At 42.0% G+C, this 115,343-nt stretch carries 87 protein-coding genes, 1 tRNA gene and 1 pseudogene (1 of these 89 running past the window's edge); 51 read left to right on the top strand and 38 right to left on the bottom strand.

The genetic code is table 11. The annotated features are described in order from the left end of the window. Both MHN30_RS13975 and MHN30_RS13970 read left to right on the top strand, forming a co-directional pair. Positions 1-698 carry the 3' portion of a TonB-dependent receptor gene (locus MHN30_RS13975; RefSeq protein WP_239360069.1) on the top strand. Its footprint begins 2,254 nt before the window's first position, so 698 of the gene's 2,952 nt are visible here — the last part of the coding sequence; its start codon lies beyond the left edge, outside the window; it ends in the stop codon at positions 696-698. Positions 699-1,194: 496 nt separating this feature from the next. Continuing rightward, a complete protein-coding gene (locus MHN30_RS13970; protein ID WP_239360068.1) occupies positions 1,195-1,773 on the top strand; it encodes a LysE family translocator in 579 nt (192 codons plus the stop codon). A 79-nt stretch (positions 1,774-1,852) separates the two neighbouring features. Here the strand turns inward: MHN30_RS13970 and MHN30_RS13965 are convergent, their stop codons facing one another. From MHN30_RS13965 to MHN30_RS13945, 5 genes are all read right to left on the bottom strand, one after another. Then, positions 1,853-2,014, bottom strand: coding sequence for a hypothetical protein (locus MHN30_RS13965; protein WP_162836402.1), 162 nt, complete (start codon positions 2,012-2,014; stop codon positions 1,853-1,855). Positions 2,015-2,045: 31 nt separating this feature from the next. Next, complete coding sequence (locus tag MHN30_RS13960) at positions 2,046-2,585, bottom strand: YqcI/YcgG family protein (RefSeq protein ID WP_239360067.1); 540 nt, start codon at positions 2,583-2,585, stop codon at positions 2,046-2,048. Between the two features lie 273 nt (positions 2,586-2,858). Beyond that, positions 2,859-3,263, bottom strand: coding sequence for a DUF1801 domain-containing protein (locus MHN30_RS13955; protein WP_239360066.1), 405 nt, complete (start codon positions 3,261-3,263; stop codon positions 2,859-2,861). Between the two features lie 238 nt (positions 3,264-3,501). Further along, positions 3,502-6,042, bottom strand: a complete 2,541-nt coding sequence (locus tag MHN30_RS13950) for an exo 1,3/1,4-beta-D-glucan glucohydrolase (RefSeq protein ID WP_130165297.1) — start codon at positions 6,040-6,042, stop codon at positions 3,502-3,504. Positions 6,043-6,045: 3 nt separating this feature from the next. Beyond that, positions 6,046-7,296 carry a sugar MFS transporter gene (locus MHN30_RS13945; protein WP_239360065.1) on the bottom strand — a complete coding sequence of 417 codons (1,251 nt, stop codon included), beginning with the start codon at positions 7,294-7,296 and terminating at the stop codon, positions 6,046-6,048. 185 nt (positions 7,297-7,481) lie between these two features. Here MHN30_RS13945 and MHN30_RS13940 point away from each other — a divergent pair, with 185 nt between their 5' ends. From MHN30_RS13940 to MHN30_RS13915, 6 genes are all read left to right on the top strand, one after another. Next, positions 7,482-8,825: a GH1 family beta-glucosidase gene (locus MHN30_RS13940; protein ID WP_239360064.1), complete on the top strand. Its 1,344-nt coding sequence runs from the start codon at positions 7,482-7,484 to the stop codon at positions 8,823-8,825. Positions 8,826-8,894: 69 nt separating this feature from the next. After that, a complete protein-coding gene (locus tag MHN30_RS13935) occupies positions 8,895-9,902 on the top strand; it encodes a LacI family DNA-binding transcriptional regulator (RefSeq protein ID WP_045990752.1) in 1,008 nt (335 codons plus the stop codon). A gap of 6 nt (positions 9,903-9,908) precedes the next feature. Next, positions 9,909-11,495 carry a sugar porter family MFS transporter gene (locus tag MHN30_RS13930; RefSeq protein WP_239360062.1) on the top strand — a complete coding sequence of 529 codons (1,587 nt, stop codon included), beginning with the start codon at positions 9,909-9,911 and terminating at the stop codon, positions 11,493-11,495. Positions 11,496-11,809: 314 nt separating this feature from the next. Beyond that, positions 11,810-13,558: a hemopexin repeat-containing protein gene (locus MHN30_RS13925; protein WP_239360060.1), complete on the top strand. Its 1,749-nt coding sequence runs from the start codon at positions 11,810-11,812 to the stop codon at positions 13,556-13,558. A 120-nt stretch (positions 13,559-13,678) separates the two neighbouring features. Beyond that, positions 13,679-14,689: a low-specificity L-threonine aldolase gene (gene ltaE / locus MHN30_RS13920; RefSeq protein WP_239360058.1), complete on the top strand. Its 1,011-nt coding sequence runs from the start codon at positions 13,679-13,681 to the stop codon at positions 14,687-14,689. A 197-nt stretch (positions 14,690-14,886) separates the two neighbouring features. Beyond that, the gene (locus MHN30_RS13915) at positions 14,887-15,390 is read left to right on the top strand and encodes a hypothetical protein (RefSeq protein WP_239360056.1); all 504 of its coding nucleotides are present in this window, start codon (positions 14,887-14,889) and stop codon (positions 15,388-15,390) included. A gap of 61 nt (positions 15,391-15,451) precedes the next feature. Here MHN30_RS13915 and MHN30_RS13910 read toward each other — a convergent pair whose 3' ends face one another. From MHN30_RS13910 to MHN30_RS13900, 3 genes and pseudogenes are all read right to left on the bottom strand, one after another. Beyond that, positions 15,452-17,554, bottom strand: coding sequence for a TonB-dependent siderophore receptor (locus MHN30_RS13910; protein ID WP_239360055.1), 2,103 nt, complete (start codon positions 17,552-17,554; stop codon positions 15,452-15,454). A gap of 105 nt (positions 17,555-17,659) precedes the next feature. Further along, a pseudogene (locus MHN30_RS13905) lies at positions 17,660-17,810 on the bottom strand (DUF2256 domain-containing protein). Positions 17,811-18,325: 515 nt separating this feature from the next. After that, a complete protein-coding gene (locus MHN30_RS13900) occupies positions 18,326-20,593 on the bottom strand; it encodes an aminotransferase class V-fold PLP-dependent enzyme (protein ID WP_130165308.1) in 2,268 nt (755 codons plus the stop codon). A 252-nt stretch (positions 20,594-20,845) separates the two neighbouring features. Between MHN30_RS13900 and MHN30_RS13895 the strand changes: the two genes are divergently transcribed. After that, the gene (locus MHN30_RS13895; RefSeq protein ID WP_239360048.1) at positions 20,846-21,751 is read left to right on the top strand and encodes a sulfite exporter TauE/SafE family protein; all 906 of its coding nucleotides are present in this window, start codon (positions 20,846-20,848) and stop codon (positions 21,749-21,751) included. 267 nt (positions 21,752-22,018) lie between these two features. Then, the gene (locus tag MHN30_RS13890) at positions 22,019-24,454 is read left to right on the top strand and encodes a TonB-dependent receptor (RefSeq protein ID WP_239360046.1); all 2,436 of its coding nucleotides are present in this window, start codon (positions 22,019-22,021) and stop codon (positions 24,452-24,454) included. Positions 24,455-24,558: 104 nt separating this feature from the next. Here the strand turns inward: MHN30_RS13890 and MHN30_RS13885 are convergent, their stop codons facing one another. The 4 genes from MHN30_RS13885 to MHN30_RS13870 form a co-directional block, all read right to left on the bottom strand. Beyond that, entirely contained in the window at positions 24,559-25,434 is an 876-nt protein-coding gene (locus MHN30_RS13885) for an AraC family transcriptional regulator (protein WP_239360045.1), read from the bottom strand. A 121-nt stretch (positions 25,435-25,555) separates the two neighbouring features. Then, positions 25,556-26,758 (bottom strand): response regulator, encoded by a 1,203-nt coding sequence (locus tag MHN30_RS13880; RefSeq protein ID WP_017218171.1) that lies wholly within the window; start codon positions 26,756-26,758, stop codon positions 25,556-25,558. A gap of 46 nt (positions 26,759-26,804) precedes the next feature. Continuing rightward, a complete protein-coding gene (locus MHN30_RS13875; protein WP_045990588.1) occupies positions 26,805-28,010 on the bottom strand; it encodes an EAL domain-containing response regulator in 1,206 nt (401 codons plus the stop codon). 28 nt (positions 28,011-28,038) lie between these two features. Beyond that, positions 28,039-32,733 (bottom strand): ATP-binding protein, encoded by a 4,695-nt coding sequence (locus tag MHN30_RS13870; protein WP_239360034.1) that lies wholly within the window; start codon positions 32,731-32,733, stop codon positions 28,039-28,041. A 70-nt stretch (positions 32,734-32,803) separates the two neighbouring features. Here MHN30_RS13870 and MHN30_RS13865 point away from each other — a divergent pair, with 70 nt between their 5' ends. The 3 genes from MHN30_RS13865 to MHN30_RS13855 all read left to right on the top strand — a co-directional run bounded on the left by MHN30_RS13865 (position 32,804) and on the right by MHN30_RS13855 (position 37,586). Further along, positions 32,804-33,289: a GAF domain-containing protein gene (locus tag MHN30_RS13865; protein ID WP_010607503.1), complete on the top strand. Its 486-nt coding sequence runs from the start codon at positions 32,804-32,806 to the stop codon at positions 33,287-33,289. Positions 33,290-33,793: 504 nt separating this feature from the next. Next, positions 33,794-34,684: a cation diffusion facilitator family transporter gene (locus MHN30_RS13860; RefSeq protein WP_039491675.1), complete on the top strand. Its 891-nt coding sequence runs from the start codon at positions 33,794-33,796 to the stop codon at positions 34,682-34,684. A gap of 118 nt (positions 34,685-34,802) precedes the next feature. Then, entirely contained in the window at positions 34,803-37,586 is a 2,784-nt protein-coding gene (locus tag MHN30_RS13855) for an ATP-binding protein (RefSeq protein WP_239360032.1), read from the top strand. 43 nt (positions 37,587-37,629) lie between these two features. Here the strand turns inward: MHN30_RS13855 and MHN30_RS13850 are convergent, their stop codons facing one another. After that, positions 37,630-42,117, bottom strand: coding sequence for an EAL domain-containing protein (locus MHN30_RS13850; protein ID WP_239360031.1), 4,488 nt, complete (start codon positions 42,115-42,117; stop codon positions 37,630-37,632). 481 nt (positions 42,118-42,598) lie between these two features. Here MHN30_RS13850 and MHN30_RS13845 point away from each other — a divergent pair, with 481 nt between their 5' ends. Next, positions 42,599-42,793 carry a (2Fe-2S)-binding protein gene (locus tag MHN30_RS13845; protein ID WP_239360030.1) on the top strand — a complete coding sequence of 65 codons (195 nt, stop codon included), beginning with the start codon at positions 42,599-42,601 and terminating at the stop codon, positions 42,791-42,793. A 32-nt stretch (positions 42,794-42,825) separates the two neighbouring features. Here MHN30_RS13845 and bfr (MHN30_RS13840) read toward each other — a convergent pair whose 3' ends face one another. Beyond that, complete coding sequence (bfr, locus tag MHN30_RS13840; RefSeq protein ID WP_010375235.1) at positions 42,826-43,290, bottom strand: bacterioferritin; 465 nt, start codon at positions 43,288-43,290, stop codon at positions 42,826-42,828. Between the two features lie 15 nt (positions 43,291-43,305). Next, complete coding sequence (gene bfr / locus MHN30_RS13835; protein WP_010607507.1) at positions 43,306-43,773, bottom strand: bacterioferritin; 468 nt, start codon at positions 43,771-43,773, stop codon at positions 43,306-43,308. 272 nt (positions 43,774-44,045) lie between these two features. Here bfr (MHN30_RS13835) and MHN30_RS13830 point away from each other — a divergent pair, with 272 nt between their 5' ends. From MHN30_RS13830 to MHN30_RS13780, 11 genes are all read left to right on the top strand, one after another. Beyond that, positions 44,046-44,372, top strand: coding sequence for a DUF2946 family protein (locus MHN30_RS13830; protein WP_239360029.1), 327 nt, complete (start codon positions 44,046-44,048; stop codon positions 44,370-44,372). Positions 44,373-44,755: 383 nt separating this feature from the next. Next, positions 44,756-45,865 (top strand): efflux RND transporter periplasmic adaptor subunit, encoded by a 1,110-nt coding sequence (locus tag MHN30_RS13825; protein ID WP_239360028.1) that lies wholly within the window; start codon positions 44,756-44,758, stop codon positions 45,863-45,865. 13 nt (positions 45,866-45,878) lie between these two features. Next, positions 45,879-49,007, top strand: coding sequence for a CusA/CzcA family heavy metal efflux RND transporter (locus tag MHN30_RS13820; protein ID WP_239360027.1), 3,129 nt, complete (start codon positions 45,879-45,881; stop codon positions 49,005-49,007). Between the two features lie 57 nt (positions 49,008-49,064). Continuing rightward, the gene (locus tag MHN30_RS13815; RefSeq protein WP_130165318.1) at positions 49,065-49,949 is read left to right on the top strand and encodes a cation diffusion facilitator family transporter; all 885 of its coding nucleotides are present in this window, start codon (positions 49,065-49,067) and stop codon (positions 49,947-49,949) included. Between the two features lie 107 nt (positions 49,950-50,056). Continuing rightward, positions 50,057-50,575, top strand: a complete 519-nt coding sequence (locus MHN30_RS13810) for a hypothetical protein (RefSeq protein WP_130165319.1) — start codon at positions 50,057-50,059, stop codon at positions 50,573-50,575. Between the two features lie 14 nt (positions 50,576-50,589). Beyond that, positions 50,590-51,201 carry a superoxide dismutase gene (locus MHN30_RS13805; protein WP_069023160.1) on the top strand — a complete coding sequence of 204 codons (612 nt, stop codon included), beginning with the start codon at positions 50,590-50,592 and terminating at the stop codon, positions 51,199-51,201. A gap of 142 nt (positions 51,202-51,343) precedes the next feature. After that, positions 51,344-52,702, top strand: coding sequence for an AlkA N-terminal domain-containing protein (locus MHN30_RS13800; RefSeq protein WP_239360026.1), 1,359 nt, complete (start codon positions 51,344-51,346; stop codon positions 52,700-52,702). Next, the gene (locus MHN30_RS13795) at positions 52,699-53,160 is read left to right on the top strand and encodes a methylated-DNA--[protein]-cysteine S-methyltransferase (RefSeq protein ID WP_130165321.1); all 462 of its coding nucleotides are present in this window, start codon (positions 52,699-52,701) and stop codon (positions 53,158-53,160) included. The genes MHN30_RS13800 and MHN30_RS13795 overlap by 4 nt, the downstream gene beginning before the upstream one ends. A gap of 104 nt (positions 53,161-53,264) precedes the next feature. After that, positions 53,265-53,990, top strand: coding sequence for an amino acid ABC transporter substrate-binding protein (locus tag MHN30_RS13790; protein ID WP_239360025.1), 726 nt, complete (start codon positions 53,265-53,267; stop codon positions 53,988-53,990). A gap of 56 nt (positions 53,991-54,046) precedes the next feature. Continuing rightward, positions 54,047-54,625 carry a thymidine kinase gene (locus tag MHN30_RS13785; protein ID WP_010374832.1) on the top strand — a complete coding sequence of 193 codons (579 nt, stop codon included), beginning with the start codon at positions 54,047-54,049 and terminating at the stop codon, positions 54,623-54,625. Positions 54,626-54,806: 181 nt separating this feature from the next. Next, positions 54,807-56,204, top strand: coding sequence for an ATP-binding protein (locus tag MHN30_RS13780; RefSeq protein WP_239360024.1), 1,398 nt, complete (start codon positions 54,807-54,809; stop codon positions 56,202-56,204). Positions 56,205-56,319: 115 nt separating this feature from the next. Here MHN30_RS13780 and MHN30_RS13775 read toward each other — a convergent pair whose 3' ends face one another. Next, positions 56,320-59,184, bottom strand: coding sequence for a pitrilysin family protein (locus MHN30_RS13775; RefSeq protein WP_239360023.1), 2,865 nt, complete (start codon positions 59,182-59,184; stop codon positions 56,320-56,322). A 343-nt stretch (positions 59,185-59,527) separates the two neighbouring features. Between MHN30_RS13775 and MHN30_RS13770 the strand changes: the two genes are divergently transcribed. From MHN30_RS13770 to MHN30_RS13745, 6 genes are all read left to right on the top strand, one after another. Beyond that, entirely contained in the window at positions 59,528-60,784 is a 1,257-nt protein-coding gene (locus MHN30_RS13770) for an HlyD family efflux transporter periplasmic adaptor subunit (RefSeq protein ID WP_130165323.1), read from the top strand. Positions 60,785-60,798: 14 nt separating this feature from the next. Next, on the top strand, positions 60,799-61,521 hold the full coding sequence (locus tag MHN30_RS13765) for an ABC transporter ATP-binding protein (protein ID WP_130165324.1): 723 nt from the start codon (positions 60,799-60,801) through the stop codon (positions 61,519-61,521). Positions 61,522-61,524: 3 nt separating this feature from the next. Next, on the top strand, positions 61,525-62,838 hold the full coding sequence (locus MHN30_RS13760) for an ABC transporter permease (RefSeq protein ID WP_130165325.1): 1,314 nt from the start codon (positions 61,525-61,527) through the stop codon (positions 62,836-62,838). Between the two features lie 18 nt (positions 62,839-62,856). Beyond that, complete coding sequence (locus MHN30_RS13755) at positions 62,857-64,059, top strand: FtsX-like permease family protein (RefSeq protein ID WP_130165326.1); 1,203 nt, start codon at positions 62,857-62,859, stop codon at positions 64,057-64,059. Positions 64,060-64,173: 114 nt separating this feature from the next. Further along, positions 64,174-65,514: a sigma-54 dependent transcriptional regulator gene (locus MHN30_RS13750; RefSeq protein WP_130165327.1), complete on the top strand. Its 1,341-nt coding sequence runs from the start codon at positions 64,174-64,176 to the stop codon at positions 65,512-65,514. A gap of 8 nt (positions 65,515-65,522) precedes the next feature. Further along, on the top strand, positions 65,523-66,812 hold the full coding sequence (locus MHN30_RS13745) for an ATP-binding protein (protein ID WP_239360021.1): 1,290 nt from the start codon (positions 65,523-65,525) through the stop codon (positions 66,810-66,812). Between the two features lie 39 nt (positions 66,813-66,851). Here MHN30_RS13745 and MHN30_RS13740 read toward each other — a convergent pair whose 3' ends face one another. From MHN30_RS13740 to MHN30_RS13720, 5 genes are all read right to left on the bottom strand, one after another. After that, positions 66,852-67,496: a 2OG-Fe(II) oxygenase gene (locus MHN30_RS13740; protein WP_239360019.1), complete on the bottom strand. Its 645-nt coding sequence runs from the start codon at positions 67,494-67,496 to the stop codon at positions 66,852-66,854. Between the two features lie 63 nt (positions 67,497-67,559). Next, positions 67,560-68,033: a low molecular weight protein-tyrosine-phosphatase gene (locus MHN30_RS13735; RefSeq protein ID WP_239360017.1), complete on the bottom strand. Its 474-nt coding sequence runs from the start codon at positions 68,031-68,033 to the stop codon at positions 67,560-67,562. A 128-nt stretch (positions 68,034-68,161) separates the two neighbouring features. Beyond that, complete coding sequence (gene hmpA, locus MHN30_RS13730; protein ID WP_239360016.1) at positions 68,162-69,331, bottom strand: NO-inducible flavohemoprotein; 1,170 nt, start codon at positions 69,329-69,331, stop codon at positions 68,162-68,164. Between the two features lie 25 nt (positions 69,332-69,356). Further along, positions 69,357-70,574: an NnrS family protein gene (locus MHN30_RS13725; protein WP_239360015.1), complete on the bottom strand. Its 1,218-nt coding sequence runs from the start codon at positions 70,572-70,574 to the stop codon at positions 69,357-69,359. After that, complete coding sequence (locus MHN30_RS13720; RefSeq protein ID WP_239360014.1) at positions 70,575-70,799, bottom strand: hypothetical protein; 225 nt, start codon at positions 70,797-70,799, stop codon at positions 70,575-70,577. It abuts the gene before it with no gap. A 161-nt stretch (positions 70,800-70,960) separates the two neighbouring features. Here MHN30_RS13720 and norR point away from each other — a divergent pair, with 161 nt between their 5' ends. The 8 genes from norR (at position 70,961) to MHN30_RS13680 (ending at position 81,815) form a co-directional block, all read left to right on the top strand. Continuing rightward, complete coding sequence (gene norR, locus MHN30_RS13715; protein ID WP_343224345.1) at positions 70,961-72,523, top strand: nitric oxide reductase transcriptional regulator NorR; 1,563 nt, start codon at positions 70,961-70,963, stop codon at positions 72,521-72,523. Between the two features lie 240 nt (positions 72,524-72,763). Next, on the top strand, positions 72,764-73,234 hold the full coding sequence (bfr, locus tag MHN30_RS13710) for a bacterioferritin (protein ID WP_039491614.1): 471 nt from the start codon (positions 72,764-72,766) through the stop codon (positions 73,232-73,234). Positions 73,235-73,237: 3 nt separating this feature from the next. After that, entirely contained in the window at positions 73,238-73,720 is a 483-nt protein-coding gene (gene bfr, locus MHN30_RS13705; protein WP_039491612.1) for a bacterioferritin, read from the top strand. Between the two features lie 152 nt (positions 73,721-73,872). Continuing rightward, positions 73,873-75,102 (top strand): ABC transporter substrate-binding protein, encoded by a 1,230-nt coding sequence (locus MHN30_RS13700; protein WP_239360012.1) that lies wholly within the window; start codon positions 73,873-73,875, stop codon positions 75,100-75,102. Then, positions 75,099-78,410, top strand: a complete 3,312-nt coding sequence (locus tag MHN30_RS13695; RefSeq protein ID WP_239360006.1) for a response regulator — start codon at positions 75,099-75,101, stop codon at positions 78,408-78,410. Before MHN30_RS13700 ends, MHN30_RS13695 begins: the two co-directional genes overlap by 4 nt. A gap of 78 nt (positions 78,411-78,488) precedes the next feature. After that, positions 78,489-80,642: an exonuclease domain-containing protein gene (locus MHN30_RS13690; protein WP_239360004.1), complete on the top strand. Its 2,154-nt coding sequence runs from the start codon at positions 78,489-78,491 to the stop codon at positions 80,640-80,642. A gap of 1 nt (position 80,643) precedes the next feature. Then, a complete protein-coding gene (locus MHN30_RS13685; RefSeq protein ID WP_045987672.1) occupies positions 80,644-81,024 on the top strand; it encodes a DUF1294 domain-containing protein in 381 nt (126 codons plus the stop codon). Between the two features lie 278 nt (positions 81,025-81,302). Next, positions 81,303-81,815 carry an Mpo1-like protein gene (locus MHN30_RS13680; protein WP_130165338.1) on the top strand — a complete coding sequence of 171 codons (513 nt, stop codon included), beginning with the start codon at positions 81,303-81,305 and terminating at the stop codon, positions 81,813-81,815. Positions 81,816-81,863: 48 nt separating this feature from the next. On the opposite strand, the gene MHN30_RS13675 is transcribed toward MHN30_RS13680, so the two are convergent. After that, complete coding sequence (locus MHN30_RS13675; protein WP_010374789.1) at positions 81,864-82,820, bottom strand: FHA domain-containing protein; 957 nt, start codon at positions 82,818-82,820, stop codon at positions 81,864-81,866. Between the two features lie 590 nt (positions 82,821-83,410). Between MHN30_RS13675 and MHN30_RS13670 the strand changes: the two genes are divergently transcribed. Continuing rightward, positions 83,411-83,998: a CBS domain-containing protein gene (locus MHN30_RS13670; RefSeq protein ID WP_039491599.1), complete on the top strand. Its 588-nt coding sequence runs from the start codon at positions 83,411-83,413 to the stop codon at positions 83,996-83,998. A 121-nt stretch (positions 83,999-84,119) separates the two neighbouring features. On the opposite strand, the gene MHN30_RS13665 is transcribed toward MHN30_RS13670, so the two are convergent. Beyond that, entirely contained in the window at positions 84,120-85,037 is a 918-nt protein-coding gene (locus MHN30_RS13665) for a M14 family metallocarboxypeptidase (RefSeq protein WP_130165339.1), read from the bottom strand. Positions 85,038-85,128: 91 nt separating this feature from the next. Further along, positions 85,129-85,536, bottom strand: a complete 408-nt coding sequence (locus tag MHN30_RS13660) for a hypothetical protein (RefSeq protein ID WP_130165340.1) — start codon at positions 85,534-85,536, stop codon at positions 85,129-85,131. Positions 85,537-85,960: 424 nt separating this feature from the next. On the opposite strand from MHN30_RS13660, the gene MHN30_RS13655 reads away from it, so the two are divergent. Next, entirely contained in the window at positions 85,961-86,353 is a 393-nt protein-coding gene (locus MHN30_RS13655) for a hypothetical protein (RefSeq protein ID WP_017218137.1), read from the top strand. A gap of 125 nt (positions 86,354-86,478) precedes the next feature. On the opposite strand, the gene MHN30_RS13650 is transcribed toward MHN30_RS13655, so the two are convergent. Then, positions 86,479-88,023: a PAS domain-containing methyl-accepting chemotaxis protein gene (locus MHN30_RS13650; RefSeq protein WP_239360003.1), complete on the bottom strand. Its 1,545-nt coding sequence runs from the start codon at positions 88,021-88,023 to the stop codon at positions 86,479-86,481. 357 nt (positions 88,024-88,380) lie between these two features. Here MHN30_RS13650 and MHN30_RS13645 point away from each other — a divergent pair, with 357 nt between their 5' ends. Next, positions 88,381-89,082: a MauE/DoxX family redox-associated membrane protein gene (locus MHN30_RS13645; protein ID WP_239360103.1), complete on the top strand. Its 702-nt coding sequence runs from the start codon at positions 88,381-88,383 to the stop codon at positions 89,080-89,082. A 93-nt stretch (positions 89,083-89,175) separates the two neighbouring features. Here MHN30_RS13645 and iadA read toward each other — a convergent pair whose 3' ends face one another. The 3 genes from iadA to MHN30_RS13630 are packed head-to-tail and all read right to left on the bottom strand — an operon-like array spanning position 89,176 to position 94,711. Continuing rightward, positions 89,176-90,342: a beta-aspartyl-peptidase gene (iadA, locus tag MHN30_RS13640; protein WP_239360002.1), complete on the bottom strand. Its 1,167-nt coding sequence runs from the start codon at positions 90,340-90,342 to the stop codon at positions 89,176-89,178. 4 nt (positions 90,343-90,346) lie between these two features. Then, the gene (yfcC, locus tag MHN30_RS13635) at positions 90,347-91,750 is read right to left on the bottom strand and encodes a putative basic amino acid antiporter YfcC (RefSeq protein ID WP_239359999.1); all 1,404 of its coding nucleotides are present in this window, start codon (positions 91,748-91,750) and stop codon (positions 90,347-90,349) included. 36 nt (positions 91,751-91,786) lie between these two features. Then, the gene (locus MHN30_RS13630) at positions 91,787-94,711 is read right to left on the bottom strand and encodes a TonB-dependent receptor (protein WP_239359997.1); all 2,925 of its coding nucleotides are present in this window, start codon (positions 94,709-94,711) and stop codon (positions 91,787-91,789) included. Between the two features lie 489 nt (positions 94,712-95,200). Between MHN30_RS13630 and MHN30_RS13625 the strand changes: the two genes are divergently transcribed. After that, on the top strand, positions 95,201-96,829 hold the full coding sequence (locus tag MHN30_RS13625) for a cyanophycinase (RefSeq protein WP_239359985.1): 1,629 nt from the start codon (positions 95,201-95,203) through the stop codon (positions 96,827-96,829). Positions 96,830-96,928: 99 nt separating this feature from the next. Here the strand turns inward: MHN30_RS13625 and MHN30_RS13620 are convergent, their stop codons facing one another. From MHN30_RS13620 to MHN30_RS13610, 3 genes are all read right to left on the bottom strand, one after another. Then, positions 96,929-97,696, bottom strand: coding sequence for a DNA/RNA non-specific endonuclease (locus tag MHN30_RS13620; RefSeq protein ID WP_010374770.1), 768 nt, complete (start codon positions 97,694-97,696; stop codon positions 96,929-96,931). Positions 97,697-98,564: 868 nt separating this feature from the next. Beyond that, complete coding sequence (locus tag MHN30_RS13615) at positions 98,565-100,118, bottom strand: hypothetical protein (RefSeq protein ID WP_239359984.1); 1,554 nt, start codon at positions 100,116-100,118, stop codon at positions 98,565-98,567. Between the two features lie 153 nt (positions 100,119-100,271). Beyond that, entirely contained in the window at positions 100,272-100,535 is a 264-nt protein-coding gene (locus MHN30_RS13610) for a site-specific integrase (RefSeq protein WP_239359983.1), read from the bottom strand. 414 nt (positions 100,536-100,949) lie between these two features. Between MHN30_RS13610 and MHN30_RS13605 the strand changes: the two genes are divergently transcribed. The 4 genes from MHN30_RS13605 (at position 100,950) to MHN30_RS13590 (ending at position 106,439) form a co-directional block, all read left to right on the top strand. Next, entirely contained in the window at positions 100,950-102,212 is a 1,263-nt protein-coding gene (locus MHN30_RS13605; RefSeq protein ID WP_239359982.1) for a site-specific integrase, read from the top strand. Positions 102,213-102,283: 71 nt separating this feature from the next. Next, positions 102,284-104,410 carry a retron Eco8 family effector endonuclease gene (locus MHN30_RS13600; protein WP_239359981.1) on the top strand — a complete coding sequence of 709 codons (2,127 nt, stop codon included), beginning with the start codon at positions 102,284-102,286 and terminating at the stop codon, positions 104,408-104,410. A 111-nt stretch (positions 104,411-104,521) separates the two neighbouring features. Further along, on the top strand, positions 104,522-105,556 hold the full coding sequence (locus tag MHN30_RS13595; RefSeq protein WP_239359977.1) for a reverse transcriptase family protein: 1,035 nt from the start codon (positions 104,522-104,524) through the stop codon (positions 105,554-105,556). Between the two features lies 1 nt (position 105,557). Further along, positions 105,558-106,439 (top strand): DUF6602 domain-containing protein, encoded by an 882-nt coding sequence (locus tag MHN30_RS13590; RefSeq protein ID WP_239359975.1) that lies wholly within the window; start codon positions 105,558-105,560, stop codon positions 106,437-106,439. Between the two features lie 12 nt (positions 106,440-106,451). On the opposite strand, the gene MHN30_RS13585 is transcribed toward MHN30_RS13590, so the two are convergent. The 3 genes from MHN30_RS13585 to MHN30_RS13575 all read right to left on the bottom strand — a co-directional run bounded on the left by MHN30_RS13585 (position 106,452) and on the right by MHN30_RS13575 (position 108,669). After that, a complete protein-coding gene (locus tag MHN30_RS13585) occupies positions 106,452-107,333 on the bottom strand; it encodes a site-specific integrase (protein WP_239359974.1) in 882 nt (293 codons plus the stop codon). Further along, a complete protein-coding gene (locus MHN30_RS13580) occupies positions 107,326-107,547 on the bottom strand; it encodes a hypothetical protein (protein WP_239359973.1) in 222 nt (73 codons plus the stop codon). The genes MHN30_RS13585 and MHN30_RS13580 overlap by 8 nt, the downstream gene beginning before the upstream one ends. 852 nt (positions 107,548-108,399) lie before the next feature. After that, a complete protein-coding gene (locus MHN30_RS13575) occupies positions 108,400-108,669 on the bottom strand; it encodes a helix-turn-helix transcriptional regulator (protein WP_239359971.1) in 270 nt (89 codons plus the stop codon). A 95-nt stretch (positions 108,670-108,764) separates the two neighbouring features. Between MHN30_RS13575 and MHN30_RS13570 the strand changes: the two genes are divergently transcribed. Continuing rightward, positions 108,765-108,956: a hypothetical protein gene (locus MHN30_RS13570; RefSeq protein WP_239359970.1), complete on the top strand. Its 192-nt coding sequence runs from the start codon at positions 108,765-108,767 to the stop codon at positions 108,954-108,956. Between the two features lie 110 nt (positions 108,957-109,066). Beyond that, positions 109,067-109,753: a hypothetical protein gene (locus MHN30_RS13565; protein ID WP_239359969.1), complete on the top strand. Its 687-nt coding sequence runs from the start codon at positions 109,067-109,069 to the stop codon at positions 109,751-109,753. 18 nt (positions 109,754-109,771) lie between these two features. On the opposite strand, the gene MHN30_RS13560 is transcribed toward MHN30_RS13565, so the two are convergent. After that, a complete protein-coding gene (locus tag MHN30_RS13560) occupies positions 109,772-110,359 on the bottom strand; it encodes a hypothetical protein (RefSeq protein ID WP_239359968.1) in 588 nt (195 codons plus the stop codon). A 348-nt stretch (positions 110,360-110,707) separates the two neighbouring features. Between MHN30_RS13560 and MHN30_RS13555 the strand changes: the two genes are divergently transcribed. After that, the gene (locus tag MHN30_RS13555; RefSeq protein ID WP_239359967.1) at positions 110,708-110,944 is read left to right on the top strand and encodes a helix-turn-helix domain-containing protein; all 237 of its coding nucleotides are present in this window, start codon (positions 110,708-110,710) and stop codon (positions 110,942-110,944) included. 62 nt (positions 110,945-111,006) lie between these two features. Beyond that, positions 111,007-112,389: a hypothetical protein gene (locus MHN30_RS13550; protein ID WP_239359966.1), complete on the top strand. Its 1,383-nt coding sequence runs from the start codon at positions 111,007-111,009 to the stop codon at positions 112,387-112,389. A gap of 8 nt (positions 112,390-112,397) precedes the next feature. Here MHN30_RS13550 and MHN30_RS13545 read toward each other — a convergent pair whose 3' ends face one another. The 3 genes from MHN30_RS13545 to MHN30_RS13535 all read right to left on the bottom strand — a co-directional run bounded on the left by MHN30_RS13545 (position 112,398) and on the right by MHN30_RS13535 (position 114,899). Further along, complete coding sequence (locus MHN30_RS13545) at positions 112,398-112,946, bottom strand: hypothetical protein (protein ID WP_239359965.1); 549 nt, start codon at positions 112,944-112,946, stop codon at positions 112,398-112,400. 294 nt (positions 112,947-113,240) lie between these two features. Further along, a tRNA-Pro gene (locus tag MHN30_RS13540) sits at positions 113,241-113,317 on the bottom strand. Positions 113,318-113,480: 163 nt separating this feature from the next. After that, on the bottom strand, positions 113,481-114,899 hold the full coding sequence (locus MHN30_RS13535; protein WP_010607547.1) for a sodium:alanine symporter family protein: 1,419 nt from the start codon (positions 114,897-114,899) through the stop codon (positions 113,481-113,483). Positions 114,900-115,343 lie beyond the last annotated feature (444 nt).

Below are 115,343 nucleotides of genomic sequence, written 5' to 3'. Positions count from 1 at the left end.
TTCAAACCACAATCACGCAAACCACGATTGAAGGTCTTTACGATGTTTACAATGGTCCAAGGTATAAACAAGCGATTGCAGATATTGAAGCCCGTGGAGAGCAGGCAACCAGTGATGCCATTTTTGCGCAAATGCTCGCCAATGGTCACGGTAATGCCGATGGTAAAATTGAGCCAAGCAGTGACGATCCTTTGATGGTATGGAACATCAGCCAGCCACAAAATACCGATAGCAAATCGGTTGATGGTTTTGAAGTGGCGGTACAGCACTTATTTGGTGAAACGGGATTTGGCCTTGGTGTAAACGCAACTTTTGTTGATGGCGATGTTGAGTTTGATAGTGAAAGCCTAGTGCAGCAAGCACCGCTGACGGGATTAAGTGACTCAGCTAACTTCCAAGCATTTTACGAAAAAGACGGGTTATCGGTGAAGTTAACCTACGCATGGCGTGACGCTTATCTTATCGGGGTAGGTCAAGCGCAAGGCTCAGCAGATGCACCACCGCAATATGCCAAGTCTTACGGTCAATGGGACGTTAGTGTGAATTACGATATTGATGAGCAGTTTACGGTGTTCTTTGAAGGTATAAACTTAAACAATGAAACCGAGCAAGGATATGGTCGTTATGAAGAGCAATTCTTATTTGCTCGTCAATACGGTCCAAGATACTCGGTTGGTGTGAGGTATACTTTTGAGTGATCTTTTGCGTATCCGTTCACTAAAGCCAATTTCACTTAATTAAGCAAATTGGCATAATACCAATTGAATTAATTCTCTAATCAATTTGAAGGGTGAAATAGCATATTAGCTTCGTTAAAAATTTCTCATTTAGAACAACTAAATAGCAAAATTTTTGCCTTGCTACTAAAGCTATTTCCCCGCTTCAAGATAGATCATTTACTTAATACAACTGGTATAAAAATGCAGACCGATGAATCTGCATTTTTTTGGCTCTAAGCTACTTACTTCAGTAGGGGCGACTTTATGTCGCGCTCATCCAAGCGCATATTGCATAAAATAACGATTAGGCTGAGTTCGAAGATGAATATTTTTGATAAACTCAGTTCGTCGCCCCACTTACCGCATATTACTTTGTAAATTCATGATTTAGTGTGATGATGCGGTGAGTGAGATTCGTACGAGTGTTTGCGGGGTTGATATTGTGGACAATTATTTTCTGTTTGTAGGTGTCGCTTTGGCGACCATTTTATTACCAGGGCCTGCGGTGATGCTGACTATCAATAACTCAATTCAAAGAGGCTTTGCCAAGTCTTTAGCTGGTATTTGTGGTGTCGCGCTCGGGATTTTGATTGTCGCCGCGGTATCGGCATCAAGTTTAGGTGTGATCTTAGCCAGTTCCGTGTTGGCATTTACGGTCGTTAAATTTATTGGCGCTGCATATCTGTTCTATTTAGGCTACAAAATGTGGCGAACTAAGGGTGAAAGTAAAATAGGCAAGTCTATTGCTGCCAGTTCGATGAAAAAATGCTTTTTAGAAGGCTTTTTTGTTTCGATCACTAACCCTAAGGCTGTTATTTTCTTTATGTCTATCTTTCCGCAATTTATCAATGTGGAAAATGCCTTTTTGCCGCAATTTATGTTGCTGGTTTTTACCTTTAGCCTGCTGGTGTTTATAGTGCATATTTCTTATGCGGTGTTTTCTGGCCTTGCTAAGACTAAATTGTCGTCACCGAAGAGCATGACGATGATGAACAAATTGAGCGGTGGCGTGTTTTTTGGGTTTGGCGCCGGTTTAGTTGCCGCCGGTAAGTAGTTTGAGTGGCTTAAAAATGTAAGCATACTCCCTTTTACCGCGAGTAGTTAAAGGGAGCAAAGCTTGAATTCGGCATTGCTTAGCTCCGCACTGCAGCAGGCTTACTCGCCTTAGTGCGACTGGTTGGGCTACTTAGATTTGAGTAAGCGCTTGAAGCACTCATTAAGCCAAAACAACCCAAAGTTGTTAATATGCCAATGACGACGTAAATAATAAAATCGATTACCATGATGTTGCTCATATCTAGTTCCTCTCCGTTGGTACAATGTGCATTAAATTCTGTGGGTTTCTACGTGTGATTCGACGACACGGAAACTCTGTGGGACCTCAAACTGAGGCATTAAGTTAAAAACAATCGCTGGGTACTTAAACTTTCTGTTTCTCGATGCGCTTGTAGGGCTTAAATAAGTGATATAAAGCGGCTCGCCATCCAAATTAAAATGAAAATTATTGCTGCAATCTGACGATTGAGAATGCGGCCCTCTAGGAGTGCTCTGCGAAACTAGGTTTTGCAATTCCTGCAGTTTACGCCAAACAGACTTATTAAAGTCGCTGTCATCTAAGTGTTGGCTCTGCTCAAAAACCGCCACAAACGCGGCACTTTTCATGCTGTCAAAATCTACCTTTTCGACAAAAGAATAGAGGCTCGTTATCAAACTAAAGTTGTTGTGTCTTGAGGTGAGATCGCCAAAACCTAAAACCTCAACATGGTTAAATGCTAATTCGGCTCTATTACCACCACAAATGCATGGAAATTGCTGCTTGTTCACGAAATCAATAAAACTATCTTGCAGCTCGGGTTGTGGTGTCATGTTTTATGCTCCTAATGTTGTTATTTGCGCTAGTTGGTTTTGGTGGTTTCCAATGCTGAATGGCGAAATGCATCTACATTGTTTATCTATCACTATGTAAGCAAGGCTCGAACCACAAATTTAAATGTTTAAGTTATTGAATTTAATTGGTTTTTAATCTTCGTGTTTTAATGGGGTAAATTTTTCACGTTTTATTCAGGTAAGAAGTACACGGTTGTAAAAATTGGTAACGGTGGGTTTTTCGCTCCGGGCAAGGTTTACCCAGATTGGTTGTTATTGTCCGAGTAAAGGTAAGTTTTTGAGGTTTTTATAGTCCATTGCAATGGCGATACAGCGGTAGAGTAGCGCGGCTGGCATGTCTTCTTCCAGTTTAAGGGCTAGCGCTCGGTTTCCTTCAAACTGTAACTCGTCGGAAAATAGTACTCTAAATGTATCAACTAGCTTCGTTTGGCAGTGAAAATAAAGGTGATAGTTAGTAGGCGTTTTGGCTTTCCAAGCTATACGGAAAGGGCTACCCGATTTAACACTAAAGCTTAACTCTCCCCACTTTATTGCCTCAATCACCGCGCCAAAGTTTTGCTCACTGGCAACCTGCATAACGAGGCTACGCAGTGCCCTGATTTTTGCTTGTGCAGCAGGTGGATAGGTACTAATCACTTGTTCGGCTATGTTTGACACTCTGGCTTCCTTGGTGTTAGCTCATAAAGTAGAGTATTAAATTGAGCAGGTGAGGGCAAGTGTGCTCTTGGTGTGACTTTTTAAATCGCTTGTTTGTGCCCTGTAAAAAGAATAAACGAGCGCATCAGACAATTGGCTTACCTTAGATCTCTTAAATTCTAGTCCACATTAAAGTTGCTTCATTAGACACTAAAAAACGATGTGAACACAGCCTCGTGCCCACATCGTGTTAAGGGGACTAATTGCAGCTTAGTGTTGGTGATGCTTCTGAAGAGATCTGTATCTCAGATAGCGTTACCTCTAGTATTCCAGCGGTTGAAAGCTCGAAAGGGACAACGGTTTTAGTGAAGTCCATGCCTTGGGCTGTAAAGCAATTGAGGTCAATGCTTAGTGATTGCCATTTGGCTAAAGGCATAGCTTGAAGTTGCTTAGCAATATCGACTTTTGCGGTGCATGAGCCGTTTGCGTCCGCTTCGCCTTCACAGCTCATCGCTACCCAAACCGGTTTATCTGGCGCTGCATCAACTTGTACTTTAAAAGTAAGGGCGCTGTCGGTTGGAATACTTGGGCTAATGTCTTCCCTAAAGTAGCTTTCACTAGCGAGTCTAAAGCCGCTGCGTCGACTACCGTCAAAAAGTAGCTGAATGGCATCTTCTTGTACTTCTCTGTCCGTTGTGCGGTAGCTAATACCACCAAGCGTATGGGTGTTGGCATTTATCACTTGATTTTCGGCACTGCTATATAGATGGCCTTGCCAAGGTTTATTGATTGATCTTACCAGCAAGTCTACACCGCTGGCGAGATTTGCCTGAGTTTGTATTTGCTCTGGTAAATTATCTGCTAATACATTTTGGTCTGAATAACGTAAGCCAAAACCATAAGGTAAAAGCGGGTCGTAATTTTCATCTTGGTAATTTACGATTTGTGTCGGCGTTTTTGGCCAAGAGTAGCTAAGCTTGCCAGTAAAATCATACTTAACTTGGCCGTTTTTGTCGGCAAGTAATACGTCACTGATCCCAATTCCTTCAGACCCCGGTAACCATGCCGCCACAAATGCATCGGATGCGTTGAGTTCAGGATTTACCCACATTGGGCGACCACTGATAAACACTGCCACTGTAGGAATTCCTGCTTGTTTAAAACGTTTGAGTAATGCGAGATCAGATTTATCAGACGGCTTGTATTCAAGTGTTGCTCTATCACCGTGGCCCTCTGCATAGGGATCTTCGCCAAATACCACAATAGCAACGTCAGGCTTATCTTCGAAATCACCGCTAGTACTTAATGTGACGGTGCCACCAGCCGCTTCTGCTTGCTGCTTTATACCATCATAAATAGAAGTACCGCCCGGGAAGTCGGCATTGGTGTTGTTGGTACCTTGCCAAGTAATACTCCAACCGCCCGATTGTTTGCCGATGTTGTCGGCACCATCGCCTGCTAACAAAATATGTTGGTTTGGTTTAAGTGGTAATAGCTGATCTTTGTTTTTGAGTAAAACCAGTGACTCACGTACGGCTTGACGCGCAACTTTACGGTGCGACTCTGCGCCAATGATTTCTGAGTTGCCAGCCAATGGACGATTTGCAGGACTTGGTTTTTCAAAAAGTCCCGCACGGAGTTTAACTCTTAAAATACGACTTACTGCATCATCAATGCGAGACTGCGCGATAGCGCCGCTTTTTGCTTGCGCTAGCGTATTGTTGTACAAGGCTTTCCAGTCGTTCGGCGCCATGACAATATCAATGCCGGCATTAATGGCCTCTGCGCAGCTGTCGTTCGTACAACCTTTTATTTGGCCGTGACCATTCCAATCGCTCACCACAAAACCATCAAAATTCATTCGCTCTTTGAGCACTTGGGTAAGCAAATAATGACTGCCATGCACTTTTTCGCCATGCCAACTGTTAAACGACGCCATCACCGATTGTGCTCCGGCTTCAAGTCCGCCTACGTAGCCTTGAGCGTGAAGTGCAATTAATGCTTTTTCAGAGGCGATGTTGTCGCCTTGGTCGTCGCCAGCAACCGTGCCACCATCGCCGACAAAATGCTTTACCGTGCTGATCACGCGGTTCTTACCAAGAAAGTCCGCTTTAGGGTCGCCCTGTAAGCCTTTAACGATGGCGCTGGAATACGCTTTTACGATGTCGGGATGCTCCGAGTATCCTTCATAGGTGCGTCCCCAGCGATCATCACGTACCACGGCGACCGTTGGGGCAAAGATCCAATCAATCCCGGTGGCTAATACTTCTTTCGCGGTAATGTGGGCGATTTTCTCGATGAGATCTGGGTTATTTGCCGCGCCAAGGCCAATGTTATGTGGAAATAGCGTAGCGCCAATGACATTATTGTGGCCATGAACCGCATCCGTTCCCCACATGGTAGGAATAGTGCTGCCATCTAGGCTATCGTCAATCGATGCCTGATAAAGCGCTTCGGCAAGTTTAACCCAATCAGCAGGCGTTGCATGTTTGTTGTTGTAAGGAAATGCACCGCCGCCATTGAGGTATGAGCCGAATCCGTACTCTCGCATTTCTGCGACGGTAATATTTCGAATCTCAGGCTGGATCATTTGCGCAATTTTTTGCTCCAGGGTCATCTTAGCGAGTATCGACCGAATTCTTTCTTCTAGATTGTTATCGGTTTGGATAGCAGGCGTCAGCGCTGGCCAGTTTTCCACTTGGCGAGCTGTATCAACACTGGTTTTATTTGGACTTTCGCTACATCCTGTTAAGGTTGCGATAGCCATTGCAAGACTTAGCATGGTTATTTTCGTTTTCATGTCTTAATTACTCTTGAAACGCTGAGGAGTTGCGCCTTTTAATCCAAAGTAGGCGATGTAGATATAGCATAAAGCAGGCAGTAAGAATGATAGCTGCAGATTGATTCCGTCTGCTAGCATCCCTTGAAATAGCGGGATAACTGCACCACCGACAATAGCAAGACAGAGAATACCAGAGCCTTGTGCCGTTTGTTTTCCAAGCCCATTCAACGATAAGCTAAAGATAGTCGGGAACATCACGGAGTTACAAAGCCCGACCGCCAAAATGCTCCAAAGGGCGAGCTGACCGCTGCTAAATACTGCGATAAGTACTAATGCAAATGCACAGGCTGCATTAAAGGCAAGCACGGTTCGACCCGATATTTTCTGCATGACTAACGCGCCAATAAAGCGTCCGACCATAGCACCACCCCAATAATATGCGATGAGCTTTGCAGCTTGGGCTTCGGTCATGTTGCCAATGTCCGGTTGATGTAAGAAGCTAACGAGTGTTGAGCCAATTGCCACTTCCGCCCCAACATAAACGAAAATACCGATTGCACCAAGCACCAAATGTTTATGCTGCCATGCTTTGATTTCACCTGTGGTGACTTCCTCAGTAGTATTACTTAGCTGGGGAAGTTTGATAAAGGCAAAGATCAAAGCCAATGATGCGAGCATGGCTGCCAACATTAAGTAAGGCAGTTGGGTTGCGCTGGCATTGCCCACCTCAACTGTGCTTCCCTCACTGAAGATGAGCATGGCGCCAAAAAATGGGGCGACAGTCGTACCTAGAGAGTTAAAGGCTTGGGTCATGGTGAGTCGTGCTGGGGCGGTTTCGGGAGAGCCAAGTACACTAACAAAAGGGTTAGCAGCAACTTGTAGCACTGTGATCCCTGCCGCTAGTACAAATAGCGCGAATAAAAACACGCCGTAGATACCACTTTCAGCCGCGGGGTAAAAAAGCATACAGCCGATGCCTGCGGTAAGTAATCCAGTTACAATGCCTTTTTGATAGCCGATTTTTCCAACCAATTTACCAGCTGGCACCGAAACAACAAAATAGGCGCTAAAAAAGCAAAATTGGATCAGCATCGCTTGAGTGTAATTAAGCTCAAACGCGCCTTTGAGATACGGAATTAAAATATCATTCAAGCAAGTAATGAAACCCCACATAAAAAATAGTGAGGTGAGGGCCCCCAAAGCAAATCGGTACTGACCAGTATGGCCTGTGGCGATTGCTGCTGAAACCTGTGGTTGAGACGGTACGCTCACGACAAACTCCTAGTTGATTTTTTTTGGTAAAGCGCTTACATTTATAAAAATGAAAGCGCTTACATTTTTAATGATGATTGCAGAAAGCGAACACGAATTCAAATAAAAAATGTTTTTGCCTTGCACTGTGACTAACACAACACGCTCGTACCTTGGCGTGAACACATAACTTGGAACGATTAACCATGAATAAAATTATCCTGCCAACACACTCGGCCATGTTGAAGGCAGACTATATTTTCGGCGTTGCGACTTCGTCATTTCAAATCGAAGGTGAGCGGCGTGGGCGTTGTGAGTCAATTTGGGATAGGTTTTGTGAACATGATGGCGCGATAAAGGATAGTAGTAACGGTGATATTGCCTGTGAGCATGTATCCAGATGGCAGCAAGATGTTGAACTCATAACCAGTTTAGGGGTTGACGCCTATCGCCTTTCTATTTCTTGGCCAAGAGTAATGAATGATGATGGCACGGTTAACGATGCTGGACTTTCATTTTACCAACAATTGGTCGATGCGTTAGTTGTTAAAGGCTTAAAAGTGTTTGTCACGCTATATCACTGGGACTTGCCACAAGCGCTTGAGGATAAGGGCGGATGGCTGAATCGAGAAACGGCTGTGGCATTTGCACGGTATACCGAGGTGGTATGTAAAGCGCTTGGCGATAAAGTGTATGCGTACACCACGTTAAATGAACCATTTTGTAGTGCACATTTGGGGTATGAATTAGGTATTCATGCACCGGGCTTGCGCTCCCAAGCGGCGGGACGACAAGCAGCTCATCATCTGCTTCTTGCTCATGGTTTAGCGATGCAAGTGTTAAGAGCGCATTGCCCAAATAGCCTCCATGGAGTTGTGTTGAATTTTGCCAATGCGGATCCTGTGTCTACAGCGCATTGTGACGTGGAAGCGGCAAAAATCGCGGATGATTACTGTAATCACTGGTATATCAAGCCTATTCTTGAAGGGCAGTACCCAGATTTACTTGCCGAGCTCCCGAGGGACGTACAACCAGATATTCTAGCTGGAGATTTAGAGATTATTGCTGCTCCCATTGATTATCTTGGCGTGAACTATTACACCCGAAATATTTATCAATCTGATGGTAATGGATGGTATGAACAAGTTGAGCCTAGTGCCAAAACGCTCACTACAATGGGCTGGGAAGTCGTGCCAGACTCTTTTTGTGCATTGCTTCGGGAGTTACATGCTGAGTACCAGTTGCCACCACTTTATATCACAGAAAATGGTGCGGCCTTTGACGATAAAATGGAAAATGGCGAAGTATTAGATGTGCAAAGGCTGGCGTACTTCCAATCTCATCTGCTCGCGGTTAATCAAGCTATGGAGCTGGGCGTTGATATTCGTGGCTACTTTGCATGGAGTTTAATGGATAATTTCGAATGGGCAGAGGGGTATACGCAACGCTTTGGTATTGTGCACGTTGATTATCATACTCAGCAAAGAACCTTAAAGGCGAGTGCAAAAGCCTACCAAACGATGCTGCTAGAGCGTAAATCAAGTGTCTAAAACTATGCGCATTTTGAGCCAAAATTGGTATAGTGCGCAGATACAACTGATGGAATAAAAGTAATAGGTATGGCAACGATTTACGAAGTCTCAAAAGCTGCAGGAGTATCATTAGCCACGGTGTCACGGGTGATGAATGGCAATGCAAAGGTGAGTGACAAAACCAAAGAGAAGGTGCTCGCGGCAATGTCAGAGTTAGGTTATAAACCCAACGCCATCGCGCAATCTTTGGCTTCTAACCGCAGTAACAGTGTGGGGCTTATGGTATCTGAGCTACACGGTTCTTTCTTTGGTGACATGATGAGCACCATAGAGAGTACACTGAGAACGGCGGGTAAACATGCCATTATTGCTGCGGGCCACAGTGATGAAGAAAAAGAGCAACAAGCCATCGAGTTTTTATTGGATAGGCGCTGCGATGCTTTAATTGTGCATGCAGAAGCAGTCAGTGATGAATATCTCATTGAGCTTGCGGGACGAGATGTAGAACTGGTGCTAGTGAACCGCCACATTCCAGAGTTGGCGGAGCGCTGTTTTTATACTGACAACGAACTGGGTGGATACTTAGCGACTGAGGCGCTATTGCAGCGCGGACACCGAGATATCGCGTATATCAGTGGACCGTTATTTAAGCTTGATGCCAAAGCGCGTTTGGCTGGTCATCAAAAAGCCTTAGCTGAATACAATGTGTCATTTGATCCTAAGCTCTCATTTGAAGGCGGTTATCATGAAACCGATGGCATCGCGGGATTTAATCATTTAATGCAAACAGGGCAGCGCTTTAGTGCCTTGGTTTGCGCAAACGATGAGATGGCATCAGGTGCGATGACTGCGGCCAGAGAAGCAGGACTTGATGTCCCATCAGCGCTTTCCGTTGTAGGCTTTGACGATGTGTTATTTACCAAATATCTTTATCCAAAACTCACCACCATAGATAACCCTATTCGTAAAATGGGCAATGCGGCCGCGCGTTGGGTACTTAAGCATGTGTATAAAGAGAAGCACCAACCCGATGTTGAAAATCTCTACCCACCAACCTTAATCTTGCGCGATTCTATCGCCGTAAAAGCAGAGTAATAAGCGATGACCAGCCTGTCGATATCCAATGCATTGAAGTACACCTTAATTGTATCGTTAGGCGGGTTTATTTTTGGCTTTGATGCGTCGGTGATTTCGGGCGCAATTGGGTTTATCAGCGAGGCCTTTAAGCTCACCCCATGGCAGCAAGGGATTGTCGTGAGTGCGCCTACCTTAGGAGGATTGGTCGCAACACTTATTGCAGGGCCGGTGGCTGATGCTATTGGCCGTAAGCAAACATTGCTGATGACCGCGTGTTTGTATTTTGTCTCCGCGATTGGCTCGGCTTTTGCGACTTCGTTTGAAGCACTGGTGATTGCGCGTTTTATTGGTGGAATGGCATTCTGTTCCTTGATGGTGGCGCCCATGTATATTGCTGAGATCAGCTTAGCGGATCAGCGCGGGCGTTTGGTATCGGTTAATCAGCTCAATATTGTCGTTGGCCTATTTATCTCCTATTTCACTAATTATTTCTTACTTCAGCTCAGCCATAGCGATGCAATGTGGGTGTCTGGTTGGCAAATAGATAGCCAAACATGGCGTTGGATGCTTGGTGTTGAGGCGCTGCCAGCACTGGCTTGGATTTTGTTGTTACTGTTATTGCCGCGAAGTCCTCGGTGGTTATTGATGAAGGATCAACCGCTAGAGGCTAAACGCACATTAACGCGATTGTTTGGTAGCAACAATGCACAACAGCAACTTGATGCTATTCAAGCCGCGTTACCTAAACTGCAACTGAGTAGTTTGTCGCTTGCACGCAAAATGGGCAGTTTGTTTAGTAAGCGACTTCGTGTCCCTTTGCTGGTAGGCATTGTGCTTGCCGTCGCGCAGCAAGTCACCGGGATCAATGTGGTGTTTTTTTATGCCCCGACCATTTTTGAGCAAAGCGGTATTGGTACTGATGCTGCATTTATGCAAGCGATTTGGATTGGTCTTATCAATGTAGTTTTTACCATCGTTGCGCTATTGACCATAGATAAGCTCGGACGGCGGCCGCTGTTACTTATTGGATTAACGGGCATTTGCTTTAGTATGGCGCTGTGTAGCTGGGGCTTTAAGCAAGCAACTTATCAGCTAAATACAGCGCATATTGCTGAAATTAAGACAGAAGTAGCCGATTTTCCTGCGCATGCATTAGCGCCAATATTAGGCCAGACTTTCACCTCCGATGTTGCATTTAATAACGCGATAAAGCAGCGTTTAACTGCAGATGAGTACCGACAATACAAGTCGGTGATTTTCGCACACAGCATTAATATGCCAGCAAAACTGGTTTTGCTTGGGATTTCTCTTTTTGTTGCGTCGTTTGCGATGTCGCTGGGGCCAGTCATGTGGGTAATGTTTTCGGAGATATTTCCAAATGCAATTCGAGCCGTTGCGATTTCCGTTGTCGGTGTGATTAATAATGCCGCCAGCTTTACTGTACAACTAGTGTTTCCGTGGGAGCTTGAATATTTAGGAGCAAGCACCACCTTCTTATTGTACAGCCTGTTTTCATTGCTTTCGTTTGCGCTGGTATTTTTGTTTGTGGAAGAAACCAAAGGTAAGAGCTTGGAGCAGCTAAGCGAAAGTTTGGAAGCGAAACCTAGTTAACCTGAGCTGCGGATAATTAATGCCTTTCTAGCAGCCAGTTTTAGCGCTAACTGCGTTGAATTCACTTCCAATAGCCAGCTATTGGTGCGTAAATTCGCCTTGTTTTCCCTAAAACTCTCTGGCTAGATAAGGAGAAAACTAAGTTGTGCTTTAGCAACAATGAGTTGGAACATTCCTTATCCAAACCTCAGGTTAGTTAGCAAAACCCGCGATAAAATATTTTTCCATGTAATTTTTTTGTAAACGATTATTCATGTTTGGGATTTATTATCTTTCTTGGACTAGTCCAGAAATTCACATTTAAAGGAAAGATAATGAAATTACCCGTGCTTAGCAGTGCATTACTTGCACTTTCATTTACCGCAAGTGCAGATGCACTTGAAAACAAAGTATTGCTCATTGGTATCGATGGCCTGCAATACGAAAAAATTGGTGCCAATAATACGCCGAACTTTGATCGTCTATATCTAACTCAAGCTTACACTGGCGGGATAGCAAAAACACAAACACAGCAAAAAACCAAAAGTGGCCCTGGCTGGGCGACAATTTTAACTGGGGTTTGGGTGAATAAGCATCAAGTGCCGAGCAACGACTCAGGCCTAGCAAACAAAGCCTATCCCAGCCTTTATCGTTACATCGCAGAACATGATGCTAACGCCGATATCTCAAGTTTTAGTACTTGGGGACCTATTCATACGCAATTCTTCAGTGACGATGTTGCCTTGATGGACAGAAGATCGGAGGGAGGCAGCGATGATGATAATTTAAATAAAGCGCTGGCAACATTAAATAACGGCTCACCAGATTTTGTCTTTTTACATTTAGACGAACCGGACGCTGTGGGCCACAGCTTATGCTTTGGTTCAGCCTACAATAAATCGGTAGAAGATGCGGACAAGCGACTGGGTAAATTGCTCGATGCGGTTGAAGCAAGAGAGCAAAACGGTGAGAACTGGTTGGTGATGGTCACCACCGATCATGGCCGTACACCGGTTGTTGGCTGTCATCACGGTGAGCAAACTGAGCCGGAAAAAACCATCTTCATCGCCACCAACAAAGTGTTGAATAAAGAATTTAGCTCAAAAGATGTTAATCCTGCTAATACCGATTTCTCTGGTTTATACGGCTATCCAGCACAAACAGCGATTGTACCGACCATTTTATCTTACATGGGTATTGAAACAAATGTGCAAGCGGGTTTTGAAAGCACGCCGATGTACGGTGATTTAGGAATGCGTAAACTCAATTATGCCAATAAACTATTTACGTGGCTAAATGGTGCGAATGCGCAAACACGTGTTTATCGAAATAATCAACTGATTGAAACTTTGCCTGCGGGTGTTGCCCAGTGGCAAGATCCGCAGCCCGTATCTGGCATCAATAACTATAGCTTTGAGCAACAGGGTGTGCATGTTGGTTATCGAGTTACTGAGCTGAAACTCAGTGCGGCGCATCAGTGGCACAATACTAAAAGCTACTTTTTCTCGGAAGATGCGCGCTACTGGCGTTACGATACTGTGTTAGATAAAACGGATGATGGCTATCCTGTATCGGTGACTAATGGCAACTGGCCGGGACTTGGCGATTATGCAGAACAAATTCGAGCGAGTTTTTATAAAGACAGTGGTACGGTGTACTACTTTCTATCGGATGGTCAATACCTGAGCTATGACGTACAGAGCGATAAGGTACGAGCAGGTTACCCTAAAACAATTGATAGCAATACTTGGCCGGGGCTTGCTGCCTACGCAAATAAAATAACAGCAACCCTTCGTTGGACGTCTGATAAGGTGTATTTCTTCCTAGATGATGGTCAATACTTACGCTATGACTTGGGAGATGACCGAGTGGACAGTGGGTATCCCAAAGCTATCAACGATAATACTTGGCCGGGACTTGGTGCCTATGCGACAAAGATAAGTGCAGCATTAAAGTGGAACGACACGCGTGCTTATTTCTTCTTAACTGACGGTCGCTATCTAAGATATAGCATTACTTTTGACAAAGTGGATGCGGGTTATCCTAAAGCCATTGATAATGGCACTTGGCCCGGGTTGCAGTAAACACTGCAAAAGTAACGGATCTTGAAGGGAGTGAACAACTCCCTTTTTCATCTTGTTTTATACTTCTATGCGCGTTTTTCAGTTATGCTGTGCGCTCCTCTTTTGACAAGGATAAGATTGATGGATTTTAGATCTGATACGGTTACGCAACCGACCCCCGCCATGAAACAAAGCATGTTTGACGCGCCGCTTGGTGACGATGTTTATGGTGATGATCCGACAGTGAATGCACTTGAACAGTTTGCGGCTGAGCGTCATGGTTTTGAGGCTGCGCTGTTTACTAGCTCAGGCACGCAAGCAAACCTGCTTGCACTGATGAGCCATTGTGAAAGAGGGGATGAATATCTGTGTGGCCAACAGGCGCATAATTATAAATTTGAGGCGGGTGGAGCGGCTGTGCTTGGCTCTATTCAGCCGCAACCATTGGAAAACGAGACCGATGGCAGTATTTGCTTAGAAAGAATTAAGCAAGCGATTAAACCTGACGATTTTCATTTTGCGAAAACTAAGTTGCTTAGTTTAGAAAACACCATTGGTGGCAAGGTATTAAGTCTAGAATATATCGCACAAGCCAGAGCGCTGTGTGACGAGCATGGCTTAACGCTCCATCTTGACGGTGCAAGAGTCTATAACGCTGCAGTCGCGTTAAAGGTTGATATCACAGAAATCGTAAAGCATTTTGATTCATTTACTATTTGCTTATCTAAAGGACTTGGCGCGCCGATTGGCTCTTTATTGCTTGGTGATAAAGCATTGATAGAAAAGGCGAGAAGGCTTAGAAAAATGCTTGGTGGCGGCATGCGTCAGGCGGGCATGCTCGCGGCTGCTGGTCTTTATGCTTTGCAACATAATGTAGAGCGTCTAGAGGAAGATCATCAAAACGCGCAATATTTAGCTGATAAACTTGAGCAACTGCCTGGGTTTAAGCCATGCAAGCACTTAGTACAGACAAATATTATCTTCGCTGAAGTGGAAGCTGGCATCGATCTTTTTACGATAGCAAAGCAGTTAAAGGCAAAGGGCATTAATATCACTCCAGGATATCAAGGCATGCGATTTGTGACGCATATGGGAGTGAATCGCGCCGATGTGGATGAGCTAATAGCGGAATTGACTACTTTACTATCTTGATTGTACCTATACCAATTCGACTTAATACACGAAAGCCTCTGTGGGCAAATCTAACACTAAGCTTAATAAGTATTGTTAAACTATGAAATGGTTCGTGTAAATAAGCTAATTGGTATAACACTTTCTTACACTTCCCGTATTTTATTTGGGAACGTCCACTGCTACCTTTGTAAAGTTGATAATAAAAGGAAAGATAAATGTTTTCATTTTTAACAAAGGCGGCATTTGGTTTGTCAGCTCTGTTAGTCAGTACTAGTAGTATCGCTAATTCAGTCGATTTCTCTGTTGGTACCGGGTATCCATTTTTTGGTCAAGTTGAACTGACTTTTCCACAAACCGATAGTAATAGTCGGTGGTATGGAAATTATCTTATTGGTTTGGATGATGGGTTTTCTGTAGGTTATGAGAAAGCGGTGTCTGATAATAACAAACATGCAATAGGCGTGGTGTTAGGGGCTTTGGGGGCACGAGATGCAGGCCCTGCATGTGAAGATGATGATATTACATGTGGTATTTTTGAGCCAATTATCGATTTACTTGATGATGAAACCACCAATGGCGCAGGTTTAAGTTATAGCTATCACTTCTCGGGTATAAATCAGTCTGGATGGAGTGTTAAGTTGGTTGCAGGTTACGGCGAAAGCGGTGAGTCTCATAAAAAGCGTGCTGATGGTAGTTTTATTGTTAGCTATCAGTTTTAAGTCATCGCCCTATGAACATTGGTCTCGGTTCTAGGGCGATTTAGTTCTTATAATTTAGCCGTTAAAACTTGTATTTCACGTTAGCACTAATGGTTCTACGCTGTCCGTAAAAACAGTCTCCACGGGACAAACAACTGGTAATAACCGTTTTGTCGCTGACATTATCAACTTGCAAACTGAATTGATATTGTTCAATGTCATAGCCAATCATCATATCAATAAGGTTGAAGTTATCAGTCACTAATTGCTGATGCAGTATTTGTCCATTTAGCTCAACTGTACGACTGCCATCGTAGGTTTCTCCCACATGTCTGATACCGGCACCAAACCTAAGCCCAGGAAGCCATTCGTCTGCGCGGTATGTCGCCCAAATTGAAGCTAAGTGCTTAGGTGTTGCTGAGAGTTTAGTATTATCTGAAAGTTTTGTATCTAAGTAAGAATAAGCGGCATAGATATCAAGGTGCTGCCATTCAAGCTGGGCTTCAAGCTCAAGTCCGTTTACTGTAACTTCGCCATCTTGTACTACAAACTCAGGGGAAACTTTTCGTATTTGATTTTTGTCTTTAATTTCAAATATAGAAGCAGTGATAAGGTGTTCAGTACCCGTTGGCTGATATTTCAAACCAAGTTCAACTTGTTCACCCTCAAGCGGCTTATATGCGCCACCTTGTGGTTTTTGTCCAAATACAGCCTTAAATGATTCAGAATAGCTAGCATAGGGTGCTATGCCATTTTCAAATTGGTAAAGCACACCGATCCGACCTGTTGTGGCATTCTGACTATTCTTGATTTCACCAGCTGTTTGCACTTGATTTGAAACATCATCATAGCGAAGTGCCGCATTGAGTACCCAGCTGTTTACTTCCGCAGTAACTTGCGCATAAGCACCAAGCTGCTTGTTGTTTAGTGTATTTTCTGGGTTATCGACAACCGCTGTTGGTAACTCAGTGCTTTGTCCATAGACTGGGTTATATAAGTCTAGTGGTGCAGCAACGCCGCGGCCGCGATCAGAATCTGTATCCGCATTTTGGTAATCAACACCCGAAACCATAGAGAGTTTAACCACATCCAGTTCCAAATATTTATGGAATTGAAGATCCATCGTCACACTACGTGCACTTGAATCGGTGAGGCTGGCGATACGCTTAACGGTGCGTTTGTCGGCTTCAAATTTTGGCGGCCAAGAATAAATGGTACGGTACTCGGATGAACTATCGCTGTAGCGACCGGAGAACTTTATATGTGTGTCTAAATCAAAGCTATGCTCCACGATAGCGGTGATCGCTTGTTGCTCAGTATCATATTTATCCCAGCCTGGCTCGCTGACGAAACGTTCACTGGGAATTTGGCCATATTTTGCCGGTAGAATCGTGCCTTCGTGCGGGAAGAATTGCGTTGAAGAGCCAGATTCATTTCTCTGGAGGTTGGCAAGTAAGGTAATTTTAGTTTCATCTGAAGCAAGCCAGCTAAAGCTTGGTGCAAGCATCAGGGTGTTGTCATCAACATAATCGGTCTGCGTGCCGCTGTCTCGATACATGGCAACAGCACGTGCTTGATACTCTTGCTGCTCACCAAATGTGGTGTTGTAATCAAGTGCTAGTTGCTTACGGTCGTAGTTGCCCACTTGTGCCCAGATCTCACCTTCAGTGTCTGCTTTTGGTAATTTTGATACTGCGTTGACGATACCACCTGTAGATCCTTGTCCGTAAAGTACTGATGAAGGGCCTTTTAAGATCTCTACGCTTTCAAGTGCATAAGGGTTCGTACGGGTATTGTTGTAATTGCCAAAAAGCTTTTGCAGGCCGTCAACGTAGAGTAAGGGGTCGACGCCACGAATTTTAGACCAGTCGCCTCGAGTATCAACACCATATGGCCCATTATAAACACCTGCAACATACCCAATCGCATCTTGCAGCGTTTCTGCGCCTAAATCAGAAATACGTTGCGCTGTTAATACCGAAACTGAGACAGGCGTTTTGACGATAGGAATTGCTGTTTTTGACGCGGTAGCACTAACGTACGAAATTAAGCCTCTTGGGCTAACTTCGATGATTTCAATGTCGTCTTTATCTTGTTTTGTTTGCTCTTGTGCAATTGCCGAGCAAGACAACGCCAATGCAACACTGGCAATAAGGCTTGGATATTTGTATTTAAATGAGCGCATGATTAATCCCTATGATCTAAGTTTGCGCAAATGATATTGTAGATGAGAGTGATTATCAATATTATTGTTCTGTAATTTGCAAATATTACAAAGCGTTGTTCTAGACTACGTATTGTTATACCCTATACTCGAGCGGCGCTCAGCAGCACAGCGCTTTGAACTTTTCCCAATCTCTTTGCCATTTTTTCCGCCAATAAAAGGGACGTTCGCAAATAGGGCATACTTTATACGGTAGGTTTACTTTCTTATGAGCCATTTAGGGTTGATACCAATTAGTCCTAATACTTGCTCAATTTGACGGAGCCAATCTGACGCTAACTGCGTAAAAAATTTCTCATTTAGAACAACTAAATAACCTGAGCTGCGGATAATTAATGTCTTTCTAGCAGCCAGTTTTAGCGCTAACTGCGTTGAATTCACTTCCAATAGCCAGCTATTGGTGCGTAAATTCGCCTTGCCTACAGGATGTAGGTACCTTAGCGAGAGCAGGACGCGGAAGCGGTGTTTTCCCTAAAACTCTCTGGCTAGACAAGGAAAAAACTAAGTTGTGCTTTAGCAACAATGAGTTGGAACATTCCTTATCCAAACCTCAGGTTAAATAGCAAAATTTTCGTCTGGTTATCGACAAGATTTTCTCGCCTCAGAATAGATCACTTAATTAAGCGAATTGGTATTAGTCATTTTTAGTATTCATACGGTAGTGTTAAAAAGTGAGATCAAAAAAGCCCCATAGCAAGTGCTGTAGGGGCTTTAGAAAGGAAATAGGGCAGGTTATGCTGATGGAATGAGTGCATACCCTCCTTTTAAATGTCCGATATTATGAAAGCCGAGTCGTGCTAGTGCTTGTGCGGCAACTTGTGAACGGCTGCCGCTGCGGCACACCAACACCAACTCTTTCGACTTGTCTTGACTATGTTTGCAAATAAAGTCAGTAAGGCGGGTGAGGGGCACATTTTGATCAAATGCTCTGTCGTGGTTTAGGGCATATTCATGCGGTTCACGTATATCAATTAACAGCACACCTTCGTTGTTAGCGATGTGAGCATTGAGCTCTTTTGTAGTGTACTCGTGCAATTCAAATTGGTTTTTATTGCAAATCGCTGCGCCACACATGATCTCACTGCCAGCCTCATCAACAATGTTTTTGTCTATTTGTGCCTTTTTCTCGACAAATACATCAACTGCAACGTCATGTTGAAGCACACTGTTTAATAGCAAATTGCGATTACACTCTGCCGCTAGGGTAGTTGCAAACTCATTGTTGTAGTCGTGGCTTGGACATAACAAAGTATCGGTTTCGATAAGTTGAGCAAGTAGCTGAATACTGTGCAGCATCGCTTGTGATGAGCTGGTGGAGAAGTTGGTTCTACCTAGTGCTCCCATCAGGATTAGGTCACCACAAAAAACGTATCTAATGGTGTACTCACTTTGCTGTTGCTCCAATAGCATAAAGGTGACGCTATCTTCCGTATGTCCTGGGGTGGCTAGTTTTGCAAGACGGAAATGACCAATAGCTAGCGCTTCAAGTGACTGGCCTTTAAATTCAATTTGTGTAGCTTGAGTAGGCCAGCCTAAATGGTTACATGCTTGCTTTGGTAAATTCAGTGCGGTTCGACTCGATTCGTGATCAGCGTGCCCATGAGTATCAAGTGCGGCGAGCAGTGTCAGCTGCTGGCATTCCAGTATCGTATTAAGACGTTCTACCAGCTCAGGAAGTGGATCGATAATAATCGCCGTTTTTGACTGCTTATCTGCAAACAGCCAACAGCATGCACCACCCACTTTAAATTGTACTAGGCCGTCAAGTGCTTCTTTATTGTTAACGCCATTCGCCGCTTGCATGAGACAGCTGTGACCGAGTGCCTGAGCACAATGGAGAATGCGCTCACACGCCGCGTCTATTTCAGTTTGGGTTGTGGCAGGGCCAAAAGACAGTCGAATAGCCGATTCGCTTTGCCATACAGGGAGTCCCATGGCATCTAGCACAAAACTGCGCGTTACCTTTGAACTGCACGCTGAACCCGAGCTGACACGGATGTTTGCTGCGTCGAACAAATCCATGATTTCTTTTGAGCTAAATCCCGGAATTGCAAAGTTTAGTGTAGTTGGAACGCTATTACTGAATTGATTATTAAATACAATTGTCGGGAACGCATCTTTAAGTGTTTGCGCCAGCTGATTGCGAAAATCGTGTAGCTTATCTACGCTTGCAAATTGGCTGTCATTTTCTTTTAGCAGTTCGTCAAAAATCACATTCAGTGCGGCAAGGCCTGGTAAGTTTTCTGTTCCTGAGCGTAAACCGCTCTCTTGACCGCCTCCTGCAATAAATGGCGTAAACGGCGCGGTTTCTCGAATATAAACAAAACCGATGCCTTTTGGTGCATATAGCTTATGGCCGCTAAAAGGTGCATAGTCAATTGTTGTTCTTGCTAGGTTTAAGCTGCGTTTTCCTAGGGCTTGTACACAGTCAACCATCCAAAAAATATCTGAATTATGCTTTCTTATTACTTCTTCTAATTTGTTCAGGTCTTGATATACACCGGTTTCATTATTAACAGCCATAGTGCAAATCATTAGCGCATTAGGCACTTCACTGGCGATAAACGCTAAATCCAGATTACCTGCACCATCAACCGGGATGGCTTTGACATCGGCATTAATTTCTAAAATTTGATTCCAATGTTTGAGTGATTCAGGCACTGCTTTGTGTTCAGTAGCCCCGTAAAGTAGCGTATATTTTTTGTTTGGCTGTATCTTCTTTTTTGCTTCACAAAGGGCTGATAGTATGCCGGTCTGGATGCCCTCGGTTGCGCCGCTGGTGAAGATCACTCGACCATGACCAGAACCTAAAACAGCACGTGCTTTTTGGCGAGTGTGCTCCATCAGTTGCTTCGCTTGAAGGCCTGTAATATGGCTGCTGCTGGGGTTGCCAAACATGGTTTTCATGGTAACCAATGCTGCGTCTGCTGCTTGCTCTAATACAGGGGTTGTTGCATTAGCATCTAGATATATTTGAGGTAACACCGTTTCTACTGTCATGACTGAGCCTTTAGGTATAAGCAAATTACCGATATAACAAAAAGTAATAAGTAATTATTTATAGTTATAATAAGGGAGATAGGCGTACGTTTCAACTATTGAGGATGTGTTTCTTGCAGACTAGATAGAGTGATGTTTAATGTAAAATTAATTTGAAAAAAATGTGCTCATCATGTTTAATTGCGTTCGCTCAAAGGCAATGCGAGCAAGGTAACTGTAATGGTAAGGAAAGGCTCTTAGAGTAATGGATGAATGATGTTGCAACGAATAACAAAACCGACAATGTGGCCGTTATTTTTTACACTGGGTGTGTACGCTACGTTGATCTGGGTACAAGGCTTTTATCAGGCACTTGGCCAAATTATCAGTGAATCCCATATTGCGCTTACCATGGCGTTGGGATCGTTTGTGGCTGGTGGAACGGCATTAGGTGGTGGCGCCGTTGCGTTTCCTGTGATGACTAAATTATTAGACATAGACCCCGCTACTGCCAAGGTATTTTCTCTCGCGATACAAAGCTTTGGTATGACGGCCGCGACCATTACTATTTTCTGTCGCCGTATTCCAGTATATAAAAACGTTATTTTAATGGCGTTGCCAATGGCTGCGCTTGGTGTAACGCTCAGCCTATTGTATATCGCGCCTCTGGCACCAAGGCTTCTCGTTAAGTCTATTTTTAGTTTTTTGTTGCTCTGCTTTGCACTAACACTGATTTTGAGATGGTGGCGTAAGGCACATCACCAACCAAGCAGTGAGTTTATCCAGCCTAAAATGCTACGCTTTATGGCCGTAGCGTTAATCGGAGGTATCGCGAGTGGATTAGTAGGGTCGGGTGCAGATATTGCACTCTTTGCCTTGTTGGTGATCGCTTATAATGCAGATGTGAAAAAGGCGACTGCAACCTCTGTCGTGGTGATGACGTTTACCTCATTGATCGGAAGTAGCATCAATGCGTGGCACCTCAATACGATCACCAGTGAAATAAACGGCTATTTGCTAGCGGCAATACCGATTGTAGTCGTTGGTGCTCCGTTAGGGGCTTATGTTTGTTCAAAAGTAAAAGTAGGGCATCTGGTCAGTTTTCTTTTAGTCTTGATTGGGCTTGAAGTGAGCTTCACCTGTTATGAGTTATATCCGACGCTGCTAGGATTGTTTTAATCTAATGCGGTTTACAAAATTGGGTAAGCCGCGAAGCGAGGAAATAACGAAGTTAGATTACTCTCGCTAAATAAAAATATCCATCCGTTACACTTTATTATCATCTTTGCGTGTATTGCAAAAAACATTACAAATTTAAAATGTAAATGATAGTTGTTATCATTACTATTGTTTTGCTAAACTTCGCCCCCTCTCTGATAAATTATTTTCTGAAATAGGTATTTGGCTTATTTCACCACTATCCAATTGCGTAGTTTGGAGTTAAAAATGCAATACTCTCGCTCTTCTGTTCTTTCCGCCTCATGTGTTGCGGTTAAGTTGGCTTTACTAGGTGCAAGCATAACGGCTTTTGCTTCTGATGACATAGAAAAAATCAGTGTCTATGGCAAGCACAATAAAATTATTTTGCAATCTGGAACTGCAACTAAGTCTAATATGGATCTTATGCAGACCCCCGCCGCCGTTGTTGTTGTTGACAAAGAGTTATTAGATTCGCAAAGCGCAGCGACTTTACAAGAAGCACTACGCAACGTAAGTGGTTTGTCTCAGGCCGGTAATAACTACGGCATTGGTGATTCACTAATGGTTCGTGGCCTAGGCGTAAACTATACTTATGATGGTATGTATGGTGGTGCTGACTTAGGGAACAGCTTTAACCCAACACGCTCCTTAACCAACATCGAAAGTATTGAAGTGTTAAAAGGTCCTGCTACAGGCCTTTATGGTATTGGTGCAGCTGGTGGTGTAGTTAACTTAGTCGAGAAAAAGCCACAATTTGAACAAGCGCTTGCAATTAACGGTAAAGTGGGGGCATGGAATACTTATGGCTTGGGTGTTGATTTTACAGATTCAATTACCGACAAGCTTGCTTACCGTGTTGTGGCAAACCATGAGCGTAGCGACGGCTATCGAGATCTAGAATCAAATAGAGACGAAATTTATGCAAGCTTACGTTTCGACCCAAGCAGCGAGCACTCATTTTTACTTTCAACGGCTTATATTGATGATTCACAACAAGTAGATTCAATCGGCGATCCGGTACGGATTATTAACTGGGATAGCATCGACGCAGAGCCCGGGTTGGTTACTGCTGACCTTTTACCTAACGACTCTAACTATATAGTAAAAGATGAAAAGTGGCTTGGTCAGCAGCTTACAGATGAGCAGCGTGCTCAATTGGCGGCTTCCATTTTAGCGTCAGACGGTCTAAAACCGTTTGATTTGGGTGATGGCAACCTAATTTCACCACTTTCACGCCCAAATGAGGGCGAAGAGTTTCGTATTAAATTACGTCATGACTGGTATCTAAATCGCAACTCAAAGCTGACTCAACAGCTGTTATGGCGTAGTTACGATTCCGATTTTGTACGCCAAACGGGTGCCTACAATTATGTTTATTGGGAGCGTAGAACAAAGTACAAGGGTGAGTTCTATGATGTGATAAATGGTATACCAAGAGCGCCTTTGGTTGTTAACGGTGAGTTATACCCGTATGCGGCTCGCCGTCAAGAGTATCGCCGTCAAGTTGCCAGCGAAAAAACGTGGCAGTACTTTGCTGATTTACAGTTAACTTGGGATATGGGTTCTTTGAGCGGTGAGCACTTAGTTAGCGTTAACTATGAAAATCGTGATATGCGCTTAAAAAGTTGGTCTGCATATGATGCCGATGGTAAAGGCTCAATTCCATATATCTTAGATATTCGCGAGCCAAATTGGCCAACGGGTGCTTTCGAGGATTATGACCCATCGTTGCGCACTAATTATGACAAAACGCTTACAGCTTATGGCATTAGTGCACAAGAAGTGCTCTATATCACTGATGCACTAACTGCTCGTGCTGGCCTTGCATATACTAGCGTTGAACAAAAGTATCAGCATTTGGGAAGTGAAGTACTCGCCGAAGTAGGTAAAGAGTTGGATACTGACGATGCAGGTATGACTTACAATATTGGGATAAACTATCAAGTGACTTCTCAGCTTTCTACATTTGTGAATGTAGCTAAGGGTCGTACCGCGTATAGTGTACTGGGTAGCCTAGAAAATGAAGCTGATTCTACTCGTAAAAATCGACCTGATTCTGAGTCTGAAACACTAGATATAGGTATGCGTTTTACTGCCTTTGATGAAGATTTACTGGGGTCATTAGTGTGGTTCGAAACAAAACGTACAAACCTCATGTATAAAAATCCTGAGTACAACGAGAATCCTGGTGCGGACTACAATGTTAGCGTCCCGCGTTATTTCTTTGATGATGAAGACGAGTCAAAAGGTGTAGAGCTTGATCTTAATGTCGCGTTGAATGACCAAATTAGTATCAATGTAAATGCGACTTATCAAGATGCAATTGAGATCCGTTCAGACAAGCGCTCAGGGCAAAAGAAAGGGATACCGAAAAAGTTTGCCAGCACTTGGGTGAAGTATACCCAACCAGCAAATTGGTTTGGTGGCGTATTAGAATACAGTCTTGGTATTAACTATGAGAGTGAACGAACAATTAACTCTGTTTCTTTCGGTCTGCCTACTGCAACCATTGATGGTTATACCCGCTGGGATGCGGCAATTAAGTTCGATGCTGAGCAGTTCGACATTCAGCTAAACCTTGAAAACTTAACTGATGAGCGTTATTACAGTAAAGCATTGTTCCTAGGTGGCATGCCTGGTAATGAACGTAATGCAAAGTTGAGCTTTAACTATAGGTTCTAATCGGTGCGAAAAGTAAAGGAGGGAAGTCCCTCCTTTTTCTTTCTATGCAGTCGATGCTTAGTCACGTTTAGATTAGTTAACCCCTGAACAGGATAAAAAATCAGTTATTTAATGTAACAAGTAATACGAGTGAGAAGCTCGTGTGGCGGCGTATCCCTAACATCATTTAAGTATTCTTCGATAACAGGCACATCGGCAGGTTCAAACTCACTGTTAGGTAACCATTGTCCAAACAGATACTCGTAAGGTGTTTCAAGAGAAGCATAGTCACCTTGGTAAAGTAGGCTAGCTGTTTTGCCCGGTGGAAGAGCGAATTCACAAAGCCCCTCTGGGAGAGATGCCGTCGTCTTTGGCACTAAAATTGTTGCCATTGATTTTAGTTTGCATTCCTCGACGGTTTTTGGGTCGTCAAAGTACACACCAAAGAAGCGCGTATCTACACCTAATAAACCTTGTTGCTGCGCTAGTACGTTTAACTTCTCAAATGCCTGACCGATTTGCATGTAATCGCCGTGGTGCTCAAGCCCGATTAACATCATCTGCTCATTATGGCCTATTTCTACATTAAACATTTTCGAATCCTCATCTACCTTAGTGATATAAAACTCGGCCGCACAGCCTTTTGCCTTGGCCTGTTCATGTTGGCGAAATAGGCTAGGTGGTTGCTTATATCGTTGAGAAAATGCGCGGCTAAACGCTTCAATACTTGCGTAGCCTGTCTGCTCAGCCACCTTTGCAATGGAGTCTTGTGTGCGAATTAACATACCTGCAGCAACATGTAGTCGCATTCTTCTCACGGTTGCATTGATGGTTTCCCCTGCGATTGAGCGATAAACACGGTGAAAGTGATAAGTCGACATATGGCATTGATCAGCAAGCGTGATCACATCAAGTTCGCGATTAATATTGTTATAGATGTAATCAATAACAGTATTTAAGCGAGTAGTGTAATGGCTCAGGGTCGTTGCTTTTCTAGTCATCGTTCACTTCGTTGTTGGTTTATGCGGCCAATTACAACTCCGAAACTTACGTCAGAGCTGATATGGCTTATCATGGCAGAATTCGATTTGATAATGTTTGCTGATTTGTACTTTACGCAACTTATTGGTTTTCCGTAAGTGCTTTTTCCACAGCTTTTAAAATAGATGATTTGGTAGACGGTTTGGTGATGTACCCAGTGAGCCCCAAAGACGCCCACTTTCTGATTATATCTTTGTTTTTATTGCTAGTTAGCGCAATGATAGGAAGTTTTTTACAATGTGGAATATTGCGAATGTTTTTGGTTGTATTGTAGCCATCAAGCTCTGGCATAAATAAATCCATAAATACCATGGTGAATTTATGCTTTCTCAATGTTTTTATAGCGCCTAACCCACTGGTTTCACAGTCTACTTTATACCCCTCATCACGTAGGATCTTGGCTATCATTTCTCGATAAATTTCGTTGTCTTCCACCACCATTATTTTTACTTCTTCCTGCTTGGTTTCAAGCGCTTTTGGCTCGCTGACATCAACCTCACCGGTATCACCTACTGGCAATACATTTTGCGCTAATTGCGCGCACTTAGAGTTGTCTTTTTCGCTCAGCAATGCAGTAAGCTCAGCGATAGAGAATTGTTTGTCTTTTAATCGCTTCGTTAATTCATGAACACTCTCAGCAAGCTGATGTTCTAATTCATCCAACAGTGGTGATAAATGTTTTTGTTTTAATTCATTTAGCAAGTCATCTTGAACTTTATTAATCCCTTTCTCATTGTCGAGATTACGTCTTACTGTTTGTAGCGTCTCATCCGCTTTTTGGTGGTACAAGGCTGCATCATCAATCAATTGCTTTAGCTTGTCATCTATGCGACCAAAATGTTCCTCTCTGATTTTGGCAACTTCCGATGTACCTTCTGTGCGGACCAAGGCATTATGTAGGATCATACGAAATCGGTAGTTCTCATACATAGGTTTGTAGACAAAGTAATCGGTAAAAATACCTTTCATACAACACCGAAAGGCCACGCCTGATTCTTTATTTTCACATAGTAAAATATTCTCATGAGCATAGTTAAGTAAGCCGTGCTTAGCGAGCAAGCTATAGATTTCGACACTTTTCGCGACCGTTTTTCGAGCAATAACGATGACATCAGGTGGAGACTCAGTTAGCACTTCTGCTACTTCTTTATGACTAGTGAGAGTACGGTATTCATTGACTTGAGAAGCGACAATATCGACAACGCCAGTCATTTCTGCAGGATCGTCGCAAATAATAATCACTTTTGGATGTCGTTGTGCGTGTTCAACGTCTTTTTTATGCATAGATTCCCTCTGACTATGAGAGTACAACAAAGCCCATTAGTTTTAATTATTTACTAGAATGAGACTTTTGCAATGCGGATTCTGAGACAGTTTGCAAAAACTCCGATGGCGTACAAGGTGGGTAGTAATAGTAGCCTTGAACCGATTCTACTTCGTAGCTCTGTACAACGACGAGGTCCTCAACCTCTTCGACACCCTCAGCGACGACTTCTAGTCCAAGTTGGTGAGCCATCTCACAGGTGCTCGCGATAATGACGCGTTTGTTGGGTTGCGTTGAACAGCCATCAACGAAGCATCTATCGATTTTGAGTTCATCAAACGGCAACTCGTTAAGTTGCTTAATAGAAGAATATCCAGTACCAAAGTCGTCAATAGACAACTTAAAGCCTTTAAGTTTTAAACGCAGCAACACATCAAGCGCGCGCTTGATGTTTTCCAACAAGTGGCTTTCAGTTAGCTCTAAAGTGATTTGAGAGGTGGGTGTGCAATACTCTTCGCAAATGGACTCGAGTTTTTCTGGGAGTTTTATGTCTTCAAGCTCTTTTACGCTCAAATTAATACTGAATTGAAGCGCTTTAAGAATATCTCGATTATAGCTAAGCAAGGACAAAGTCTGTTTTAACAAACTATATGAAAGCAAATGAATAAGATTATGCTCTTCCATTGTCGCGATAAACTGTGAAGGTGGCACAGTGCCATCGGTATTATGATGCCACCTTGCAAGTACTTCAGCGCCAATAATTGCACCGGATGGACTGGCGACTTTTGGTTGGAAATAAGCACAAAACTCTTCTCGCAATAGCCCCTCATAGATCTCATCTTTACTATAGTTTTGTAGTGCGTGTTGGGACTTAGTGGATGTATTTTGAGACTGGAGCTGACTGTAAAGCTCTTTTAGTTTGGTTGCAGAGAGTGGCTTTTCTAAACTAGATATAATGGTGAGGCCGTGAAGCTCAGCCAGTGCAGCCGTATTTTTGATAAATAGACCTTTTTCACCACTAAGTAATGCGATAGGTGCTTGGATGCTTAGTTCGGCAAATTTTCGCAATATCTCTACACCATCCATTTGCGGCATGTTGATATCAAGCAAAATAAGGGAAGCTTGATGGAGCTCTTGACTTTCTAATGCAGACAGGCCGCTGTTAAACCCTTTAAAAGTGCATGGTGTCTGGTTAGAAATCAACAATTGCAATTGCGTAAGAATAAGCTCGCTATCATCAATCGCAATAATAAGGTGCTTTTCATTTATCATACATACTAGGCCTGAGTTTTAGCACGTGTTACGTTAGATCTTCCACATTAAGTATAGAAGCGATTTCAGCTTGTGCATTATCAAAAAGCATCAAACATTGATTCAATAAATTTTCAATTTTTATCTGCTTACCTTCACTTGCTGCATGCTCAAGTTCTGCCATTTTTTCAGAGAGTTGTGTCGCGCCGACTGCTTTTGCCGAGGTTTTTCCTTGATGTGCAATATTCTTGACACTTTCAGGATGTTCTAGGTCTACCCCTTGTAACAGTTTTTTTGTGTCGTCAACAAAGCTTCTTAAGAAAATACTCTGTAACTCTTTATCTGTACCTACATATTCACTGAGTATCACCAAGTCGATATGTCTGGTTGGCGCATCTAGTTCCTCAATCAGTGAGGGAGCATTCTCCGCTTCTTGGCTGTTTGTTGGAATGTTGCTTGAAAACCATTTTTTTAGCTTTTTGTTTAATTTTTGCAAGACAATGGGCTTTGCAATGTAATCGTCCATCCCGGCGTTAAAACAAACATCTTTCTCACCGTCTAACGCATTAGCCGTTGCTGCAATGATAGGAATGTGCTCTAGATTGCGTTCACGTTCATCCTCGCGACGCTGTTTCGTGAATTCATAGCCATCCATCACCGGCATATGGCAATCCGAAATAATAAGCGAAAAGTGATACTGCTCGAGTAGCTGCAAGGCAACTTTACCATTGTCGGCGATAATGCATTGATAGCCTAGCAGTGCCAGCTGTCTTTTGAATAAATCCTGATTATAAACATTGTCCTCAACGACTAAGATAAGCTTGTTAAGTGCTTGGGCATCACTAATGGTAGGCAGTGTCTTAGATTTAGTATCGCTGTCGTCATTTGTTGATTCACTGTCGATTAGCCCTTCTAAGGTGGCGATGTGTGAAACGACTTTATAAGCGTAATAAGGATATAGCGCGAGGTTTGAGACGTTGATATTATTTGCATGCGGAAGCTTATCCTGATTATTGTCTAGCAAAATATACTTGCACTCGCTTTCCGCGATGAAAACTTCTTTTCCTTCTGTAGTGAGTTGTTGGAAGGCTTCTGCAGTGATAACGAGATAATCAAATTGTTGACTATCAATTAGTTGCGCATTAAACAGTTCTCGAGGGAATATTTCACATTGGGCTTCATAGATGCGTAGTTGATTTTGCAGATCTTTTTCAAATTTGTCCTCGTCGCCCACTACGGCAATTTTTAGTCTGTCTAAGGTTAAGCTAATAGCGCTGGTTTGTTTTGGCACTTCACAGTATGGCAGAGTAACAATAAAGTTGCTGCCAAAACCCTCTAGGCTTCTACAGTCAATCTCCCCCTCCATCATGGCAACAAGTTTGTGGGTAATGGAAAGGCCCAGTCCGGTACCGCCATATTGGCGTTGAATACTGCTATCTGCTTGAACAAATGGCTTAAAAAGGTTTTCTACTTGTTCTTCGGACATACCTTTACCATTGTCTTTCACGCTAATTTCCATATAACAATCATCGGGAGAACGCCCAATAGTCACTTCTACAAAGCCGGAGGCTGTGGCGGTAGTTTTGGTGAATTTCAACGCGTTACCGATTAGATTTAATAAAATTTGGCGTAGTCTGACCGGATCTCCTAATTGCCAATTCGGTAACTGTGGCGAAAGATAAAAGGCAAGCTTGAGCTTTTTAGAGTCCGCTTGATATGCAAGGAGCTCCGCGAGTTCTTTAATAATTTCTTGCCAGCTAAATGGTGTTGATTCAAGTTGCATTTTTCCAGCTTCGATTTTTGAAAAGTCTAATATGTCGTTAATTATTCGAAGTAGCACCAATGCTGAACTTTTTGCGACTTTGGTGAGGTGAGATTGCTCATGATCAAGGTTAGATTGGGCAAGAATATCCAGCATGCCTACCACGCCGTTCATCGGCGTTCTTATCTCGTGGCTCATTGTTGCTAGGAAACGAGACTTTGCTTCACTTGCTTGCTCTGCTTTTATGCGAGCTTGCTCAAGCTCTGCAGAAAAGTTGATACTTTTAGTGATATCATTCTGGTAGATGAGAGTGTATTTCCCTGAATCTGTGGTGATGTTTTTCACTAACACGTTGAACCAGTGCAGGATATCTTCACTGACATACTGGCACGTCGTTAGTGCTTGATATTGTTCTTTGTCTTTTGCCTCTTCTAACATGGACAGTAATTCGCTATTGTCTGTCATTGGAAGCTGGGTAATAAATGCTATAACGTCAGAGCCTTTGTTGAGTGAGCTTCCCATGAATTGGTATTCGTTGTGATCAGTTCTTTTGATGTGTTCGTTAAACTGATTCAACATAGCTATATGCTGGTCTTCATCGATTAGCAGGATAAATGCTGGAAATGAATCAATGGCTTCTTGAAGCAGTTTTTCTGTCGACTTTTGGACTTTGAGTAAATGCTGCGCTGACATTCTTTCCACATCAGCTTCATGCATTTTTTCTAGGGCCTCTTTTCTCGCGGCGACGAGTTCCTTTTGTATTCTCTTTTGGCGATTGCTTTCATTAACTTGATTCGTTACATCTTTTACAACCCCGACAACAAACTGCGAATTTTCACTTGAGTAGTATTTTAAATTGAGAATGACATTTAGATATCTAGTTGAAGACTCGTCTCTTATTGTCAATTGAAGTTCACTAGATTGATCGTGAGTTAAGGAACGTAAGTTTGATTGCAACTTCTTCCTATTGTCACTATCGAGCAATTTTATAATTGGTTTTAAATTATGGTACTCAAGTTCGGGAGTTAAGTTAAACAGCGTCCTAAAGCCTTCAGAAGTATGTGCTAGTTGTTGTCCAACAGCCACCTCAAAACTGCCGATGGCGGCAAGCTTTTCAGATGAATTCAATAAAGTTTGGCGCTTTTGGATAGCGTCTTTTGCAGCTTGCTTGTCTAATTTTGCTTTTTGTTGGGCGCGATAGCTAATTGCTAAACCAAATAAGCAAAATGCAACTAATGACAACACCTGCCAGATAAACTTAATTTCTATAGTGTAGAAGAGATCTTGATTAAACGCTTCACGTGAATAGGCGTAGGTACCCACTTGAAGCTCCTGATCCCAGATTTTCGCACTTAGAAAGTCGGTTTGGCCAAGATTATTAGTAAGCAGTAATTGGCTTAATGGAGTATGTGTGCCGCTAATTTTAATCGCTTCGACTTCCTGCTTAGTGTAGTAACCCGATGCATTTTCTAGGCGAGTATCAAGGCTGAGTTCTAGGCTGCCAAGTAACACATCTAGTTGAGCTTCGTACCAATACAGTGTGTCCGTCAGCCCCTTATCGGATAGCCCAAGACCCGTCATAATCAATATACGGTGACCATCATTACCTTTTATGATTTGTGTAACTACCCCTCCTCGGTGCAGACTTTCTTGATATTGAGAATAAAACGACGCGATCTGGCTTTTGTCTACATACGGAGTGTTATTAAGATTATTCACGGCTAGCGTTTGCAACTGAGATGGTTTAGCGAGATCAGCATTGGTGCTAATACTGGCATATCTAAGGCTTTCTATATGTGGCTTATACCATAGCGTTTTAAGGTGGTTGATACGCTCCAATGAGTGGTTGTTTAGCTGCCTAAGAGTTTGCACTTCAGAGAGATATAATAGCTGCTTTTGACTTGCAAAATGTTCCACAAATAGCACGGCGAGTACTGACGAAAATATTACAATGAGCTGTGCAGTTTGTGTTCTAAGCGGTGCCGTTTTATATATTTTTAATTCGGTAAACGCTTTAATCAATAGGCAAATTAAAATGATATAAAGCAGTGCAATAGTTAAAGAGATAATGAGTGAGGTTTGAGCTCGCTCTTGTGACTTTTGCATAGATGCAGCAGCTGAGTCCTTCATATATTTAAGTAAATTCAAGCTACCACTAGCGAGCAGGTTCAAATAGGCAGTACTGTTATCCCACCACACATAGTGTGGTAAGTTGGCTTCAGCTCCACGGCTAAAGCGGTTTAGGGCTGAGGTGACATAGTCATACTCTCTAGACGCCGTAGCAGCATTGTATAGCTGTAGGGTATTTTGATTATCTTTGAGGCTGTCCATCAGTGTGACATGAGTGGCGTAGTATTGTAGCGCGCTTCTCATTGCACTTAATCTAGTGGCCTCTTCATCTGCCGTTAGGTATCGGCTGATCTTAGCTCTGAGCCTGCCTCCTAACTCTATCGCTCTGATAAGTGAGTGAATATTCTGATACTGTGTTTTGTCCTCATTGCTACCAAAATTATGGATGAAGGACTGCTCAGTTTGTATGGTTCGGACTGTATCGATTAAGTGATTTATCAAAATTGTGTAGCGAAGAAATAGTTGCTCGTGGTTGATATTTGCTTGTCTATTGAGCTTTCTCAGTGTTTGTATATCGTCTTTTATGGTCAATTGAAACTGATCGAAGTTATTAATGCTCGTGAGTTTTTCAGCTGTGAGTCTTGTTATTTTTTCGTCTGTTTCCTGATAATATGCCAGTAGCCGCGCGTCGTGTTCTTCCTCGGACTTAAATCCCGTGGACATGCCGCGTTCACGTTGCAGACTAAAGATCACTTCAATCGCTTTATCTAGGGCGGAAAGGTTGTTGTAGTATAAAGTCAGACTCTGGTGAACCACACGATTTTTATTAAACTCGTTAATTTCGAGGTAAAAACCACTTAAGCAGACTAGGGAAAAAAGGGTTAGGGAGATTATTTTAAAATACTTGCTCACATTTGCCACCTGCGTTATCTCACAAAACAAACTATAGTAGAAATATAAACACTGTCTAATTAAGTAGATTATGAAAATCCCTGAGTTACCAAAAAACGAACCCGCTAGGTTACATGCGCTTAGGGAGCTTGCGATACTCGATACAAAACCAACACTTGAATTGGACCGAATTACTCAATTTACTGCCCATGTTTTTGATGCTCCAATTGCATTGGTGAGTCTTGTTGACAAGGATAGGCAATGGTTTAAATCCCGCTTTGGATTAGATGCTGAGCAAACGTCTCGTGACGTTTCATTTTGCGGTCATGCAATATTAGAAGACACGGTATTCGTAGTTTCCGATACGCTCGAAGATCCTCGCTTTATGGACAACCCTTTGGTGTTAAATGCCCCTAATATTCGATTTTATGCTGGTGCGCCGATCATATTGTCCAGCGGTTTTCGCGTTGGGACTGTGTGTGTTATCGACATTGAGCCCCGAGAGTTGAGTGAAGCTGACTGTGAAATACTAAGGCAAATCGCAAACGACGTTGTGACTCAACTGGAGAAAATCTAATTGTACTTTTCCGCAAGTAAAAGCGATAAACGCTAAAATTCCATCAAGTCGGCCGTTACAGCCGCAAATGTTAGTGCATTTAACTCGTGGAAACGTTACAATTGAGACTGTATATCATTGCCATTTAGGGCAATGTTTAAACGATAACTAACCTGAGGTTTGGATAAGGAACGAGGTAACTCATTGTTTCTAAAGTAACATTAAATTACTTCTTTATCTAGCCGGAGAGTTTTGGTGATAACTTGGCGAATTTGCGCACCAATAGCGGGCTATTGGAAGTGAATTCAACGCAGTTAGCGCTAAAACTGGCTGCTAGAAATGCATTAATTATCCTAAGCTCAGGTTAACTACGTATATTTCTAGATTTATTTCTGTATTTTTGAATCACAGCTTTTTCCTACACGGTATAAAAAGATAAGGTGAGGTGCATTTAGTCAAGTGGCTCCATCTTATGCTGTGGTTGTACGTAGCATCTTATATTAAATTAGGTACACGACTCATTTCATGACAGATATCACTACTCACCAAGCTTCTCGCCGAAGACTACTGATTGCGCTAGCAATCACTTGCTCTTTTATGATCATTCAAGTTATTGGTGCTTATTACGCTAATTCTCTCGCAGTATTGGCTGATGCTGGACACTTGTTTGTTCACAATAGTTCTTTGTTTATCGCATTGATAGCGTCAAGTGTGGCTGTTTATCTTGCTAAAACATATAACGATGGTTACAAGCGAGCTGAATATACTGGCGGGCTTATTAATGGCATCCTCTACCTTTCAATTGCGGTAATTATTTTACTCGAAGGGAGTGAGCGGTTGTCTCATCATGCGGGCGGTCACGATCTAGAGGTGAACAGCTATTTAATGTCTATGATTGCTGCAATTGGGTTTTTATTTCACGGCGCTTCCGCTTGGGTGTTGTACAAAGGCCGTAAAGACAGTATTAACGTCTATGCTGTTTTCTTGCACTCATTTTTTGATTTACTGTCCACCATATCGACATTTATCGCAGGTGTGATCATACACCTCACAGGCTGGGAGGTGGTTGATATTCTCTCGAGCATGCTGATTTCCGTCTTTGTATTATTTACAGGTATTAAGGTGATAATTGCTTGTCTTAAAGGGCTTGCTACACCTCCAGAAGTTTTGCCGACGGTTCAAGAAGTTGAGAAAACGATTGTGTCTACCGAGCATGTTGAAAGCGCCCATAATATTACGGTTAGCAAAATTGATGGGGCGGTTGTCGTTGGTGCACATGTGGTATTAAAGCATCACTGTACTATCGAATCTCATGATTCAGCGTGTCGTGTAGAAGTGGAAGAAGCGTTGAAAAAGTCCTTTAATGTACTGAGTAGTGTGCTACAAATAGAGAGCCATGATTGCCCTCATCATTAGGGTAAACATATCCTAATGTGTGATATATTTTTTAGTTATTTGTTACACTACCTTGGCAGGTTTTAAAATATTTTTTATTGTTATACATAGGCAGTATCACAAACCGGTGGTGTAACATTTGAATCAAAAGCAAGCGCTCATCATAACTTTAGTCTTAGGTGTATTAGGCGGGCTGGCCAATCTGTTGCCAATTTGGTTTTTGGATAGCTCTGAGTTTCTTTTTGGCCAGCTGTTTGTACTATTTATCCTGCTACTATGCGGATGGCGCTATGCCATTATTGCTGTGATTATTGGTGCCGGCTTTATTTGGTATCGATGGGAGCATGCTTGGCCCTCTGTGGTTTTTTTCTTCGAAGTGTTGTGGCTTCACTTTGTTTGTGTCCGTTTCGCCAAGCCATTTTTTGTTCGGGGTATCGTTTATTGGATTTTGTTGGGTTTGCCTGCATTATTTATTTTCGGCTATTTTGCCCTCGAATTACCGTTACTCGTTATATTCACTGCACTGGCTAAGTACCTAATCAATGCAGGGATTTGTCTCGCTGTGGTCGACTTGCTGAGCTTTTTCTTTACTCGCAGCAAGTGGCAAGGGATGCCGCTCAATCAAATTCTTAATTCTACCGTCAACCTTGTTATCGTTTTGGTTGTATTGATGACAACCGTTGTATTGACAAACAATTACTACAAAAGAATTGAAGCTGAGATAAAAACACAGCTTGAAGAAGCCTCTGGTTCTATTGTCGCTCAAATTGATGACTATCTTGATGCATATCGTCGCGCGATGGTGATATCCGCAGCGGATGTATCCTTAGGAATTGATGCTGACTATGTTATCGAGCGTTTGCTAAAAACTCATGCAAATTTTAGAACCGCGATTGTCGCGGACAAAGATGCTAATGTAACTCACCTTTATCCACAGCATTTTGCTGATACGATGAAGGGAACAAATGCCAATGTATCTGATAGAGATTATTTTATTAATGCGCCTGAATACCCAGAAGGATTTGTGTCGGGCATATTTCAAGGACGTGGTTTTGATGAAGCACCTATTGTCGCAATTTCAGCACCAATTTTTGTCGCCGAAGCGTTTAAGGGAATAGTGGAAGGGTCTTTAATATTTGGATCATTTGAACGCTTTATTCCAAAAATTCTAGCTGAAGATGCTAATTTGATTGTGTTAGATAAACACAAAAGGGTCGTTTATAGCTCGTTAAAGACCGAATTTAAAACTCTAGATATGCCAAGTGATGTGGTGTTGCAAGCCTTATTTGATACAGAGTCCGCAACTTTTGAAGATTCTACCGAGCAAATCTTATTTAAACAGGCTGCGGTATCTAAACAATATGAATGGTCAGTTATCACTATGCTCGACCGTAAATATCTTAACTTAGTTGCTGCTGAAGCTTGGTCAGATGCATTGGGACTTGCGCTTGCGATTATTGTATTGAGCTCTATTTTTGTCCGTCAGCTCACGCGATTGTTGGTGCGTCCAATTGTGGCGCTCAGTCATGATATTCGTGCTTACGAACCTTCAACTTTAATCGAAAATTCGGCTAATGCAGACAGCAGCTTTCTAGAAATAATTGAGTTGCAGCAACAGTTCAATCAGTTGGCGTTTAAGCTAACACTGAGTTTTACAAAACAAAACCAAGCAAGCTTGGAAAACGAAAGACTTAACCGCAAGCTTACCGACTTCAATCGAGAGTTAGAGCAGCAAGTCGCTGAGAAAACGGAAGAGCTAACTAAAGCCGTTGAAGCCGCTAATGCCGCCAACCATTCCAAGAGCCGATTCCTCGCCAATATGAGCCATGAAATTAGAACGCCGTTAAATGGAATTATCGGTATGTCGGATAGCTTGATCAGAGAGCAAAGCCTTAGCAATGAGATGGCAGACCAAATAACAATTATACGGCAATCGGCAAAGAATCTAATGCTTATCCTCAATGATATTTTGGATTATTCTAAAATCGAGGCGGGGGCTTTAAAAATAGAACGTCGAGTTGTGAACTTGCAAGAAATGCTCGACAGTTTGGTCAGCATTTTTAAAATTTCCAATGTCAGATATGGCGTTGAGTTTAAGTACGAAAAGGGTAGTGAACTACCTACATACCTTGAGTTAGATGAACTACGTGTATCACAAGTGGTAAATAATTTACTCAGCAATGCTGGAAAGTTTACCAACAAAGGCCAGATCACATTCTCCGTCCATTATGATAGTGGGATATTAAAGTTTACCGTTGCTGACACTGGGATCGGCATTTCAAAAGCGCAGCAGGAAACGTTATTTCATGAGTTTACTCAAGCAGATCTTTCAACCACAAGAAAGTTTGGTGGTACTGGACTTGGCTTAGCCATTTCTAAAAAACTAGTTGAAGCGATGCATGGTGAGATAAGGATTCACAGTGAGCTTGGGCTTGGTAGTCAATTCTATGTAGATATTCCGGCCTCAAAAGGGCAGGGGGTCAAGAGAGAGCAACAAGAAGTTGGGGCACCTGATTTCAACGGCCTTGATATTCTATTGGTAGAGGACAATAAAATTAACCAAGTGGTTGTTGGTAAGTTGCTCGAGAAAACCCATTGCTTGTTAGACAAAGTGGACGACGGAGTCGAAGCCTTAGTAGCGATGAAGGCGAAGAACTATGCCTTGGTTTTAATGGATTGCCAAATGCCGAATTTGGATGGTTTTGCTTGTACCAAAGCAATCAGAAACGAGCCAAATATTTATGGCAATCCACATATTATTGCGATAACAGCCAACGCCTACGAGGAAGATAAACAAAAATGTATCCAGGCGGGCATGGATGATTTTATTGCAAAACCCATTGATATTAATGAACTCTATCAAAAACTTAGTGAATGGCAGCGCTCAGAACTGCCTGATAGTGAAACGCTAGATAAGGGCTAACGCTTGTTAGCCCGCAGTCACTATTAAAGTATTGAGCCCGAGGTCAAGCTCTTGAGCGTTCATGCTGTTCGTAAAATGCCAGTAAATCGTCAATCGCCATAGGCTTTGCGAAGTGATAGCCTTGCATATATTCACAGCCTACGTCTCTTAGGTAATTAAGCTGAGATTCGGTCTCTACACCTTCTGCAATACACTTCATGTTTAAGCTTTGTGCCAGTAAATAAATGGTTCTAATGATAGATTTATTCGCGGGTTTTGCGCTCATGTTACGTACAAACCCTTGATCAATTTTTATAATATCAAGAGGAAACTCATTCAGATACGTAAGTGACGAAAAGCCGGTGCCGAAGTCGTCGAGTAGCAATACAAAGTCAGCCCGTTTCATTTCGTTGATAGTTGCCCGAGCCTTAACCATATCGGACATAAAGATTGACTCGGTGATTTCAAGTCTCAAACACCGATTAGTGAGACCATGCGCTTTTAAAATCTCAGTGAATTGATGCGCAATGTCTGAGCGTAAAATATGAACTGCGCTTAAATTAAGAGATAAATAAAAGTCGGGTTCTTGTGTAAATAATGGACGTAATTCTATTAAGGCTCTAATAAGCGCTTGCTCAGTCAAGGTTTCAATTAAACCGCTTTCTTCTGCTATTGGAATAAAATCGCATGGAGGAATTAGCATGTCATTATTGCGCCAGCGCATAAGTAACTCGACGCCGGCAAGCTGACCTGTAGTGGTATTGATGATAGGCTGATAGTGATTGAAAAACTCACCGTCTTTAACCGCCGTTTTCATTGCGGTTTCTAACCGAAGCTTTTTACTGATCTCTTCATTCATTGACTCAGTAAAGAACTTGAATGCATTTCTTCCCGACTGCTTTGCATGGATCATGGCAATATCCGCGTTACGGATCAAAGATTCTGAATCCGGTGCATCGAATGGGTAAACCGCAACGCCAATACTGGCAGATACACTCATGGTGATCCCGTCAATTTCGATACGTTCGGGTATGTGCTTCACTAAGCGGGTAACTACTTCACTCACATATTCGATGCTAGGGAAGGACTTAATTAGCACGAGAAACTCATCGCCGCTCTGTCTTGCTAAGATACAATTATTGTTAATTTGCTCCTTGATCCGTTTGGTTATCGCGACCAGTAGTTTATCGCCGATGTGATGTCCATAGGCATCATTGATTGGTTTAAATTTATCTAAATCAATAAAGAGTAGGGCGCAGCTTTGCTGTGTATTGTTTGCGTTAAACAGTGCAAATTCAATATGCTGTAGCATCAAGCTGCGATTTGGTAGCTCAGTCAAAGCGTCGAAATTGGCGAGATATCTAAGTTCATTCTCGGCTTTTTTCTGCTCTGTCAGATCGGTAACAACGACCACGAAGTATTGGAGGTTCACATTGTCCTTGGAAACCGCGCTGATACTAAGTTGAACCGGGTGCACTTTATCCCAGCCGTCTGTAACTTGAACTTCCTGTCTAAGATATTGATTCGGTCCAAGAGATTTTAAATTTGCAATTAAACCGTGGAACTTCTTTTGCCCGATAGCATTAACAAAACGCTCAGTCGTTAAGTCGTTTAACGCTTCGTTTTCCTGCAGTTGAAACGCTCTACAGAAGCTACTATTGACTGAAATAGGTTGTAAATTAGGGTCTAAAATCAAAATCCAATCGTTCACTTGGCTGAAGGCCTCGCCCAGCATATTTGCTCGCATCTGGTTCGCTTTTTGCGTGGTTACATTGGTATAAATGCCGTGCAGTTCAGTGGCTTTACCTTGTGAGTCAAATTCTGCGACTTGGCCAAAGTCGTGAAACCAATGCCAATTATTGTCTGCGCAGCGCAGTCGATAAGATAGAGAGAGCTGCTCTTTAGTTGGGTTAGAAATAAATTTCTTCCAAGCACGTTCGACGAGTTCTCTATCATCCGGGTGTATGGCGTTATAGTGCTCTTGCAGCGTCATCGTATCGCCCTCAAAGCCAAGCGCTTCGGCCCGCTGTTGTGTGATCTGGCGTGCAGCGAGATCCGCCGACCAAACACCGCTTTTGGTTGATTTCAACGCCAGTTTTGTTTGTTTTCCTGCGTGCGTAACGGCTCTAAGTGCCGTTTCAAGCTGACGTTGTTTTTGTTTGTGCTTAATAACGATGAGCAATATCAGCGCGAATGCACTCAGACTGTATAAGCTTAATGCAAAAGGCGAGCGCCAAGGAGAATACGCAACATTAAAACGTAAGTTTAGCGCTTTACTCACATCGTCACTGGCCAATGAACGAGGAGCAATTTTTAAATGATAGTCTCCCGGGAATAGCTGATTAAGAAACACTTTATTGCGTTTTAAGCTTGAAAACGTCAGTGCGCTTGGACCATTCAAAAATGCTTGGTATTGAATATGATGATTTGAGTTGAAATCAAAGTCAGAAAATTGCAGCTCTATGCCCATATCATCAAACTTAAAATCAAGTGCTTGTAAAATTATCTCAGGTGCTAAGTAGATCTGATTTCTACTTAAGATTTCCATTTGTGTGATAACCAGCGAGTGGTTTATTTGTGAAATATTCGAGAATTGTTCTGGCTCTAAACTTACAGAGCCGTTGACCGTACCGAACATCAGCTTGCCAGATGCAAGTGTTGCGGCAGCGCCTCCATTAAACTCAAGTGTCGGCAAGCCTTGCTCCGTACCGAAGGTTTCCAATATTTTATTTATCGGGTCAAATTTAAACAGACCGCGTTGAGTGCTGGCCCACACTGTTCCATCTCTATCTAAAAGGAGGTTATAGATAGCATTACTCATCAAACCTTGTTCAGTCGTTAGCTCGTACTCTTTGGCGTAAGTATCTTTATTGATCCCGATAAGACCTTCGGTTGAAGTTGCCAACCATAGCGTGCCAGCTCTGTCTACTACCCAGCTATTAACGGCCGAGACCAAGTGTTTATCTGATTTGTCGTAAATCGTTGTCAGTGTATCAGTAGATTCTATATATTTAATCAGTCCGGTATCTGTACTTATCCAATATTCGCCTTTCGGATCCCCTAACGGCGGAAGGAACAAAAAACTTTGTGCCGCAGCTAATTGTTTCGTTAATCCCTCTAACGCCCTTACTTGACCGGTAACCGCATTATATTCATAAAATCCATTGCTATTGATAAATGGAAACTTACTTTCTGAGTACTTAGCTATTCCCCAACTATATGGTTCGAGCTTTCCACCGCTTTTAAGTGTAATAGGCGTTAACTGTTCGGTTTTACTATTAAACAACGCGGTCTCTTGGGTCGTTTGAATTAAAAAAGTATTTTTGTCAAAATGCGACGATTCAAAAATAGCGTATACGGCATTGGCTCCGTACAGCGCCTTCGCATCCCTATTTTGCAAATAACTAGCTTTCAATTGGTGGTTGCCTAAGTCAAACTCGTTAATACCGTTATCTGTGCCAAGGAGCACCGTATTATTGTTGGTAGGATGAATCGACCAGATATTGTTATTGGCAAATCTGTCTTGAGTACTGATGAATGTGGTAAAACGTAGCGAGCTGGAAGGCCATAAATATGCGCCATCATTATATGTACCCATCCATAGGTTGTTGTTTCTATCTGCGTAAAGCTTAGTAATACTGGGATTTGTTAGGCGGTATTGTCCTTCCGTCAGGGAGAGTACTTTTGAGCTACTCTTTTCTCTTCTATCGATGAGGTATAATCCATGTTCAGTAGCAATAAACTCGCCAAAGGGAGTAATTTCGTGTCCCCAGATATTCTTATCAGGAACAAGAGTATAGCTCTTTGAAGCGATAAGTGTTTGGTTACTCACAGGAATAACAAATAGGCCTTCCACTGTACCTACGAGTAGCCCCAGCGAAGGATCACGTTTTAGTAATTTTACATCGTGGCTTAGCTCTGTCCCTGATTTTATATAGCTTATCTGCTCTACGTTTCCTGTGGCAAGGGAGTAACTGAACAAGCCTTCAGTCGTCCCAACTATTACAAAATTACCAATAACAGTGATGGCTCTTATGTGGTAATTGGGTTTGAAGTGGGTGAGTAACTCAGATTTTAATGTATTCCGGTTAAGCGTATAAAGGTTGCTTTCGATAGAGAAAATTATGTTTTCTCTATGGCTGATGGCGTTACTAATTGGTTTGGAAATAACGCTAGTATCTTGGCGCTTACCATCATAAATTTGCTTGCTTGTGTAGTCGTCAACGTTGAATAAGAATGCTCCACCAATGCCAGTCGAAATGAGTAGCTCGTCATTCGAGATATTGAACAACCCTAATATTTCATGCTCATCAAGACCCTGAGAAGCTGCAATACTAATGAGTTGATTACCGTCATAGCGGTTTAACCCTTGCAGCGTTCCTATCCAAATAAAGCCATGTTTATCCTGTGTTATGGCGGTGATTGCAGACTGGCTTAACCCTTCCTCCACAGAGAAACGAGAAGTATATTGGCCGAAGTTATGGGCGTGGCTAGGCGCGACTATGCAACACAAAGAAAATAATATAAAAAAACACAATAGCGCTTGCTTCATTAAAAGACCTTTCTCTATCCAATCTTATTTAGTCCTTTAACAACATGTTACCAAATCAAACTAAGCTGATCCGCGCTAATAAAACTGTTAGCAGTACCGCGAAGTCTAGCGGAAATACTAGATTGAAATCAACTTAAACCTTGGTTTTTATGTAATATATTTAACAATTTATACATGTTTAAGGTTTGTTATTTGTAGCAATTAAAACAATCTACTAGGGTCAAAGAGCACCCACACTCTTATGTGTAAAGTAACGCTTATTAAGTTAACTTAAGCGTAGCAGTTTTATTGGATTTTTCTTAATTTTATAGAAATAACCATTGGCTAGAGAAAGGGCGTTCCACGGAGCGTAAATCACTAAGTCTTTGTCACAGCTTACAAAGAAAAATAATTCGCATTTATAGCCAAGGCATGTGTTGATAATTGTTATCGTTTAGATTAAACTTGTTTCAGTTAATGAGTTTGAGATTGGTTTTCATTTATGTACGTATGCATTTGTCATGGTGTTACAGATAAAAAGATTGCAGAGACGATAGACAATGGTGCTCGTTCAATGCGTGATCTTAGCCAGATATTATCTGTTGGTAAGCAGTGCGGAAAGTGCTGTAACTGTGCGAAGAAAATTTTAAATGAAAAGCTGATTGCTATTGTTGATGTCACTGATCAGGTTGCGTAACAATACATTATCACGCAACCTCAATGAAATACTTATAGTTGAGACTGTAAGTAGTTTTCTATTCCCATCACCTTAATTAGGTGCTGCTGAGTTTCAAGCCAGTCAATTTGCTCTTCTTGCTCATTTTGAATTTTGTCTAGCGCTTCGCGGCTAATGTAATCTTGCTTTTCTTCACACAATTTAATTGCTGCTTGCAGGTCTACCAAAGACGCTTGCTCAAATGCCATGTTACAATCAATCATCTCTGCACTGTTTTCACCAATCTTTAAACGACCTAAATCTTGTAAGTTAGGAAGGCCCTCTAAGAACAAAATTCGTTCGATAAGGCGGTCAGCGTTTTTCATTTTTTGGATTGAAACTTTATAATCCGCTTTATCTAACTGGCTAAAACCGAAGTCTTTAAACATACGTGCGTGCAAAAAGTACTGATTGATACCCACCAATTCATTGGCCAATACTTTATTAAGCGCTACGATTACTTCTCTATCACCTTTCATTTGTTGAGTCCTTAATTAAAGCTGAGATTGGATATAATTAGGAGCACCGATAAGATCAATCAGGCGAATTTGCTGCTCTAGCCAGTAAACATGATCTTCTTCTGTGTCAAACAACAGCTTTTCAAGTGTTTCTCGAGATTGGTAATCTTGCTCTTCTTCACAGATTTTGATTGCTTCTTTAACGCATTCGACGACTTCAAGCTCTAGTTTTAAGTCGTTTTCCATCATAGACTTAACATCTTGACCGATGAGTAGATCACGACGTTTTGTCATGTTAGGTACTCCTTCCAAGAAAAGAATACGTTTGATCAGCCAATCTGCGTGCGTGGTTTCTTCTTCACGTTCATGCTCAAGGCGTTGGTATAGTTTGCTCAAACCCCAATCTTCGTACATACGTGAATGGATGAAATATTGATCGATAGCTGCAAGCTCATTGGCTAATAGCTTATTGAATGCGTCGATGACTTTTTGTTTACCTTGCATGCTGTTACCTCAAACTGTGAATATGCGGCTAGTCTAACGGATTTATGTGATGTGTCAATGAAAAATCTTTATAAAACAGTGTGTTATATATTGATTATAATTCGCATTTAAGTTGATGTTTTGGCCTAACAATACAAATTATTGTCATTTCATTTTGAGTAGGATCAGTAATGACAGCAAAAAATAAGACTTAAAGCTTAGCGCTACTATTGACAGAACAAGTGCAGGTGGTAAATTGACAACGATCTTTTGTGTTAAAGAGAAATGTAGACTTGAATAAGCTAGTTTTGATTTTTGTGATGCTCTTACTTTCGGTGCAAGCCGTAAGTGTGTTCGCGTCTGAATCTAGCTTCCATCAAATTGAAGTGTCTCACCTCCAACATACTCACGACCATGCTGAAGATGCGCAAGCAGACTCCAGCGGACATCACACAAAAGATTGCCACCACTGTGGTCATTGCAGTGGGACGCATTTGAATTTAGTGATTTTAAAATCTTTGATCCCCTTTGAAATGCGACCAAATAGCGAAATTTATCCTCAATCAGATCCCAAAGTGCGCGCTTTTGTAGAGCAAGCACATCGTCCACCGATCGCTTAAGTAGCGGTTATCATTGAAGGCGCGAACTCAATTTGACTTAACTAACCTGAGTTTAGGTTAATGAGTAAATTGATAAACCCAACTTAGCGCAAATTCGTGTTTGTGAGTAAACAACTAGGCCTGTTTTCTATGCTTATGTGTTTTGCTTTCAGTGATATTACCCATTCCGTTTATACCAATTGTATTAAGTCAATGAGCTACTTTAACACTGATTGGTATTACTCCTTCTTAGCTGATGACGTTGAATACAGATAAATCACGTCTGCTTGAGAAGCGCATTCTTGTTCGCGAATTGGCACTGTAAAAGCAATGCTTGGTGCAATTCGCTAAACAAGCTAACGGTTTTGAACGTCAACTTACGTTCTTGAGTAAAAGAGTATCGAATGACAAACTTTAAAATTTTCTCCATCTATTTCGCGGTGAACGCGCTTTTTAGCTCGCTGGCATATGCCGGCGATGGTCATGAAGAACATGAAGAGGAAGAAAATGCCATCGTACTAACGCAACAGCAGATGCGTTTTGCCGGAATTCAGACCAAAGAAGTCAAGCTGGAAAGCCATGAGCGCTTGTATTTTGCACCTGGAGAAGTAAAAGCCAATGGCTATACCAGCTATTTAGTATCGCCAAGAGCCGATTCAATCGTGTTAAAGCGACACACTACGCTTGGTTCTATGGTTAATGTTAACGACCCACTTATCACCTTATTCTCGGAGGCAATGGCGCAGGCCCAAGCGCAGTATTTGGTCGCTTCAACAGAGTGGGATAGAGTCAAACGTTTAAGTAAAGAAACCATCAGTGAGCGTGAACGCGTTCAAGCAAGTGCCGATTTTAGTTCGGCTTATTCAAAGTTGTTGGCACTTGGAGTAACAGAAAAAGAGATTAAAGAAATAGCCACTAAGCCCGCCAGTGAACTTGGCCAATATACGCTCGTTGCAGAGCGCGAGGGGGTGGTAACTCAAGATGCCTTTACTCAGGGCCAGCATGTTGCTTCTGGCACAACTTTAATGGCAATCACTGATGAAAGCGAGCTATGGGTAGAAGCACGTTTACAACCCAACTCTCAACTTTCGTTAGCGGTTAACTCTAAAGCATTGATTGGCATTGAAGATCAGCAATATGCGGCTCGTGTTATCCAAGCAGCGCATACTATCGACCCCATTACTCGAACCAGACAGATCCGCCTATTGGTTGAAAATAGTGACGACAAGCTACACGCAGGGATGTTTGTTAACGTCAATTTTATCATACCGTCAAAAGAGCCAACCATTGCGTTACCTGCAGACGCGTTAAGTCGTGGGCCTGACGGCGATTGGGTGGTGTACATCGAAGAAGCACCCGGCGAGTTCCATCCCAAAGAAGTGACTTTAGGTGAAGACTTTGGCGCTCAGGTTGAAGTTATCGGTTTGGCTGTGGGTGAGCGCGTGGCCGTAACCGGGGCGTTCTTTATTGCGTCAGAGCAAGCCAAATCAGGCTTCGATCCGCATAACCATTAAGGGGAGCCTCATCATGTTTAATCGAATTATCGATTGGTCTGTAAACAATCGGCTTCTAATTATTCTTTTTTTACTCGTTATCACGGCAACTGCTAGCGTGACTATTCCAAAACTCAACTTAGATGCGTTTCCCGATGTAACGAATGTGCAGGTTGCGGTGAATACTGAAGCGCCGGGACTGGCAGCGGAAGAGGTTGAGCAGTTAATCACTTATCCAATTGAGGCTGTGATGTATGCCTTGCCTGATGTGCAGCAAGTGCGTTCAATTTCTAAAACAGGTCTATCTGGCGTTACGGTGGTATTTAAGGAAGGCACCGATATCTATTTTGCAAGACAGTTGGTATTTGAGCGCCTCCAAGCTGCGAAGGAGTTGATCCCAAGCGGTGTGGGTACGCCAGAAATGGGGCCAAATACATCAGGGCTTGGTCAAGTATTTCAATATATGTTGATGAGCGATCCGAACTCTGAATATGATGCAATGGCCTTGCGTAGTCTCAATGACTGGGTGGTCAAGTTGTTAATTATGCCAATTGATGGGGTGACTGATGTATTGGCCTTTGGCGGCGATGTGCGCCAATATCAAGTCAATATCGACCCCAATAAACTCTTGGCTTATGCACTCACTCAGCAAGATGTGGTGAGTGCCATCGAGCGTAATAACCAAAATGTTGGCGGCTGGTATTTAGAGCGCGGTCAAGAGCAGTTGGTGATCCGCGGAACAGGCTGGTTTCAAAGTGGGGAGAAGGGGAGCGAGGAGATTGCCAACGTGCCCGTCAAAACCATTGATGGCACGGTCGTGACTGTGGCTCAGGTTGCTACTGTATCGATTGGTGGAGAAATCCGCCAAGGCGCGGTGACGATGTCTAGAAAAAGCGCCTCTGGTGAAGTGGAACAGCTCGGTGAAGTTGTAACAGGTATTGTGCTCAAGCGAATGGGAGCAAACACCAAAGCAACCATTGATAGCATTAACAACCGCGTGGAACTTATTAATAAAGCACTACCTGAAGGGGTAAGGTTTGAGCCTTTTTACGATCAGTCGGATCTGATCAGTAAAGCAGTTCAAACCGTCGTTGAAGCCTTGGCACTGGCATTTATTTTTATCGTTGTGGTGCTCGCGCTATTTTTAATGAACCTGAGAGCAACTTTTCTGGTGCTCATCTCAATTCCTATTTCAATTGCCATTGCACTTGTGGTTATGGCGTGGCTTGGCGTCTCAGCCAACTTAATGTCGCTAGGCGGTATCGCAGTCGCGATAGGGATGTTAGTTGACGGCTCAGTGGTGATGGTAGAAAACATCTTTAAACACCTAACAAGGCAAAAGGAACGTGATGACTTTTCTGTAGGACTCATTGTTGAGCTCGCAGGAAAGGAAGTGGCGAGGCCAATCTTTTTTGCTGCCAGTATTATCTTAGTGGTGTTCACCCCGTTATTTAGTTTTGAAGGGGTTGAAGCCAAACTATTTCAACCTATGGCAATTAGTATTATTTTGGCTGTTGTTGCAGCGATATTTGTTGCCCTTATCATCGTCCCAGCACTTGCGACCTACTTATTTAAACATGGCGTTAAAGCGCGAGAGAGCATCATTCTCGTCGCACTGGAAAAAGGCTACCGTTGGACGTTAAGTCGAGTATTGCATAGGCAAAAGCTGTTGATGGCAATGGTCATTTTACTGATTGCGGCAGCCGGTTTTACGTTCACTAAAATTGGTACCGAGTTTGTCCCAGAACTTGAAGAAGGCACCATCAACTTAAGGGTAACGCTGGCACCTTCCGCCAGTCTTGAAACCGCGCTGAATGTTGCGCCTGAGCTGGAAAAAATGTTGCTCACTTTTCCTGAAGTAAACTACGCGCTGAGCAGAATTGGTCGAGCGGAGATAGGAGGCGATCCTGAACCGGTAAATAACATTGAAATCTATATTGGCCTTGCGCCAGTAGCACAGTGGCAAAGCGCAAATAATCGCTACGAATTACAAGCTTTGATGGAACAAAAGCTATCGGCTTACCCCGGCTTACTGTTTAATTTTTCACAGCCTATTGCGACGCGTGTCGATGAATTACTCTCAGGTGTTAAAGCGCAGTTGGCGATTAAGTTGTTTGGCCCAGACCTAGCTGTGCTTGCAAAAAAAGGCAAGGAAATTGAGGCTGCCGTGGCGCAAGTTGAAGGAACAGAGGGCGTACAACTTGAGCAAATAGCTGGTGAGTCACAGCTGATCATCACCCCAAAACGTCAAGCCTTATCGCGCTACGGTTTAGCTGTTGGCGATGTTATGGCTTTAGTGCAAGATGGCATTGGCGGCAGTAAAGCGGGGCAGGTTATCAACGGTAATGAGCGCTATGATATTTACGTCCGCTTGGCACCTAAGTACCGTCAAAGCAAACAGACCATTGAAGAAATACGTTTACAATCAAGTTCAGGTGCGTGGATCCGGTTGGCTGATGTTGCGAATGTTGAATATCAATCTGGTCCACCGCAAGTAAGGCGAGATGACGTTCAACGTCGAGTGGTGATCCAAGCTAATGTGCAAGGTCGGGATATGGGCAGTGTAGTAAGTGATATTCGCGCGGCTATTGATAGTAAAGTTGACTTACCAACAGGTTATGGTGTTGAAATCGGTGGTCAATTTGAAAACCAGCAACGAGCACAAAAACGCTTGGCAATCGTGGTGCCGCTATCTTTGGCGCTAATAGCACTCCTACTTTACTTTGCATTTGGTTCAATGGCTCAGGCTGCGCTTATTTTAGTGAATGTGCCGCTGGCAGTTATTGGCGGGGTATTTTCTTTATATATCTCAGGACAATATCTATCGGTCCCAAGCTCGGTTGGGTTTATCACCTTATTCGGTGTCGCGGTACTCAATGGTGTGGTCATGGTTGAGAGCATAAACCAGCGATTGGCTGCGGGAGAATCGCTTCATTCAGGTGTCTTTGAGGGAGCAATTTCAAGGCTTAGACCCGTGCTTATGACTGCGATAACCTCAGCACTTGGACTTATTCCCATGCTGTTATCGACAGGAGTGGGCACTGAAATTCAAAGGCCGCTTGCCAGTGTAATTGTTGGTGGATTATTAACGTCAACCTTGCTGACCTTGTTTGTATTGCCAGCACTTTATCCACTATTCTCAAAGCAAATTAAAAATTCGTAATGCCCGTGGGGGCCATTGAAAGTGGCCCCTTCTTCGGATCAATAAATAGGATTGAGTATGTCTCACGCACATCATCACCATCATGGAAACAAGCTCGGTTGGGCCGTATTTGTTAATATTCTACTGAGTGTCGCGCAGGTCGTTGGTGGCATTCTCTCTGGCAGTCTCTCTTTGGTTGCTGATGCGCTACATAATTTAAGTGACGCTGGTGCGCTTATTATCGCGTTAGTCGCGCAAAAAGTTGCAAGAAAGCCGGCCTCACTTGAACTCACTTATGGCTATCAACGTGCTGAAATAATTGGGGCGTTAATTAATAGCGCGACACTCATCGTTGTTGGGGTTTATCTGTTATTCGAGGCGATTTCTCGATTTTTAAATCCAGAGCCAATTGACGGCTGGATAGTGGTGTGGCTCGCGGCCTTGGCGTTAGTTATCGATGTTATCACAGCGCTTATTACTTATTCTGCAGGTGCAAAAACCAGCCTAAATATTCGTGCGGCATTTATTCATAATGTTTCTGATGCTGCGGCTTCCGTTGCGGTGATCGTGGCTGGAACATTAATCATCTTATATCAATGGTATGTGGTGGATCTTATCGCCACTGTGTTGATCTCCGCGTACGTGATTTATCATGGCGTAGAACTGAGTAAAAGTAGTATTAGAATTCTCATGCAGGCGACGCCAGATAATATGAATATTCAGGAGGTTAAGAAATACCTTGAGACACAAGAGAATGTTAAAACAGTAAGCCATATCCATGTTTGGCAGCTCAATGAGCATGAATATATTTTAGAGGCGCAAGTTGTCATTACGTCCTTGAGCGACCAAAGCACGCTAGCGCGGTTAAAAGAGGGGTTACAGTCGCGGTTTGGATTGTCGCACACCACACTTGAATTAACCGAGGACTCTTTGGTAACACACCAGTGTGTAGAAATTGAATAAATACAAATGAAAATGGTTTGCATTAATGTTTATGTGATCGTATAGTGCCCCAATAGCTCATACAGGTTTGCTTGCACAAGTAAGCTAGTTCGGTAATAGGGTAGAATATGAAAAATCGCATGGACCTTAGTGCAAATCGCTTAGCCAGCGGAGCTTGCGCGTTATCTTCAGTGCTGTCACCTTGGCAAGCTAAAATACTCTCTGGTAATCAAGCATATCAAGCGCAAATATTTCTGCGTGCCCGTGACGAATATCAGGTTGCATTGACACTCGCAACAGGTATTTTAGATGAATTTTTATTATGCCAAAAAGACAATGTCGTGATGAGTGCCATAGCGCATAGTCTACCTGCCGTCGTGGTATCCGCGCATAATCTAGCTGACACTTTTATTGCGCTAGAACAGCCAAATAGAGCGTGCCAGCAACTTATCTCAATCCATCTGAAAATACATGCAACTTACCTAGAATATGCCAACGAACTTGCACCTATTGTCTTGCATCATTTGCATAAAACTCGACAAGAGTTGATCCACTTTGCAAAACGCTACCCTCACTTACCTGAGCTGATTCATCAAATTAACGAAGCGATGCTGGTAACGCACCTGCATGCTCGCGTTTTACATTAACATTTGGAGGTCGAATGGCTTATACCTTACCTGAGTTACCGTACGCATATGATGCACTGGAACCACATATCGACGCGAAAACGATGGAGATCCATCATACTTTGCATCATCAGACATATATAAACAAAGCAAACGCCGCGTTAGAGGGGACAGAGTTCGCAGGTAAAGACACCGAAACGTTACTGAGAAATATTAAAACGTTACCTGAAAACTTACAAAAAGCAGTGCAAGAACATGTCGGCGGGCACAATAACCATAGTTTGTTCTGGCAAATTATGACTCCAAATTATGCGCCTCTATGTGACGGGCCGTTAAAACAAGCGATAGAAAGTGAGCTCAGTGGTTTTGATAGCTTTAAAACTGAATTTACAAACGCTGCTGTCAGTCGATTTGGTAGTGGCTGGGCATGGTTAGTTGTAGATGAAAATGGCAAGTTAGCGGTGACGAGTAGTCTTAACCAAGACAGCCCCTACATGGAGCAGCACACCCCAATATTGGGTTTAGATGTGTGGGAACATGCTTATTACCTCAAATATCAGAATCGTCGACCAGAATACATCGCGGCTTTTTACAACGTCATTAATTGGTCTGAAGTCGAGCGCAGATATAACCAAGCAGTAGGTTAGTACTTTTCTTATTTCCTCAGTTAGTTAAGCCCCTAGTGGGCTTTTTTCATGAATATTCCAAACATGGTTGAGTACCAAAAATGGCTAGTTTGCTATAGTGATAGCTATTAGACTGAGTGAAAACGAAGTACGAGCGAAAGTCATGTATACACCAGAAGTTTGTTCTCAAGCTAGAAATAGTCGCGATGCTAGATTTGATGGGTTGTTTTTTGTTGCGGTCAAGAGCACCGGCATCTATTGTCGGCCAATATGCCCAGCACCTGCTGCAAAAGAAAAGAATGTAGAGTATTTTCAATTTGCCCACAATGCTGCGCAAGCAGGCTTTAGGCCTTGTATTCGCTGCCGTCCCGATAGTGCACCGGGTAGTTATGCATGGCTTGGCACGGAAACAACCGCAGTCAGAGCCAAAAAGTTAATCGACGAGGGAGCCTTAATACGTCATTCGACAGAAGACTTAGCCGATAGGTTAGGCATTTCGGTCCGTTACTTAAATAAAGTATTTAATCAATATTTTGGTACCAGCCCCAAGCAATATGCACTTTATAAGCAATGTGACTTAGCTAAGCAGCTTTTACAGCAAAGTGACCTTCCTGTTACGCAAGTCGCGTTTGCCGCCGGCTTTAACTCATTGCGACGCTTTAATGATGCATTCCAAAAGCTGTATCAGTTATCACCAAGTCAACTCAGAAAAGACGCCGGTAGTGGCTCTACCATTGCAATTTACTTGTCCTATCGACCACCATACAACTGGGATAAAATGCGGCAGTTTTTAGCAATGAGAATTGTGCCAGGTATCGAGTGGTTAACAGAAAACAGTTATGGGCGAACCGTGATGATACAAGGTGAAATAGGGCGTTTCACCGCGACTATCGAACCTGAAAAACATCGTTTTAAAGTGGCTATCGCGCTCTGTGATTTATCCTTGTTAGTTCCGATGATTGCGCAGATCAGGCGTGTGTTAGATTTAGATGCGGACACCTGTTTTATTGAGTCTCACCTTCATGAAGCCGCACCTGATTTGCCGCTACAAGAGGGACTCAGATTACCCGGGATTTGGAGTGAGTTTGAAGCGGGCATGAGAGCTATTTTGGGTCAACAAATCAGTGTTCAAGCGGCGAGAAGCTTACTCGCTTTATTGGTCGAAACGCTCGGTGAGGTGGCTGAAGATGGCATGCGTTATTTCCCTAAGCCTAAGGCCGTATTTGATAGTGATCTTGCCTTTTTCAAAATGCCTGAGCGACGAAAGGCGGCTATTAAAGCTTTTGCTGAGCAATACGTTGGTTCGGAGCATGTTGAACTTGATGACTGGTTAAAGATTAAAGGTATAGGCCCTTGGACTGTCGATTATGCAAAAATGCGCGGATTGAGTCACCCAGACATTTACTTGGGTGGTGATTTGGGGGTTAAAAAGGCAATGGAAAAATCCTTAAAAACAATAGATATCGAAAAGTGTGCTCCTTTTCGTTCTTATTTAACTTTTCAACTATGGCAACAATTATGATTGAAACTACATTAACCTCGCCCACTGGAGAGTGGATAATACAAGCATCTAGTATTGGTTTACGATATGTCGGTTTTTTTCCAAAAACGCGCTATGAGCAAGGGGAAAATCGGCATACAGAAATGGCAAAAAAACAGTTAACAGAATACTTTGCTGGCAAACGCCAACGCTTTGATGTGGTACTTGATGTGGATGGTACGCACTTTCAAAAGCAAGTCTGGCAGGTGTTGGCACAAGTACCATTTGGTGAAACGCATAGTTATGGTTGGATAGCTGAGCGCTTAGGAAACAAAAATGCTGTCCGTGCTGTTGGCGCTGCTAACGGCAAAAATCCAATTAGTATCATCGTGCCTTGTCATCGCATTATTGGTGCAAATGGCAAACTAACAGGATATGCTGGCGGACTTGAAGCGAAAGAGTGGTTGTTACAACATGAGGGAGTGAGCTTCAAAAAATAGAGTATACTAGTGGTTAATCGTTGTTATTTCGATTGACTATATGTTTGGAGTGAATGTTGAGACTGCTATTTATTGTTTTTTGCGTTTTTACTTCGTGGGCCTGTATGGCAACAGAGGTTCGCTTTTGTTATGAAGATAAACATGCTCCACCCTTTATCCATGGTGCAGGACAAACTGTGCCATCGGCAAATCCAGGCGTCACGATCCAGATAGTACAACAGCTTGACGAGCACGTAAAAGAGGTGAGCTTCACCTACACTCGAAAGCCATGGAGCCGTTGTTTGCATGAGCTGGAAAATGGTAAAGTTGATGCCGTGGTGGCAAGCCATCGAGCGTCTAGAGAAGGGCTAATGGCATATCCAAAGAACCCCGATGGCACTGTTGCACAGCAATATGCAATTAATCGGATCAGCACTTGTTTACTCAAAAGCAAAACCAATAAAGCACCATTAAATCTGGGCAAAGAAATAGAACTCGCAGTCCCTCGTGGCTATGCTATTCGAGAAAGTATGCCAAAGCATTTTTCCATATTTGAAACCGACTCGTTGGAGCATGCTATTGCCTTGGTTGAAAATGAATTACTTGATGCGACCATAGGTCTTTGCCAAATCGGTAATATGCCAATCACATTATCACCCCCCTTTAACCACTTAGAAGCGGTTTTTCCACCGTTAGAAACGTCGTTTGGTTTTATGGCATTTTCTGAGCAGTTTTATCAGCAGCACCCTGAGTTAAGCTGGAAAGTGTGGCGTGCAAGTCAGCTTATTAACCTCGACACCTTATATAGTGAGTATTTACGTTCACAAACCACCCAAATGGATAAGCAATAGATCTTTTAATCGTTAGTCAGTAAACTAGCGCGAATTTTTATTTCGAAATATCTATTATGGCTCAGCTTTATTTTTACTATTCGGCAATGAATGCCGGTAAATCTACGACTTTATTGCAGTCGGCATTTAACTACCGAGAGCGAGGCATGCGCCCGTTTATTATCACAGCTGCAATTGATAACCGTGCTGGTGTGGGCAAAGTAGCGTCGCGTATCGGTTTAGAGGCTGAGGCGCAAGTTTTTGAAAGCCAAACAGATGTGAAAGCACTACTGATGTCTGCTCATACCGAGAATAAAATAGACTGTGTATTGGTAGATGAGTGCCAGTTTCTAACAAAAGCTCAAGTCGCAGAGCTGACGGATATCGTCGATGAACTGCGGATCCCGGTATTATGCTATGGTCTTAGAACGGACTTTCGTGGTGAGCTGTTTGAAGGCTCGCAATATTTGCTGGCATGGGCAGATAAATTGATTGAGCTAAAAACCATCTGTCACTGCGGTCGCAAAGCAAACCGAGTGCTTCGCACCGATGAGCACGGCAAAGCTATTGCGGATGGCGATCAAGTTGTGATTGGTGGTAACGATAGGTATGTTTCTCTTTGTAGAAAACACTATAAGGATGCCCTAAGCGCATAAGTATATTCAAACCTGATGTACTGTGAAGAGTGGCTTCTTTACAGTACAGATCCCGTTCTATAGTCACTCAGTATTTCTTCCTACCATAGTGCTAAATATATACCATTTTCTGGTTCGAATAATTTGGTAAACCTGCGGATTTGTACCATCCTTAAGAAATAGGAGTAAGGGTGTCATTTTAATGAGTCAGCAGCAGCCATTATCTTTCTTAAACGTTTCAGAACCTGATGAACAAAGCCTAGACGAGTGTGCATCTCCTTGGGTCGTGTTGATTGTCGATGATGAACCTGAAGTGCATGATGTGACTAAACTTGTGTTAACGGCTTATCGGTTTGAATTAAAACCGCTCGAGTTACTTCATGCCTATAGCAAAAAAGAAGCGATTGATATTTTAAGCAATCGAGATGATGTTGCATTGATTTTACTCGACGTCATTATGGAAAGTGAAGAAGCGGGTTTAGAATGTGCGCAATACATACGTGAAGAGCTTGGCTATCATAACGTGAGAATAGTACTGCGCACCGGTCAGCCTGGCAGTGTACCGGAACATGAAGTCATGCTGCGTTATGATATCAATGACTATAAAAATAAAACTGACCTCACAAAATCTCGTCTATTCACTATGTTAACCAGCTCGCTGCGCTCTTATCGAGATTTAAATCGACTTGAGTTGTTGACCGATGAACTAACCAAACTTAACGAAGGATTGGAAGAAAAGGTCAAGCAGCGCACCCATGAACTTGAGTCGTCAAATGATGCCTTAAGAGAGGCATATAACCGTATTGCTGAGCAGCAGCAAGCGTTGATCCAATCAGAAAAGCTCGCTTCAGTAGGACAGTTTGCTGCGGGTGTAGCCCATGAAATAAATAATCCGCTTGCGTACTTAAAAAGTAACTTAGAGTTTGTACAAAGTTCGTTGGTTAAGTTGTATCGAGCTTGGCAATTTTTGGCAAATAATTCGCAACTCTCTCCTGAATGTGCAAAATCACTGAGTGAATTGGAGAAAGAGTATCAACTAAACTGGGCTTTGAGTGAAAGTGATGATGTGATGGCTGAAATGCACTCGGGACTCGACAGAATTCAACTGATTGTTAAAGAACTGAGTGTGTTTTTTGAGAGTAATCAAACTCAGTTTCAGCAAGTAGAATTCTATTCTCAAATTATGGATTCTGTGATGATTAATTTGGAGTTGGATGGTACAAACTTGAGCTTGATTGAATTTGAAAAAGGAGAGCGGTTTGAGTTGCACTGTGCCCCAGCACTCCTAGAACACAGTATTTACTGCCTCATAAAGAACGCTTTAGAAAGTACGGGTAGAATGCGAAAGGCCATTAAAATCAACACGAAAGTTGAGGATCAAACACTCTCTATCGATATCTTCGATTGTGGTGAGGGGATTGCGGATAAGCTGGTACATCGAGTATTTGATCCGTTTTATACCACTAAAGCCTCAGAAAAGCATGTGGGACTTGGGTTAACGATTGCATCGAATATCATCAAATCTCACGGTGGTGAACTATCTTTAACGTCAGTGATTGGTAAAGGCACCAAAGCAACCATCACTTTACCCTTAATCTGACTGCTAGTGTACTCTCTATTTTACCTTCGATGCTAAAGTTAGCATGATAAGTGCTACCAGGGCTTTCTCTGCGCTCACACCTATCATACTTTTTTACTTTGTTATTTTACCAAGGTTAATTGAGTCTTATCACTTCGCCAAGTCCTAGCGCCGTTAGGCGATTAGCTTGCGTTTTTGCATCTCCAACCACGATGTATATGAGTTTATTCGGATGAATATACTGCTTGGCAAGTCCCTTCATGTCATCGACTCCCAGTCTTTCGATTTGTTCGTTGCGTTGCTGCATAAAGTTGTTTGCCAAATTCAGAGACCCAATTTGCTCAAGTACATTAACTTTTGCCGTTAAGGTTTCAAAGCGTCTGGCATTACTTTTTAAATAGTAATTTTTTGTCGTTGCTAAATCGGCTGCAGTATATGTGTTTCCGTATTCTTCGACGATTTGTTTTACTAACTCCAGAGACTCCAAGGTGACATTGCTTCGCACGTTAGATTTTATTTCAAACATTGAGGTGACTAGTGTAGCGTCAAATTTTGAGCGTATATGATAGGTATAACCTTTGTCTGCTCTTACAATCTGAACAAGGCGAGAAGAAAACCCACCACCGCCAAGGATGTAATTCATCGCTGTTGCGTTAAAGTAGTCAGTGTGATTTGCTTTAAGTGACGGATGAGCAATTAGTAGTGTCGATTGCTTTGCCTGCGGAATATCATAAAAATATATTGCTGCAGAATTAAGTGCATTTGGCTCGGGTAAAAGAGGAAGTGTTACTTTTGATGCGGGCCAGTTGTCAATTAGCTGTTCAAGAGACTTTTGAATATCTGCATGTTTGACTGCACCTGCTACATATAATTTTGCCAATTGTGGGGCGATATTTTTTTGATGGTAGGTTTTTAGGTCATCAATAGTTATCTTCGAAATGCTTTCTTTTGTGCCCAGTGTATTATTTGCCAACGGGTGATGTTGTGGATATGTAAGCTTGTATAGCTCTTTTTGGGCGATGGCTTCGGGATCTGCTGATGATTGTTGTAGTTGTCCGGTAACCGTTTGTTTAGCAAGTTCAAATTCAGCTAAATCCCATCTCGGTTGTGTCAGTATTTCACCAATTAATGCCATTGTGGCTTCATAATTACGTGCCAGAGTACTTGCTGTTAACACTATTTGCTCGCGCTCTGCTGTTACTGTGATAGTTGAGCCTAGTTGTCTAATCTCATTGTTTAACTCTTCAGCTGATTTGGTCGCTGTCCCTCGGGTCAACATATTTGCAACTAAGTTAGCCGTGCCATTTTTATCTGGCGACTCTAGTAACAATGCACCATCGATAGTAAGTTTTATTTCAACCAATGGCACTTCGTCACTGTATAGCGAAAAGACTTCTAGTCCATTTTTTAACTGAGCTGTTTTTACATCTGGTGTTGGAACTACCGGAGTTTTTCCAAACTCGGGTTCTATGGAACGATCAAAGCTAGATGGTGTTTTGCTAATCTGGAGTGGCTTGGCTGTATCGAGTTCGCTGATATCTTCAAGGTTGATCTGCTCTTCTTTAATCACTGCCTTTTGGGCGGTGTCAACAGCGAGTTGCTTACTGCCTTTGGGTACAAAGCTAGTTGAAACAAAAGGCTTATTCTTTAGATATGTATTATAAACACGCCAAATATCGGCTGTGTTGACTGCACGCATCAAGTCAATTTCTTTATTAATGTATTCAGGATCATTTAGCAGCAGATTGTAATCGGCAAGCGCGACGCCCTTATTTACAACACTTGATAGGTTCCGATAATACTCAGTTTCTATACCCACTTTTACACGATGAAGATCGTCTTGTGAAAATGCTTCTGTTTCGAAGCGCTTTAGCCCAATTTCAATCGCTTGCTCAACTTGATCTAAATCGACACCGTCATAGGCGGTTATCATCATGAGTAACTCGCCAGCTAATTCAGAGCGGATATCAAGTAGCATTAAACCAGAGCTTAATTTCTGCTTCTCAACGAGCTCATTGGTTACAGGCGCTTGGTTGCCATCAGTTAAGAGCTTAATTAGCACATCCATCGCATAGCTATCTGGATGAAAACGCGGCATAGAAGGCCATGCTTGTGTTAATTGAGGAACTTGCGCAAAACTATCTTCATGGTAGCGTTTTTTGCTGCTCGTCAACACGATAGGTTGCTTCGGTGGGGGTGAAACTTCCGGTCCTCTTGGAATATCGTTAAAATATTTTTCGACCCAAGCTTTTGCCTGAGCACTATCAAAATCTCCAGAAATAACTAACGTAACATTATTCGGTCCATACCACCGTTTATAGAAGTCTTTGACGTCTTCGACAGTAGCGCTAGCTAGGTCTTCTAGGGAGCCTAATGGCAGCCAGTTGTAGGGGTGAACGACTGGATACAAGTTTTTTGTAATTACATCAAATACATGACCGTATGGTTGGTTAGTGACGCGCTGACGCTTTTCGTTCTTTACGACTTCTTTTTCTTGTTGAAGAACGGGGGTTGTTACGGTGTTGATGAAATAACCCAGTTTATCGGCCTCAGCCCAAATCATCTTTTCCAGTGCATCATTGGGTACCGTTTGCATGTAATTCGTGATATCTCGGTTAGTCGAACCGTTTGCACCAGAGCCTCCCACTCGAGCACTTAGCTTATCTAGTCCACCTTTACCTAAATTTTCAGACTCTAAAAATAATAAATGCTCGAATAAGTGAGCAAATCCGGTTTTTCCTACCTTTTCACGTGCAGAGCCAACGTGTGCAGCAAGGGTGACGGCAACAACGGGATCGGATTTATCAATATGAAAAACAACATCTAAGCCGTTATCTAAAGTGAACTTCTCAAAATCCACGTGAAAAGACGAGTTGGCATGATCAGGGACATCGGTTGCTGGCTGAACTGTAATATCTTGTTTTTGGAGATTAGAAGTAGAACATCCTGAAAGAGTGAACAAACTTGCCGTGATAGCAAGAGCAAGTGGCTTAACGTTCATTAACTTACCTTTTAATTATAATTTTCTGTTAATTTAAACAGTTGCGAAACTAGTGTCCATAAATAAGGGAATATTCCTTCGTAACTGTTTCAGATTTCTTATTGTGTCCGCTGCGGACACTTTTTCCGTCCGCGGACACTTTTTGTCCTCTTCTAAAATAAAATAAATTAATAATATCAATATCTTAAGTTTTGGCACAAAGTTCGCCTCTTTTACTGCATACAAACTAATAAAGAAGATACGTTATGTGGTTAAGTACTGCTTTTTTAATTTCACCCTTGATGATGTTGGCTGTAGCAACGGTTGTGGCGGTATTTGACTCGTTAATTCGAGGAGAATCATTATGATTAAAGACACAAGCGGACAAGACGAAGTGCTCCAAACTGGTAAATCTAAAAAGAAGCTTGGTCTTGTAATTGCGGGTGTTGTCATTATTGCAGCGCTTAGCGCACAAGTCGTGTTTGGTGGACCCAAGGCTAGTAGCTCTGTGGCTAAAGATAGAGTACAAATTGCAGCCGTGACTTTCGGTGAGTTTACCCGCGATATTGCCGCCACAGGTTTTGTCGTTGCTGCAAATGCACCACAAATTTACAGTCCGGAGCAGGGTTATGTCTCTTTACAGGTTAAAGCGGGTGATAGCGTGACTCAAGGTGAAGTGCTAGCAACAGTCAAAAGTCCAACTTTAACCAACCGGCTCCAACAAGAAGAAGCGGAGCTGCAAAGACTGAGTGGTGAGCTTGAAGGGAAAAAGTTAGATGTTAGACGTCAAAACTTGGCGTTAAATCGCTCCTTAGATCTCGCTCGTGTCGAACTATTAGCGGCAGATAGAGAAGACCGACGAGCTCAGTTATCTATCCAAAAAAACCTCATCAGCCAAATTGATTTAGAAGAAGCGCAAGACGACCTCGCGCGGGCAAAATTAAACTTCAATCATGCAGAGCAAGAAGTTGCGCTAGGCAAAGATACCTTGGCCTTTGAACTTAAATCTGTTGAGAATCAGCTTGAGAGGCAACGCTTAATTGTTGAAGAATTAAAACGTCAAGTTGCAAGTTTAGATGTGATTGCGCCGGTTTCAGGCATAGTCGGTAATTTATTAGTTGATCAAAATGCGCTTGTTAATGCCAATCAGGGGTTGATGAAACTTGTTGACTTAAGTGCTTATGAAGCCGAGCTGCAGGTTCCTGAAAGTTATGCGGCAGAGCTTGGGCTCGGGATGGCTGTCGAGCTTAGGATTGGCAACCAAAATATTTCTGGCGTGTTATCTGCGATTTCTCCAGAAGTAAATAACCGTGAAGTCACCACTCGAGTACGCTTTTCGGACGAGAACATTGATGGCATTAGACAAAACCAACGTTTGTCTGCTCGGATTTTACTAGAGCACAAAGAAAACACCTTAATGGTCAAACGTGGTGCTTTTATGAGTGAAGGTGGACACATTGCTTACAAACTAAGTGGTGATATCGCTGAGCGAATTGAGATCACCACCGGTACCTCAAGCATCAGTGAAGTTGAAGTGCTTAATGGCTTACAGCAAGGCGATCAAATCATCATCAGTAGTTACGACGCATTCGAACGTGCGCCCAGCATCTTATTAAGATAAGAAGGAAAATAATAATGTTAGTTATGAATAATATCGGCAAAGTATACCAAACTGATATGGTGCAAACACACGCACTCAGAGATTTTAACCTGCAAGTAAATGAAGGAGAGTTTATCGCGGTAACGGGCCCTTCAGGCTCAGGTAAAACGACCTTCTTAAATATTGCTGGGATGCTAGAAGGGTACTCTAGTGGTCAATATATGTTAGATGGAATTGATGTTGGTAAGCTCAATGACAATCAAAGAGCTGATCTGCGAAACCAAAAAATCGGTTTTATTTTTCAAGGCTTTAACCTTATCCCAGATTTAAACTTGTACGAAAATGTTGAAGTGCCATTACGCTATCGTGGTATCAAGGCGGCTGAGCGCAAGCGCAGAATTGAAAGCTGCCTCGAGCAAGTTGGCCTTGCTGGCCGAGCAAAACATTTGCCACAACAGTTGTCCGGCGGACAGCAGCAGCGTGTGGCTATTGCAAGAGCGCTTGCTGGTGAGCCACGCTTTTTGCTCGCTGATGAACCAACGGGGAATTTAGATAGTTTAATGGCGCGTCAGGTGATGGAATTACTAGAACAAATTAACCGTGACGGCGCAACGATAGTAATGGTTACCCACGACCCGGAGCTTGCAAGGCGTACACCAAGAAACATCCAGATTGTAGATGGACAGGTTGCGGATTTTACTTTGTACCAAGGTAAAGGTGCGGCTTCACAAGCGTTGAAATCTCAGGTGGGAGCGTAAGTTATGTTTGCCCATTACCTTGATTTAGCCTGGCGTAGCCTAAAAGCCACGCCGCTTGCGACTAGCCTAATGGCGCTGGCCATTGCCATTGGCATTGGCGTCACTATGGTGAGTTTGTCTGTGTATCACATGATGTCCGCCGATCCAATTCCAAGCAAAAGTAGTAAACTCTATGCTGTACAGCTACAAGTGATGGATGAGGGACAAACCTATCATTCAGCTGATGATATTCCCTTTCAGCTGACATTTTTAGATGCGAAAAACCTTTATCAAACGCTAAACATCGACAAAAAAGTCGCGATGTTTAAATCTGGTTTTGCAGTTCATGTAAACAATCCTGAAGTGAGCCCCATGTTGCAAACGACACGGCTAATAACCCGAGAGTTTTTCGCCATGTTTGAGTTGAATTTTTTGTATGGTGGAGTGTGGAGTCAAAGCCAAGCAGACAATGCTGCACCAGTTACTGTTATTGACGAAACTATCGCACAAAAGTTATTTGGCCGCAGTGATGTGGTGGGAGAAAGTATTTATTTAGCGCAGCGAAGATATCAAGTAGTAGGGGTAACTAAGGAGTGGCAGCCAAACGTCAAAATGTATGACTTAAACAATGGCGCGTTTGCTGATGCAGAGCGTATCTTCATTCCCTTCAGTCATGCGGCAGCTTATGAGATTGATACTTGGGGAAATACAAATGGTTGGAAGCGCGAAGAGATTAACAACTTCACGGACAAAATGAATTCAGAAATGCTTTGGACTCAGTTTTGGGTTGAATTAGAGAATGAAAAAGAACAACAAGCGTTAGCAACACAACTAGATAACTACATCCAAACCCAACAAGATTTGGGAAGATTTAACCGTAAAACACGAGAATTTTCACTTCGAAATGTCACTGAGTGGCTTGAGTACAATAATGTAGTCAGTGAAGATAACAAAGTCATGATTGGTTTAAGTTTTATGTTCCTTGCCGTTTGCTTAGCCAATATTCTTGGGTTGTTACTTGCGAAATTTCTTAAACGTGCCCCTGATGTTGGTGTAAGAAGAGCACTTGGCGCAAGTAAAACGCAAGTGTTTTACCAACACTTGGTTGAAGTGGCGTTGCTTGGTTTTATGGGGGGAGTGATAGGGATAGTTTTTGCTCAGCTTGGCTTATGGGGGATCCGTAAAACTAGCCATGTCTACGAAAGTCTTGCAACGATGGATGTCTCTATGCTGTTAGCAGCGCCGAGCATCGCTATTGTGACTTGTATTCTTGCAGGGCTTTACCCAGCTTGGATAGTGTGTAAAACATCACCTGCTACTTATTTAAAAGTGCAATAAGGCAATAAGGAGAGTCCCATGTTGGAATTAAAACCCATTATCAATGCGTTATTGCGCTCTAAAGTCGGTGCTGTACTTGCTATCCTACAACTTGCCTTGACGTTGGCAATTGTCAGCAATTCGCTGTCCATTATTAGTGAGCGCGTCAGCTATCTCAATAAGCCAACTGGCTACCCTGAAGAGTCGATAATCACCTTCAGTGTCATGTCGTTTGACGACAAGATAGATGCAAATCAGCAGCTTATCGTTGATGAGAGAATACTAAAAAGTATCCCTGGAGTTATAGAAGCCGTGGGAGTGAGCTCGGTTCCGCTTTCAGGAGGAGGCAGCAATTCGGGATTCAGCTTAACCCCAGAAGACGATGGTAAACATACAAACTCGGGGCATTTATACGCCAATGAACAAGTGATCCGTACCTTGGGCGTAAAATTGATAGAAGGCCGTGATTTCACATCTGGAGATGTCTTGATCTCAAGTGAATACGCTAAGCAACCAGATGTTGTTATTGCCAGTAAGGCTTTTACGGACGAGATATTTGGTGAGGGTAAAGGATTGGGCGAAACGATTTATTATGGTGGTGGCCCGTTAAAAGTCGTGGGGATTGTTGAGCGTATGACTAATGCTTGGCCGCGTTTTAGAAATGCTGATCGCTTAATTATTTTTCCTATGGTGAATGCGAATGGATTTCAAGATTTCTTAGTTCGCACCGATCCGAGTTTGCGTGGCGAAGTAATGAAAAAAATAGAGTCGGCGCTGCTTCAAGAAAATCCTAGTCGTGTGATCACAGGCATTAAAGGGCTTGATGAGGTGAAAGGAAAGTACAATTCTAAAGACTTATTGATGCTAAGAATGTTGCTAGTGCTCATCACCGCATTAGTCGTCGTGACGGCGCTGGGAATATTTGGTCTTACTCAGTTTAATATCAGCAAACGTACTAAACAGATAGGTACTCGCAGAGCTTTGGGGGCGCGCAAGTCTGCAATTGTTCGTTACTTTGTGGTAGAAAACCTCATTGTTTGTGCAATTGGCTTAGTACTTGGCACAGTGGCTACGGTTTTTCTAGGACAAAAGCTAATGTCTTTGTATTCAGTGCCACCGCTAGAAGTAAGCTATATTTTTATAACGGCGCTTGGGCTTATCGTGCTTTGTATCGCGTCAGTTATTTTTCCTGCTAAGAAGGCGGCGAACATTTCACCGAGTATCGCGACAAGAAGTGTATAACCCTTATGCTAATCAGGTTGTGTGAGTAGCCTGATTAGCATTACTCTAACTTGCCTTGTATTAGTTGTGCTAATATAGGTAAGTGGCAACATGTAATAACAAGAATAAAATCATATGGATAAAATCTTAATTGTGGATGATAACCCCGCAGTACTTGATGCACTGTCATTGTTACTAGAGCTGCATGATTATCAAGTGGTTACCGCGTGCTCACCGTTAGAAGCAATTAAAGTGGTGTCGTTTCAGCAAATAGCACTAGTTATCCAAGATATGAACTTTAGTGCAGACACCACTTCAGGAGAGGAGGGGGCTGCGCTTTTTCACCAATTGAAAGCACTAAATGCAAAACTCCCTATTATCTTATTAACGGCTTGGACTGAGCTCACCACGGCGGTTGAGCTGGTAAAAGCCGGAGCGGCAGACTATCTAGCGAAGCCGTGGGACGATCAAAAGTTACTCACCACTATTGCAAACCTCGTAGCGCTTGGTGAGGCACATAAGCAAGTTGCAAACTTTGAACGGGCTGAACAAGAACGCCAGCAGTTTAATCAAGGCGCGGATTTATGCGGGTTTGTGTATAAATCGGTGGCCATGCAGCGAGTCATAGATATGGCGCTGCAAGTCGCCAAATCTGATGTATCAGTGTTAATAACCGGTCCAAATGGTAGCGGTAAAGAAAAAATCGCGGAGATCATTCAAGCGAATTCACCACTAAAAAATCAACCGTTTGTCAAAGTGAATGCAGGCGCGCTCCCAAGTGACTTAATCGAAGCTGAGTTATTTGGTGCTGAGAGTGGTGCATATACCGGTGCGAATAAGCAGCGTATTGGTCGCTTTGAAGCCGCAGATAAAGGCACGTTATTTTTGGATGAGATTGGTAATTTACCTCTTCCAGGGCAAACAAAATTGCTACGTGTTTTGCAAAGTGGCGAGTTTGAGAGGCTAGGTTCAGTCGAGACAAAAAAAGTCTCTGTTCGTGTCATCTCAGCAACGAACGCGGATCTGCTAGCGGATATTCGAGGGGGGAAATTTCGTGAGGATCTATATTATCGCTTAAATGTCATCGAGCTAAACTTACCCGCGTTGTCACAGCGAGTGGATGATATTTTACCTTTGGTCGCGCATTTTTTACCAGCAAGAGGGCTTACTTCGGATGCCCAGCAAGCATTATGTGAACACCCTTGGCCTGGTAACGTACGAGAGCTTGAAAATGCCTGTAAACGGGCGGCAGTATTGAATCCAGGTGGCGAGCTCAGTGCGAAGGATTTTGGTCTTGGTGTGCAGGCAAATACAGCACAAGTTAACGTATCGCAAACCATACGAGAACCCAGTAAAGAAGAATTGGAGCAGGCGCTCAAGACTCACCTTGGCGTGATTGCGAAAGTAGCACGACATTTCAACATGAGTAGACAAGCCCTTTATCGTCGCTTGCAAAAGTTTGGCATTGAATATTAAGGACAATAATGACGACCTCGCAGCAACATATATTGATCATTGCCATCAGTATTATGATTGGCCTTATTCCTTTATGGTTCTTACTCGATGACCACAGCGGTTTCATTGTAATAGTACTAGGCTCCGTCAGTGTTGCGCTTGTGCTGTATAAACTATTAATGCGTGAAAACAAAGCGGGGTGGGAGGCGCTAGAAGTCGGCTTGATGAACTTTAAGGATGGCGAATTTTCTACGTCCATTACCTATAACGCTAACAATGAACTCGGTAGACTGTGTCAGTTATTCAATGAAACAGCAAAGCAGTTAAGAGATGAAAAACAATGGATTTATCAGCGTGAGCTGATGCTTGATAAAGTGCTTGAGTCGTCACCTCAGGTACTCGTCCTCGTCGACTCACAAGATGTGGTGGTATTTGCCAACAATAGTGCAAAAACGTTTTTTAACTGTGAGCATCGCCTTGAAGGTGAGCGTTTTAGTAAGTTGTTATCCGAAGTTCCGGATGAACTTCATCAAGCTGCAAATAACCAACTTGATGGCTTGTTTTCAATACAAAACAGCAGTGGTGAGTCGCAAATGTGGCATCTCGCCAACGGTGAGTTATTACTCAACAACCACTTTCACAAATTATATATTTTTAAGCAATTCACTCGAGAGTTGAGCCGCCAAGAAGTGCAAGTTTGGAAGAAAGTGATCCGCATCATTAGCCATGAGTTAAACAACTCATTAGGGCCTATTTCATCTATGCTGCACAGCGGACAGATCTTGGCTGAACGCGTGGATGAACCTAGGCTAAGTCGAGTCTTTGCGACGATAGAAGAGCGCATTGTGCACCTTAGCGAGTTTGTTCAGGGCTATGGTAAGTTCGCCAAACTTCCTTTGCCAAACATTGAATCTGTGGATTTGCAGGTTTTGTGTGAGCGGCTGCAAAGCCATTGGTCATTCCAGTATCAGCTTAATCAAACGCAGTTACAGGCAGACACGACACAGTTAGAACAGTTACTTATTAATTTGATAAAGAATGCGACCGAGTCTGGCTCAGAGATAGAGGAAATCTGTGTTCAATCTGAGCTGCGCAACGACGAGGTTTATATTTGGGTGCTCGATAGAGGCGAAGGCATGAGTGACACCGTGATGGCGAATGCCTTAATTCCATTTTACTCTACCAAAGCGTCAGGAACAGGGCTTGGCTTAGCGCTGTGCAGAGAAATTGTGGAAGCACACAACGGTAAGATCAGCCTCTATAATCGCGAAGGTAAAGGTTTGTGCGTCGAAATTCGGTTACCGAACAAATTATCCTGAATTTACTCAGGATAATAAACTTAAGACTGAGCTCATCAATTATTTTGGTGGATCAATCGAATGGTTAATGCTGGCGTTAACCCTAAACCACCCTGCAATTGAATAGCGCTTTTCGTTGGCAACCAGTACTTCATGAGGAAATTCATCACTTAAGAAGGTAACTAGTGTGCCGTAACTTGGCAGTACCGTTGTGAGTATCTCGTCGTGATTATCGGGATTGTAAACGACAAGTTCGCCGCCATTGTCTGACGCCCAAGACTGATTTAAGTACAATACCGTGGTCAAAATTCGGTTGGTCTTTCCCTTAAAGGCGTCCATATGCTTTTTGTAAAACGCCCCAGGAGGATAAATGGCAAAATGGCTTTCATAACTAAAGAGTCCCATAAACAGTCGTCTGTTTAAATAGGCCTTTAGCTCGCCCATGTAGTTGAGCCACACAGATTCCAACTCATTGCTGGTGTCTAACCAGTGAATTTTATCTCTGCGAATTTTGTTATTTTGCTCGTGAGAGGCTAAACGACCAATTCCAGCTTGCTTAAAGTCGTCACTGCTGAGCTCTGCTATTCTCAATTCTAACTTGGATAAAATGTCGGGACTGACGAAAGTTGGCAAAATACTAATGCCTGTGGTTTGTAAGTCCTGAGCTAATTTCTCGAACGGAAATTCTAAGTCTAAATCTAACAATAGCGGTGCCTCTGAAAAAGGTCTTTTTACCGCTTTGTTTGGTACCGATCCAGCGAGTTAATTTCACCTTGTCGATAAGCGAATTTTGTTAATGATGTTTTCACTGGCGGCTTCGATTAAATCAAGCACATGTTCAAAGCCACGTTCACCACCATAATAAGGATCAGGCACTTCATGCTCAGTCATGTCACCAAACGCTAAAAACAGCTGAACTTTATGCGCTAATTCGTTAGGACAAATAGAGAGTAGATCGCGGTAATTTGAGTTGTCTGCGCACAAAAGTAAGTCGTAATCTTCAAAATCGCTGGGTTTTACTTGCTGCGCTGATATGCCTGAAAAGTCATACCCTCTTGCGCTGCCTGCCGTGACACTGCGTGGATCTGGAGGGTTACCTTGATGATAGCCAATGGTGCCAGCGGAATCGATACGGGTTGTTAACTCTGTTGCTGCGAGTTTGTGCTTTAATACCGCCTCCATAGTTGGAGAGCGGCAGATATTACCCATGCAGACGACTAAGATACTAGAAATTGCGCTCATATTGTTGTCCTTCAAGTACGCTTTTATACCAATAATATTTATTCTCCAAGTCTACCGATTTTTTAATTCAGAGCAAAATATAAGGCGCCGGCTAATACCAACAGTATTAGGGCGCCAAATTTAACTCGTTAGTTTGGAAGGTTTTCGTGAGGACCGAATACCTCATAGAATATTTGCTCGGCTTGTACACCGGCATTCATCAGTTGGGTTTTGATAAAGCGCATAAAGGCAACCGGACCGCATAGGTAGAACTCTCCGTCTGTGAGCGGCAAAGCATTTTTGATTGCGTTGATATTCATCAGTCCAGAATGCGTACCCTCGGCTTCTGACTCCAACCAAGTAACCACATTAAAATCTCGGATATTGCTACCAAGCTCATTGATTTCTTTGTTGAAACCTAAGTCACTGTGAGTTTTATTCGCGTGTAAAAAATGCGCTTCGACTTCAGGTGAATGTTGGCTATGAACACCAAGCATGCAAAGCATAGGGGTTATTCCAACCCCTGCGCTAATGTATACCTTTGGACTGGCTGTGTGTTGTCTGACAAAGTCTCCAGCTGGTGGAGTGAGCTTGAGGGTGTCGCCCTCCTTAAGTGTATGAAGATATTGCGATACTGCACCGTCGTGTTTAGTAGAGATCCTAAGGTACGAACCATTGGGGGCAACAGACAAAGAGTATTGGCGGATCTGCTGAAACCCTGCCACTTCTTTTGGTACAAAGACAGAAACAAATTGTCCAGCTTGGTAATGAGGTAGGGCTTTACCGTCGACAGGCTTGAGATAAAAGCTTTTAATATTTTCAGTATTGCTTATCACCTTTTCAATTGTAAATTCACGAGTTCCTTGCCACCCACCTTGCTGATTAAGTGCGGTTTGATACAGGCCATGCTCTGCGGTGATAAATAAATCGGCTAAAAACTGGTAGGCACTAAGCCAAGCTTGCTCTATTTCGGCTGTGAATTGCTCGCTGAACTCGGCTTTGAGCGTTGCAATTAAATGCCGGCCAACAATAGCGTATTGCTCCGGTAAAATCCCAAGGCTAACGTGCTTATGGTTGATACGTAAAATGGCGTCACTGAGTACCTCTGGTTGATCAATGTAATTGGCATAGGCCGCTAATGCTGCAAATAGTGCCAACGGCTGTTTTCCCGAAGCCTGATGGGATTGGTTGAATACCCCTTTTAACTCAGGGTGTTGATTGAACATGCTATGATAAAACTTGGCGGTGATCTCGGGACCAACCTGGGCCAATAGCGGTGCACTTTGTTTTACCAACTCAATCGTATTGTGTGTAAGCATTAATATCTCCAGTTTGAGAGTAGAGTTAACCTATTCGCCCATCGACGCGTTTTTGTATCAGCATGGGCGCGAAGGTAATGGAAAAAAGCATAAAACCAAAAACCCAAGCCACGGCACTTAACAGCCATGCATTGTGCGGGTTTATAAAATGAATAAGGAATGCGCGGATAAGACCTGATACCGCGATACAGATAAATGCCAGTGTAGTTGTCGCGCTTACCTGTAATAGTCGACCAGTGTGGCCCAAGGTAACGCGAGTCATCATGGCTAAGATCATTAATCCCATGCCATTAATTGCTACTAAGTGAAGGTGGCTACGTAAATGCTCTGGTGCAAAGGTATTGTTGTATGCGCTAATTATTAAACCCACTGCGATTGCACAATATGACAGGTACAGTGACCAAAGCAGCGGTACGTTAAATAATTTACCGTTAAACCAATAAATTGCTCTTATCGAGTGCAGTAGCCCAAGGAGCAGAAGTGCAGCACTCAAATAGTGAGTATTGGGCATTGTAAACTGCAGGATATAGGTGAAAACGCAGATGATGGAGAGGTAAAAGATCGTCCTGTCTAACCTTGGAGTATGTGGTTTTTGTGCTTGCTGCAATCCTCGGGCAATAAAAAACGGAATAACGCGGCCACCCACCACACCAATCAACAGCATGTAAGCAATAAGTGTTGCTTGGCTTGCAGCGCTTAGCAATAAGAAGTGCTGGTTGTGAAGTAAAATCAAAAATATGATGTTGCAGCCACACAACATGCTTACAGCAAAAATAAAAACACGATTGTTTTTGGATTTTGCATCAACAATTACGCTCGTTAAATTGAATAGTACAATGAGCCAAAAACTCAGTTGTATTAGCAAGGTGATGATGATTGAAGAATTTGCCACAAAAAAGCTCAGTCTAGCGGCACACCAAATAATACAGAGTGACAGCAGTGCGCCACCATGTAATGTCTGTCTTTGCGTCCAATTTTTTGCTGCGGTTAGCAAAAATCCGGCGACGACAGCACCGCCAAAGCCAAACAGCATCTCGTGGGCGTGCCAATAGGTCGCTGGGTAATCATTACGCCAAACAACATTGCCATTGAGCAATAAAGCCCACACAGAAATACTCACAACAGCGAATAACCCCGCGAGTAAAAATAGCGCTCTAAAGCTGAGCATCAACACGGGCCAAGTAGATGGTAAATACCAACACACTGCTTTTGGACTGGGCTCTTCTAGCTGGATTAAGCTCATTTATTTAACCTCCAAACCTAGGTGGTATAGACAAACAAGGCGGATGATGTAGGCGAGCTTAATCAAGGCGGCCAATACGATAGTACTAATATGTGCTGCAATTTGTGAGAAGAGGCTGAAGCTTTCAACGCTAAAAAAACTCACTTGCAGTGACAGCACAAACGCTGCGAGAGAAGTGAAAATGGCGATGTTGCTATATCTTAAAAGTTGGTATGCACGGCTCATCGTTAACTCTGCGAATGTTGATATATAGACTGCACATTGCAGGTGTCACGCCAACTTTAAAATGCTATATAAATCATTGGATTAGTATTCTCTTATTGATGTTTGAGTCAAATTGACCTATCTTAAATAGTGTTTATTTGAATAAATTGAGTCTTTTTGACATGAATTCGTTAGCGCTCTCCAAATTGCTTGAGCTTAGTATGTCGTTATCACGACTTTCGTTGGCGCAAGAGGGCCGCGAGGTGAAGCAATACGCTAAGTCCTTGCTTTCAGCATTGAGTCAATCTGTTACCGCTGATGCCATCGCCATTCTTTATGGCGATCAGCATGCATTAACTATCCTAGCTTGCAATGGGTTGAGTGCGGACGCTGTTGGGCGGCAATTTTTGCTTACAGAGCAACCTAGATTGATGTCCATTTTCGAGTCTGACGAATTAGTTAGTTTTCCTGCCAATAGCGACTTACCCGACCCTTACGATGGTCTGTTGCTCGCCGAAGAAAGTCGCTTACCAGTGCATGCCTGCATGGGATTTAAGGTCGCGCTGCAAAGTAGTACCTTATTGGTGACGTTTGATTGCCTTAAACCGGATAGCTTTGAGCACTTGCCTGAGGTTTATTTGAAAACCCTACAAGCAATTGTCTCAAGTAGTGCATTACGTATGTTTGAGGCTGAGCGCCTCTATGAGCAAGCACGTGCATCTACACTTACCCAATCTCAAAAGTCCGTTAAAAAGCAAATTTTAGTAGGAGAGAGTGCGGTGATGCACTCGCTTAAATCAGAAATTGAACTGGTTGCTGGTTCTGAATTTAATGTGCTTATTCAAGGCGATACGGGAACGGGTAAAGAGTTGGTAGCAAAACACGTACATTTTAATTCCCAACGAAATGACAAACCGTTTATACAAATTAACTGTGCGGCGCTTCCTGACTCGATAGCAGAAAGTGAACTCTTTGGTCACAAAAAAGGGGCGTTTACTGGGGCCGATAAAGACCGATTAGGAAAATTTGCAGCCGCGGACGGCGGCACGCTGTTTTTAGATGAAGTTGGTGAGTTGAGTTTGACTTTACAGAGCAAACTATTACGTGTGCTGCAAAGCGGTGAGGTGCAAGCGGTAGGTGCTGACCACATTCATATTGTCGATGTTAGAGTGGTTGCTGCCACTAATCGTGATTTAAAAGAAGAGGTGAGACGCGGAAAATTTAGGGCTGATCTTTATCATCGTTTAAGTGTGTATCCATTATTTGTTCCTCCACTGAGCGAAAGGCTAGATGACATACCGCTGCTGGTTGGGTTCTTTTTAGAGCAGCTAAGAGGTACGCTCAACGCAAAACAAGTGGTGATGGATAGGCAAGCACTCAGTCGGTTAATGCATTACGATTGGCCAGGTAATGTCAGAGAGCTTGAACATTGTGTCAGTCGTGCGGCGTTAAAAGCTAAGCATCAACAGTGGCAGGCTAATATCATTGAGATCCATGACATAGATATCGCGCCAAAACACCATCAACAAATTCAGCAGGCTGAGTGCATTACCACGCAAGAGAAAGCACCTCCTGTCGCCATGAAATTCGCCGTTGAGCTACTACAAAAAGACATGATCGTTAATGCGATGGAACGTCATGGGTTAAATTGGTCGGCAGCTGCGAGAGAGCTGGAAATGGATAGAGCAAATTTAGTTCGACTGGCAAAGCGTTTAGGTTTGGATGTTAAAAAGCAGATAAGTTGAGTAACCGGAGCTGCTGTATAAACTTCAATAAGTTAGCATATTTTTTATTCAGAGTTTTGACTGAATACAAGCTGTTCAAAAAATGAAACCCTAAATGTAATGAAAATTGTTATTAATACTCTTATAAGTTGTTTATTTTAAAAGGGTATATTAAGAAAACTGTTATTTTTATTTAATCTTGCGAAGAATAAATATTGAACTAGGGTTATAGGGCGTCACTCGACATTATTAGGGGGCCCTATGCAGGGTAATAAGCAAGTCATAACAGCGCTAAATCAAGTGCTTACGCTAGAGTTAACATCAATAAATCAGTTTTTTCTACACGCAAGAATGTACAAAAATTGGGGGCTGGAAGAGCTAAACGAGAAAGCGTATAAAAAATCAATCAAGGACATGAAGCAAGCAGATGATCTTATCGAGCGCATATTATTCCTTGAAGGGTTACCAAACCTACAGCATTTAGAAAAGTTACGAATAGGTGAGCATACCGAAGAGATGATGGCGTGCGACTTAGCGTTTCAACTCGATCAGCTTCCGACACTGCGCGATGCAATTGCGCTGTGTGAACATGAACAGGATTATGTTAGTCGAGAGCTACTTGAAGACATTCTTGAATATGAAGAGGACTATGTGGATTGGCTCGAAACGCAGCACTTCTTAATCAAAAATACCGGCATTGAAAACTATCTGCAATCGCAGATTGAGGGGTAAGTTATGCAAGGCAATTCTACCGTTATCGACTTACTCAACAAACAACTTACGCTTGAGCTTTCTTCTATGGATCAATATTTGGCTCATGCCAAAATGTATGAAGATTGGGGACTGGAGAAGCTACACCATAAGTTATCTCACGAATATGAAGAAGAGCTTGATCACGCTAAGCGGATCACGGAGCGCATTTTGTTTTTGGAAGGCACGCCAGATACCGCTTCTCGTGCGCCGATCCACGTCGGTACCGACGTGAAAGAAATGCTAGAAAATGATTTGGCTGCGGAAATTCTGGTAAAAGATCACTTGAAAAAGGTGATAGCAGTGTGTGAGCAAGCGCAAGATTATGTTACCCGTGAAATGCTCGAAACCCTGTTAGATGACACCGAAATGGATCACATTTATTGGCTTGAACAGCATATCAATTTAATCAAACTAATTGGTTTACCAAACTACATTCAGAGCCAACTTGCTAATAGCCCTGAATGATCCCAACCACCGCGCCTACCTTTGGGTGCGGTTTCTTTGTGCGCCATGCATTGTCTGGCTGATTTATAACGAGCAAGGTATTCGCTATAAAATTAAGCAATCACAATGATTTGAACTAAAGTTTAGTTATGTGTTGAGTAATTAGTAATACGATGAAAATATTATTACTGTTTTTCTGCTTCCTGAGCTCGGTTTGTCTTTCAGCAAGCTCCAAGCAAGTGTTTCGTATTTATCATGACGCTGATTATTCTAATTTAAATGAGTCAGCCGAAGCGATAAAAATGGGATTTCTAACCGCATTAGATGAAGTAGATAATCAAATCCAAGGTTATAAGGTTGAATTGGTGGCCAAAGACCATCGTGGTAATAGTAATCGTAGTTTGCTTCACTTTAAGCAATTTTTAAAAGACCCGAATGCCTTACTCGTGCTTGGTGGTGTTCATTCTCCTCCTTATATTAAATTTCGTAAATTTATCAATGAGAGTGAAGCGCTGCTGTTGGTTCCTTGGGCCGCTGGTGGGCCAATTACAAGATACCCGAGTAAGGATAATTGGATTTTTAGGCTTTCTGTGGATGACACCAAAGCGGGTAAAGTACTCATCAATTATGCAAAGCAACAAGGTTGTGTTGCACCTCATTTACTCCTTGAGGATACCGCATGGGGGCGCTCTAATTACGACACATTGCTAGAGGAATATAAAACGGCCAAGCCTAACAACGCGCTGCCTGTATCTTGGTTTAACTGGGCAACACAAGAGAATGAAGCACGGATCATGGTCCATAGTATTATTGAAAGTGAGCCGCAATGTATCATTTTTGTTGGTAATGCGATTGAGGGCGCAGAGTTTGTAAAAGCCATGGCAAGTATTGACGAGGCGCAGCGCCTGCCCATTGTTAGTCATTGGGGGATAACTGCGGGTAACTTTTTTAAAGTGGTTGGGGATAAGCTATCTGCAGATGTCTCATTGGCGGTCCTACAAAGCTGTTTTTCTTTTGAGAATAAACCATTAAGTGCGTTTTCGGCACGAGTATTTAATCGTGCAAAACAGCTTTTCCCGACCGAGTTTGCCAAGCATGGATTTGTTCAAGCAGCTCCCGGATTTATCCATGGCTATGACATTGCTAAGCTTCTTATTGCGGCAGCGGAGCAGATAAAACTGACAGATTCAGTCGCGACCAACAGAGCCTTATTAAAAAGCGCATTTGAGGATTTGCAATCGCCGGTCAGCGGCCTAGTAAAAACGTATCAACGGCCTTTTAGTGCCTGGAGTGATAAAAATGATTCAGCCCATGAAGCGCTAACCGTGCAAGACTTGTGTATGGGGCAATACCAGTCTAATGGCAGTATTAAACTAGTTTATAGTTACCCGGGGTCGCATTGAAAACTAAATTCACCTTTACGAGTAATCGCGCTTTTTACACCTTTTTAGGGCTAACGGCTATCGTTTCGCTTTTGCTCAGTGCACTTTTTGTTGGGCTGAGAGCAAACGTCATTGTCGAAGACTTAGTGAGAGAAACGAATGAAACCCAAGCTCAACTCGCAGTTAACAATTTAACTCAGTATCTTGAGAGCCGTAAACAAATACTATTCGATCTGTCTACACACCCTATTATTGTGAATGGTGCGATGGGTACGGGACTCTCCGCAGCGAAGTTACGAGATTTTTTGCGCAGCTTTCAAATTATAGGCAAAGAAGAAAAGCTGATGGTAATCAATATTCTCGGAGATGTGGTGTATGCAAACTTTGACTCCCATGAAGTGTTGGATCAAGAACCAAAATGGCTAGAGAAAGTGATTAACGCTGAAGTGGGTAATGTGATCGATTTAACTACAGTCACCAATGAGCACTTTTTTACTGTCGCGGTACCTATTTATTATAATGGTTTTGCTGAGGGGGCATTGATTGGTGAGTTTTCGACCAGTCTTGAAACGTTATTGGCAACCTCTTTAGAACACCAACTTCATAGTATCTCGTTAAAAGGCCAGTGGCTTGAGTTCTCTGATGTTGAACGCGTAGAAGATTACTTTAGTATTAAGTCATTAGCTATCGGGACTACCGGACTCCAGTTAGACTATCGCTTGCGAAAAAGCTTGGTCACTGACGAAGTGAAAAGGTTTGTGTGGGATCTTATTGGTGCTATTGCTTTTGGACTATTCCTATCATTTGGCTTGCTCTATTTGTTTGGTAAGCAACTTCTGTTAAACCCATTCAAAAAACTTGAAGAATCAAGAACAACACTCAAACGCAGCGAAGAGCGATTTAAACTCGCAATATTTGGTAGCGATGATGGTCTTTGGGATTGGGATCTTGAGCGGAATGCGGTGTTTTATTCAGACAGATTCAAATCTTTACTAGGCTTTTCGCAAGAGACACAAGCTTTATTTTCTGCGCATATTTCTAGTTTATTTGACCGAGTCCACCCAGAAGATCTCCCCAATTTAGAAAACTCAATTAAGTTTCATATGACGGAAGAAGAGCCTTTTGGTGTGGAGTGCCGAATAAAAACGAGGCAAAACAGCTATCGCTATTTTTGGCTAAAAGGTGCGGCGGCACTTAAAGATGGACAAGCGAAGCGGATAGTTGGCTCACTGTCGGATATTACTGATCAAAAGCTTCATCAAGAAGCGCTGAAAAAGGCCAAGGAACAAAATGATTTACTTGCTCAAGCAATAGAGTGCGCAAATGTCGGCATAACGATTGTTGACGCGACTAAGCCTGAATTGCCAATCGTATTTGCGAATAAAACATTTCAACAAATCACCGAATATGGTGATGAAGTACTGGGTAAAAACTGTCGCTTTTTGCAAGGTGAACATACCCAACAGCAAGCGTTAGACGAAATCAGGGAAGCAATAATAGCTCACGAATTCGTCAAAGTTGAATTGATCAATTACACCAAGTCTGGAAAGGCATTTTGGAATAGTTTACAGATCTCTCCGGTGTTCAACGAACAAAATCAATTAACGGCATTCGTCGGTATCCAGCAAGATATTACCGCTGCTGTTGAGGCGAAAAAGGAGCTAGAACAAGCGAAGCAAGCGGCGGAGCAGGGCGCGCAAGCTAAAAGCGAGTTTTTAGCGTCAATGAGTCATGAGATCCGCACGCCAATGAATGGTGTAATAGGCATGTTAAGTCTGCTAGAAGATGAGCACCTTACTCAAACTCAATTACATAAAGTGAGTCTAGCAATGGGCAGCGCCAAATCGTTATTAAATCTCATCAACGATATCTTAGATTTTTCTAAAATTGAGGCGGGTAAGCTTGAGCTTGAGTCACTAGATTTCGATGTTAGGGCATTGCTTGGCGAATTGGTTGAATCCGTTGCGTTGCAAGCGCAGAAAAAGGGACTTGAACTTATTCTAGATGTTACCCAACTTGAAAAGCCATTGGTGCAGGGGGACCCGAGCCGTATTCGACAAATAATCACCAACCTAATTAGTAATGCAATCAAGTTTACCGAGCAAGGCGAGATCATCATCCGAGCTTGGTTTAGTGAAGTGGATAATAAACTGAGATTTCATTGTTCAGTTGAAGATACCGGCATAGGGATACCAGAGGACAAAGCGGATAGGCTTTTTGCTAAATTCTCTCAAGTTGATGCCTCTACTACTAGAAAGTACGGAGGGACTGGACTGGGGCTTGCCATTGTCAGACAACTCTGTGAATTAATGGATGGCGATATCGCCGTTAGTAGTCGGTTTGGACATGGTAGCCAATTTGAATTTTTCGTAACTTTGATCCATGGCGATAATACTCAATTCGAAGCTGCAAAAATTGATTTACAAGGGAGCAAAATACTCCTAGTTGACGATAACCTCTCAGCCTTGACGAGTTTGGAATCTCAATTGCGGCGCTGGGGGGCGGATGTGTATAAAGCCAGCTCTGGAATACAAGCACTATCTCTATGTGAAGCTGAATACCAACGTGATAAAAATGTGTTTGATATCGCCTTATTGGATATGACGCTTAGAGGTATGTCGGGTGAGCAGCTCGGTGCTGCACTAAAAAATGATAAGCGATTCAAAGCAATAAAGCTTATCATGATGACGCAAATGGGTACTAAGGGGGATGGCCAGTTTTACGCGGATCGTGGCTATTCAGGCTATTTTCCAAAGCCCGTGACAACCAAAGACCTTTTTGATGCGTTAACCATTTTAGCTGAAGATGGCAAAGCGCTGGCGAATGCGAAACCACTAGTTACGAGTCACTATCTGAAGCTAGTAAGAAAGGCGAACGAAGCCGAATTTACGTGGCCAAAACCTTGTCGTATTCTACTGGTTGAGGATAACAAGGTGAACCAAGTTGTCGCATTAAGTATGCTCAAAAAATTGGGGATAACCCATATTGAAGTGGCTGAAAACGGACTGCTTGCTATTGAGCTGCTCAAGTCACATCAAGATGAATGTCAATTTGAACTAATTTTAATGGATTGTCAGATGCCAGAAATGGATGGCTATCGGACTACCGAGTTAATCCGAGACGGAGCCGCAGGTGAAAGTTATCAGGGCGTGAAAGTGTTAGCCATGACAGCCAATGCAATGGCTGGTGATAGGGAAAAGTGTCTAAATGCAGGCATGAACGATTACCTCACAAAGCCCATTTCGGAAGAGCCACTGAGCGAGAAACTACAATATTGGCTATACAAAAGCGAATACGCTTCCACAGACGATACAGAAGAAACGACTTAAGGGGGTAACTGAAGCAAATTGGCAATATTTCCTATCTATGATAATCTTTACTGTATATAAAAACAGTTATCTGAATTTGTGTTGAGAAAAGAGTTACCCGCCAAATATTACTTAAGCCACTTTAGTGAGCTTAGCAATTATTTACTTAAAGTATGTCAACCGCTATTAAGTAGTGCTCAGCGTGAGCTGCTGGCTGAGCTACACCGCTTGCCTGAAGATGAATTGTGTTTGTTAGTGCGGTTTATTTCCCGCAAAACTCCTTTTCTGGATATCAATTCACTGCGCTACGAAGAGATCAATAATATTTGTGAAGTCGCGTTTTCATTAAAAGCAAAGGGATTACTTCGTCAGGTACAACAAGACGACTTTCAAGCACTATTACATTGCTTAACTAAACCATGTTTAATGGAACTTGCCGAGCGAGAGAATTTAACTACACTGCCAAGTAAATCGGCAAAAAAATCGCTCTGGGTAGCGCATATCAATCAATCTGTCTGCGTTGAACATCTAAATGCACAAGAATACCTATCCCAGTATCTCACGCTCTCATTTCAAGCCGATATCGACTACTTTCTATTTTTGTACTTTGGCAAGGTAGGCTTTAGCTTAGCGCAATTTTCGATGCGAGATCTTGGTGTAATGAATACCAGGAGCGCTGACGCCGCTTACCATGCACATTTTGAACAAAAAGCAGAAGCCGTGAGCGCGTTTTATTATGCAAATGCACTCAGTGCGCTCAAAAATGCCCCTGAAGATGAATTAGTACAGCGTGCTAGGCAGGCCGCAGCGCAACAATTGCCTGAGGTCGATGGGCAATATGCAGTGATTGCACATGCAAAGTACCTGTTAACGCTTGCCAGAAAGTTAGGTCCTGAATTTTCCCATTTTAAAACCTTACTGGGTATGAGTGATCACCCTCAAGCTTGTGAGATGTTGATACGACATAATTATAAACAAGGTGAAGTTGAGCTGGTGCGAGAGCAATTAGAGCGCATATTACAGGGGGAAAGTGATGAAACATTGATGATCTTCGCGGAAGACTTTTATCAGCGTAAATTTAACCAAAAACGCACTTCTGTACTTACGGATATGCTAAGAAAAAGTCAACCTGCGATCCAAATTGATGAGGCTTTTAAGGGACAAACAGAGGCTGGCGTTATTGCTTATTATAAACGTCATGACATTGAGGCCTATCATGTTGAAAATGAAATTTGGCTGGCCTTATTTGGATTGACCTTTTGGCAAGAACTGTTTTATCACCCAAAAAGTATCGTTGCTAATGGGTTTTCTAGAACTCCACTGGCATTAAAAGAAAATCGTTTTTACAGCGAATTTGAGGAAGAGATTGAATGTCGCTTAGCGAATTTTACAGATACTTCTGTTTGGATGAACTGGCTTTTACGCCAGATGAGCGAACATTACGGAGAACCCAATCGGTTGTTTATTTGGCACGATAAGATGCTCGACTCAATAAAAATATTATTGTCTAACTTGTCAATTGAGGATGTCAAACCTGTTTTAAGGCTAATGTGTAGTGATTTTCATCTGATGAAATCTGGTTTTCCCGATCTGATGATAGTCGACAAAAAAGCGGGTTTAAGGTTTGAAGAAATCAAGGCACCTGGAGATAGTCTTAGCCGAAGTCAGCTAGTTAACATTTCTAAACTCTTGCAATGCAATATTCCCACGCGACTGCAAACCGTTGAATGGCATATTTGCAAAGAGCAACCTTATGTCGTTGTCGATATTGAAACCACCGGTGGCAACAAGGAGTTTGATCGCATTACCGAGGTAGCCATGGTAAAAGTCGTTAACGGCGAGGTCGTTGCTAAATGGCAATCACTTGTTAATCCGATGCGTCGTATCCCACAAAAAATCACTGAACTGACAGGGATCACTCAGGCAATGGTGAGTGATGCTCCAGTTTTTTTTGAAATTTTGGAGCAAGTTGAGCTGTTTAGCCAAGGTGCTATTTTTGTCGCGCACAATGTGAACTTTGATTATGGCTTTATTCGACAGGAGTTTGCTCGAGTCGGCCGAGAGTTTTCTCGTGCGAAGTTATGTACTGTGCAGTTAGGCCGAAAGTTTGTGCCGGGCCTGCGCTCTTATGCGCTCGGGGCGTTTTGCCAGGCGATGAATGTACCTTTGATTAATCATCACCGAGCGATGGATGATGCTTATGCTACCGCTAAAATTTTCATTCAAATCAATACAATAAGACAGGAAAAGTAGCATGTCAGCGGTTCGTTTAATGCATCAGCAGATGGGCCTGTTTTGGGGAGCAGGCGTGTGGTTAGGGGCGCTTTGCGTATCTAAGCTACCTTGGCAAGCGGTTATTTCTGCAGTGGTGTTGTTGGTTATCAATGTATTTATATTTGCACTTTTTTGGTGGGATAAGCGTGCTTCAACGCTTGCTCAATCACGCATTCCTGAGCGTAATTTACTACTGTGTGGGTTACTTGGGCTCAATATTATCACACCAGTGGCTATGTATATGCTCAGGCATAAAACCATCAAACCTAGCTTTAATTTTAAGCTATTGATGGTGCTCATAATGCAGACTATTGTATTCGGTATGCTGTTTATTTGGTTATTTAACCTGAGGTTTGGATAAGGAATGTTCCAACTCATTGTTGCTAAAGCACAACTTAGTTTTTTCCTTGTCTAGCCAGCAAGTTTTAGGGAAAACAAGGCGAATTTACGCACCAATAGCTGGCTATTGGAAGTGAATTCAACGCAGTTAGCGCTAAAACTGGCTGCTAGAAAGGCATTAATTATCCGCAGCTCAGGTTATTTATATAGGCCCTAATACGCTAATAGAATTTTTTATTGATAAATTTTCTTTGTTGACTAATTATCAGTAGGATAATTGGTATCAATGAGAGAACAATAATGAACAAACTAGAGACGTTATTAAGTCAGTATGCCATGTATCATCGCAGCAAAAGAAACATTCTGACTCACTTTTTTGGGATCCCGTTAATTGTGATTGCTGTTGTGGGTATGACTTTTATCCCGCTATTCAGTGTATCAGGAGTGACCATCACCTTTGCCGCGCTGATAGGGGGAGTTTTATGTGGCTATTACCTGATGTTATCCCCCATTTTTGGGCTCATGATGAGCGCCATCATACTGGCTTTTTATTTCCTTGTTCAAACGTTGAATCCGCTCATCGTTAATGCAGGAATAATGACCGTATTGTTTTGGGCTGGTGTTTTCTTTGTAGGTTGGGTGTTACAGTTTATAGGGCATTATTTCGAGGGAAAAAAGCCTGCGTTTGTCGATGATTTGATTGGTTTAGCAATTGGACCACTGTTTGTACTTGTGGAGCTTTTATTCGTATTGGGGCTATGTAAAGAGCTCGAAAACAAAATAGTGAATAATGCTGGAGAGTATAAAGCGTAGGTAAATAGCTGGGCCGAAATGCTATTTCTGCCCAGCTAACAATACCGCTTAAGTTGTCATGCGAGTTTCTAATTTAGAGCCTTTTATTATCGTGATATCTTGGCAATTCAATCTTACTCGACCACATCGAGTTTCTAATAAAAAGGTTGCTTCTGGGTAATCTTCGCCACCGGAATCGACAAATTGCTTGCGTGCGCGATGAACCATAATGTTCATGTGGTTTGTTTGTACGCCGAGTGCTTTTGCTAAGTCATCGCGGTAAACCCAACCTTGAACATCCGATTCAAGGCCTGCATCTTTATCTTGGATCCGAGTTCTGGCAAGCAGCAACAGTAAGTAGTGATGACTTCTGACGCCTAAATCTAAGTGTTTATCATCAACACTTAGTGTTAGTTGAGTATCTTCCTCGTCTTGACTTACATTGAACTCTAGTGCCATTGGCTTGGCAGCTTTTTGGCATTCAAGGTGTTTAGTTACCGCGATTGTCGTGGCAGAAAAAAACATCCATTGGTCGTTCATCAGCGATACAATACTGCCATCTATTAAGGCTTGTCGATCTGAGGTATTGAGATCTTCTAAAAACCAATAGTTGAGCAATTTATCATAGTAAATAATGTGTTTAGGGTCATCTTCACTAGGAAGGAGAAGTTGATTCGTTACTTCTACTACTTTTTGGTTGTTTGACTGAGAAACTAAATATTGACACTCGGTTTGCAAGTTCGCCGCCACAAACGAGTTTTGACCAGGTGCTGCAAAATCAATCTTATCATTTTCGAATAGCTGATACGGCAGGTTCTTGTCGAGCTTTTTATCGTTTATCCAGATGCCGTTTGTACTCACATCTCTAATAAACCATTTGTTTTCATTGAGTTCGATAATGGCGTGATGTCGCGACACTCCCGGCTTGTCTATTAAGGTATCTACACTATATTTATAGCGGCCTACCGTATGATAGCTTTTAAGATAGACTCGTTCGAGTTTCTGTTCGTCGATTAAATAAGCCATAGTTAGTTCCGTATAACTTTGATGAAAATTACATGCTTATACAAAATAGATATCACAATTCAGCAAGGCGTAAATTTCATCTATATCAATGTATAAGTGCCGTGAAGCATACAATTTTATTTCCTTCTACTCAATGATAAAGACCCACGAGGTGGGTCTCGTTGAGGGAAGAATTCACCAGTACTTACGTACCGGCTTGGTCTAATTTGGAATTACAGTTTTTCTAGTTTGACGCGGAATTCCAATGCCTAAACCAATTGTTTGATATTAGGGTGATAAATCCTAGCAAACATCTTCAGTCTAATTCGTTTACTTAAATTTAGCTATTACACGGCATTACACTGAGATTACAGGAGTTTTAGACTTCATTGACTTGAATATATGCACTGTATAAACCATATTTTAATTAGAGAGGTGTGAGATTCGCTCTCATGTGCTCGAACTTTCGTGATCTCTCTTACTTTTCCAGTTACCTAAAATAATTTTTTACTGCCTTTACACTGGTTGTTCTTTTTATTTTTAGTTGTGGATTGTTCACAGCAACATAAAAACCAGACTTTCGAAGGGCTTTATAAAAGCAGGAGTATAAAATGGGCCAATACAAAGCGTTAAAAACCGTTAAGTTGGAAGGAGTATTTCAGCTTTGTGATCACTTCGATTCAGAACCGTTAAATATGGACAGTAGTGCGGTTAAGGTGGTGACCGACTTTACTCGCAGGCAGCCTCAGGTGATAGCAAAAGACGTCGATATTGATCATGCTTTATACATGATGAAAAATGGCCATGTGCGCTCAAAACTCGTTGTTGACGAAGATGATAATTTCTTGGGAGTGGTAAACTGTCGTGACCTCACCGGCAGAAAGGTCTTAAGTGTTGCACAAAGAAAACAGGTGTCGAGAGAAGATGTGTGCGTTGAAGATGTGATGGTGACAAAAGAAGAGCTCTATGCTGTTCCCTATGAAATGGTTGCTAAAAGTACGATAGGGGATGTGCTTGAAACATTACAGAGTTTAGGATTGCAGCACGTTTTATTGGTTGGTCCGGAAGGACTAAGAGGTATGATCTCAGCTAGCGATATCGCAAGAGCATTGCATATTCCAGTGAGTATTTTGCAAAAACCAACTTCATTTAAAGAAATCTTTGGGGTGGTTAGCGGTAAGGAAGACTTAGCGAATTAGGCTTTATTATAACAGGTCGTGTTGTTTTCGTCGGAAAAGTTTAACGCTGCGCAATATGACAATTTGGTAGGCTCTGTCCATTCTCCTAGGTGTGGTTTAACAAACCACACCTTCTTAAATCTTATAGGCTCTCGCTTTGTAAGTACTTAATGGCCCCTCTAATTGCTGCCACTTGACCCGCGATACAGTTTTCTGGTGTTGCGTTTTGACCATCAGGGTAAACTTCAGTTGTTGTTACAAAAGCGGCATCTGTCATACCCATACATAAGCCTAGCGCAGTGCCATCATAATTTATTACACCGTACTGTTCTAAATCAACACCTATTAGCTGCCCATGATCATCGGAATCGGCAATTTGCGTTACCGCAGCCACTTCTTCGATAATGCGTTTTTGAAATTTAGCTTCCGGTTTTTGAGTATGTCCAACTAAATAGAAACCGTCAGGAATGTTCCAATTGTGATTCTCTTTACCATCTCTTGCTGCCAATGCAGGGCGGAATTCAGAATTATCAGAATCTGTGGTTTCATGTAAATCAACATGACACAGAATATCTGCTGCTTTCTTCTTGACAAAATCCATTGCTGATCGAGATTCAGGTGCTGGACTATCCGCATAAAAAGAGCGATTAGGGTCAACGGCTTCTGGATTCCAGCGGTTTATCGTTTCATAGCCCCAAGGACTTAAGCAAGGCAAAATAATGAAATTATAAGCCTGTTCATATTGTTGTGCTTCTGATTTTGCAAAAGCGAGCGCACCATGTACACCACTTGTTTCATAGCCATGCACGCCACCGGTAACGAGTATGGTCGGTTTGTTTTGCTGCCAGTTTTTTGTTGTTAATGCATATAGAGAATAAGTTTGGTTGGGGTAGTCAAGCTGACCATACTCGGTGATGTCAAAAACGTGCTTGAGCGCTTCTATTTGAGTTACAACCTCTTCAGAGTATGAGCGTTTGATTGATTGGCTTTCCAACCACAATGTTTTTTCTTTGGAAGTCCAAGGTACGCCGAGCGTACCTATAGCATATTGTCTTTGCATAATAACCTCGTTATAAATTTAGGTTATCTTACTCAATGCCTCGTTTTGAAAGCAACTTTATAAGGTCTACTACACGCCAATAAACTTGGCATTAAATATATCCCAGTAGTTTAAGGCTTTGTTGTTGCGCAAGGTTGGGTTTGAAAGACCAAATTCTTAGTACACCGCTTGTCAAATAAAGCTTGGTATAACTAAACCAAAGTAATCGTTCCACCGAGATTTTTTCCACTTCTTCTGCTGGAATATAGTGCTTTTGACCAAACAAGCTGTGATAAACCACGCCTTGATTGCAGATGATTACTCGGCTTTGACCATTGAATATTGCCCATAGCCCTGTAGCAATATAAAACATGATTGCCGCAGATAGCGTTAATTGGACAAAAGAAACCAAGCTGATTCTTTCTGACACGATTAAGGCATCTAGAACAAGTAAGGTAAACGCTATAATAGAAAGGGAAATGAAAAATGGTAAGTTCATTCCTAGTTTTAACTCTTTCATTGTTGTTCCTATTTTTTTGATTGATTCTGAGAGTGTGCAAATTATTTCAACAAAATGAATCAATTGTGGAGGTAATGATCTTTTCTTACTAAATCAAACTTTATAATTGATGTTCTCTCTAAAGGCTGCTTCTTTAGTCGTATGTATTAGAGGTTTTGGTTCTCAGGCATGACGCTTTTTAGCGATAGAGGTGATAATGTTGGCAGTGTTTGGGAACTTTTTAATTGTGAAAAATGAAATGTAATAAGTGGAGCCTTCTTATTTTTTCGACTTTTTTACGGCCTACGGAAGGTGGTGTAATTGAACTTGCACTTTTTTAATATGACAAATGGAAAAAGTTAGCATATGTTTAAATCTTAGCGTTTTTTGTTCCGTCTTGAAATATCTGTGATCTTGTCTTGCAGAAAAGGGTTAAGGAAGAATTATGAAATTTGAACAGCTACTCAATCACTTTGACACAGGTATTTGTGTCGATCAGATGCAAAAAGAAGCCCTAATTGATATTGCATTATTATTTATTGGTGTTGATGGCGTCATCAGTGAAAGTGAAAAACATGTTGTGAGAAAGTGGGCAAAAAGTCTGCAGTGGAACTCTGCAATCGCATTAGACGATTACATCGAAGATAGCCTTTCAAAATCTGTTGTAGCGATAAAAAATAATGACATTGAAGCTTATGTGCAACACCGCATGAATAACATTATCGATGAGCCGATGCGTAAACTTGCGAAAGATTTAGCCGTGCGTGTTATTGAAGCCGATGGCAATGTGAAACAGGCAGAAAAGGACGCACTCGCCATTCTTGAGGCCGAACTATAGTACTGTATTTAGCTGCAAGGTCAGTGGACCCAAGGTATCTAATTAAATACTGAGGTCCACTGATATCTAAGCGTCTATTTGGTTCTGATCTACGCAAATAATAAGTTGTGGTCTATTTGGTTTTCTCATGTTTGAGAAAACTGTTGAATTAGGCGTGTTTGCTGCTCAATTTGACTTAGTAATTCTTGACTTAAAGTAAAAGATTTCTCGCCGTGTTCTGTGCCTCTCTCTGCGAGCGTAGTCACGCTGTCAACGTTTATGCTTATTTGTTTTACCACACAACTTTGTTGTTCAATGGCGGCGGCAACACTGCGATTTAAATCGGCTAAATGCATGACATGGCTTTGAATAGTATCAAGGCTTGAACCGTTATTTTTTGCAAGGTCAACACTTTGATTTGATAGACTATTACTTTTTTGCACTGACTCAACAGCGGAGCTGGAAATATCATTTAGCTCTTTAAGTAGTTGCGTTATTTCTTCTGTGGAAGTTTGTGTGCGTTGTGCAAGTGTGCGAACTTCGTCTGCAACAACTGAGAATCCTCGGCCGTGATCGCCCGCTCGGGCGGCTTCAATTGCGGCATTTAGTGCAAGCAAGTTGGTTTGATCGGCAATAGAGTTGATAACACTAAGAATATTTTGAATGCGATCATTTCCTGAGACTAAGCGATTTACGGCATTGTTCACTTCCATTAAATGCTCATCAAGATAGTGAATAGAATCGATAACATCCTTTACTGCGGCTTTACCAAGCCCAGCCTGGTGCTCTGAATTATTGGCTGCATCTGCGGCATGGTTTACGTTTTCTGAGAGCTCATCAATCGTTTGTGAAAACTCGTCCATGCAAACAACCATTTCTTTTGCCTCACTTGTTTGCTGCTTTAGTAACTCGGCAACAAATTGACCGCTTTGTGTGGTAAGTTTTGCATTATCACTTACTCGAACAGATACATCGTTCACTCTGCCTACTACCGCAGAAATTTTCGCCTTTTGCATTTCTAATGCCAGTGTAATATCGGCAATTCTGTCTCGAGATTGACCGTATATCACAGACATTAAATCATTATCAAAAATCGTTTTGGCTTGTGTGAGCAAAGCTTTATATTTAGAGCGAAAACGTGCGGTTAACGCAATCGTGATGCATAACAGAGCCAATGGTAGCAGGGTAAACCAATGGTTGTTTAATAGTGACGCTAGAGGCAAAGTTATCGCGACGAAAAACAATAACATAAATGAGAGGCGAGTGCTGTCATAGCGACTCGTTTTTTGTTGGCTATCAAGAGTGCGATAAGCATTTTCTGCGCGTTTAATTACTTCGGGAGAAAGGCAAGTTCTTACAGATTGGTATTCAACTATGTTGCCTCGCTCGTCTTTAATTGGAGTGACGAATGCGTTTACCCAATAGTAATCCCCATTTTTTGTTAAGTTTTTAACCGGTCCCATCCAAGATTGACCGTTTTGAATGGTAGACCACATATTTCTAAATGCCGCTTTTGGCATATCCTGATTACGAACTAAGTTGTGCGGCTGACCAAGCATTTCTTCAATGCTAAAACCCGCGATGTCACAAAATGACTGATTTGCGTATGTAATTCGACTGTCCAGATCCGTTGTTGAAAGCAATACACTGTGCTTGCCTAACTTAATTTCCCTACCCATTATTTTTGACATTTGTTTTTTATCTCGGTAGCTAAAGACAAGGTGAAATATAAATCTAAGACTTTATAGTCAGAAGGTTTTTTTAACCGAACCGTGGTTTAATAAAAGGTTTACTGACTAAGATCAGGTTTATCTATGGCTACCTTAACCGAAATTAATTTGATTGTGATACATCAATAAATTCAACCCGCTTTCATGTTATTGAGTGTAATTAAAGGTGGTATGTAATTCGCTTTAGTTACAATCATTAAGCTGAAATTGCGCTAATGTCGGCAGATTTTTCTTAGCTGATTTACTCGGTCGGTAATTTCTACTTATGTTTGTAATAAAATAGGGGAGCCACCAGTGAAAAATGCGACACTTTACCGAATGCATACCTCATCGCACATTTGCCCTTTTGGTCTCAGAGCTAAGGATTTGCTTTCACGAGAGGGTTTTTATGTAGACGACAAAGTGCTCAAGTCAAGGGAACAGACGGATGAATTTAAAGCCACTCATAACGTTGACACTACACCACAAATATTTATTAACGATCAACATATTGGCGGCTATGAAGCGCTACGCCGATATTTAGGCAAGCCGTCACATAAGGAAAAGAAAAACGTATACTGGCCAGTACTTTCAATATTTTTAGTCGCGCTGCTGGCCACATTCGCGACACAATTTCCTGCCGATAATCTTGTAGAATGGGTAATGCCCTTTATTGGGTTTTCCATGTTGTTACTCGCGGTACAAAAAATACGAGATGTTCATAGCTTTACAAACTCCTTTATCACTTACGACTTGTTAGCGATGCGTCATCTAAAATACGCGTATACTTACCCCTACTTAGAGTTATATGCCGGCGTTTGTATGCTAACAACTTTGCCAGCCATTTATTATGCACCAGTGGCAATATTCATAGGGTTTATAGGCGCAATCTCGGTGTTTAAGGCCGTATATATTGATAAAAGAGCGCTCAAATGTGCATGCGTTGGTGGTGACACTGATGTGCCTTTAGGCTTTATATCATTAACAGAAAATGTGGTTATGTTTAGCGCAGGGGCACTTATGTTGTACAGCTATTTTTGATTTATTCTGAGGCTCAGGTAAGGTACGAGCAGGTTGATTACTTTTAAAACTTCCTCGTAAATTAGCAGGCAGCATAGTGCTACCAGCCAAACTTTAAGAGAAGAAACCGCTGACTAGTGGCTTATGGCTTTCAACCATTTTTTGACCGTTACACCAAACGCTATGTGGCGTTAGCGTGTTTGCGTCGAGCAAAACAAGGTCGGCATCACTACCGACAGAGATTTCACCTTTATTTAATCCTAAAATCCTCGCTGGATTGGACGTAATAGATTGCAGAGCTAAGTCAAGCGGCACATTAAATTGCTGCACTGCTTGCTGGAGCGCCCCAAGCAGCGAAGACTCAGAACCCACTTCAAATCCAACTAAATGATTTTGTTCATTATAAATTGGCAAGCTCGCATGTCCGTCGGAGCTCATGGTCAATTGCTGTGAGTTCACGCCTTTGTCTAAGCAATATGCCAACGCCTCGGCTGCTGCTAGCTCACCATTGGCTAAGTCGTACTCGGTGGTGCTAGCGGTAAAGTCGATGGTTCCGCCAGCTTTGCAAAATGCAATCCCCGCAGTTAGCAATTCGGCATTTCGATTCATATGAGTTGGGTAAAACTGACTGAGCGGTATTTCACTAGACTGTGCGACTTCATGGAGAAGCTGTAAGTGTTCAACACCTGTTCCAACGTGAATGGAAACGGTACCACGTTTGCCACTCAATAGACCTGCAGTTCTCGCTTGTGCTGCAATAGTTGTAAGCTCTTTTACCGAAGGCTGCGTACCTCGATGATCGGCGATTGCAACTTCCCCAACACCGATGATTTCGTCGATATACATAATGTCGTGACGGATGCTGTGACCAAGTGTTTTTATTGGCAAGTGGTAAGAGCCAGTATGGCAAAAGGCGTTCAACCCCTCTTGTTTTAACCCTTTCGCTTTAGCAACTAGATCGGTATGTGTTCGGCTGACATCATCGGTGCCAAGTGCGCCAATGACAGTCGTGATCCCATATAGCGTTGCATCAGTGAGGTTCATTTGCGGGGTACGGCTCGCAAAACCCGCTTCGCCACCACCGCCACTAAAATGCACCAAAGAGTCGACAAATCCGGGGGCTAATATAAATCCCAGTCCGTCAACGATAGCGAACTCCAAGTTGCTGTTTATTTCGATATCCTCCTCGATTGCGAGGATTGTTTTCCCAGCAAAAAGGACATCACGCTTTCCGAGCTTTTTAGGCGTAAAAAGCTCAACATTTTTAATAAGTGTTAGCATAAATTTATTGGTAATTTGTTAAGTGAGCAAATATGGTGACCACACTTGCTAATGTGAAAAGAAGTAACATAAAGCGCCAAATAAACTGCACCCAATCGTTCCAAGAAAGTTTAACAACCCCTAAGCAGCCAATTAAGCTTGCTGAGGTTGGGATAATGATGTTGCTCAGTCCATCTCCTAGTTGAAAAGCCAGTACAGAAGTTTGCCGAGAAACACCAATTAAGTCTGAAAGAGGTGCCATAATGGGCATAGTAATAGCTGCTTGTCCGGAGCCCGAAGAAACAAAGAAGTTGAATAAAGATTGGAATACATACATAAACCAAGCTGCCAACGCATCAGGGACTTGGGTTATTAAGGTAGCCGCATAATAAAGCACAGTATTTAAGATTGAAGGTGTTTGGAGATCGCTCCCGCCTAGTAATAGTACAAGCCCCTTGGCGAGACCAACTAGCAAAGCTGCTGGCAGCAGATCTGCGCTTCCTGTTTTAAATGCTGCCACTGATTGGCTAATAGACTGGCGTCCTCCCAATTTAGCTATTAGGGCGATGACCAGCCCCAGCACAAAAAACTGAGTGGCAAGTTCAGGGATGTAGTACCCTTTTGCAGTCACACCGTAAATGACCCAAATAATTACCATGAAAAATGCAAGCAATAACGCCTTATCAACAAGTTGTAGCTCCGAGGCCGAAGTACTTGCAATGATATCCTCACGATTTTTACGTACTTTCGCAGCGTAGCACACCGTAAAAACCAGTCCGACGAATGTGAATAGGGTGGTGAGAGCAACCCTAAACTCTGCGCCTGAGAATACCGGTAACTGAGCGATACTTTGTGCAATAGCAATGCTAAAAGGGTTCATGGGGGAAGTAGCAAACCCGATTTGTGTTGCAACATAAGTCACAAGCACGGTAACTTGGGCGTTATAGCCAAGCCTCATCATGATAGGGTAAAGCACAATACAAAATGCGATAGCCTCTTCACCCATGCCGAATATGGCACCACCCAAAGCAAAGGTGATGAACAGACTAGGGATAAATAGCCAATCAATCCTTTGTGTAGAATTGATCAGCGCCATAATGCCATTGTCTATTGCTTTGGTCTGCATTAACACGCCAAATGCACCACCTGTTATTAGGATAAAAGCAATTACCCCAATAGCCGCTCCATTTCTGTCGCCACTCACGAGCCCCTCAAATAGCACGTTGAACAATCCTGCTTCACCTTGAGTGGCAAACAAAGGTAAAGGTGCAGGTGTTTGTGCTTGTGAAAACTGTGAAAGTGCAACGGTATCATTAGTTCCAGCTAGCTCGAACGAGCCGGGCAAAATAAAGTGTGACACCGCATAGCACAGCCCTGCAATCACCAGCAAAATAACGAATGCGTCAGGCATTTTTATAGTTTTTCGCATATAAAGAACGAAAATGGGGTTACCCCCATTTCTCCATTAGAACTGGTAAGTTAATCCGAGAGTATAGTTGGTGCCTAACGCATTGTGATTAATTGAGTCGAAGCCTCGCGATGAGCCATAAACCACAGGAGGCTTTTTATCGAAAAGATTATCAATACTGAGCCTCACTTTTAGGTGCTCTGAGAATTCATAACCCGCACTAACATCAACCACTGTCCAGCTATCAACATCTCGTTTCCCTTCGCTATCGAGTTGCCCAAGTTCAGCTAACTCGTCGATTTCTCGACCACGTAGCCCTTCGATGTCGTCCTCATAACTGTCAGTATAGTTTGCACCCAGCGAGACATAAAAATTATCAGCATTATAAGTCACTGAAACTCTGCCTATATTTTCAGGGTATCTAAAGGTACCAACAAGCTCTTCACTCAGATCAGAACCCGGTTTATTGCGTTCGTATTCAAGGTAATGAGTTGCATCCAGTTTCACGGTTAAGTCAGCGTTATCAAATCTAAATCTATGATTAAACTTAATGTCCAACCCAGCAATATCTTGGCTACCTGTATTTTCTAATTGAATAACATGATCGCGATATAGTTGCAGGCTTTGAGCGCGAGGGTCAAATTCATCGATGTAAGCCGCCAAAATTTCGCTTAAATCAGCGCCGCTTTGATCTATGCTCAAACCTTGTGTATCGGTTACGCTACACACATCTTCATCGTACGAAATACCCATCTGACCATCAGGTATAAGGCCACAATGACGCAACGACGGATCTGTAATTGCACGACTGAGTACAGCGGTCATATTTGTATCAATAACGTCGGTATATTCAAATTGCCAGTAATCAATCGCGATAGTGGTATCTCGAGTTGGGCTCCAGGCTAAACCTAGAGAAATAGATTCAGACTCTTCGGCATTAAGTTGGCTGTTACCAAGCTCTAAGGAGTTAACCGTAACTTGCGTGCCATCACCCTCACAATACAGATCGGCGACAGCTTGATTCGCGCCGCAATCGAAAGTTGAAGTCGTTGTTCTCAGCTTAACCCCCGCCTGCGTTAAAGACGGTGCTCTAAAAGAAGTAGACCAACCGGCTCGTAACAGTAGGGTATCAGTAGGGCGATAGCTTATGCCGATTTTTGGATTAAAAGTTGAGCCAAAGTCGTCAAAGTGGTCATATCGTCCGGCCACCTGCATTTCTACTGTTTCTGTTACTGGAATGTATAGCTCTACAAATGCACCTAGCTGCGTTCTTTTTGCATTCGCGATGCTAGAGCCATAACCAAATACATCAACTAAGTAATCGTTGGCAGCATCTGCAACCGCATCATTTGAAGGGGTGTCCGACAGCTCTTCTTTTCGTGCTTCGACACCAAATGAGGATTGTACCGCGATATCTTGCCAAGAAAAAAGCTCACCCGATACAGTAAAATCCCAACTGTAAATACGGCTTGTACCTTCTCGGGTTGGACGTGCTTTGGTAAGTGCAAGTGTTGCATCGTTAGTGGCATTGGCTACTAAGAATGGGTTATAAAAGTCGAGAAGGTTACTATTAGCACAGCTTAACTGGCCGTCGTTAATGCTGGCAATGTTCCCATCACCACATAGCTCCCCGGCCAAAGCGGCATGAAACTTATAGCGATTGTATATCCCATCGGTGGCCACCTGATCTGATTTAGATTCAGAGAACATAATCCCTGATACCCAATCCCATTCGCCTAGCTGCCCTTCTAGACTCGAAACCAATCGCATATTTTGGCTTTCGACTTCAATGGTGCGTGGTGAGGTAAAGCGAGCATCAAACTGAAACCCCCATTGCTCCTGTCCAAGTTGTGTGTCGAATGGGTCGATGTAAAGTGAATCAAGTAGCGAGTTGTTACCGCTTGCGTCGCTATAAATGAAGAGGGCATCCTCTCTCACCCATGGACCTTCACTGTCATCAATCTGATTGATTGCGGCAGGGGTTGAATAAGCGGTTGATTTTGTTTTACTGATAAAAAATTCAGTTTTCCAAGTTAACTCGCCAACCTGCTGATTGAACATCGCACCACCAGACACACTCTCAAATGGAGTGCTTAGGACATCATCTTGATTACCATAGTAAGCACAGATCTGCTCCCCATATTCAGTGGTAACCAGCTGGCTCATACAGCCAGGTGCTGGAAGCTCATTACCGTCGCGACTGCTGTAATAATAAATATTAGGCGTATTGCTGAGTTTAGGAAGATAAGAATATCCGTTAACTAAGTTGGGTGTTGCTAAGAAGTCTTTATCTGTTGCGTTAAATTGGTTTCGGTCGTAAAAATCTGCAAACAACATAAGGCTGCCATTACCAACTTCAGTTCCCCAAATTAGATTGACTTGTGTTTTGCCCTCATCAGAGCTTTCAAGACTGTTACCATAGCTAACCTCAAGTTCTGCACCATCGTAATTGTCTTTAAGAATATAGTTAATCACACCCGCAACGGCGTCGGCTCCATAGATTGCGGATGCCCCAGTCGCTAGGATCTCAACTCGTTCGATTGCTGCTAAGGGGATGGCGTTTACATCAACAAAGTTTTGTGTGCCCGCCGCAAAAGAGCTTGGCGCGACACGACGACCATTGATCAAGGTTAACGTCGCTGAAGGACCCATGCCTCGTAAACTGGCTGCTGCTTGCCCCGCGGGTGTTGAGGTTGATGTACTGCCACTCTCGCTTGTGGAGAACGTGCCAGAGCCACCTTTTAATTGAGGAAGGTCTTGAAGTAGCTCGAAAATTGAGGAAGCACCTGAGCGGTCTATGTCTTCTGAGCTCAAAATAGTAATGGGCTGTGTGCCTTCTAAATCAACGCCTTTTATGCGAGAGCCCGTGACCTCAATTCTTTCAACGGCTTTTACGTTTTGCTCTGTTTGTTCTTCTGCATGAGTATTAAAACTTGAAGCAGCCAAGGCTGCTGAAATTGCTACGAATAGTTTGTTGTACATTACTTCACCTACTTTCTGTTGATGAGCGGCTTGGTACAGGCGAATGGCGTTGCTGTAGAATTTATTTGTTGTGTTTATTGCTCTACCGCATTGAAACTTCGCAATCGTCTGTGCTTAAAAAGCGTTAAAAACAATAGGTCAGTTTCAATTGGACAGATAAAAACCACGCCACTACGAAAAATAATCGCGATAGTACGCCTTAAGTCAGCCGTTTAATTTTTATAGAAATCAAGAGGTGGGGTTGCAATTAATAGACAACGCCACGGCTTTACACCGTGTGTCTACTCGTCGAACCACTCAGAAAGGTAGTGAGGTGAGTAGAAGTAGCAAACAAATTTGAACGCATTCTTCAACATATTTTCATCTCGTGTGTTTTGACAATGCAAACCAGCGTGTGCTAGCTTGCGCTTCGCAATGTTCATTAAAATTTATAGCACAAGCGTTTTTGTGCTGACAAGTCGTTTTTAACAAATTTGTTTGGAATTTATCATGAATGTTGTGTGTTTTATAACCGCAGTGTTAACTGTGGGTACGCTTTTCTTCAGCTTAACCTCTTCTGCGCAAACACTTTATTTGATTGGCGGAGCACTCAAAACCTGCTCTAGTATGGCTACAAAAAATTGTGCAGAAAATGTCGAATTTTCAACGGCTGTGAAAACACATTTGCTGTTTTCTGTTGATGAAATGGCAATAAATAAATTCACTAAAGGTTGGCCAACTAACAATCGCGCGCACCTAAGGCGCACCCTTAAACTGCTTAAGAAATTACCATCGAACAAAGTCTTATCTAAACTACAGCTTGCGCAGCATGCGAAACAATTTGATGAAGGCTTATATCGCTGTTGGAGTGATAAAGAATATAATTTCTTCTTTGATATGCTTGAACTGCCCTTGTTGTATCAGCATAAACGCCTACCTGAAATAGTTAATACTAACGGAAATAATGAGCCAGCGAGCACTGAAATCTTAGAAGATATTGCTAAGCGCATTGGCAAGACAAAAACCAAAAGATTGCTGCTTGTCACTGCATCTTCTCGTGATCCTTATGAGTCTGCTGATTTCTATGAAGGACTATTTCAAAGCTACGATGTTAATGCTCAATGGTTCCCCCTTACTCCAGCATTAGCCGCAGCACTTAGTCGCGATGACTGTGAAAACCTAGATAGCTATCGTAACCAGCTCAATGGGGTTTATAATCGTGAAGTCATTTATCCAGATAGAACATTAACCGAATATAATCTTTGCCAGCAAGGGATTGAGAAGGTGAAACAACAGTTGGTAAATGCGGATGCGGTCATGTTTAACGGCGGTGATCAATCACTCACTAAGCTAGTAATGTATGCTACCGATAAGCAAACGCCTTATCCTTGGACTGAAGTTCTACAGGAGATACCAATAATTATCGGTACGAGTGCCGGAACAGCGGTGCAGGCTGGCGGAAAAAATGCCTTCGGTAATGTTCCCATGATCACAAATGGTAGCAGTATCGAAGCTATGTTAAATGGCGCAATAAATGCTTCTGCTCCAGTACAACACTGCGAAAAGCATGGTGGATGTGGCAAGCTAAATGCCGATGCATTAACTTATGATGCTACAGGTGGCTTAGGAGTCTTTTCCTTTGGCGTTTTAGATACGCATTTTAGTGAAAGAAGCAGAAGTTTTAGGCTTGCGGTGTTAGCACTTAAAAGTGGCCAAAAATTTGGTTTTGGTGTGGATGAAACCACAGCCCTAAAATTTGAAAGTACAGAAGAGGAGTTCTCGGTACTTGGTAAGCAGGGCGTAGTTGTGATTGAAACCTATAAGCCACAGCATTTCTACTATTCGTTTTATCCTGCAGGCAGTACGTTTTCAATGCCCAAGTTACATTCAAAGAATAAAAGCGACAGTAATGTGGTGAACAAGGCAAAAGGCAAACGTCTAGTTGAAAATCTAGTCGAAGATAATGCGCTCCGTGAAGTGACACAACTTATGTGTTTAGAGCAACTTAGTGAAGTGGAAGCCTCGCAGGTAGACCTGCCAAACATTCATATTGAACGAACCAAGCAGAGCCGCTGTGACAGGTTGGCCAATGGGAAATTCCGAGTCAAAAACATAACCGTAAAATGGCATGAAAAGTAATGTAACCTGAACCTTAAATAAGGCGGGTATTCATCGAGCAAATGCCTTGAAGCAAATTACAAAGTGAATTAAACGGCTACCAACTGGGAGCCGCCATAATTAGCAACCTAGTTGTGAGCTAAGACCGCCGACTCGACCCTCAATGTCGGTGGCTTTATAGCTTGGCAGGCTAGGTAGGATATTCAGGCCTGCTCTTTGTTCTACTTCGTCGATGGTTACTTCTGTTTTGCAGTAATCAAGATATCTACCAGAAGTTTGCTCCATGATAAAAGCAGAAGCCTTCACATTTGAGCCTGCTATTGTGACAACGACCTTAAAATAGCCTGACGGAATAGTGTGAGATTCATCAGCACCAGGCAAGGTAGCAAAGTAATATTCATACAAGGGACCCGTGAACACATAGGCATTTTCGCCCGTTCGCACTAAACTTCTCACTGCATTTTCTAATTTAACCCATGGGCCTTGATTAAGGTTTGATGATTGCGGGGTAATGTTCGAGAGGTAGTTAGTATCGCTCCAATTGGATGTATTGGAAAACGACGCCAAAGGCACTTGATGACCTCTATCTGTATGGATAGTTGCCCACGCATCGCTGTAGTCACTTGGCTCTAGCGTGTATCTACTTGCAATTTTAGGGTCTGATTTCCAAGTCCTTGAACGGCTTGGTCCGTCAATTGTGCTTGGTGTGACTTTGTATGCTACCCAGTCCGCAAACTTTGTTGCGCGATTATTGCTAAGCACATATATAGGTCGCTCAACGATATCATTACTTGATGGTGTGCCAGTTGGGCAACCGTAGTTGCTACATATGTTGGTGTTTGCATTTGCAGTCGCACTGACTGCAAGCATGAGTATTGCGAATTTCATTTTAATCTCCGTGCTTAATTGAAAGTCTCGCAATACTAGGTTGGTTATTTGTCAGTATTATTACTTTAATGTAAATGTGTTGTGTTTTTTGATTGCTGCTGTTAGTTGAGAACTACAGTGAAAGAGCCGATTTATAAGGCGTTATAGCTATAAAGTATGTTAAGAACCCCTCATTTTAATTTTACTAATTAACTGGAAAATAGAGGCTAGGAGCAAAGCCGACATATTGGAACTGGCACAAATAATCCAAACCTGAGTAATGCATGCCTTTTGGTCTGGTCACGTAGAGTACTGGAAGTAGAAATTACACTGTTTGAAGTTTAAAGTGAGAGGTTGTATCGGGAGAAAGCATTTAGCAGCCTACATCAGCAATTTATTTTTAGTGTTCTTATTTCGGCAAATCAATCTATTCAAGCGAATTAGCCATCAGACTTATTCGTTTTTGAAGGCTTTCCTCTGACGAAGAATTTTTCTTACATTGTTTTAAGGCGTTGACATTGAAAGAAGCCGCTAGCGATGCTCATTGAGGTGGGCTTCTAGTGCATTAAAGAAAACAAAGTTCATAAGTCTAAACAGGAATAACGAGCGAAAATCGGAAAGTCACAATACTACCGTACTAATAGTGGGTATTTATGAAAGGAAATGAATGAAGTTAACTTATTGAATAGGGTAAGGAAAAGCTGGTCGGCATAGCAGGATTTGAACTTGCGACCCCTGCCCCCCATAATGACGAAAATGTAAGGGGTATCTATTTGTTTTTATTTTCTTTTTTAGGTTTTATTGCACCGTAAAATCTCTAAAAAATACGTTTTCAATGTCAATAAAATCAATAAGTTAAGAGAGGGTTTTGCACGGGGTATTACATCTTTTAAACTCTAAACCTATTACGCAGTGCAAGACCTACAAGGAACACAAGTGCAATGGATATGAGAGATTGAGCCCATGATAGTAAAAAAATATGGTTGGGAATTTTGTCTGTGCTTTCAAATAGCTTTATTGCTAATTCTGAGCGGCCTGTTCTCGAGCTCGGTATCAAGTGCAGCATTTGTGAAAAGGAATAGTAGAGTGCATCAGTGAACAAAGGTTCTTTAACGGTGCTATTAAAATAGTAAATTGGTGAGCATAAAACACCTGTAGCAGCTATTCCGACTAAAGGTCGTTGAATGCTTCTGCCATAATCTCCAAACTTTTCAAATAAGAACTCAGCGAACAATGCGCGTTTTGAAGTGGTTTCAATCCAACGACTACATTTCATTTCTTCAATATGCAGATCTAGCGCGAGTTTGTGATGTTTATTTGTCTCTGCTAGCTCCTTTAGGCGTCTAATACGGTCTATGTCTTTTTTATCTACGGCAGTAATTTTACCTACCCAAGGAAATTTATTTGAAAGCTCAAGTGCCTTTTTTACTCTTGAATGTTTCAATTTGTGGCCGAAACAAAATCGTTGTAGGGCGATTATGAAGTTGATAACAAATCTATCACTATTTCTCTTTCTTGGGTTAACGGTAAAATGACTCAAGCTCAGCTGATGAGAAAGTTTTGTATTTGTAAAGTCAGGTACGCAACTAAACCTATTTCCACCTAAGTTAACAGCACTCTCAAAGGTCGTATATTTGAACGACACTGTTCTAGCTTTATGAACATTACGGATATCAGAAAACGCGAACATTCCAGAGACTATTGATGCGTTAAAGTAAACATTTCCCTCAAACTGAGCTTTTGCGAAAGAAGTATATTGTCCACCAAATTGAACCTGATAGAAATATACGTTGTTTTCGCCAAATTGAGCACTGTTGAAGTATACGTGGCCTGCACCAAATTTAGACTCATTGAAATAAATGGGGCCATTCCCAAATATAACTTTTGAAAAAATGACGTCGCCATCACCAAAGTCTACATTTTTGAAAGAGACTTCACCTGAGCCAAACCGAGCATGACCAAAATAAACTTCGCCTTCACCAAATTGAGCGTGAGCAAAGTTAACATCGCCTTCACCTAATTGAGCTTGAGCAAAGTTAACATCACTATTACCAAATTGAGCCTCACCAAAGTAAACATCACCTTCACCAAATTGAGCCTTAGCAAAGTCAACATAGCCATTACCAAATTGAGCCATAATAAAGTAAACATCGCCTTCACCAAACTGAGTCTCACGAAAGTAAACACCACCGTCACCAAATTGAGCTTGAGTAAAGTCAACATCGCCTGCACCAAATTGAGCCTGAGAAAAGTCAACACTGCCTTTTGGAAACTTGTAATTTTCAAACGGCACTACTCCGTATTTAGTGAAATCGGCTTTGTGAAAACTCACGTCAGCAACTGGGTTTTCTTCTACCCATTTATTCCAAGCTTCTCTACCTTGAAGCCATAGCTCTATCGCTGCTTGGCCTTTTAATACTACTTTTTTGTTGTCATGTGCCATTTGGGTTGTCGCTCCTTGGTGCAGATAGTCGGCTAAATGTACGTTCGTTTGTAACTAAGGTCAATTTGGGCTAAGGAGGGAGTGGTGTACTGTTCGAAGGGGAGTCGATATTGTTTGATTTAGCAGATTGGCCCAGTTGCCTAGGCCATGTATTTAACTCGACTTTATCTCAGCAAATGGTACCTCTACCCATTCAAAATGGTTTTGGGTGTAGATCTTGGTACTTCTGGCGTCGGTATGGGCCATGCGTGATTGTGGGTCTACGCCTTGGCTATTGAATATATGCGCTGATAATGCGTGGATTTCGTGAAAAGCAGGGCGTTTTTCAGGATCTAGGTGGTGATAACATCCTACTTCGTCACTTACCTTTGAAAAAGCATGGCTGATATAGTCAGGGGGTAATTGGATACGTGCCACTTATTTTTGATTGGTATGTATTAAAGAAAAATGTTGTAAGTGTATATAAAGGGAAATTCTATGCTTGTTTTTGAGTAGGGAGTTTTGCAGCTATTTTATTTACACAAGACTAAAATTAAGGTATCCACAAAATGACTTACCTATTGATTAGGGTAAGGAAAAGCTGGTCGGCATAGCAGGATTTGAACCTGCGACCCCTGACACCCCATAAAAATTAACTGTGTTCAAACGTGTACAATCATGAGCAAACGTGACCCATCGTGAGGTATCCGAATAAAACCTAACTTATTGCTCTTGCTAATAATTGAGTTGTAAATTATACATAGTGAAGCAACGTGATGAATCGTGAGTTAAAACCAGTTGGTGCGATAACTGTGCGATAAATTTATTAGCTATGAGTTAGGTGTGCGATAAATGGCGTCAATTAAAGCAAAATTAACAGAGTCGGTGATCAAAAATATTCCACTAGAGATCACCCGAATAACAGATACTGAGCTATCAGGTTTTTATCTCAATGTTGGTAAGCCTAACAAAGATGGGAAGCGTTCTTTAGTTTACTACCTGTATTATCGATTAGGTGGCCGAGGCTCAAAAGAAAGGCGTTTAGCATTAGGCCGTGCGCCAGCTTTGAGCGTTGTTAAAGCTCGTGAGCTAGCAAAGCAATACATTGGTGATGTATCGCGTGGTATTGATGTATTCCTTGAACAAAAAGAAAGAACAAAAGCGCAAAAACAAGAAGCTGAAGCGCCAACGGTACAAGAATTAGCTACAGAGTTCCTAGAGCGCTATATCAAGGTTAATCGCAAAGACCATCTAGAAGTTGAGCGTATGTTTGAAAAAGACGTTCTACCAGCGATAGGGGGCGTTAAATTAAAAGATATTACCCGCCGAGACATTTTAAGCAAGGTATTAGACCCAATCACCGACAGGGGAGCAGGCACTCAAGCCAATAAAACTCTTTCAATTCTTAAACAGATGTTCGACTTCGCCGTTGAGCGTGACTTAATGCAGGGCAACCCCATTAGCACCGCCAAGAAAAAGAACGTTGGCGGTATTGAAAAGCCACGTACACGCGCTCTTGAGTTTGATGAGCTGATACAAGTATTCGAACGCCTACCTAAGCTCGGAGTAAGCACGCAAGTGATCTACGCTTTGAAGTTTATAGCTCTAACTGGTTGCAGGCCGATAGAGGTGACGGGCGCGCAGTGGCAAGAATTCGACTTTGATAAAATGATTTGGACCATTCCCGCCGAGCGAGTAAAGCAAAACAAAGGCGGGGAGCGAATCCACAAAGCACCAATCACCCAAAATATGATCATTATGCTTGATGAACTACGCGCTTCATTCAGTTATTTAGGCTCAAAGTACGTGTTCCCAAGCACCACCTGCACCACGAGCGCCGTAGGTGAACAGCCCATTGATAGACACTCTCTTTCAAGAGCTGTAAACCGAAAACAAAAAGAGCTAGGTGTACCAAAGTTTGTGCCCCATGACCTGCGTAGAACCATGGCGACTCGCTTAGGTGATGATGATATTGGCGCTGATCCGATAGTGGTTGAAAAGATACTTAACCACCAATTGCAGGGAATGCAAAAAGTTTATAACTTGCAGGAGTATATGAAAAAGCGGGTAGAAGCCTTGGAGACTTGGGGGGACAGGATCTCGATTTTATTCTAAATTATTGTTTTCTTGAACAAAAGTGGTAATGTTAGCATGTTAATTCACTGTTGTTAGTACTTAGGTTGCGAATGGGCATAAAACGTATTCACATAAAAAATATTTTATCTTTTAAAGAAGCTGACATTTCAGGGCTTGAACAAGTTACATGCTTACTCGGTAAAAACAATGCAGGTAAATCAAATTTACTCAAAGCTATTAGTTTTTTCTATAAAGCTTTAGAAGGTGCTAGATGTATTCCTTTGGAATTGAATAGCAATTATGATTCATACGGTCAGATTTCGATTACATTTGATACATTTCATATTAATAAGCTAGTCCACTCTCATAAAGCTCAGAAAAACCACTACTTCTCAAAGGTTAGATCCGCATTGTTCCCCAGGGAAAAAGAAATGTGGTTTAGTTTTTTTAATACGGGAAAAAGGCCCGAGGAATATGATGAATTAACTTTAACACTTAATATCCATAGCAATAGCACTTATAGCTTCGAAGACAAATCTAGCACATTACGAGAATTGATTTTAGATATATTCCCATTTTTCGAAATTGATTCTAGACATTTGGAACTTCATGACTGGAATCACTTGTGGCAATTCTTAGGCAAATTACGCCCTTTTAACGCAGTTGAATTTCAAACCCAGTTTGAGAGCTTTTTAGAAGAGAGTGAACTTGAAACTTACAGGAAAAAAATTGATGAGATTAACAGGCTAAGTAGTACTATACCTTACAAGTATAGAGATAAAATAATAGCTTATTTAAAGGCTGGTTTGAAAGGCGATAAGTTTGAGTTTAATGGTTTTGACTTGAGTAGAACTTCTGATGGAACAAATTCATACAATTATATCTTAACTGTGCTAAACCTTATTTCATCTTTATCAAAAAGGACTTATCAAACCCCTGTAATTTTTGTTGATGAGCCTGAGATAGGGTTGCATCCGAAAATGAGCGAAAAGCTTATTCATGAATTTCAATATACACTTGAAAGGCTCTATACTAATAAAGAAGGTGAGAGACTTAAAACACCTAGACCCAAACTAATACTCTCGACTCATTCTCAAAACATTGTAAAGCAAGTGATTAAAAGTTTTAGCAATGAGCATAAAGTTTTTCACTTTTATAAAAAAGACACGGATTTACAGACAAGAGTTTCCTATGCGAAATCTAAATTTAATGATTCGAACTTTCTTTGTAACTTTGGAGATAATGAAGCAAGGCTGTTTTTTAGCTCATTTATACTATTTGTTGAAGGTCAGACAGAAAAAGAAGTTTTCGAAAATAACCACTTGATTAGAAAGTTTCCATGGCTTCTTGGTGTAGATGTCTACAAAGCTAGTGATGAAAAGGTTAGCAAAAAAATAACCCCTGATTTTGTAAATACAAGGATTCCATACAGGTTTCTCTTTGATGCAGATAAGGGGGTCACAATTCACTATGATAAGAGTATCGGTAAAAACATATTAAAATTTGATCGTTACGGAAGCTCATTAGATTTAAGGCCTAACGCTATAAAAAAAATAAAAGAACGCGCCTATATGTCTTATTCTTTCACAAAAAGTGATGCACCAAACTTAGCACGTGATGTTTATCGTCTGGCTGACAAAATCATTAGTTTGGATAAAGCCCCTATATCGATATGCCCTCTTCGATTGACTTGTGATAAAAGCGGCTTCTTATCTAATTTATTCGTTGGTATCAATAAAGTTCTAAGAGAAAAAAATGTAATTGTTTTAAGTACGACCATTGAAGGTGCATTAATAAATGAAAAGTCATTAAAGTTATTTTTAAACTGGTTAAAAACTAAGTGTGATGTTGATAAGATAGAAAATAAAATTGATGAAGTTTATTTTCTCGATAATTGTGCACTTACCCAATACTTAAGGATTGCATTTTCAGGTAAATCTGACTCATTGGTAAAAATGAAAAAATTTAAAAGAAACGACACACCAACAACTCTCGTTGCGGATGAAGCTAAGAAAACAATGAAGTCGTTGGAAGAGATACTTAACATCTCTGGGAACATTCACAAGACAAGTGGTTGGGTTTCTGACTTTTTGAACTATGCAATATTAAAACTTGAACACGAGTCCAAAGATAGCAAATCTGAATTTGAGAAACTATTTCGACTTGCCTTCAAGGAGCTTTATGATACCATTTCTCAGCTACGTTACGGTAGTTCAGAAGGGGAAAGCTTGCTTTAAAAGGTTGTTACCTTTCAAGCCCTTATTTACTAGCTCCATATGCATAGTAGTTCGGCTCTAAAATCCCACTAAAGTGGAACTTTGTAATTTGTACCGTAACGTAGCCAGCTTATGAAATTATCTCAAAAAGAAATATTTAAAGCTCTTCAAGTTAAGTCAATAGACGATATCAAAAATATTAGTAGTGACTTTTCTTTCAAGGATGGGTTTTATATTCCAAAAGACCTGAAATATAAAACTTCAAGTCAAAATCTAAGTAAGCTCTTCTCTAAGATTCCCTTAAGCTCTGCAGCAAAGGCATATCGTAAAAATCATTCTTATTTCGACTTTTTCAGGCCCCATTTAGGAGGGGAGTACTTTCTTAGATTGGATATTAAAGCGTTCTTCAATTCAATCAAAAGAGAACAAATTGAAGATTTGCTTATTTCTCATCTAAAAGGTAAGAATACATATGAGGTTAAGTTGCTTGCAAAAAGGATTTCGTTTTTTCTTACAGTTGAAGATGATAAAGACCAAGTACTACCTATCGGTTTCCCAGCATCTCCTGCTGTAGCAAATCTTGTTTTCAGGCCTTTAGACATTGCTATCGAAAAACTGTGTCATGATAAGAAAATCATATATTCTAGGTATTCTGATGATCTTCTGTTTTCAAGTGAGAATAGCTCAACCATCCATTCTAATTGGTTTGAAACTCAAATTTCATATATTATCAGTAAGCTAGATATGCGTTTGAATACAAGGAAAAGAATAGCTACTACAGACACAATATCCTTAAATGGTTATGTGATTTCTGGTGAAAGTCTTAATAAGAAAATTAGTTTTTCGAATCAAAGGCTAAGAATTTTAAAGAAGCTCATTCACTATAAAAAAGTTCGAAAGCTTCCAGATAAAGTGATTGCAAAAAAGCTGTTTCAAGATGATCTAAAGAGCTTGTATTCAAGTTTGAAATTTGTTGAAAAGGATATCTTTCTTAATACTTTCTGTAGAGATCAGGTGATTAACAAACTTAGAGGTTTTAGGTCTTACTTAATTAGCTTATTGAATTATGATGATCTCTACTCTTGTGTTCAAAGCGAACATAGGGGACATATCAGCAGTCTAATCGAAGAACTCAACACTATAATTTTAAGCTATGATAGGGGGTGATATGGATGGTGAAAGATTACGCTGTTACTGGTCTAAAGAAGTTGAAGCTCTCTTGTTAACTTACAAACAGTTTGAAACTCTTATCCCTGCGAATGGAAAGCAGGGGGCGGCTCATACCGGTGAAGATGGACGATTTGTTGAAGACCTTTTGTCAGAGTACCTCAAAAAGTTTCTCCCTAATGGTATTGAGGTTTTGACAGGTTTTATTTTACGTCCGGCCGTTAAAACCGGAGGAAGTGGAAAGAAACGTAAATCTGATACAGATGAACACTCATCTCAGTTAGATATTATTGTTTATGATTCTCAAAATTTTCCAATATTTCAAAGGTTTGGTAATAGCGTTATAGTACCTCCCGAAGGAGTGATTGGTATTATTTCAGTCAAAAAACATTTAAACGACGGTGACATTGAAAAGGAATGTAAAGCTTTGTACCAAGCTGCAAAGTTGTGTAGATCTTTGGATAGTGCGAGCTCTAAGACATCAGTTAGAGGACCTTTCCTCTCACTTGTATCTATGAAATCGAAGATAAAAAAGGAAGATCCAGATACGTTAGAATGGATTTTCAAACGTATGCAAAAAGTATATTCCATTGGGGAACGGCCCAAATATGACCATCTAATAAACTACATTGGCTCACTCTCTGATTTTAGTATCCACAAGAAAAAATCTAAGCTTGAAAGAGGAGAGCTTTCAGCAGAGTACATCGCCTTTAATCATACAGAGAATGAGCTACACCTAGGACTGCAATATCTTTTGAATGGACTATTGTCCGTTTATTATGATGAAACTCGGAGAAGTATCATAAGGCCAGGGTTTACTTCTTTTCCAGCCAAAAGCATTGAAATGTCTCTGGGAAAGATCATATGTAGTACAGAGAGGTGAAGTACTCTCAGCCTAATTAAGATAAACTAAAGTTATCTCAGCCCTAAAATGCCCCATCTCTTGCGAAACGGTCTCTAAGGCCGTTTTATATTTATACCCTAAGCTTTTCAGCTCAACCATTCGCTCTTGAGCATAGCTATGTCTCAGACCATGTGCACCAGTAGAAAAAAGTAATGCGCGGTTAGATGCTTTTGAAAATGAGTCTGACCATTTTTTACCCCCAGCTATATCGTAACGCTGAGAATAGTTAATCTCTCTATCAACTACTGTGATTGGTTGAGCTAAACGCTGTTGCTCGAGCTGAGCGGCAAGGGTATTAGGAATAAGTACATGACGAATCAATCCTCCTTTACCAGCTACAGTGTAAAGTTCACCATCTCGGCCTTTCCATTTTGAGTCTAGATCAGGGCGTTTATCTGGAGTTCGTTCATTAGCTTTGGCAAGTGTTAGCAACTCATGAGCTCGCAGGCCGGCGGCATAAGCGATTTGTGTTGCGAGTTGATTCCTTTCTGTTTGCCTATGTGAAATAACTGTAGCTTGCTCAGTAGTGTAAGCACGAGAGCGTTTTATCTCGTCTAAACATGACTTTACTCGGTAGAGTGTTTCTTTCGGTTGTAATTTACCGTTTAATTGCATCATAGCTTGTATCGCTTGGCGTTCCATATCCAGAGCTTTTTGGCCAACGGTCTCAGCTCTGTAATCAAGATACATACGTGCTTGCTGCATAGTCATAGCCTGAATACCATTAATGCCAATATCTTTAGACCAATTGGCAACTGTTTTTAGCGACTGCATATAGTTTCTTGCAGTACCTAAAGACTTTATGCGTTGTGCTTTAGTTAGTCCTTTAATTACATTTTCTGCTTGAGTATCAGCTTTGGCAAATTTAGGCATTTTTATCGAGCCACCGCATAACGGTCGTCCATTGTACAACTATACCTCTCATGGCAAGCCAGCGTTGTAACTCAGCTTTAGTTGCACCCGCGTCATATAGCTTACAAAGTTGAGTGCGATACTTATCAAGCTTGGATGATTTATGGCGTTTACGGGCACGTAGTTTTGTTTGCGCTTTCAATAAAGCGACTTCAGTATTGGGGTTAAAAGTCATGCTTGTTCCTTGGTTGTAAGATTAACTGGCAACACAGTTGCTCAGCGGCACTAAAGCCTATTCGCCCCAGTTAAGCGCAACAGCGCAAGGCTCGGACTGATCTCGCCTAAAATAAAAACCTCAGATACGTGGAAGCGGCAGCAACGAAGCGCCGAATTTGCAAAGCGCCATAAATGTGGCGCGGCATGACATAAATATTAAAACAGTGAGGGTCCTCACTACGTGTTGTCGGCAGCTGAGTAGCGCCGTTTTTCTTCAATGCCCAAAGGGCTAAATCGAGTTTAGGTTAGCGTTAAATAAGGCAGCTTTCAATCTGCAAATAAAAATCTGCGCATAAGCTTAACAAAACCAAGTCCCCCGCTATGAAGCGAGCGATTTATCGCTTCGACATAGCGGGGGGCGTAGCCCCTTTTAAAAGAGGAGGAAATTGCTCATGATGCCTCGATTAAAAGGGCTTGGTTTTTAGCAAATTTGCAGGTGTACAAAAACTCAATTAGGCTTAAAACTGTGATTTGTTTTGGAGCTAGAAAATGGGACCAGTGATCGTCAGTAACTTACTTGTTTTGGGGTTGGTTGTATTTTTTGCGGTTTGGTTTTATCGCGTGAAAAGGAAGACGTAACCGCACGACAAAAGCAAATTGTGTATGTCTTTACTTGTCCTTCATGGTTGGAACACTATATTTCGACAGAATTGTAATAGCTTCGTGAGCTGTAAAACTTCCAGTTGGACTTGGTAATTTACCGTAGGCTGTGCCTGCTTTAAACACGCCTTTATATCTGACCAATTTACCTTCATATGCTTGACTAAAAGCGGCTATCACTTCATCAGATGACAGGATCAACTCCGTTAGGCTATAAATTAGCAGGGTACTCAGCTATTTGTACCGCAAGTTCATCCTCTTCACAAAACAAAAAGGCAGTTGGTACGTCTAAAACTTTAGCGAGTGCTTTGACTGTTTTAAAATCAGGCGCATGAACCCCTTTTTCATACTGGTTCATTCTCGCAGAGGCAGAGAACTCGTCCATTCCTGCCAAAATACCTAGCTGCTTTTGAGATAAACCTTTTCTCTTACGTGCTTCTTTTAAGCGCTTTGGAAAGGGCGACTCGTCATTTGTTTTCATCGTAAATCAATTAATTCTTGAAAACTAAGAGTCTCTTAGCTTTAATGGTATTCTGATACTCAGGAATCCTTAGTTTTAAGGTGAGAGGTTAAACCATGTTTTTAAAAGTACTGAAAGCAACCGCGTTAATAGCGCTTGAAGTCATGATCGACGACGATAAAAAATCAGGCCAAGACAAGTTTATTGATGAACACAATGATGGAATGGGTAACGTAAACTTCTATGGTGACGAATATACAGAGCAAGAAGCACGGGAAGCCGATGATAGGGGAGAGTTTTATTATTAGTGTACATACGACTTTAGCGACTGATGTGTTATAAATTGACCTTAATCCGAATAGGTAAACTTCTTCGGAGTTGAGTAAATAAAAAACTTCAGTGGGTAGGGAAATTTCAAATGAATAAAGCTAAGAGGGTTGAGTTACTGCGCTTGTTTAGCGCCGCTAGTCGTTTTGAAAGCAGGCTTAAAACAAAGAGTAAAGAAGATACAGAAAGCTTTTTTATCAAAAACTACCACTGGCTTTTCTTGGTATTACCGTTCGCAGTGTCTGTTATTTTGGCTTTTATTGCAAAGTCAGGAGATGGAGATAATCACCTAAGAGCAGCAGCATTAATTTTGCTACTTGTGGCATATTTTGCTGCGGTAATTCAGCCATTCTTAATGATATGGATACATCGGCGTGACTTTATAAATTCGGTGCGTTCACCCATGAGCCTCTTAATGAAAAATATTGAGAGAAGTACCCTAGTTGATTCTAGGCTGTTAAGCAGACTAAGAGATTTACCTATTGGTACACTTGATATTGTCCTTCTTGAGTTAAGGTCAGAGAAAGAGTTTTTTGAGAAAAGAATAGCTCTCGTTGTTGGCTCTATCGAAAAAGTCGGACTTATCCCAGGAATATTTGCTGTATTGGTTGCGTTGTCAAATGTTAAAGCAGACAAGTTCTTATGGCTTGATGCACTAGCTTACTCCGTATTATTTCTATATGGTTTTGGTGTTGCAGCACACCACCTCGCAATGCGTTTGGAACGCTACTCAAAGGTGGTTGAACTGGTTCTGGAAAGTAAGAAACCTAAAAATTAGGTTGTTAGAGTTGCAATTTTAACAAACATAATAGTTTTCCAAGCTAGCCGCTAGACAAAATGGTTGAAACAGTTTGTGGTTATGTGGGAGTTTAGAATAAACGTCATTTATGTCTATTGGAAAATGAGTGTAGCCAGATCGTTCTGATAACATTCTATCAAGATATAGATTCGCAATATAGAGCCCTGCGAGAGACTCCAATACGTTACCGAGGTTGGCTTTGTGGAAATGCTCTCTGCGTTCATGCTTTACGCTGTTATAGTTCGACCACCAAGCAGGGGATTTATCCTCTTCAAATGCTTTCCACGGTGCGTATTGCAGCTCGAACTCAAAGGACTGTACTTGTTCAGTTATCAGCCCTTGTTGATTTTCAACTATCCACTGACGATAAATATTAATATTTGCATCTTTTCCCTTTTTGGAGGGGCATATATCACATATCTCTTTGAGTACCACCTCAACTTCAGCACAAATTGCAAGATAGAGTTTGGCCAGCTCTATGGAGTATGTTTTGAAATTGTTAGGGGCAAAGTGTATATAGCGCGACAAAGCGTATATATCTGATTCTAGCGAGAGATAATAGCGCCAATGTAGATTTTGTTTCATGGTTTCCTTACGGAGCGCACCTTTAGGGCTGAGAATCGTTAAAGTGCACTGCCTGCTTATATTTATTTTTATCCAATTATTTACACGGTTATCTTAAATTAGAAGACCAGTAAATTACTAGCGCAAAAGTAGCTTATAACTTCTTGATACCTCACACTCAATCATTTATATTCACAAATGCGCACGTTTGCTGCGTTCCTGCGAAGGGAGTCATTTCGGTGACTGAAAACAGGCGCCTTTATGGCTGCCTTCAATACGTAAAGAGGAAAGACATTGCTGCACATGCAGCGTCGTGCATACGTGCATGAATGATGCCCTTCGCTCCATTAAACGTATTGGAGGGCTGTCATGTCATCATCTCAAACCATTTCAGTTAAAGACTTAGCTGAGCTATTACAATTATCACCTCGTACAATCCACAACCGAATTAGTGCTCAATCAAAAGCAATAGAAGCTGGTGAAAACCCAGAAAGCTACCAAATACAGCGTTTAGCGCCACCATCAATAAAGTTGGGTAAATCACGTTTGTTTATACGGGAAACCGTTGAGCAATGGCTAGCTCGTTTTGAAGGGGTGAAGATGTAAGGAAGGCGAAAGGGGCTGCTTGACCGGCGACACCCCAACCGCACTTTGCATCTTCAAATTATATGCTTGCCTTACAAGAAAGGCCACCTTTGTCGTGGCCTGAGTATGCTATTGCCTCACCAAAAGACTTTTACGAGTTAATAGATTTTCATTCACCCAAATATGTGAGGGCACTTTTTAGTCATAACCACGAATCAGGTAAAAAGATCTTTTTATTGGGAAGCCAAAAGTCCAGCAAGGTCACAGATTTAAAAACTTTTAAAATAAGAACAACTAGATATGTTCAAGGAGTATTGAACAGTAAAAGCGAAGCGGTTAACAATTACTATAGTCCAAACGAGTTTTTTAGTTGGCCAAGAGCGATAAATTTGGCTCTTTTCAGGGCTAACTGGATTGATATTGATGTTACTGAAAAAGTTGACGCAAGCAAGGTGCGAGAGCTTGAACATGACTTAATTGAAAAAGTTATTCAAATTTTACAAAAGAATAAGATACCACCATTTACAGGCTATGTTTGCTCGGGTTCTGGCGGGATTCATTTATATTGGATTTACGCTCCTATTGACGCTTCTCAAGTTAATAAAGAACTGTGGAAAGCGATAGCAAACATATTAATTGAAAGTTTACAAAGCATACGCGCATTATGGTGCATCGACACAACCGCATCAAAAAGGGCTTATGGAAATCTGCGTATACCAGGTTCTGTTCATGGGCGAACGGGTTTACATGCAAGGTTTTTTGGCGGTGGCCCTAAGTACCAATTTGAAGAGCTACTGAAATATCTCAATTTGGAGTCATTAAGAGATAGCTTGACACTAGAAAAAGAATTGAGAGTTGTCAGGTTGCCAAATGAACCTAAAAGCAATAAACCCAAACAACAAACTCAAAGGCGTTACGGTCACAACATTAAGGATTGGTGGCTAAAATGTATAAACACCATTCAAATTCATTTTCGCAAGCAAGGCAAGGTGCCTAGAGGCAAACGTGATAAAACAGCATTCATTCTATTTGTTGCCTTGCAACATTTAAATAAAGACTCTGCTTTTGAAAAGCTGGTAAAAATAAATGATGAGCTGATAGGTTTTTCACTCGAAGAGTTAAACGGACTGACAAAAACGGCAAAAAGCACTTTCTACAAATACAAAAAAGACACACTAGCTGAATACCTAGAAGGATTACTTGACTACCGTCCTGAATACTTGTGTACGACGCCCAAAGTTAAGTTATCAAGTGATAAAATAAAGCAAAGGCAGAAAAAAGCGGCCAAAGATACGGCTACTAAGAAGAGAAATAACTCTCAAGAGAACGTGCGAGAAGCTTTTAACGAATTGAGCAATGAAACAGGCAAAAAGCCAACTCAGAGGCAAGTTGCCGAGAGGGCTGGATTAGGGTTACGAACTGTAAAGAGGTATTGGAATTGTCTACAGATTTGCCAACGAAATTAAATTGAGTGTTACATTTTAATTGTTGTTTGTTCACCCGTTAATAAGTTGAGCTTCTGAGTAGGGCGATACTGAAATTGTCCATTCTTGATGGAGTTACCTATTGCTAGTTGCCCAAGTTCAAAATTGTTTTTATAGATTTTTCCATTTGAGTCAATTACAGAAAAAGTAACGGCGGTTTTATGTAGCCCTTTTATACCTTTGCCGATGAGGATATGGTTAAGGTTTACTACCAACATATCTTTTTTTGGGATGACAAAAGGTTCAATGATATCGACTTCTGAATTAACGGTTTTTCCTTGAGGTGTCTTTATTGAAGCGAACACTCTTTCTACGGATAACGGGGTGTTTCCAGAGTTGATAAATGTCAAACGATGCTCAATATTTTCACCTAGAGTTGTAGTGCTGTAAAAATTCGCGATTACGCTTAACTCTATCTCCTCTTTATATTGAAGAAATAAAGCATAAGAACTCATTAGGAATGTTATTACAATTCCGAAAATAGTTACTTTGCTTTCTTGTGTGAACTTTTTAAACTCTTCGATGAGCATTGTAAACATTGCTTGTCCTTAACCTATGAAACTAAAAAAGTACAGCTGTCTAAATTGTAGAGTTTTATCAAAGTTCTTGCTAGAGCTATCTAGCGTTTAAAGCAAGTAATCGTTTAGGGTGCCATTAGCTGTCTTCCTATATATCCCCCCCAATCAACACTTAATCTAACCTAAAAATGAGGAAATAATTTTAGATAAATACGGTGCGACAAATGTGCGATATAGAGCTAGATATTGCTGATGTTTAGTGCGAAAAATACGATGAGTAAATGATATAACTTATTGATTAGGGTAAGAAAAAGCTGGTCGGCATAGCAGGATTTGAACCTGCGACCCCTGACACCCCATGACAGTGCGCTACCAAGCTGCGCTATATGCCGACTTGTGCTTTACTATACGGATTTTTTTTTGAAAGGCAATAAGTGGTTGGTTTGTTTGGACATTAAATGAACTCAAGGGCGTATTTTTGTGTTCTTCGTCATTAAATCTGAGTTTTATAAGAAGAAAGCGCACTAAATATAAGCACTAGTGCGCTGTATTGGTCTATTTAGTCCAAATGCCTTTTGGTAGTGTTTTTTCTACTTCAGGGTTGGTACTAGGATCAAACTCTGGGGTTACGCCAGCTTTAAGCTGCTTTTTATAATCGTTGGCAAGCCATAGCACGACTTTGCGAAGCATAAAGAGTGCAACCACGTTAACTACAGCCATTAAACCCATTGAAATATCAGCGAGTGTCCAAACCAGTCCAAGTTCGCTTACCGCACCAAACATTACCATACCTAATACACAAGCTCTAAATACCATCATGCCTTTCTTTGAATGGTGATCTAAGAACAGTAGGTTGGTTTCTGCATAACTATAGTTGGCAACAATGGAGGTAAAAGCGAAAAATAGAATAGCTACCGCAACGAAAATTGCGCCCCATTCCCCTACATGATGAACCAATGCAGATTGCGTTAATTCAATGCCAGTTAAACCTGAGTTTGGCTCGAGCTGACCAGATAAAAGAATAAGCGACGCGGTCGCGGTACAGATCACTATGGTATCTACAAATACACCTAGCATTTGTACATAACCTTGTGATGCTGGATGGTTTGGATTTGGTGTTGCACTTGCAGCAGCGTTTGCAGCGCTACCCATACCGGCTTCATTTGAGAATAAGCCGCGCTTGATCCCTTGAAGCATTGCTTGCATTACCGCGTAGCCAATAGCACCAGCACCCGCTTGCTCAATACCCATTGCACTTTTTACTATTAACATGAATATGTCTGGTAGCTGCGCAAAGTTCACAGCACAGACGTAAAGTGCAAGTATAAGATAAGCAACGGCCATAAAAGGTACGACAAGTTCTGCAAAGCGTGCAATAGTTTTTAAACCACCGAAGATGATAATCCCAGAAGCTGCTACTAACGCAATACCCATCACATATTTAGGCACATCAAAGGCAACGTTAAATGCTGCAGCAATGGAGTTGGCTTGTACTGCATTAAAGACGAAACCAAATGCAAGGATAAGGCAAAGTGAGAATAACACCCCCATCCACTTACGTTTTAAACCTAGCTCCATATAATAAGCAGGGCCACCACGGAAGTTTCCGTCATCATCTTTTGTCTTATATAGCTGCGCTAAGCAACTTTCAGCAAAACTAGTCGCCATACCAATCAAGGCAATGAGCCACATCCATAATATAGCACCAGGACCGCCTAAATAGAGCGCAACGCCAACACCTGCCATATTACCGGTACCAACCCGTGCGGCGAGTGAAGTACAGAATGCTTGAAAAGAGGAGATACCATCTTCAGCACCTTCGCGGCTTTGCATCATTACCTTCACCATATATGGGAATTGAGTGAATTGAATAAAGCCAAGCCTAATTGTGAAGAATACACCTGCAGCTATTAAGAGATAGATAAGTAGATGGCCCCATAAAAGACCACTTATCGAGTTTAAGATATCAGCCATGTATTTAGCCTTTTTCTAAGAACGAGTAAATAATGGGGCGGTAATCTACCACAAAGAAAAGCAAAAGCCGAAATTCCTGTGGGTTATCCACAGAAAATGTGGATAAGTTGTTAGGATTCGGTGGGCTAAAAAGCATTTGAAAAATAAATAGAAAAAACCGAAAAAAAGGGTTGCACTAAAATCGGATCGCCCTATAATGCGACCCCACTGACACGGGGCACTACGCTGGAAAGCAATAAGCCAACGAGTTGGTAGTCGAGTAAAACTTAGCTTTGAAAACTTCTCAAGAAATTCAAAATTAAGTGTTGACAAAAAAACGGGAATGCTTAGAATGCACATCCCTCGAAACAACGAAATGTTTCGAAATGTTCTTTAAAAATATGAAGCAATCATCTGTGTGGGCACTCGTACAGATTGAGTTCTAACAGCAGATTCTAGTTCGCT

Origin of the sequence: Pseudoalteromonas sp. OF7H-1, assembly GCF_022347825.1 — a bacterium.
GTDB lineage: Bacteria > Pseudomonadota > Gammaproteobacteria > Enterobacterales > Alteromonadaceae > Pseudoalteromonas > Pseudoalteromonas maricaloris.
Note: the sequence above shows the minus strand (reverse complement) of the source record. Positions and strands in the feature narration are given on the sequence as shown.

Excerpts from the sequence above, each read along its gene's own strand:
- MHN30_RS13805 (WP_069023160.1), top strand. The coding sequence starts at position 50,590 with ATGGCTTATACCTTACCTGAGTTACCGTACGCATATGATGCACTGGAA.
- MHN30_RS13940 (WP_239360064.1), top strand. The coding sequence starts at position 7,482 with ATGAATAAAATTATCCTGCCAACACACTCGGCCATGTTGAAGGCAGAC.
- MHN30_RS13680 (WP_130165338.1), top strand. The coding sequence starts at position 81,303 with ATGAACAAACTAGAGACGTTATTAAGTCAGTATGCCATGTATCATCGC.
- MHN30_RS13735 (WP_239360017.1), bottom strand. The coding sequence starts at position 68,033 with ATGAGCGCAATTTCTAGTATCTTAGTCGTCTGCATGGGTAATATCTGC.
- MHN30_RS13865 (WP_010607503.1), top strand. The coding sequence starts at position 32,804 with ATGAAAATCCCTGAGTTACCAAAAAACGAACCCGCTAGGTTACATGCG.
- MHN30_RS13580 (WP_239359973.1), bottom strand. The coding sequence starts at position 107,547 with ATGACTTTTAACCCCAATACTGAAGTCGCTTTATTGAAAGCGCAAACA.
- bfr (WP_039491612.1), top strand. The coding sequence starts at position 73,238 with ATGCAAGGCAATTCTACCGTTATCGACTTACTCAACAAACAACTTACG.
- MHN30_RS13625 (WP_239359985.1), top strand. The coding sequence starts at position 95,201 with ATGAATGTTGTGTGTTTTATAACCGCAGTGTTAACTGTGGGTACGCTT.
- MHN30_RS13880 (WP_017218171.1), bottom strand. The coding sequence starts at position 26,758 with ATGCATAAAAAAGACGTTGAACACGCACAACGACATCCAAAAGTGATT.
- yfcC (WP_239359999.1), bottom strand. The coding sequence starts at position 91,750 with ATGCGAAAAACTATAAAAATGCCTGACGCATTCGTTATTTTGCTGGTG.
- MHN30_RS13600 (WP_239359981.1), top strand. The coding sequence starts at position 102,284 with ATGGGCATAAAACGTATTCACATAAAAAATATTTTATCTTTTAAAGAA.
- bfr (WP_010607507.1), bottom strand. The coding sequence starts at position 43,773 with ATGCAAGGTAAACAAAAAGTCATCGACGCATTCAATAAGCTATTAGCC.
- MHN30_RS13750 (WP_130165327.1), top strand. The coding sequence starts at position 64,174 with ATGGATAAAATCTTAATTGTGGATGATAACCCCGCAGTACTTGATGCA.
- MHN30_RS13585 (WP_239359974.1), bottom strand. The coding sequence starts at position 107,333 with ATGCCTAAATTTGCCAAAGCTGATACTCAAGCAGAAAATGTAATTAAA.
- MHN30_RS13575 (WP_239359971.1), bottom strand. The coding sequence starts at position 108,669 with ATGAAAACAAATGACGAGTCGCCCTTTCCAAAGCGCTTAAAAGAAGCA.
- MHN30_RS13780 (WP_239360024.1), top strand. The coding sequence starts at position 54,807 with ATGAGTCAGCAGCAGCCATTATCTTTCTTAAACGTTTCAGAACCTGAT.
- MHN30_RS13845 (WP_239360030.1), top strand. The coding sequence starts at position 42,599 with ATGTACGTATGCATTTGTCATGGTGTTACAGATAAAAAGATTGCAGAG.
- MHN30_RS13570 (WP_239359970.1), top strand. The coding sequence starts at position 108,765 with ATGTTTTTAAAAGTACTGAAAGCAACCGCGTTAATAGCGCTTGAAGTC.
- MHN30_RS13615 (WP_239359984.1), bottom strand. The coding sequence starts at position 100,118 with ATGGCACATGACAACAAAAAAGTAGTATTAAAAGGCCAAGCAGCGATA.
- MHN30_RS13935 (WP_045990752.1), top strand. The coding sequence starts at position 8,895 with ATGGCAACGATTTACGAAGTCTCAAAAGCTGCAGGAGTATCATTAGCC.
- MHN30_RS13700 (WP_239360012.1), top strand. The coding sequence starts at position 73,873 with ATGAAAATATTATTACTGTTTTTCTGCTTCCTGAGCTCGGTTTGTCTT.
- MHN30_RS13645 (WP_239360103.1), top strand. The coding sequence starts at position 88,381 with ATGCATACCTCATCGCACATTTGCCCTTTTGGTCTCAGAGCTAAGGAT.
- ltaE (WP_239360058.1), top strand. The coding sequence starts at position 13,679 with ATGGATTTTAGATCTGATACGGTTACGCAACCGACCCCCGCCATGAAA.
- MHN30_RS13815 (WP_130165318.1), top strand. The coding sequence starts at position 49,065 with ATGTCTCACGCACATCATCACCATCATGGAAACAAGCTCGGTTGGGCC.
- MHN30_RS13850 (WP_239360031.1), bottom strand. The coding sequence starts at position 42,117 with ATGAAGCAAGCGCTATTGTGTTTTTTTATATTATTTTCTTTGTGTTGC.
- MHN30_RS13825 (WP_239360028.1), top strand. The coding sequence starts at position 44,756 with ATGACAAACTTTAAAATTTTCTCCATCTATTTCGCGGTGAACGCGCTT.
- MHN30_RS13590 (WP_239359975.1), top strand. The coding sequence starts at position 105,558 with ATGGATGGTGAAAGATTACGCTGTTACTGGTCTAAAGAAGTTGAAGCT.
- MHN30_RS13965 (WP_162836402.1), bottom strand. The coding sequence starts at position 2,014 with ATGAGCAACATCATGGTAATCGATTTTATTATTTACGTCGTCATTGGC.
- MHN30_RS13810 (WP_130165319.1), top strand. The coding sequence starts at position 50,057 with ATGAAAAATCGCATGGACCTTAGTGCAAATCGCTTAGCCAGCGGAGCT.
- MHN30_RS13675 (WP_010374789.1), bottom strand. The coding sequence starts at position 82,820 with ATGGCTTATTTAATCGACGAACAGAAACTCGAACGAGTCTATCTTAAA.
- MHN30_RS13900 (WP_130165308.1), bottom strand. The coding sequence starts at position 20,593 with ATGACAGTAGAAACGGTGTTACCTCAAATATATCTAGATGCTAATGCA.
- MHN30_RS13760 (WP_130165325.1), top strand. The coding sequence starts at position 61,525 with ATGTTTGCCCATTACCTTGATTTAGCCTGGCGTAGCCTAAAAGCCACG.
- MHN30_RS13800 (WP_239360026.1), top strand. The coding sequence starts at position 51,344 with ATGTATACACCAGAAGTTTGTTCTCAAGCTAGAAATAGTCGCGATGCT.
- MHN30_RS13555 (WP_239359967.1), top strand. The coding sequence starts at position 110,708 with ATGTCATCATCTCAAACCATTTCAGTTAAAGACTTAGCTGAGCTATTA.
- bfr (WP_010375235.1), bottom strand. The coding sequence starts at position 43,290 with ATGAAAGGTGATAGAGAAGTAATCGTAGCGCTTAATAAAGTATTGGCC.
- MHN30_RS13620 (WP_010374770.1), bottom strand. The coding sequence starts at position 97,696 with ATGAAATTCGCAATACTCATGCTTGCAGTCAGTGCGACTGCAAATGCA.
- MHN30_RS13670 (WP_039491599.1), top strand. The coding sequence starts at position 83,411 with ATGGGCCAATACAAAGCGTTAAAAACCGTTAAGTTGGAAGGAGTATTT.
- MHN30_RS13820 (WP_239360027.1), top strand. The coding sequence starts at position 45,879 with ATGTTTAATCGAATTATCGATTGGTCTGTAAACAATCGGCTTCTAATT.
- MHN30_RS13910 (WP_239360055.1), bottom strand. The coding sequence starts at position 17,554 with ATGCGCTCATTTAAATACAAATATCCAAGCCTTATTGCCAGTGTTGCA.
- MHN30_RS13915 (WP_239360056.1), top strand. The coding sequence starts at position 14,887 with ATGTTTTCATTTTTAACAAAGGCGGCATTTGGTTTGTCAGCTCTGTTA.
- MHN30_RS13565 (WP_239359969.1), top strand. The coding sequence starts at position 109,067 with ATGAATAAAGCTAAGAGGGTTGAGTTACTGCGCTTGTTTAGCGCCGCT.
- MHN30_RS13665 (WP_130165339.1), bottom strand. The coding sequence starts at position 85,037 with ATGCAAAGACAATATGCTATAGGTACGCTCGGCGTACCTTGGACTTCC.
- bfr (WP_039491614.1), top strand. The coding sequence starts at position 72,764 with ATGCAGGGTAATAAGCAAGTCATAACAGCGCTAAATCAAGTGCTTACG.
- MHN30_RS13595 (WP_239359977.1), top strand. The coding sequence starts at position 104,522 with ATGAAATTATCTCAAAAAGAAATATTTAAAGCTCTTCAAGTTAAGTCA.
- MHN30_RS13725 (WP_239360015.1), bottom strand. The coding sequence starts at position 70,574 with ATGAGCTTAATCCAGCTAGAAGAGCCCAGTCCAAAAGCAGTGTGTTGG.
- MHN30_RS13560 (WP_239359968.1), bottom strand. The coding sequence starts at position 110,359 with ATGAAACAAAATCTACATTGGCGCTATTATCTCTCGCTAGAATCAGAT.
- MHN30_RS13605 (WP_239359982.1), top strand. The coding sequence starts at position 100,950 with ATGGCGTCAATTAAAGCAAAATTAACAGAGTCGGTGATCAAAAATATT.
- MHN30_RS13765 (WP_130165324.1), top strand. The coding sequence starts at position 60,799 with ATGTTAGTTATGAATAATATCGGCAAAGTATACCAAACTGATATGGTG.
- iadA (WP_239360002.1), bottom strand. The coding sequence starts at position 90,342 with ATGCTAACACTTATTAAAAATGTTGAGCTTTTTACGCCTAAAAAGCTC.
- MHN30_RS13535 (WP_010607547.1), bottom strand. The coding sequence starts at position 114,899 with ATGGCTGATATCTTAAACTCGATAAGTGGTCTTTTATGGGGCCATCTA.
- MHN30_RS13775 (WP_239360023.1), bottom strand. The coding sequence starts at position 59,184 with ATGAACGTTAAGCCACTTGCTCTTGCTATCACGGCAAGTTTGTTCACT.
- MHN30_RS13650 (WP_239360003.1), bottom strand. The coding sequence starts at position 88,023 with ATGTCAAAAATAATGGGTAGGGAAATTAAGTTAGGCAAGCACAGTGTA.
- MHN30_RS13660 (WP_130165340.1), bottom strand. The coding sequence starts at position 85,536 with ATGAAAGAGTTAAAACTAGGAATGAACTTACCATTTTTCATTTCCCTT.
- MHN30_RS13860 (WP_039491675.1), top strand. The coding sequence starts at position 33,794 with ATGACAGATATCACTACTCACCAAGCTTCTCGCCGAAGACTACTGATT.
- MHN30_RS13790 (WP_239360025.1), top strand. The coding sequence starts at position 53,265 with ATGGCAACAGAGGTTCGCTTTTGTTATGAAGATAAACATGCTCCACCC.
- MHN30_RS13720 (WP_239360014.1), bottom strand. The coding sequence starts at position 70,799 with ATGAGCCGTGCATACCAACTTTTAAGATATAGCAACATCGCCATTTTC.
- MHN30_RS13630 (WP_239359997.1), bottom strand. The coding sequence starts at position 94,711 with ATGTACAACAAACTATTCGTAGCAATTTCAGCAGCCTTGGCTGCTTCA.
- MHN30_RS13885 (WP_239360045.1), bottom strand. The coding sequence starts at position 25,434 with ATGACTAGAAAAGCAACGACCCTGAGCCATTACACTACTCGCTTAAAT.
- MHN30_RS13785 (WP_010374832.1), top strand. The coding sequence starts at position 54,047 with ATGGCTCAGCTTTATTTTTACTATTCGGCAATGAATGCCGGTAAATCT.
- MHN30_RS13930 (WP_239360062.1), top strand. The coding sequence starts at position 9,909 with ATGACCAGCCTGTCGATATCCAATGCATTGAAGTACACCTTAATTGTA.
- MHN30_RS13895 (WP_239360048.1), top strand. The coding sequence starts at position 20,846 with ATGATGTTGCAACGAATAACAAAACCGACAATGTGGCCGTTATTTTTT.
- MHN30_RS13795 (WP_130165321.1), top strand. The coding sequence starts at position 52,699 with ATGATTGAAACTACATTAACCTCGCCCACTGGAGAGTGGATAATACAA.
- MHN30_RS13685 (WP_045987672.1), top strand. The coding sequence starts at position 80,644 with ATGTCAGCGGTTCGTTTAATGCATCAGCAGATGGGCCTGTTTTGGGGA.
- MHN30_RS13925 (WP_239360060.1), top strand. The coding sequence starts at position 11,810 with ATGAAATTACCCGTGCTTAGCAGTGCATTACTTGCACTTTCATTTACC.
- hmpA (WP_239360016.1), bottom strand. The coding sequence starts at position 69,331 with ATGCTTACACACAATACGATTGAGTTGGTAAAACAAAGTGCACCGCTA.
- MHN30_RS13745 (WP_239360021.1), top strand. The coding sequence starts at position 65,523 with ATGACGACCTCGCAGCAACATATATTGATCATTGCCATCAGTATTATG.
- MHN30_RS13950 (WP_130165297.1), bottom strand. The coding sequence starts at position 6,042 with ATGAAAACGAAAATAACCATGCTAAGTCTTGCAATGGCTATCGCAACC.
- MHN30_RS13550 (WP_239359966.1), top strand. The coding sequence starts at position 111,007 with ATGCTTGCCTTACAAGAAAGGCCACCTTTGTCGTGGCCTGAGTATGCT.
- norR (WP_343224345.1), top strand. The coding sequence starts at position 70,961 with ATGAATTCGTTAGCGCTCTCCAAATTGCTTGAGCTTAGTATGTCGTTA.
- MHN30_RS13755 (WP_130165326.1), top strand. The coding sequence starts at position 62,857 with ATGTTGGAATTAAAACCCATTATCAATGCGTTATTGCGCTCTAAAGTC.
- MHN30_RS13890 (WP_239360046.1), top strand. The coding sequence starts at position 22,019 with ATGCAATACTCTCGCTCTTCTGTTCTTTCCGCCTCATGTGTTGCGGTT.
- MHN30_RS13875 (WP_045990588.1), bottom strand. The coding sequence starts at position 28,010 with ATGATAAATGAAAAGCACCTTATTATTGCGATTGATGATAGCGAGCTT.
- MHN30_RS13545 (WP_239359965.1), bottom strand. The coding sequence starts at position 112,946 with ATGTTTACAATGCTCATCGAAGAGTTTAAAAAGTTCACACAAGAAAGC.
- MHN30_RS13770 (WP_130165323.1), top strand. The coding sequence starts at position 59,528 with ATGATTAAAGACACAAGCGGACAAGACGAAGTGCTCCAAACTGGTAAA.
- MHN30_RS13960 (WP_239360067.1), bottom strand. The coding sequence starts at position 2,585 with ATGACACCACAACCCGAGCTGCAAGATAGTTTTATTGATTTCGTGAAC.
- MHN30_RS13655 (WP_017218137.1), top strand. The coding sequence starts at position 85,961 with ATGAAATTTGAACAGCTACTCAATCACTTTGACACAGGTATTTGTGTC.